Genomic DNA, 89,022 nt, shown 5'->3' with positions numbered 1-89,022 from the left:
TTCAAGCATCTGAACCGAAGCATTCCTCGCTGCTTACTTCGTCCAACTCTTTGATTATCAAGGAGTTTTCCGTTTCGTCTGCGCCGGAAGTGGGGCGAATTATAGACAGATCCAGAGGAGCGTCAAGCACTTATTTGAACTTTATTCCAAACGAAGTGTAATCCGCCCGAACGCCTTCTTCCCGGCCTGGCAAACATGGGTCGCCCCCAGCTTGAATACAAACCCGCGCTCTACCACCTCACCATCTATACGCACGCCGCCGGATGCCAGCAGGTCGCGAGCGACTGCCGAGTTCTTTACCAGCCCCGCCTTATTAAGGACGGCAGCAATCGGCATGTCTTCGGAAGCAGCCAGCTCGATCTCCGGAAGATCTTCCGGAAGCTCCCCATCCTTCATGCGATTGCCTGCAGAGCGATGGGCAGAAGCTGCAGCCTCTTCACCATGGAAGCGGGCAACAATCTCTTCGGCAAGCTTGATCTTGATGTCGCGCGGATTCGCCCCGGCTTCGCAATCCGCCTTAAAGGCAGCGATCTCTTCCATGGAGCGGAAGCTCAGCAGCTCAAAGTAGCGCCACATCAGCGCATCAGGGATGGAGACGAGCTTGCTGTACATAATGCCGGGCGCTTCCTGGATACCTACATAGTTACCCAGGGACTTGGACATCTTCTTGACGCCGTCCAACCCTTCCAGCAACGGCATCGTCAGAACACACTGAGCCTCCTGACCATAGGCGCGCTGAAGCTCGCGCCCCATCAGCAAGTTGAATTTCTGATCGGTGCCACCCAGCTCGACGTCCGCGCGCAAGGCAACCGAGTCGTAACCCTGCACCAGCGGATAAAGGAATTCGTGGATGGCGATCGACTGGTTCGACTTGTAACGCTTGTCGAAGTCATCACGCTCAAGCATACGGGCAACGGTGTATTGGGAAGAAAGCCGAATGAAGTCAGCGGGGCTCAGCTGGTCCATCCAGGTGGAATTGAAGGCCACCTCGGTTTTGGCCGGATCCAGAATCTTGAAGACCTGAGCTTTATAGGTCTCGGCATAGTCGAGCACTTGCTCGCGCGTAAGCGGGGGACGGGTAGCGCTCTTGCCGCTTGGATCGCCGATCATCCCGGTGAAATCGCCAATCAGGAAAATCACCTGATGCCCGAGATCCTGGAATTGACGCAGCTTATTAATTAGCACTGTGTGCCCGAGGTGCAGGTCGGGCGCGGTTGGATCAAAACCGGCCTTGATGCGAAGTGGCTGCCCACGCTTGAGCTTTGTGATCAGCTCGGCCTCGACCAGGAGTTCATCTGCACCGCGCTTGATCAGCGCTAGCTGCTCTTCAACCGACTTCATAACCGCCCCGTAATGCCTTATTTCAAAGGGAAACAACCATACAAGATCAGCGCTCAAATACAAGTTCTGACAATAGGTGCTCGACGAATCGCGGAGCGAGCCGATCGCAAGCTTGCCTCAGGCGAGATTTGGTTATATTTTATACAGTTATTTCATCTTCATCATGTCATTCATCTTTTCCATTTCATCTTTTTTCAAAGTCAAAATTACCTATGACCGACACTCCGCCTAAAGCGCCACCGCTTTATCCGAAGAGCCACCTGCTAGCAGCCAGCGGTATCGCCGCACTGCTCAGCCTGGCTCTCCTCGTATTCCCATCCAGTGACGTCGAAGCCAAACGAACAAACCTTGCTCTTGAACTGGACACGCCCGCTGATCAGATCGAGCAAGAACAAGACGCTCAAGAACAGACTCAAGCCACAGAGGCGCCGGTAGATTCTCCCTTCGCCCAGATCGAAGGTGATGCGACTGAGCCGACTGAAACAGCGAAGCCCTCCACCGACACAAAGGCTGCGCCGAAAGAGGTTGCCACTGCCAAAGGTCCCACCCACCGGGAAGTGGTGGTATCGAAAGGCGATACGCTGTCGACGCTGTTCGGCAAAGTCGGCTTACCCGCAACGGCAGTGCATGACGTTATTGCCAGCAACAAACAAGCTAAGCAATTCAGCCAGTTGAAAAACGGCCAGGTTCTGCAGTTCGAACTGTCGCCTGAAGGCAGCCTTAAGCAGCTGCACAGCAAGCTGAGCGAGACAGAAAGCATCAGCTTGTCCCGGACAGACAAGGGCTACACGTTTACCCGTGACGTAAGCAAACCCAATGTTCGCACTGCCTATGTGCACGGCATGATCAACAACTCGCTGTCGCAATCCGCCCAGCGTGCAGGCCTCAGCCATACCATGACCATGGAGATGGCAAACATCTTTGGCTACGACGTCGACTTCACCCAGGATATCCGCAAAGGTGACGAATTCGATGTCATTTACGAGCAAAAGGTCGTCAACGGCAAGACGGTCAGTACGGGCAATATTCTTTCGGCGCGCTTTGTAAACCGTGGCAAGACTTATACCGCAGTGCGTTATACGAACAAGCAAGGCAACACCAACTACTACACCGCCGATGGCAACAGCATGCGTAAGGCATTCATCCGTACTCCAGTCGAATTCGCCCGCATCAGCTCGCTGTTTTCATCCGGTCGCAAACACCCGATCCTGAACAAGATTCGCGCCCACCAAGGCATCGACTACGCTGCACCTCGTGGTACGCCAATCAAGGCGACCGGCGACGGCAAAGTCATTCTTGCCGGTCGGCGCGGCGGCTACGGCAATACCGTGATCATTCAGCACGGTGAGACCTACCGGACGCTGTACGGCCACATGCAGGGTTTTGCCAAGGGTATTCAGTCCGGATCCAGCGTCAAGCAGGGCCAAGTCATTGGCTATATTGGAACCACCGGCCTGTCCACGGGTCCTCATGTTCATTACGAGTTTCAGGTAAACGGCGTTCATGTCGACCCGTTGGGGCAGAAGCTGCCGATGGCTGACCCGATCGCCAAGTCCGAAAAACAGCGGTTCATGCAGGAGAGCCAACCTTTGATGGCTCGCATGGACCAGGAAAAGGCCACCATGCTGGCCTCGAGTAAGCGCTGACCCATGACTTTATATGTAGGTGTAATGTCCGGAAGCAGTCTGGATGGACTCGACTTCGCGCTGTTAGAACAGGATGACCGACCACGTTTGCTCGGCACCTACTACATTCCCATGCCGGACGATCTTCGCGCCGAACTGCTGGGGCTATGCGCCAGCGGTCCGGATGAGCTGGCCCGTGCCGGCATCGCCGAGCAGAAATGGGTTCATCTCGCGGCTCAAGGCGTACTGGCCCTGCTGGATCAGCAGAACGTGTCAGCCGGCGAAATCCGCGCGATTGGCAGCCACGGCCAGACGATTCGCCACGAACCAGCCCGTGGCTTCACCATTCAGATTGGCAACCCTGCCCTGCTCGCCGAAATGACCGGCATCACCGTTGTCAGTGACTTCCGCAAGCGCGATATCGCTGCAGGTGGACAGGGCGCGCCGCTGGTTCCGGCATTCCACGAAGCGTTGTTCGACGATAACAAGGACTACCGCGCCGTACTCAACGTCGGTGGTTTCAGCAACCTCAGCTTGATCGAGATCGACAAACCGGTTTCCGGGTTCGATTCAGGTCCTGGCAACGTGTTGCTCGACGCGTGGATACAAGCACAGCGGGGCGTAAGCTATGACCGCGATGGCGCGTGGGGCGCGAGTGGAACAGTCAATGATGCGCTGCTCAAGTCCATGCTCAGTGATCAGTTCTTCCAGACCAAGGGCCCTAAAAGCACCGGCCGTGAAGTGTTCAACCTTGGCTGGGTTCATCACCATTTGTTCCAGATGCCAACGCTGAGACCCGAAGACGTGCAGGCTACACTTCTGGAAGTCACCGCATTGAGCATTACCGAGTCGCTGCAATCGGCACAGGCGCAGACCAAAGAGCTGCTGGTCTGCGGTGGCGGCGCTCACAACAAGGCATTGATGGATCGACTGGCGGCGCTGCTGCCGGCAACAAAGGTCACAAGCACAGCGGAATTTGGCGTTGATCCTGATTGGGTGGAAGCAATGGCGTTCGCCTGGCTTGCCCATTGCGCACTGGAAAGCGTACCCGCCAACCGTCCGAGCGTGACCGGGGCCAAAGGGTTGCGAGTTCTGGGCGCAATCTACCCAGCCTAAGTGCAACGCCCGCCATGCAAAACGCCGCGCAAATGCGCGGCGTTTTTGTGTGCGACGGTTGGATCAGATCGAAAACGAAGAGCCGCAGCCGCAAGTAGTCGCGGCGTTAGGATTCTTGATTACGAAGCGAGAGCCTTCCAGACCCTCCTGATAATCCACTTCCGCACCTGCCAGGTACTGGAAGCTCATGGGGTCAACCACCAGGCTGACACCCTCGCGCTCAACAATCGTGTCATCTTCGGCGACGTCTTCATCAAACGTGAAGCCGTACTGAAAGCCGGAACAACCGCCACCGGTCACGAAGACGCGGAGCTTCAGGCGGTCATTGCCCTCTTCATCGACCAGAGTTTTCACCTTGTGCGCGGCACCGTGGGTGAATTCCAAAGCCACAGGGGTGAAGGATTCAACGCTCATGCTCAAAATCTCCCGGCGCTAAGCCGTCATAATGCGTAATGTCGCGCATTATCCGCTTCTCCTAGAAAATTGGTCAACTATTGTCACGGCAGCCACAAGCCGCAAGCGACAAGCTGCAAGAAACAGCCAGCTATCGGCTTGCAACCTGAGGCGTACGACCTGGCGCTGTTAAGGCAACATCCCCGCGTGGGACAGCCCCAGGCGCTCATCGAGGCCAAACATGATATTCATGTTCTGCACGGCCTGGCCCGAAGCGCCTTTGACCAGATTGTCGATGACCGACAGCACCACCACCAGATCGCCATCCTGCGGACGGTGCACAGCCATGCGGCAGACGTTGGCTCCACGTACGCTGCGGGTTTCCGGATGGCTGCCGACGGGCATCACGTCCACGAATGGCTCATTGGCATAGCGTTTTTCAAACAACGCCTGCAGATCGACCGACCTGTCGACGACGGTCGCGTACAACGTGGCGTGAATGCCGCGGATCATCGGCGTCAGGTGCGGCACGAACGTCAGCCCGACATCGCCGCCGGCTGCACGACGCAGCCCTTGGGTGATTTCGGGAAGATGGCGATGCCCTTTAACGGAATAAGCCTTGAAGCTCTCGCTGGTTTCGGAATACAGCGAGCCCACACTGGCGCCGCGACCTGCACCACTGACACCCGATTTGCAGTCGGCGATCAATCGTGATGCATCAGCAAGGCCCGCTTCGAGCAGCGGCAGAAAGCCCAGCTGAGTGGCGGTGGGATAGCAACCCGGCACCGCAATCAGGCGTGCGCCTTTGATGTGCTCGCGGTTGACTTCCGGCAGGCCGTATACCGCCTCGTCGAGCAGCTCCGGTGCACCATGGGGCTGGTTGTACCACTTGGCCCACTCGACCGGATCTTGCAGACGGAAATCGGCGGAGAGGTCGATGACCTTGGTGCCAGCGGCGAGCAACTCGCCCGCTAACGCATGTGCGACACCGTGAGGCGTGGCGAAGAACACCACGTCGCAGGCGCCAAGCACCTTGACGTCCGGCACACTGAATGCCAGACCGTCATAGTGACCGCGCAGGTTTGGATACATGTCAGCGACAGGCAGACCTGCCTCGGAGCGCGAGGTGATCGCAACCACTTCAGCCTCCGGGTGTTGCGCCAGAAGACGCAACAACTCGACGCCGGTGTAACCCGTACCGCCGACGATACCGACCTTGACCATAACCTGCCCCTCAACGAAACCAGTGGAAAGCCGCTGATCATATGGGTCGATTGCCAATGGGACAACCGCGAACGTGACGTACGGGCGCCGAAGCCACTACTATTTGGCACCGTGTTCCTGGAAACAAACCAAAATGCTCTATCTCTGGATCAAAGCCCTGCATATCGTCGCCATGGTGTGCTGGTTCGCAGCCCTGTTCTATCTTCCGCGGTTGTTCGTCTATCACGCCATGAGCGAAGACTCGGTTAGCCGCGAGCGTTTCTGCACCATGGAGCGCAAGTTGTACCGGGGCATCATGATTCCCTCGATGATCGCCACACTGGTATTCGGTATCTGGCTGATCGTCCTGGCCCCGGGTTTCCTGCAGCAAGGCTGGTTGCATGCCAAGCTCACCCTGGTCGTCCTGCTGATTGGCTATCACCACGTGTGCGGCGCTCAGGTCAAACGCTTCGCGCGCGGAGAACCAGGCCGCAGCCATGTGTTCTATCGCTGGTTCAACGAGATACCGGTGTTGATCCTGCTGGCTGTGGTCATTCTGGTAGTCGTCAAACCGTTCTGACGCGCACTGCTCACATCGTATGAACTCAAAAGACAAGGAAGCCAGCATGGCGGAGCACTTCAAGATCGTTTTCGAGGGACAGTTGCGGACAGGTGTTGAGCTGGAAACAGCGCGCCTGAACCTGGCGCAGCTGTTCAAGACCGACGTTTCCGGCGTTGATCGTCTATTCACCGGCAACCCGGTGACCATCAAGCGCAGTCTGACGCGGGACGACGCGCAGCGTTATCTCGCGGCGCTGAACGATGCGGGTGTCGAAGGCCGTATCGAGCCTGAGGAGCCGGTATCACTGAGCCTTGAAGAAGTCGTTGAACACGCGCCCCAGCGTCCATACTTCGAACCCGCGACATCGCCCTACGCGCCGCCGCGCACACCGGTTGCACAAGACTGGCCCGCCGTCGGCGAATTAAAGGTGTTTACCACTCAGGGGCGGATCGGCCGTCTGCGCTATCTGGCGTGGAGCATGGCGCTGGTGGGCGTGGCCATACTGGTCGCCGCCCTGTGTGTCGGCGTTCTCAGCGTCTCGCTCGTGGCGGGAGGGCTGCTGGGCACCGTCGCGTTCGTCGCGTTTGTCGTCATCAGTGTCCAGATCGGCGCCCAGCGCCTGCATGACGCCGGTATGTCGGCCTGGTTGCTGCTGCTGAATCTGGTGCCGGTGGTGGGCAGCTTCTTTCCAATTGTGATGATGGCCGTGCCCGGTAGCACAGGCCCTAATCAGTATGGTCCGCCGCCGCCCGCCAATACGCCACGCGTCAAAGCCCTCGCAGTGATCTGGCTTGTGGTACTGGCGCTGGCGATCGTGGCTGGGGTGATGGGTGGCCTGAAAACCATTCAGGAAGAAGTTGAAGCCACCACCAGCGCATACGAACAAGCATTGCCCTACGACGATGACACCAATGACACCAATGACGCGGAACAACCGACCGTCCCCGTTGATCCTGTAGATATTGGTGACTCGTCCGACAGCAACGACGACCAATAACTATCTGGCAGCAAGGACGCTGTCTCAATACGAGCTACAAACACTGGAGAATTGCATGACCCGTTACGCCATGGTCACAGGGGCATCCAGCGGTATTGGCCTGGCGATGGCAGAAGCCCTCGCCCGCCGGGGTCGCAACCTTATTCTGGTGGCCAGGCACCGGGAGATGCTCGAAAGCATTGCACTTGAGTTCACCCAACGGTTTGGCGTCGAGGTGCTGTTCCGCGCCTGCGATCTGGGTGAACCGCTGCGCCTCTCGGGCTTTCTGCTAGAGCTCGAAGAGGGCGCGCAAAGCATCGATTTGTTGGTCAACTGCGCGGGCATCGGCAACAGCGGGCCTTTTCTCGCTCAAGAGTGGGCGCAAGAGCAGGACCTGCTCGATCTTAATGTGCTCGCATTGACGCGGCTGTGTCACACGGTTGGCAACTTGATGGCGGTCCAAGGCGGCGGTCAGATTCTCAACGTTGCTTCGATCATGGGATTTCAACCAGGGCCGTGGATGAGCACCTACGCCGCGAGCAAAGCGTATGTACTGCATTTTTCCGAAGGGCTTCGCGAGGAGCTGCATAAAACCGGCGTGAAGGTTTCGGTGTTGTGCCCCGGGCCGACGCGAACGGCGTTTTTCCGCACCGCACAGCTGGACGCCGGTAAGTTCACCCACGACAAACACATGACCGCCGAGGAAGTTGCGCTGTACACGGTACGCGCACTGGACAAGAACCGTGCGGTGATCATTCCCGGTTGGCCTAACAGGCTGCTCACGCGGGTTCCTCGGTTTGCGAGCCGCTGGATGACGCGAAAACTCTGGGGCTCGATTCTCAAATCTCGTACGTCAGTCTGACGCGACCCGTCGCAACAAACGGCTGGGCGTGACCCGGGACGCTCAGTACACTGCCTTCATCCCCCTCGAAACGGAGCAAGAAGGCTGTGGATACTTTGTTCACCAAGATCATCAACCGCGAAATCCCGGCGAAGATCATCTACGAAGATGATCAAGTGCTGGCCTTTCACGACATCGCCCCACAGGCGCCAGTGCATTTTCTGGTCATTCCGAAGAAGCCGATCGCCACCCTCAACGACGTGACTGAAGACGATAAAGGGCTGCTGGGCCATATCCTGTTCACGGCGCAGCGCCTGGCGAAAGAACTGGGTTGCGAGGACGGCTTTCGCGTGGTCATGAACACCAACGAGAAAGGCGGGCAGACCGTTTATCACATTCACATGCACGTGCTGGGTCAGCGCCAGATGAACTGGCCGCCGGGCTGAGTCACCGCGTTCGGATTCTATCGACCTGCCGAGTGCGTGCCTTGCGCCTCGGCGGGCTGACGCCGGACAAGCCCGGCTTCATCGTTTGCGGTAGACTGGCCATCGTGGATTTACCCGGAGGCGCCCATGGCTACCGAACGTCACTACTCCCCTATCGACCGTTTTCTGCTTCAGGCCGACGCTGCGATGAAGACGCTGCTGCCCGTCAGCGCGCACGCACACCGTCCCTCGCCTGCCATTGTTCAACCCGATATCAAGATGAATGAGACCGACACCCGACATGTCGCCGGGCTCATGCGCATTAATCACACCGGCGAAGTCTGTGCTCAGGCGTTGTATCAGGGGCAGGCGCTTACCGCGAAACTGCCTCAGGTGCGCAAAGCCATGGAGCACGCCGCCGAGGAAGAAATCGACCACCTGGTGTGGTGCGAGCAACGCATTCATCAGTTGGGCAGTCATACCAGTGTGCTCAACCCGCTGTTCTACGGCGCTTCGTTCGGCATCGGCGCAGTGGCGGGCTTGATCAGTGATCGGATCAGCCTGGGCTTTGTTGCCGCGACGGAAGATCAAGTCTGCAAGCATTTGAATGAGCATCTGGAGCAATTGCCGGTCGAGGACGAGAAGTCCCGTGCGATTCTCAAACAGATGTGTGCCGACGAGGAGCAACACGCCGAAAGCGCGATCGAGGCAGGCGGATTCCGCTTTCCGGCGCCGGTGAAATTCGGCATGAGCCTGATCGCCAAAGTCATGACCAAGACCACCTACAGGATCTGACCGAAACTGCGATTTCGGGCTGTTATTACGGAGCCCGATTATCGTTGAAAGCCAGATACAAAGAAGGCGCCTTTAGAGGCGCCTTTTTTTGTACCGCTGAAACCTTAGACCGGCATGTTGCGGCCGTAGAAGATTTCGAGCATCTCGTGCTTCACGCGACCAGTCACCTGCTCGCGCTGCTCAGCGGAGAGATTGCTGGTGGCGTCACCGAACAGGTAGTTGTCCAGCTCGAACTGCTTGAGCAGCATTTTCGTGTGGAACAGGTTTTCCTGGTACACGTTCACGTCAGTCATCTGGTAGCTGTCGCGGGTGTCGTCGGAAAGGTAATTCTGGATCGAGTTGATCTCGTGGTCGATGAAGTGCTTCTTGCCTTCGACGTCACGGGTGAAACCGCGCACACGATAGTCGACGGTCACGATGTCGGACTCGAACTTGTGGATCAGGTAGTTCAGCGCTTTCAACGGCGAGATCACGCCGCAGGTCGACACGTCGATGTCCACTCGGAAGGTGGCGATGCCGTCTACGGGATGGATTTCAGGATAGGTGTGAACCGTGATGTGGCTCTTGTCCAGGTGCGCGAGGATTGTTTCCGGGAGCGGACCCGGCGATTCTTCGATCTGGCTGTCAGTCGGCGTGACCGGCTGCTCGGAGATCAGAATGGTCACACTGGCGCCTTGTGGGTCATAGTCCTGACGCGCGATGTTCAGGATGTTCGCGCCAATGATATCGACGACATCGGTGAGAATCCGCGTCAGGCGTTCGGCGTCGTACACGCTGTTGATGTACTCGACGTAAGCCTGCTGGTCTTGCGGGGTTTCCGCATAGCAGATGTCATAGATGTTGAAGCTCAAGGTCTTGGTCAGGTTATTGAACCCGTGGAGCTTGAGTTTGCTTTTCACCGTTAAAAACTCTCTATATGGGTGCGGCGCTGGCCGCGTGATCAAGCATGCCCGTCAACTGAGCCCGGCTCAGCTGCGTAGGACGGTTAACACCTCTTCGCGTTGGCGATTTTGGTTGTCTGGTCGGAGGCGAGCCGGCTATCCGGCGGTCGCGCCCTGAAAAAGGGGCGCATTATGCAGACGTCAGAAGTCGCATGCCATAGCCTGCACCGCTTTTGTGAAAATTGAGCGTTGCTCAGCCCAGTTCGATGATCTCGTAATCGTGGGTGATTTCGACGCCCGCATTACCCAGCATGATCGATGCCGAGCAGTATTTCTCGGCCGACAACTCGATCGCACGCTTGACCTGCGTTTCTTTCAGACCGCGTCCTTTAACCACAAAGTGCAGGTGGATCTTGGTGAACACCTTAGGATCTTCGCTGGCGCGCTCTGCTTCCAGAAACGCCTCGCAGCTTTCGATGGGCTGACGGGCTTTCTTGAGGATGCTGACCACGTCGTAGTTGCTGCAGCCACCCAAGCCAATCAGCACCATTTCCATCGGGCGAACACCCAGGTTGCGACCGCCGCTTTCGGGTGGGCCATCCATCACGACCACATGGCCGCTGCCGGACTCACCGAGGAACATCGACTCACCCGCCCATTGAATACGCGCCTTCATAACCGGACTCCAATGCTTGAAAAATGGCGGCCAGCTTAGCACAGGGCCCTACCGTCGCTGAGTGGACTGGACATGCCCGAAAACGACCGAAATGTAGGAAGTGTCTGAAAAAAAGGCTAATTGCCGCTGTTGAACTGCGTCAAATCGGAAATACTGCCGATACCTCTAGGAATGCCTCAGGGCGCAGTTTTTTACGGGATACAGCCATGCTCGCCGTGCCTCCTCCGAACAAGATGAAAATCGCCGACAAACTGCTGCCGCACGCCCAGCGACGACGATGCCCGGCCAAGAGCAACATCATTTGCGCAGGCGAAGAATCGGACTCGCTATACCTGATCATCAAGGGCTCGGTGACGATCCTGATCGAAGACAACGAAGGCCGCGAGATGATTGTGGCCTACCTGAACAGCGGGGATTTCTTTGGCGAACTGGGGCTGTTTCAGCAGACGGCCGCCGGCGCCCAGCGCAGCGCCTGGGTGCGTGCTAAAACCGAATGTGAAGTGGCCGAAATCAGCTACACCAAATTCCGCGAGCTCAGTCAGCATGACCCTGAGTTGATGTACGCCATCGGTGCGCAGATCGCCGAACGGCTGCGCAACACCACGCGCAAGGTCGGCGATCTGGCGTTTCTGGACGTCACCGGGCGCGTTGCCCGCAGCTTGCTCGATCTATGCAAACAGCCCGACGCGATGACCCACCCCGATGGCATGCAGATCAAGATCACCCGCCAGGAGATTGGCCGTATCGTGGGGTGTTCCCGAGAAATGGTCGGTCGTGTGCTCAAGTCACTCGAAGAGCAGAATCTGGTGCATGTCCGGGGCAAAACCATGGTGGTGTTCGGCACCCGCTAACGACGTGATCGATGCCCGCAGCGGAATCAGATCCGGGCGAGCAGGCGTTCGTATCGTTCCCTCAGGCGGGTTAGAAAATCCGGCGCGTCAAATAGCTCATGCAAAGCAATATGGCTTTCTGCTTTGCATCGTTGATCCAGCTCACAGGTCTCATTGAAGCGGTTGACCGCGTTGACCATTGCCACGCGCTCGTCATCCAGCAGCATCGCGGCATGGGCCAACACCACCGGCCGTTTGCCACCCTGACTCTGGCGCCAGCGCTGCGCGGTACCGACCATCTTGCGAGCGTTGAGGTTGACGTTGAAGCGGCCGTCGCAGAAAGCGCCTTCGACTTCGCCCAGAGATGCAGCGCCGCCCAGCTCACCCAGGGTATCGAGGATCGGCTGACACAGGCGCATGTAGGCATTTTCGATGCGGTCGCGATCCAGATCGGTGTCCGGCTGGACATACACGAGCGCCACATTGACGGTTGAAGAAGATTGCGGCACCGGCTCGCCGCCACTTTCACGCAACAGGACGGGCCAGCCACTGTCGGCGAGGGTTTCGCTGGCTTCAGTGAAGCCGGGAAGCCGACTCAACCGGCGTGGCATAACCAACGCGCGATCAATAGGCCGCCAGAACAGCAAGCCATTGTCAGCGTGGCCATCACACACCGACGCCAGGAGGTCTTGCTCGGCCTTGAGGCCGGCTTCAACGCAGGTTTCCAAGAGCTGAAGGGTCATGCTGCCTCCTGACGCGAAGAGCGATGGCTTTCTGGCCTACAACCCTGGATCAGTCCAGCCCGCCGGACTTGATCGCCGTGCCTTTCTCCGGGAAGAACAGTCTCTGCAGTTCCACGCCCGGCTTCTCGGCGCGCATGAACGCCTCGCCCACCAGGAAGGAATAGACATCGCTGATTTCCATGAGCTCGACATCGGCGCGGTGGAAAATACCGCTTTCGGTAATGACCAGCCGATCACGGGGAATACGTGGCAGCAGGTCGAGGGTGGTTTCCAGGCTGACGTCGAACGTGTGCAAGTTGCGGTTGTTGACGCCCACCAGCGGGGTGTCGAGGGTTTTGAGTGCCCGCTCCAGCTCGTCGCCATCGTGGACTTCAACCAGCACGTCGAGGCCGACATCTTTGGCGACCGATGCCAGCTCGGCCATCTTCACATCATCCAGCGCCGATACGATCAACAGGATGCAATCGGCGCCCAATGCCCGCGCTTCGACAATCTGATACGGGTCGATCATGAAGTCCTTGCGGATCACCGGCAGCGAGCACGCCGCCCGGGCTTGCTTCAGATACTCGTCAGCGCCTTGAAAGAAATCAATGTCAGTGAGCACAGAAAGACAGGTGGCCCCGCCCGCTTCGTAGCTCTTGGCGATCTCCGCCGGCTGGAAGTTTTCGCGGATCACGCCTTTGCTCGGCGAAGCCTTCTTGATTTCTGCAATGACGGCCGGCTGCTTGCGCTTGGCCTGAGCAATCATTGCTTTAGCGAACCCACGCGGCGCATCGGCTGCGGCGGCCAAGGTTTCCAACTCGGCGAGGCTGACGCTGGCACGGCGCGCAGCGACTTCCTCGACCTTTCGGGCCAGAATCTTTTCCAATACCGTCGGCACGCTCATTCTTCATTCTCCTGCTTGAATACCGCGGTAAAGGCACCCAGTTCTTCCAGCTTCTCGCGGGCCAGGCCCGTGTGCAATGCGTCGTGGGCCAAGGCCACGCCTTCTCTCAATGACGACGCATGGTCAGCCGCGTAAAGCGCGGCGCCGGCGTTGAGCACGATCATTTCAGCGGCTTTCTGGCCGTGCTCGGATTTGCGCCGCCCCAACGCGTCGCGAATCAATTCCAGCGACTGCGCCGGACTGTCGACCACCAGGCCGAACAAGCTCTGGCTCTTCATGCCCAGATCTTCCGGCTGCACCCAGTATTCGGTCACCTCACCGTTCTTCAGTTCCGCGACAAACGTCGGCGCAGCGATGCTGAATTCGTCCAGGCCATCCTGAGAATGCACCACCAGCACGTGTTTGCTGCCCATGCGCAGTAGCACCTCGGCCAATGGCCGGCACAGCGGCTGACTGAACACGCCGACCACCTGATGCTTGACGCCGGCAGGATTGGTCAGTGGACCGAGCATGTTGAACAGGGTCCGCAGGCCCAGTTCCTTGCGTGGCCCGGCGGCGTGCTTCATGGCGCCATGATGGGTTTGCGCGAACATGAAGCCGATACCGACGCTGTCGATGCAGCGCGCCACTTGCACTGGGGTCAGGTTCAGGTAGACGCCTGCGGCTTCCAGTAGATCAGCGCTGCCGCTCTTGCCGGAGACCGCGCGATTGCCGTGTTTGGCCACCGTGCAACCGGCCGCCGCGATCACAAATGAAGCGGCGGTCGAGACGTTGAAGATGTTCGCGCCATCGCCACCGGTGCCGACGATGTCGACCACGCCGTCCAGCGTCTTGAGCTGTACCTGATCCGCCAGCTCGCGCATGACCGACACGGCACCGACGATTTCGTCGATGCTTTCGCTCTTCATGCGCATGCCCATCAGGAATGCGCCGATCTGCGCCTGTGTGCACTGGCCGGTCATGATTTCGCGCATGACGTCGCGCATTTCATCGGTGCTCAGGTCCAGTTGATTCACAACCCGGCCCAGCGCCGTTTTGATATCCATTGCCATGTCGAATTGCCCTTAACCCTGACGGGTGCCGCCGGTCTGCTTGAGGAAGTTGGCGAACAGCTCGTGGCCCTGCTCGGAAAGAATCGACTCAGGGTGAAATTGAACGCCCTCAACGTTAAGGGTTTTGTGTCGCAGGCCCATGACTTCATCGACCGAGCCGTCTTCGAGCTGAGTCCAAGCGGTTAATTCCAGGCAGTCCGGGAGGGTTTCGCGCTTGACCACCAGCGAGTGATAGCGGGTCACTGTCAGCGGATGCTTGAGGCCTTCGAACACGCCTTTGTCTTCATGGATCAGCTCGCTGGTCTTGCCGTGCATGACCTGGCGCGCACGCACCACGTCGCCGCCAAACGCCTGGCCGATTGACTGATGGCCCAGGCAGACGCCGAGCACGGGCAGCTTGCCAGCGAAGTGTTTGATCACGTCAATGGACACGCCGGCTTCGTTCGGCGTGCACGGGCCGGGGGAAACGACAATGCGCTCGGGGTTCAGGGCTTCGATTTCGGCGACGGTCATTTCGTCGTTGCGAATGACTTTGACGTCGGCACCCAGCTCGCCCAGGTACTGCACGACGTTGTAGGTGAAGGAGTCGTAGTTATCGATCATCAGCAGCATGGTGCTTAACCTTTTGAATGACTGACTTTTAACGTGGCCTTCTGTTTTCTGACCGCAGTTGCACGCAGAGGGATCGCAGGAGGGGTTCCGGCGAGGCACTGCAAAACCGAGGCATCAGAAGGCGTATCAATACAGATCCGGCGGGGCCGGCGGGGGAAATAGTCAGGCGCGCCAACGCCAACGGGCGTGGCCCTTGATAACGCGCATCAAGAAGCTGCTGACAATCGACACAGGAAAGGTCTCGTTCATACGTTGCCGCACAGTAGCGTACCGCCGCAGGCCGCGCAATATCGCAGTGCCCGGATGGCGCGGCCCAGAGGCCGATTGGCAGGATTTGAACGCTCGCAAGGTGCAGATTGCAGCGTGGAAGGCGGTACAGAATATTTGCCGTGAATGCCACAGCATCGTGGGTGATTTGTGTCGCGGCTGCTACCTTCTCGTACAGCACTAAAACAATAAGGGATGCCCCCATGCTCAAAGCCACACTGCGCTGGCCGTTCGCGGCTTGCCTGCTCTCGCTCGCTTGCTCCTCGGCCCTGGCCGCCTCTTCCCCCTATTCAACGATGATCGTGTTCGGCGACAGCCTCGCCGACGCCGGACAGTTCCCCGATGCGGGCGGACCACCGGGCGCCACCTTGCGCTTCACCAACCGCACCGGCCCGACGTACCTGAACGGCAGCGGAGAGGCATTCGGTCTGAACTCATCAACGTTGCTGGGCGGAATGCTTGGCGTGGCGCCCGGTGATTTGCAGGCGTCGACCTCCACCGTTCGCGCGGCGCAAGGGTTGGCGGACGGCAATAACTGGGCCGTGGGCGGCGACCGGACCGATCAGATCCTCGCGGCGATCACCACCCAATCACAGGTTGCCAACACCGATGCGTCGACGGGCGTCACGACGGTGTTCCGGACACGACCCGGTTATCTGGTTGAAAACAGCTCGCGGGCTGACCCGAACGCCCTTTACTACCTGACCGGGGGCGGCAACGACTTCCTTCAGGGCCGGGTGCTGAGTGCGGGACAGGCCGTCAACGCTGCCAACAACCTGGCGAACGGCGCACAAATCCTGTCCCAGGCCGGCGCGCGTTACATCATGGTCTGGCTGCTGCCGGACATCGGCCGCACACCCGCTGTATTCGGCACGCCATTACAGGGGCCATCGACGTTGCTGAGCGGGGTGTTCAACCAGCAGTTGGTCAATCGGCTGGGGCAAATCGATGCCGAAGTCATTCCGCTCAATGTCCCGGGGCTCATACGTGATGTCCTGACCGACCCGGCGCGCTACGGGCTGGCGGCCGATCAGAACTTGGTTGGCACCTGTTTCAACGGCAACAACTGCACCGCCAACAGCGTCTACGGGATTGGCGGCCTGACGCCGGATCCGACCAAGCTGCTGTTCAACGACGGCGTGCATCCGACCGTGGCGGGTCAGCGATTGATCGCCGATTACGGGTATTCGATTCTGTCCGCACCGTGGGAGACCACCCTGCTGCCGGAAATGGCCAACGGTACGTTGCGCGCGCAGCAGGATGAACTGCGCAGTCAGTGGCTGGCGGACTGGGGCAACTGGCAGAACGTTGGTGAATGGCGCGCCATCGTCGCCGGCGGCGGTCAGAAAATGGATTTCGACGCGCAAAGCAATTCCGCCAGCGGCGACGGTCATGGCTACAATCTCACAGTGGGTGGCAGCTACCGCTTCGCCGAGGATTGGAGAGCCGGCCTGGTTGCGGGCGCTTACCGGCAAACCCTCGAAGCCGGTGCCAAGGACTCGGACTACAAACTCAACAGCTATATCGCGACCGCGTTCGTGCAATATCAGGCGCAACACTGGTGGGCGGACCTGGCAGCTTCGGGCGGAAAACTCGACTACGACAACCTCAAGCGCAAGTTCGCGTTGGGCATCAGCGAAGGCGCGGAGAAAGGCGACACCGACGGCGACCTGTGGGCAATCAGTGGCCGCGTGGGCTTTGATCTGGCCGAGCAAAGCAGTCGCTGGCATTTCTCGCCGTTCATGAGCGCCGACTATTCCCATGTCAATGTCGATGGCTATTCGGAGAACAGTGCTCGCGCGACGGCACTTAATTACGACGACCAGACGCGCAAGTCGAAACGGTTAGGCGCGGGGCTGCAAGGCAAGTTCGACGTCACGCCGCAGACTCAAGTGTTTGGCGAAGTGGCCCATGAGCGCGAGTTCGACACCGATCAGCAGGACGTGACCATCGCGCTGAACAGCGTGCCGGGCGTGGACTTTGATCTGAAAGGCTATGACCCCCAGCGCAGTCTGAATCGTGCAAGCGTGGGCCTGAGCCAGAAACTGGCGCCGGACCTGACGCTGCGGGCGGGCTATAACTGGCGCAAGAACGATGACGTGACGCAGCAAGGGGTGAATCTGGCGGTGAGTCTGGATTTCTGACGCACTTAAAACATGTCGGAGCGGCCCGGGTGGCGCTCCACCTGCTCGCGAAGGTTTCGTTGAGCACGCTAAAGATTTAGCTGCGCGGAATCAGCGTTCGCGAGCAAGCTCACTCCTACAACGGATTTGTGTTCGGCATAAAAAACGGCGCCCCGTGCGCCGTTTTCATGAGCAGACCAACCATCAAGCCTCAGGCGTCTGCTGCGCCAGGGCTACCGCTCGGAACATGGCGCGGCGCTTGTTGAGGGTTTCTTCCCACTCCAGCGCTGGCACAGAGTCGGCGACAATCCCGCCACCGGCCTGCACGTGCAGCTCGCCGTTCTTGATCACCGCGGTACGAATGGCAATCGCGGTGTCCATGTTGCCGTTCCAGGCAAAGTAGCCCACGGCGCCGCCGTACACACCACGCTTGACCGGCTCCAGCTCGTCGATGATTTCCATCGCACGAATCTTCGGCGCGCCCGACAACGTGCCCGCCGGCAAGATGGCCCGCAGCGCGTCCATCGCCGTCAGGCCGCTTTTCAGCTGACCGGTGACGTTGGACACGATGTGCATGACATTCGAATAACGCTCGATGACCATCTTCTCGGTGAGCTTCACCGAGCCGACTTCCGAAACGCGCCCAGTGTCGTTGCGTCCCAGATCGATGAGCATCAGGTGCTCGGCAATCTCTTTGTCATCGGACAGCAGATCGACTTCCAGCGCGTGATCTTCTTCTTCGGTGGCGCCACGGGGACGCGTCCCGGCAATCGGGCGCACGGTGATCAAGTTGTCTTCGACCCGCACCAGCACTTCCGGCGAACTGCCGACGACATGGAAGTCGCCGAAGTTGAAGAAGTACATGTACGGCGTCGGATTGAAGCACCGCAGCGCGCGATACAGGTCGATCGGGGCGGCGCTGAAGTCGATGGACATGCGCTGGGACGGTACGACTTGCATGCAATCGCCCGCCAGGATGTATTCCTTGATGGTGTCGACGGCTTTTTCATAATCCGACTGGGTGAAGCTGGATCGGAACACCGGATCCGCCGCCTGCGGACGGGTCAGGTCCAGCCCACGACGGGGCGTGATCGGCTGGCGCAATTTCTCCATCAACGCTTCGAGTCGCGCCAGGCCATCTTCGTAGGCTTCAGGCTCAGCCGGATCGACCAGCACGATCGCGTGCATCTTGCCAGCCAGGTTATCGAATACCACAACGGCATCGGACACCATCAGCAGAATATCCGGCACGCCCAACGGATCAGGATTGGGGCACTTGCCCAGACGCGGCTCTACATAACGCACGCAGTCATAACCGAAGTAGCCCACCAGGCCGCCATTGAAGCGTGGCAGACCGGCGATGGTCGGAACGTTATAGCGGGCCTTGAAGGTCTCGACGAAGTCCAGCGGGTCTTTGACTTCCAGGCGCTCGATCTCGACGCCGTCGTGGGTCACGCTGACGGTATGGTCATGCACGCGCATGACGGTGCGGCATGGCAGCCCGATGATCGAATAACGCCCCCACTTCTCCCCGCCCTGCACCGACTCAAGCAGATAGGAGTTGGGCTCGTCAGCCAGCTTCAGATAGATCGACAGCGGCGTATCGAAGTCGGCCAGGGTTTCGTAGGCAAGGGGAATGCGGTTGTAGCCTTCAGCGGCCAAACGCAGGAATTCTTCGCGGGTCATATCAGCCTCGTGGTCTGAGGGAAAACGGTCAGGGATGCAAACGCGCCGGGGCTCCGGCCAGATTCAAGTCAGGCGCGCCAACGCCAGCGGGCCAAGGCCTTGATGACTTTCATCCAGAGTTTGCGAGTGACCACCACGATGGATTCTCTAAAGGAGGGAGACTTGAGGTCGGGCAACGTTATCTCAGCGCCTTGCGCTAAGCAACCGGCAGAACTGCCCGGAATCAGCATGCGCAAATCGTCGATGACCAGTGCCGGTGACTCTTCCGCGATCGGGCGTCCGTGGTTGTAGCCGTAACTCAGCGCCACACAGGCCACACCCGCCGCTTTCGCCGCCAGCACGTCGTTGCGCGAGTCACCCACGAACAGTGACTGCGACCTCGGTACGCCGGCCATTTTCATGACAAAGAACAGTGCCGCCGGGTCGGGTTTCTGCTGCGGCAGCGTGTCGCCCCCCACGATCCAGCGAAAGAACCGGCCGAGCTTCAGGTCATCCAGCAAGGGCGCAACAAAGCGCTCCGGTTTGTTGGTAATCAGCGCCATCTCGACGCCCATCTTCTGCAGCCATTTCAGGGTTTCCCGCACGCCAGGGTAGACCTTGGTCAGCGCGTGACTGCCGCTGTAGGCCTCCATGAAAATCGCCAGCGCAGCCTCCGTGGACTCTTCATCCACGGCGGTGTGATCCATGCCGTTCGCCAACGCGCGGCGTACCAGCACGCGCACACCGTTGCCGATCCAGTCACGTACCCGTTCGATTCCTGCCGGCGGCCGGCCAAGCTGGATCAAGGTTTTATCCACAGCTGCAGCCAGATCCGGCACGGAGTCGACCAGCGTGCCGTCGAGGTCGAACATGATCAGCTTGGGCAGTCGGCCCGGAAACAGCTGCTCGAAGCCGCTGGTCAACGGGCCAACGCCAGTTCTGCGTGCATCTTCGCAATGACTTCGCGGTAATCAGGCGCGTTGAAAATGGCCGAGCCTGCGACGAAGGTGTCGGCACCGGCTGCGGCGATCTCGCGGATGTTGTTGACGTTGACGCCGCCGTCGATCTCCAGACGGATGTCGCGACCGGACGCGTCAATGAGTGCGCGGGCCTCGCGCAGCTTGTTGATCGTGCCGGGGATGAATTTCTGACCGCCGAAGCCCGGGTTGACGCTCATGAGCAGAATCATGTCGACCTTGTCCATGACGTATTCGAGCAGGTTCAGCGGGGTCGCCGGGTTGAACACCAGACCCGCCTTGCAGCCGCCTTCGCGGATCAGTTGCAGAGAGCGGTCGATGTGCTGGGTTGCTTCCGGGTGGAACGTGATGAAGGTTGCCCCGGCTTCGATGAAGTCGCCGATGATGCGATCCACCGGGCTGACCATCAGGTGAACGTCGATGGGCGCGGTGATGCCGTATTTGCGCAATGCCGCGCAGACCATCGGTCCGATCGTCAGGTTGGGGACGTAGTGGTTGTCCATGACGTCGAAGTGGACGATGTCGGCGCCAGCGGCCAGGACGTTGTCGACTTCCTCTCCCAGGCGGGCGAAATCGGCGGACAGAATCGAAGGAGCAATAGCGAAGGGCTGCATGACGCACCTTTTATGAGCGAAATCACGGTGGCGCGCATTGTACTCCAAGAGTTTGAAACGTGCGTTGGGTCGCACGAGAGTGATTCGAGCGGCGTGACTCACGGGTGCGTCAACGGCACAAGGCCCGGTGCGACAGCATTGCGCACCGGGCCCAGGCTTGATTCAGGGATTCAGAATCAAAAGAGACGGCTGAAACCTTACAGGGTCTCGACCAGCAGACGAGGACGCGAGCTCAGGGCATAACGGGCCAGACCAAAGCTCAACGCCGCGCCGATGATCAGCATGAAGAACGTGCCCCACGCCGCCTTGGCGACCTGCTTGGCCGCAACATCCGCCGCTTCACGGGCCTGTTGCTCAGCTTGCTGCTTGAGCTCCGCCACTTTGGCCGCGGCTTGCTGATAGGCCTGGGCATAGTTGTCGACGATCTGCTGCGCCTCGGCTTTGCTCTTGCCGGTGCGGGCCGTAACGATGTTGACCAGCGCGTCCTTGTCGGCAGCTTTCAAGGCCGGTTCGCCGGCTTTCTGGACGCGATCAAACCACTGCTTCAACTGATCGCCGGCCTGGGTTGGATCGGTAGACGCCTGCTCTGCAGTCTGCTTGGCATCGGCGCCAGCCACGTCAGCTTTCTGATCCAGCTTCGAAGGATCCAGCTCTGGCTTGCCGGACTGCTTCAGCGTGGTGTCCAGCTGTGATTTCAGGCTGTCCCAATCCAGGCTGATGCCGTTCTTATCCAGCTGTTGCTTGATGCTCTGGCCCACACCGGGTGCGGCCGCAGCCACGCCGTCGGCCGCCAGGGAAATACCCTTGCCGGCGATGTTGCCGGCAGTGCCGACGAGCGAGCCGGCTAGCGACGCGAGGAGCCAGGTGGTCAGCAACGTGCTGACCGTCCAGCTGAGCAAACCATGCAGACCACCACGGTCCGGCGCAGTACGACCCGACACCCAGGCACCGGCGGCAATGGCCACCAGGGTACTGATGAACAACCAAGCGCCGGCGCCCTTGCCGAAACCGCTGAGCGGGTTGCCTTGAGCCATCGGATCAAGCGCGCCCGCGCCGATCGCCGTGCCAAGCACGCTGAGCACCAGATAGGTCACCAGCGTGATTGCCGCACCAGCGAACACCGATCCCCAAGACACTCGAAACGGCGAAGCGCTGCCCAGAACAGCAGATGTTGCGTAGGTCGAAGCCATGAAAATTTCCTCTGGTGCAGGGGGTGCACATCAGGCGTGCAACCGACGTATCAGTGCAAATGCACCACCTGCGTTGATAAGGGCAAGCCTGCGAGGGCGGACTCACCGCGTCTTATGAGACGTGAAACCAGTTTGATCAGCGCGTTGAGAGCTGTGATGGCGCATTTGCACCGCTTCGGCTGGTGCATTCGCACCGACCCTCGCAAGCACGGCTGCACTAAGCTGCAGCACTAAGCTTTTGCCAGCCGGTCCGATAGCGTGGAGCGCCCGGCTGATCGAAGCCCGACCGCATTGAGACGTCAGGAGAGCAAGCATGTCAGAGGCCATCCTCGCCAGAGAAACCAACCGCCGCCAGTTGCAGCAGATCATCTCGGGTCTGTCGGACGGGGTGATGTTGGTGGAGGTCGATCAGACCATCATCTGGGCCAACGAAGCGGCGCTGCTGATGCACGGGGTCGAAGAGATCAGCGAACTGGGCGCCAACGGCGAGGCCTATCGCGAAAAGTTTTCCCTGCGTTATCGCAACAATCATCCGCTGGACGTTGACCAATATCCGATCAGCCGCGTGGCGGCAGGCGAGGTGTTCAGCGACGTGCTCATCGAGGTCAGCAAGATCGGTGAAGAAGAGGAGCGCAGCTGGGTCCATCGCGTTCGCAGCATGGTGCTTGAGGACAGCACCGGCACTCCCGAATCGCTGGTGCTGATCCTCGCCGACGCAACGGAGTGGGCCGGCGCCGAGCAGCGCTTCGAAAAGACCTTCAACGCCAACCCCGCCCCCGCCGTGATCTGCCGCCTGAGTGATCTGCGCTTCATCAAGGTCAATCAGGGCTTTCTGGAAATGACCGGGCACTCGAGAGAGAACGTGATTGGCCGCTCGGTGTACGAGGTGGACGTGCTGGAAAATGCCGAGCGCAAGGACCTCGCCATCGAGCGTCTGAATCAGGGCGCGACCATCCCGCAGATGCAGGCCGAACTGAAGCTGCCGGAGGGCGGTACCAAACTGGTCATCGTCGCCGGGCAGCCGCTGGACATGAACGAAGAAGATTGCATGCTGTTTTCGTTCACCGACCTTGAGCCGAGACGCAAAGCCGAAACCGCGCTGCGCCAGAGCGAAGAGCGTTTTGCCAAAGCGTTCAAGCTGACGCCGGTGCCGACACTGGTGTGTACAGCCGATCGGCAACAGATCGTCGAAGCTAACGAGGCGTTCTTCAGCACACTCGGTTACACCCCCCAGGAGCTGATTGGCCGGACTGTCGCGGAGTTAGGATTCATTGAGGACGGCGCGGTGATGGACGGGCTGTTCAACGTCCTGGAAACCACCGGCCGCGTCGACGGGCTCGACCTGAAGGTCCGCAAGAAAGGCAGCGAGTCGCTGGACTGCGTGCTGGCCGCTGACACGGTGACGATTCAAGACAACGCCTGCTACCTCTTCGTACTGATGGACATTACCGAGCGCAAGCGATCCGAGCTTGAGCTGGTGGAGGCCATCGAAACAGTTATGCAGGACGCCTCATGGTTCAGCCAGACGCTGATCGAAAAGCTGGCCAATGCCAAGCGGGTCAACAGTCGACAGATGCCCAGCGCTTCATTCACCGACCTGACCGCTCGCGAGCGGGATGTGCTGGGTTTGATCTGTGAGGGGCTGGCGGACAAAGAGATCGCTGCACGGCTGAACCTGGCGCTCAACACCATTCGCAACCATGTCGCGACGGTGTATTCCAAGCTCGACGTGCACAGCCGGGCGGAAGCCATTGTCTGGGCGAGGGAGCGGCACCTGTTCGCCAATCAGGGCAAAAGCAAACGCTGAGTGATGCAAATGCGCCAGTGCCTCTGGTGCATAGTCACCTTCATGGGGTGATGCCCGGGCTCTACGCTATCAGTGTGGCTGACCCTCTGGGTCAGCGAGATATTCATCACGGATACTCATTTCCTGGAGCCAAGATATGAAAAGCGAACAATTGAAAGGCGTTCTGGAGCAGGCAGCTGGCAAGGCCCAAGACGTCTTCGGCAACCTGACCGGTGACGAGCGCACCCAAATGGAAGGCAAGGCGCGTCAAGCGGCGGGTGAGCTGCAGGAACGTTACGGCGATCTGCTGGACGAAGTGGCGACCTTCACCCAGCAACGGCCACGTACCACGCTAATGGTGCTCGCCGGCCTGACGCTGACCGTCGGCTGGTTGCTGGCCCGTCGTCGCGGTTGACGTTCCTGGCCTGGCCAGCCGGATCAATAGGCCGCGCGGTAGATTTTCTCGATGTCGGCGGCGGTCAGTTTCCGCGGGTTGTTGCGCATGAGGCGATCGATCTTGCTGGCCTCCTCAGCCATCGCGGAAATGGCGTCTTCGGGCACATTGAAGCTGCGCAGGCCAGACGGGATTTCCACCGCTGCGCACAAGTCGGCCATGGCTTTCACGGCCAGATCGGCGGCGTCCCTGTCGCTCAAATGTGCGACGCGGACGCCCATCGCGTCGGCAATGTCGCGCATCCGTTCGACGCAGGCCAGTTTGTTCCACTCCATCACGTAGGGCAGCAGCAGCGCGTTGCTGACGCCGTGAGCGATGTTGAAACGCCCTCCCAGCGGATACGCCAGCGCATGCACCGCGCCAACCCCGGCATTGCCGAACGCCATGCCGGCCATGAGGCTGGCGGTGGCCATGTCTTCTCGCGCTTGCAAGCTGGACGGATTGGCGTAGGCCTTGGGCAGCGCTTTGACGATCAGCTTGATGGCGCCCAACGCGATGGCGTCGGTGATCGGCGAGGCATTCACCGAAATGTAGGCCTCGATGGCGTGCACCAGGGCATCGACTCCGCTGGCTGCCGTAACACTGCGCGGACAGGTCAGGGTCATCAACGGGCTGACCAGCGCGACGTCCGGCAACAGGTGATCGCTGACGATGCCTTTCTTCAGCTGAGCCTGTTTGTCCGAAAAGATCGCCACGTTGGTGACTTCCGAACCGGTGCCGGCGGTGGTCGGGATGGCAATCAGCGGCGGGCCTTTGCGTCTGACCAGATCAACGCCGAACAACTCGGCCAGCGGCCCTTCGTGGCCGGCGAACGCGGCGACGCCTTTGGCGATGTCAATAGCACTGCCGCCGCCTACACCGATCAGGCCGTCATGACCGCCGTCACGGTAGGCCCGGGTGCAGTCTTCAACGATAGAGATTTCTGGCTCGGGTTTGACCTGATCAAACAAGCCATACCGACGGCCGCCCAATTGGGCCAGCGCGAGATCGACCGTTCCGGATTTGACCAGGATTGCGTCGGTGACGATCAGCGGGTTTTGAACGTTGAGCCGGGTCAGCTCGGCCGACAACTGCTCGATGGCAGCCGGGCCGGTGATCAGTTTGTTGGCTATTTTGAAGGCAGAAACACTCATCGGGCTCGTCCTTTAAGTTGTTGTTGGAGACGTGGCTCTTTTACAAGGCAGGGTCAGCATGCGGTGAGTGAAACATAGACCGGATCGTGGGATGCGTCAGTTTTGCGGTGAAGCGGGGGAGTTAGATGGCATTTGTGGGACCGGCTTTAGCCGGGAAGAGGCCCTTGTGTGCGCTATTAATCTTGCGGCGCGGCACCCGACGCCTTCCCGGCTAAAGCCGGTCCTACCATTCGCGGCCCGGTCAGTTCCTGCGGCGGGGATTGATCATTCCACCGCCGTGCGCAGTTTCTCGCTGCGACCACGCAGCCATTCCAGCACCAGCAGCAGCACCACCGAGAAGCCGATGAGCAAGGTGGCGGCGGCGGCAATCGTCGGGCTGAGGTTTTCGCGGATGCCGCTGAACATCTGCCGGGGCAAGGTCGCCTGGCCCGGGCCTGCGAGGAACAGCGTGACCACGACTTCATCGAACGAGGTTGCGAAGGCGAACAGCGCCCCGGAGATCACACCCGGTGCAATCAGCGGCAGGGTCACACGCCGAAACGCCGTGGTGGGCGAAGCGCCCAGACTCGCCGCTGCGCGCACCAGGTTGTAATTGAAGCCCTGCAACGTGGCCGACACCGTAATGATCACGAACGGCACACCCAGCACGGCGTGCACCAGGATCAGCGAGATGTAGCTGTTGCCCAGCCCCAGCGGCGCAAAAAACAGGTAGCTCGCCACCCCGACAATCACCACCGGCACCACCATCGGCGAAATAACCAGCGCCATTACCAGCGCCTTGCCGGGGAAGTTGCTACGCGTCAGACCGATGGCCGCCAACGTCCCGAACCCCATCGCCAGCACCGTGGCGGCTGGCGCGACGATCAGGCTGTTCTTCAGGGCGCGCATCCACTCGGCCGAGCCGAAAAAGTCCTGATACCAGTGCAGCGAAAAGCCCTGCAGCGGGTAGACCAGAAAGCTGCCGGAGTTGAACGACAGCGGCACGATCACCAGCACCGGCAGCACCAGAAACAACAGAATCAAGCCGCACAGCGTGCGCAGCGTGTAATGCCAGACCCGCTCGATGGGCGAGGAATAAGGGCTCAACATGGTCGGTCTCCTCAGCTCAGACGCAGGCGGCTGGCGCCGACCAGCCAGTTATAGATCAGGTACAGCACGACGGTCGCCAGCAGCAACAACCCGCCCAGCGCCGTCGCCATGCCCCAGTTGATGCTGGTGTTGGTGTAGAACGCCACAAAATAACTGACCATCTGGTCGTTCGGGCTGCCCAGCAGCGCCGGGGTGATGTAGTAACCGATGGCGAGAATGAACACCAACAGACAGCCCGCGCCGACACCGGCGTAGGTCTGCGGGAAATACACGCGCCAGAAACTCGCGAACGGGTTGCAGCCCAGTGAGATCGCGGCGCGCATGTAGGTCGGCGAGATGCCTTTCATCACGCTGTAGATGGGCAGGATCATGAACGGCAGCATGATGTGCACCATCGAGATGTAAACGCCGACCCGGTTGAACACCAATTCCAGCGGTTTATCGATGATGCCCATGGCCATCAGCGCGCCGTTGATCAGGCCGCTCGATTGCAGCAACACAATCCAGGCGGCGACGCGCACCAGGATCGACGTCCAGAAGGGCAGCAGGACCAGAATCATCAACAGGTTGCTCTGCCGTGCAGGCAGATTGGCCAACAGGTATGCCAGCGGATACGCCAGCAGCAGGCAAATCACGGTGATCACCAGGCCCATCCAGAAGGTGCGGGCGAAGATGTCGATGTAAATCGCCTGATCGGGTGTCGCTGGCGCCACTTCACCGAGGTCATCGATGCGGTGGTCGACAGCGGCCAGCAAATAATAGGGGGTGAAGCTTGAGGTGTTGCGGCGGATCGCCTGCCAGTACGCGGGATCGCCCCAACGTTCATCGATGGCTTCCAGCGCCTCCTTATAAGAAGCCGGTTCTTCCTTGAAAGGCATGGCGCGGGCCGTTTTCGCCAAGAGACTGCGGTAGCCCGCCAACTCCTGGTTCAAGCGCTTGGACAGATCACCCAGCGTCTGATTCTTGCGCGCTTCGCCCAGGTCCTGGCTCGCAGCTTTGTACACCGCGTCCGGCGGCAGCCCCTTGCTGTCCCATTTCGCCACTTCGACCACAGTGAGCGGCATGCCACCCACCACTTCCGGGTTGCTGACGCTTTTGTAGAGCAGTGCCGCGATTGGCACGAGAAACACCAGCAACAGGAAGATCACCAATGGCGCGATCAACGCCTGAGCCTTCCAGCGATTGACGCGCTCGGCACGGGCCAGGCGTTGCTTCAGGGTCGGGCTGGCGCCTTCAGTCAGGGGCACGGCGATGGCCATAGTGAACTCCGAAATCTTTGAACAAAGAGCGCGTCCTCTGCCCTGCTTTCAGACAGGTCAGACGACGCACCCGGATCTAACTCACAACGAAGCGCTTACTGGGCAGTGCTCTTATTTGGCGGCCCAAGAGTTGAAGCGCTGTTCCAGCGACTCACCGAAGTCGGCCCAGAATTTCACGTCGATCTGCACCTGATCCTTGATGTTCTCAGGGGTGGTCGGCATGTTTTTCAGGGTGTCAGCGCTCAGCAACGGGACCGCGCCAGTATTGGCCGGGCCGTAGGCGATGTTTTCGGAATAGGTCTTTTGCTGCTCTGGCTTGAGGGAGTAAGCGATGAACTTCTTCGCTTCTTCGGCGTTTTTTGCGCCCTTCGGAATGGCCCATGCGTCGAAGTCATACACGCCGCCGGTCCAGACCACTTTCAGGTTGCTCTCTTTCTGCACGGCAGCGATGCGACCGTTGTAGGCCGAGCTCATCACGACGTCGCCCGATTGCAGATATTGAGGCGGCTGTGCGCCCGCTTCCCACCACTGAATGCTTGGCTTGAGCTTGTCGAGCATCTTAAAGGCGCGGTCCTGGCCTTCCTTGGTCGCCAGCACTTTGTAGACGTCCTTCGGCGCAACGCCGTCGGCCATCAGGGCAAATTCCAGGGTGTATTTGGCGCCCTTGCGCAGGCCACGTTTGCCCGGGAATTTCTCGGTGTCCCAGAAATCAGCCCAACCGGTTGGTGCGGATTTCAGCTTGTCGGCGTTGTAGGCCAGCACGGTGGACCAGACGAAGAAGCCTACGCCGCACTCGGAAATTGCGCCCTTGACGTAGCTGTCCTTGTTGCCGAGATCGACCGAGGCCAGCGACTCGAACATGTCTTCGTCACAGCCACGGGACAGCTCTGGCGACTCCACCTCCACCAGATCCCAGGTCACGCTCTTGGTGTCGACCATGGCTTTGACCTTGGCCATCTCACCGTTGTATTCGCCAGCGATGATCTTGCCGTTGCCGGCTTTTTCCCACGGCGCGTAGAAGGCCTTTTCCTGGGCCGCCTTGTTCGCGCCACCGAAGGAGATGACCGTCAGGTCCGCTGCCATGGCTTGCGCCGCGCACATCATGCCGACCGATAAGGCGGTGAGCTTCAATGTCTTGAGCATCAGTTTTTCTCTCCACGAACAATGTTGGTTAAGCGATGGGGCGATTTGGCTCGCCTCTGGGTTCTTCGGTTGACGCGTAACGCGGGTGTATCAATGTGCATCAAGCAACGGGTCCAGCGCGCGCGCGTGCTCGACCTGCCATCCAATGGGCACGACATCGCCAACGCTCAGCGCCGGATCCAGCTCGGCGATGGGCTGCTTGACAAAGAAATCGGTTTTCCCAGCCACTTCCAGGCGCACTCGCACGTGGTCGCCCAGGTAGATGAATTCGGCAACACGGCCGGAGAAGCGGTTGACGCAACTCTCGCTGCGGCCGTTGAGGTTTACGCGCTCGGGACGAATAGAGAGCGTGACCGGGCTGCCGGTGGCACCGACGTTGATCGCCAGCGCTTCGACTTTTTCGCCGCGTGCCAGGCCCACTACACAACGGTCGCCGCTCTGGCTGAGCAAGGTGCCGTTGATGCGGTTGTTCTCGCCGATGAAGTTCGCGACGAAGGTGTTTTTCGGCTCTTCGTAGAGGGTGCGCGGCGGGGCGATTTGCTGGATCTCGCCTTGGTGGAACACCGCGACGCGGTCGGACATGGTCAGCGCTTCGCCCTGATCGTGGGTGACGTAAACAACGGTCACGCCCAGTCGCTGGTGCAGATGCTTGATTTCCATCTGCATGTGCTCGCGCAGTTGCTTGTCGAGCGCACCGAGGGGTTCGTCCATCAGCACCAGCTGCGGCTCGAACACCAGCGCGCGGGCCAGTGCCACCCGTTGCTGCTGGCCACCCGACAACTGCGCGGGGTAGCGATGGGCGAAGGTGCCGAGCTGGACCATGTCGAGGGCACGTTTGACCTTTTCGGCCACGTCGGTCTTGCTCATGCCGCGCACCGACAGCGGGAACGCGAGGTTCTCAGCGACCGTCATGTGCGGGAACAGCGCGTAGTTCTGGAACACCATGCCGATGTCGCGTTTGTGCGGCGGCACGTTGTTGATCGAGCGACCGGCCAGCAGGATCTCGCCGGCGGTTGGCGTCTCGAACCCGGCGAGCATCATCAGGCTGGTGGTTTTGCCGGAGCCGGACGGCCCGAGCAGGGTGAGGAATTCGCCTTTGCAGATATCCAGGTTGAGGTCTTTGACGATCAGGGCTTCGCCGTCGTAGCTCTTTTGCACACCGCGAAAGCTGACCAGAACATCACTCGCCCCAGCGCTTGAATCGACGTTGCTCATTGCCCACACCTATGTTTGATCCACCGTAGGGATCAAACATAGATGAGCCTGAAGGCCGCGCAAATCGGGGCGTGAGAGAGAATGACCTAGGTGGGGTGGAAGGTTTCGGGTAGGGATTGCCCTACAGGGATGGCGGGGATAGGTATGTCGCCCGGAAGTTATTTATGGCCTGGTCTGGCGTCTTCGCGAGCAAGCTCACTCCTACAAGGGGATCGCAATAACCTGTAGGAGTGAGCTTGCTCGCGATAGCGTTTTACGAAGCACCACAGGAAGTCGTTTTTAGACACGCAATCAAACCAACTTGTGCTCCATCGCATACTTCACCAGCTCGGCCAGCGAATTGATTTTCAGCTTCTGCATCAGGCGCGCCTTGTGGGTGCTGATGGTCTTGCTGCTCAGCGCCAGTTGCTGGGCGATGTCGTTGACGTTCGCGCCCTGGGCCAGGCGCTCGAACACCGAGAACTCGCGCTCGGACAACAATGAGTGCAACGGCCGGCTGTCCGTCAGACCGACCTCAAACACCATGCGATCGGCCAGGTCCGGGTCGATATAACGCCCGCCCGCAGCCACCCGCCGGATCGCCGTCAGCAGCAACGCGGGGTCGCTGTCTTTGGTCGCGTAGCCGGCGGCGCCGACCTTCAAAGCCCGCGCGGCCATTTGCGCTTCATCGTGCATCGACAGCACCAGAATCGCGGGCGGATTGTTCAGCGCGCGAATTCTCGGGATCGCCTCCAGGCCATTGACCCCCGGCATGGAAATATCCAGCAGCACCACCTCGCACGGTACGTGGCGCAAAGCCTCCAGCAACTGCTCGCCATTGCTGGCCTCCCCGACCACCTGCAGATCTTTCGCCAGGCCGATCAGCTGTTTGATGCCCTCGCGGACAATCGTGTGGTCTTCGGCAACCAATACGCGAATCAATGCACGTGCTCCTCAGCGACCGGGTCCAGCGGAATGTGGATGCGCAAGGTTGTGCCTTCTCCGGGCAAGGTGTCCAGATGCAATTGCCCGCCCATGATCAGGACCCGCTCGCGCATGCCCACCAGTCCGAACGACGCCGGACGTTCTGCGCGCTGATCGAAACCCTTGCCGTCGTCGGCGATGCGCATGCATAGCACGCCATCGCTCAGCGTCAGGCTCAGCTCGACCGTGTGCGCTTCGGCATGGCGCATGACGTTGGTCAGCGACTCCTGAAGAATGCGGAACAGCCCGATGGCCGTTGCGTCCGGCAGGCTGGGCAAGTTGTCCGGCACCTGCACCAGGCACGGAATCTGGGTGCGTGCTTCGAAGCGCCGGGCCTGCCATTCAATGGCCGACGCAATACCTGCATCGAGAATCGGTGGCCGCAGTGCGGTCGCCACGTCCCGCACTAACTGGAACAACTGCGCAATCAGGCGCTTCATGCTGTTCAATCGATCACGCAGGCCAGGGTCAAGATCGGCGTAGGCCAGTTCACACATGGACGTTTCCAGCTTGAGCACCGTCAGCATCTGACCCAACTCGTCGTGAACTTCCCGGGCAATGCGGGCCTTTTCTTCTTCGCGCACGGTTTCCAGGTGCGCCGACAGCTCGCGCAACTGCTCGGCCAACACCTGCAAGCGCGCCTCGCTCTCCTGCAGCGCGGCGAGGGACCGCCGCCGTTCGGTCACGTCGGTGATGAACACCACCAGGTACTCGGCGTCGCGAAAACGCAGGAAGCTCAGCGACACATCGGCAGGCAGAATGCTGCCATCGGCGCGCACGCAATTGCTTTCGTAGTTCTGCGGCCCTTCCTCGCTGGAGCGCGCGGTTTTCCACAGATTGAGCCAGCGATCCATGTTCAGCCCCGGCTCGAAATCAATCAGCGGCCGGTCCACCACTCCACCCGGCGCATAACCCAGCATGGTTTCGGCGGCCTGATTGGCGTAGCGCACGTGGCTGTCCCAATTGACCCAGAGAATGCCGACGGTGCTCTGATCGATGGAGAACTGCGCCAGCCGCAATGCCTCCTCCCCTGCCAGACGCCTGGCGATGTCATCCCGGGCGGCGAGTAATTGTTTCTCCAGTTGCTGCTGTTGTTTGCGCTGCCAGTAAACAATCGCCGCGCTGGCGAGGAGCAGGACCAACAGCAGCAGCGCTATGTTCTTCCACAGCCCAGGCGATTCACTGATCTGCGGGTATTTGGGCTGGAGCCACTGCGTATGCAGTTGTTCGAGATCCCGGGCCGGAATAGCGCTCAATGCCTGGCTGATAATCTCGGCGAGCTGCGGCGTGTCACGTCGGGAGGCCACGCGCAGCAGCTGCGGGAAGCCAATGTCGCCAACCACGGCGAGCCCGGCAAACTCGGCTTCGCGGGACAGACGGCTGAGTTGCGCCTCATCGATCACGGCGTATCGCGCCTGCTGACTGAGCAAGAGCTGCAACGCCTGACGCTCCAGCGGCACGCCTTGCAGATTGAGGTGGGTGTAATTGCTGCGCAGGTAGTCAGCGGTGGCGCTGGGCATGCGCACAGCGACGCGCACCTGGCCGTCGAGCTTTTCCAGATCCACCGCGCCGGCGCCGTCACGTTCGCCAACGATCAGTTGCGGAACGCGCATGTACGGATCGGAATACAGCCACAGGCGCAAGCCGGCGGGCGTCTGGGTCAGGCCCGGCGCGAAGTCGATCTGGCCGTCGGCCAAGGCTTTTTCGAGCTCGGCCTGATCGGCATAACTGCGCCACAGCAGCTCCACCTGAAGGGTCTTTGCCATGAGATTGATGAGGTCGACGTTAGCGCCGGACAACTGCTGCGCACGACGATCGAGCTGGGCGTAAGGCGTTTGAAGGACGAGCCCCACACGCAATTGCCCGCGCTGGGTCAGCCAGTCACGCTGCTCGCGGCTCAAGGGGTCGGCCTGCATGGGCGAGGCGACGGCGTAGTGCGACATTGGCAACGCGATCAGCATCAGGCCGATCAAGAGCGCGCGGGTATCGCCGATAACCCGAAGGCACAGCGCACGGATTCTCAAACTGTCGTCTCCATTTCCCTGAATCCCATGCCGATCATGCTCTGTGCCTGTCGCTCGCTGGACGCGGCGATTGCCTGGCCTGACAAACCGCCGTCAACCCATTAGTCTGCCGGAATTGTTTCCGGCCTTTGGAATATTCGATGTCCTACACCCTTCGCGCACTATTTCCTGCGCTGTGCCTGACGCTGATACTACCTTGCTCGTCGCTCGTCATGGCTGCGGATCCGGCGCCGGACAAAGACGCCAAGCCTGCTGAAGCGCCAGTCGAGCGAGCGGCATTGCCGTCTCGCACTGAAGAAGACACCCTGGCGCTGGAGCGTCAGGTGCCACAAGCCGAGCAACAGCAGTTGCAGGCGGGCGACGAGACGTTTCTGGCGTTGTGGAAACCGGCGAATGTCGACGAGCCCAAAGGCGCGGTGATCATCGTGCCGGGGGCCGATGAGTCAGCAGACTGGCCGACTGCGGTGGCACCGTTGCGCCGCAAGTTGCCGGACGTCGGGTGGTCCAGCCTCAGTCTGAGCATGCCGGACGCTCACAATGACGGCGTATTCGCGCGCGCGGCGGATGCTCCGGCTGCGGCCTCTACGGGTGATAAACCCAAGGACGCGCCGGTCAAGGCACCGGATCCTGCAGCCACTGCTGAAGCGGAGGCCGCAGCGGCCGCCGAACAGGCAGCTGCCCAAGCCGAGATGGCCAAGGCCAGCGCCGAGAAAATCTTTACCCGGATCGACAGCGCCGTGACCTTCGCCCAGCAGAACAAAGCCCGGAGCATCGTCCTCCTCGGTCACGGCAGCGGCGCTTATTGGGCGGCGCGTTACATGAGCGAGCGGCCCTCGCCAGCCGTTCAACGCCTGGTCATGGTCACGGCCGTGGACACCGGCAAGGAAACGCCGTCGCTGATGGCGCTGCTGCCCACGCTGAAAGTCCCGACGGCCGACTTCGTCAACAAGGACCGTTCGGTGCCGCGTCAGCAGGCACAAGACCGCCTGGATGCCAGCAAACGAAACAAGAACGCCAGGTTCACCCAAGTGGCGTTGAGCGCCATTCCCGGCAATCCCGCGATGGAGCAAGATCAATTGTTTCGTCGCGTTCGGGGTTGGCTGGAGGGTGACGCCGCGAAGTAACCATTACCGCCTTTGACGCTGCCCATGCGGCGGGCAGCATCCAGACCCAAAGCCTCAGCGAAACCCGCGCCGATCACGAATGACCGCATAGGCGTGGTGCAGCTCGCGGGTCTTCTCGGTGGCATCACGAACCTGTATCTGATTGGCGCCACTGCCAGCGATCTTGTCCGGGTGATGGCGACTGAGCAATCGACGGTAGGCGCGCTTGATCTGCGCTGGTTCCGCATCCGCTTTCACGCCCAGCAAACGCAGCGCATCCTGAAACTCGCCGCCACTGCTGGCGGGAGCACCCCGCGAACGCTGCTCGTCTTCGGTCGATGACAAGCCTTCGACTTTGCCCGCCGGCCAGCCCAGCCATTTGCCCCACAGCACAATCAATTCACGTTCGGTGCGCGACGCCCTGCCATCCGCCCACGCCATGCGCCAACAGGCACGCAACAAACCCTCTGCCGCATGGGGCTGGCTTTTCAGGCGCGTGAGGTGGACGCGCAAATTGTCGCGCCCGTCCTTGCCCCGATTGAACGCCTGAATCGCCCGACGCTGCGCCGCCTCGCTGAGGTCCAGTCGGCGCATTTCCACGCGCGCTTGCTGAATATGCCCGTCGACCACACGGCCATCGCTCTTCGCCAGACGCCCCAGCAGAATGAAAATAAGCTCGTCGTCGCGCGGCACGGTGCGGCCATTGGCACGCTCGCGCATCTCCGCCCAGCTCTGGAAATGCAGCCGCCGATCAAGCGCCTGCCCCAGAAGCGCGCCGAGCATGGCGCCGGGAATGCTGGCAATCAGATACCCGACGCCACCGCCAACCACCGTGAATGGCCACAGCATCTAGGGCTTCACCGCAAGGATCTGCTCGACTTCGGCCAGTCGCTCATGGGTACCGACATCCACCCAGCGGCCGGCAAAACGTTCGCCGGTCACTAGGCCTTTCGCCATGGCGTCACGCAACAGAGGCGCCAGCTTGAACGCGCCTTCGGTGCAGCCCGCGAAGAGTTGCGGGTGCAGCACCGCGATACCGCTGTAGGTCAGGCGCGGCTGATCAGCATCGTCGTGCACGTGCCCGTCGACCAGCGCGAAATCCCCGCCGGGGTGATGCGGCGGGTTGTCCACCAGCACCAGATGGGCGAGCCCCTTGAGCGGCTTCATCAGCACGCTGAAATCGAAATCGACCCAGATGTCTCCGTTGACCACCAGAAACGGCTCGTCGCCCAGAAGCGGCAGCGCACGAAAGATCCCGCCCCCCGTCTCCAGCGGTTCGCCCTCAGGGGAGTAGGAGATATTCAGACCCCACTGGTGACCGTCGCCCAGATGATCTTCGATCTGCTGCCCCAACCACGCGTGGTTGATCACAACGCTCTCGAATCCGGCCGATTTGATTGCGCGCAGGTGATATTCAATCAGTGGAACACCGCCGGCTCGCACCAGCGGTTTGGGCGTGTGCAGGGTCAACGGGCGCAGGCGCTCGCCTTTACCCGCCGCCAGAATCATCGCTTTCATGCGGCCCTCATCAAGACAATCTTCACGTGCAGTCCCTCTTCAATTGCAGTCCATTCCGTTACACAACAGATGCTGGTTTTGCCTGTGTCGGTTTTGTATGGCCAAGGCTGGTCAGCAGATTACTCAGTTCAACCAGCTCCGGGCGTCGCGCCAACACCGCTTCTATATAAGAGAAGAAGCGCGGCACATCGGCGACGTAGCGTGGCTTGCCATCACGATGGCAGATGCGGGCGAAAATACCGATCACCTTCAAATGCCGCTGCACGCCCATCAAATCACTGGCCCGCCGGAATTCATCGAATTCGCCCTGCACCGGGATGCCCGCCGCAGCGGCCTTGTTCCAGTACAGCTCGAGCCAGGCCGCTACGCGCTCCTCCGGCCAACTCAGGAAAGCATCCTTGAACAGGCAGGTGATGTCGTAGGTGACCGGGCCGTACACCGCGTCCTGAAAATCCAGCACGCCAGGGTTTGGTTCGCTGAGCATCAGGTTGCGCGGCATGTAATCACGGTGCACCAACACCTTCGGCTGGGCCAGCGCGCTCTCGATCAGCAAATCGCTGACCGCCTGCCAACTGGCCTGCTGCGCCTGATCGAACTCCACGCCCAGATGACGCTTCACGTACCACTCGGGAAACAGCTCCAGCTCGCGGCGCAGGAGTGCCACGTCGTAACTCGGCAATGGCGCGTCCATCGGCAATTGCTGGTAGGCGAGCAATGCGTCGATCGCGTCAATGAACAGCTGATCCGCGTTTTGCTCGTCGATGACATCCAGGTAGGTCTGACGACCCAAGTCATTCAACAAAAGAAAGCCCTGATTCAGGTCTTCGGCATAAATTTTCGGAACATTAATGCCCGACCCGCTCAATAAATGAGCGATATCCACGAAGGGTTTGCAGTTTTCCTGGGGCGGCGGCGCGTCCATGACAATAAAAGTTCGGCCCTCCCCCTCCCAGCGAAAGTAACGACGGAAACTGGCGTCGCTACTGGCGGCAGTCAACGTGGCCGGGGGAATCAGGCCCCAGCCCTGGGCCTCAAATAACCGCGGGAGCTGCTCATCGAGCCAAACTTTCAGGTGTTGCAGGCGTACATCTTGATCTGGCATTGCAAGGGTCTCCGACGGCGCTAGCCGTCAAGCGGGTCATGCTTTATTATCCGACATCTTTTTCAGCCCATCGAGAGGCGTGCGGCCCCCCCGCGGGCAGATGGCGCGCAGGAAGCCCGGACTAATAAGATGGCATTGAAATCCCCCGCGTTTCGTAAAAAATTTCCGTTGCTCGTAACCGGCAGTTTGCTGGCGATGCAACCCCTGGCCGTCCCGTACGTGGTTGCCGCCGAACAGTATGACTGCTCGGTGTCTGCAACAGGTGCATGGGATTGCTCTCCGAAAACCAACGCAGCCCAGTTGCCTCCGCGCCCCGTGCACGACGCCAACAGTGTTTCGTCCAACAGCAGCACGGCAGATGGGGCTCAGACGACCACCACCTCCGATGGCGAAGTCGTGCCCAAAACGATGCTGGTCACCGAGGCCAAGGGCCGTGGCCTGAAATCGCGCAGCGCCGATTACAGCCACCTTGACTGGGTTCCGCGCGAGAAGCTGACCGCAGCCCAACTGGCCGAGACCGGTCCGTACTGCTCGGGCGCCTACATCGAACCGATCCGTCCGGGCATGGACGACAAGACGCCGAAGAGCGACGCACCGACTTTCATCGGTGCCAAGGCTTCCCGTTATCAGCAGGAAGAACAGGTTGCGACCCTGGCCGGCGACGTCGTCCTGCGTCAGGGCAGCATGCAGGTCGAGGCTGACGAAGCCAGCCTGCATCAGGCCGAGAACCGTGGCGAGCTGAACGGCGATGTCCGTCTGCGCGACAACGGCGCCCTGATCGTCGGTGATCACGCTGAAGTCCAGCTCGACACCGGCGAAGCCAAAGTCGACAACGCCGAGTACGTGCTGCACAAGAACAACGTTCGCGGTAACGCCCTGTACGCTCGTCGTGCCGAGAACGCGATCATCCGCTTGAAGGACGGCACGTACACCACGTGCGAACCGAACAGCAACGCGTGGACCGTTAAGGGCAACAACATCACCCTGAATCCGGCCACCGGTTTCGGTACTGCCACCAACGCCACACTGCGCGTTCATGACATTCCGATCCTTTACACGCCTTACATCTATTTCCCGATCGACGACCGTCGCCAGTCCGGCTTCCTGCCACCGACCATCGGCACGGACAGCGACACCGGCTTCTCGTTGCTCACTCCGTACTACTTCAACCTGGCGCCGAACTACGACGCCACGTTGTACCCGACCTACATGGCCAAGCGCGGCATGTTGCTGGAAGGCGAGTTCCGTTACCTGACCAAGAGCAGTGAAGGTCAGTTCGGTGCGGCTTACCTGAACGACGACAACGACGATCGCAAAAATCAGTCGGACTACAAAGACACCCGCTGGTTGATCAACTGGCAGGATCGAAGTGGTCTGGATTCGCGTCTGACCAGCAAGATCGACTACACCAAAGTCAGCGATCCTTACTACTTCAAGGACCTGAAAAGCGGTCAGGAAGGCGTCAGCACCCACGACTACCTGAACCAGCAGGGCGCGGTCTACTATCGTGGTGATAACTACACCGCGACGCTGAACGCTCAGCAGTATCAGCTGACCACCGTGACCCAGATCACGCCTTATGGCCGCCTGCCTCAGCTCACGCTGAACGGTTCGCTGCCGTTCCAGCCTGCAGGCTTCAAGTTCGATTACGAGACTGAGCTGGTTCGCTTTGATCGCGATTTGAGAACCGGTGGCTACACCAACGAAGACGACGTGACTTCGCCGCGTCTGGACACCAACGTCCGGGGGCTTGCTCGTGCGAACGGCGATCGTCTGAACCTGGCGCCGTCCATCAGCCTGCCGCTGACTGCCAGCTACGGTTTTGTAACGCCCAAGCTGAAGTACGTTTACACCCAGTACGATCTGGACCTGGACTCGCAGGGCAAGAGCACGTTGCTGGCGGATGAGACTTATCACAGCAGCGAAAACCGCAGCGTGCCAATTTTCAGCGTCGACAGCGGCCTGTATTTCGATCGCAACACCAACTGGTTCGGGAAAAACTACCGCCAGACGCTGGAGCCTCGTGCGTACTACCTCTACGTGCCAGAGAAAGATCAAACCGATATCCCGATTTTCGACTCGGGTGAAACCACGTTCAACTACGCCTCGCTGTTCCGCGACAACCGCTTCGTCGGCTCCGACCGTATCGGTGACGAAAACAAACTGTCGCTGGGCGTAACCAACCGCTGGATCGAAGACAACGGTTTCGAGCGTCAGCGTGTCAGCATTGGTCAGGCGGTGTATTTCGCCGACCGTAAGGTGCAACTGCCAGGCATTGCCTACGAAGACCGCAAGGACGCCCAGTCCGACGTGTCGCCTTACGCACTGGAATACGAATATCGCTTCAACCGCGACTGGCGGGCGACGTCGGACTTCAACTGGGACCCGGACAGCCGCAGCACTCGCTCCGGCAGCGCAATGGTTCACTACCAGCCTGAAGACGAGCCGGGCAAGATCATCAACGCCGGCTACCGCTATCGCAACGACCAGGTTCGTTACGACCAGACTACAGGTCGCTGGAGCGTAGGTGGGGGTGACTACACCTATCCGGATGGCACCGTCATCAAGGACTACTACAAGATTCAGCAACATGACTTCTCGGTCATCTGGCCTGTGGTTCCGCAGTGGAGCGCCATCGCTCGCTGGCAGTACGACTACAACCGTGACCGCACCCTCGAAGCCTTTGGTGGTTTTGAATATGACAACTGCTGCTGGAAGCTGCGTCTGATCAACCGGTACTGGGTCGACTATGACGAGTCCACCCAAGAGATACCGCAGAACGAGAAAGGCGACCGCGGCGTCTTCCTACAAATCGTGTTGAAGGGACTTGGCGGCGTCGTTGGCCAAAAAGTTGAAAGCTTCCTCGACAAAGGCATCCAAGGTTATCGTGAACGTGAAGACCAAGCTTTCTGATTGTCTGCGCCCGCTGATGCTGGGCGCGCTGCTTATCGGTACTGTTGCGCACGCTGAAGTGCGCACCATCGACAAGGTAGTTGCCATCGTCGACAACGACGTGGTCATGCAAAGCCAGCTCGACCAGCGCACCCGTGAGGTTCAGCAAACCATCGCCAAGCGCGGGCAGGGTGTTCCGCCTGCCAGCGCGCTGGAGTCTCAGGTCCTGGATCGTCTGATCCTGGAAAACCTGCAGATCCAGATCGGCGAACGCTCCGGCATTCGCATCAGCGATGAAGAACTGAATCAGGCGGTTGCAACCATCGCTCAACGCAACAACATGAGCGTTGACCAGTTCAAGGCTGCGCTGACCCACGACGGGCTGTCCTACACCAGCGCACGTGAGCAGATCCGCCGGGAAATGATCATCAGCCGTGTGCGTCAGCGTCGGGTTGCCGAACGTATTCAGGTCTCGGAGCAGGAAGTGAAGAACTTCCTCGCTTCCGACCTGGGCAAGGCTCAGTTCTCCGAAGAATTCCACTTGGCCAACATCTTGATCCCGACGCCGGACAGCGCGACGTCGGATCAAATTCAGGCCGCTGCAGCCAAAGCCAAGGACCTCTACGGCAAGCTGCAACAGGGTGCGAACTTCGAGCAGATGGCAATCGCGTCGTCGGCCAGCGAAAGTGCTCTGGACGGTGGTGACATGGGCTGGCGTAAAGCCGCTCAGTTGCCGCCTCCGTTTGGTGACATGCTGTCGTCGATGCGTCCGGGCGAGGTCACCCCTCCTGCGCGTACACCGGGCGGCTTCATCATTCTCAAGCTGCTGGAAAAACGCGGCGGCGAGACTCAGACCCAGATGCGCGACGAAGTCCACGTTCGTCACATCCTGATCAAGCCAAGCGAAATCCGCAGCCCAGCCGAGACCAAGCTGCTGGCGCAACGTATCTACGACCGGATCCAGAATGGCGAAGACTTCGGCGAACTGGCGAAGAGCTTCTCTGAAGATCCAGGTTCGGCGCTCAACGGCGGCGACATGAACTGGGTTGACCCGCGTTCGCTGGTTCCGGAGTTCCGCGACGTCATGAACGAGACACCTCAGGGTGTCGTGTCCAAGCCGTTCGAGACTCAATTCGGCTGGCACGTTCTGGAAGTCCTCGGCCGTCGCTCGACTGACAGCACCAGTCAGGCCCGTGAGCAACAGGCGATGACTGTGCTGCGTAACCGCAAGTACGACGAAGAGCTGCAAACCTGGCTGCGTCAGATCCGTGATGAAGCCTACGTCGAGATCAAGCTCCCCGGAGCTGATCAGGCGGCCAAGTGAAACCCCAGCGTTTCGCCCTGACACCCGGCGAGCCGGCCGGCATCGGTCCCGACCTTTGCCTGCTGCTCGCCGCGCAGTCCCAGCCCCATCCCCTGATTGCCATTACCAGCTGCGACCTGCTCACCGAGCGGGCCGTCCAGCTGGGTGTGGCTGTCAGCTTGATCCCCGTCACACCCGCCGCCTGGCCTGACGTCCCGGCCCCCTCTGGCAGTCTGTATGTCTGGGACACCCCGGTTCAGGCGCCGGTCATTGCAGGCCAGCTCGACAAAGCCAATGGCGGCTTCGTGCTCGAAACCCTGACCCGCGCCGGCCAGGGCTGCCTGGACGGCCACTTCGCCGGCATGATCACAGCGCCGGTGCACAAGGGCGTGATCAACGACAGTGGCATCGCGTTCTCCGGGCACACTGAATTTCTTGCCGAGCTGACCCACACCGAACAGGTGGTGATGATGCTGGCAACCGGTGATCTGCGCGTGGCGCTGGTGACCACTCACCTGCCCCTGCGTGACGTCGCCGACGCGATCACCGCTGAACGGCTGGAGCGCGTGACGCGCATCCTTCACGCGGATCTGGTCAACAAATTCGGCATCGCCCGCCCGCGGATTCTGGTCTGTGGCCTGAACCCCCATGCTGGCGAGAGCGGTCACCTGGGCCGCGAAGAAATCGACATCATTGAACCTACTCTGGCGCGTCTGCGCAGCGAGGGCCTGGATTTACATGGACCGCTGCCTGCCGACACGCTCTTCACCCCCAAATATCTGGAGCACTGCGACGCAGTGCTGGCGATGTACCACGACCAGGGCCTGCCCGTGCTGAAGTACAAAGGCTTCGGCGCCGCCGTCAACATCACGCTGGGCCTGCCGATCATTCGCACCTCCGTCGATCACGGCACGGCGCTGGATCTGGCGGGCACCGGCAAGATTGACACCGGCAGCCTCAGGGTCGCTCTGGAAACCGCCTATCAGATGGCCGAGACCCATTCATGAACGAGCAATTTCAACACAAGGCGCGCAAGCGTTTTGGCCAGAACTTCCTGCACGATGCCGGTGTGATCGACAAGATCCTGCGCTCCATTCGGGCCAAGACCGAGGACCGCATGCTGGAAATCGGCCCGGGACAAGGCGCCCTGACCGAGGGCCTGCTGAACAGCGGCGCACAATTGGACGTCGTCGAGCTCGACAAAGACCTCGTGCCGATTCTCATGCATCAGTTCGGCAGCAAGCCGAATTTCAGTCTGCATCAGGGTGACGCACTGAAGTTCGACTTCACCAGCCTGAACGCCGCACCCAACAGCCTCCGTGTCGTCGGCAACCTGCCGTACAACATCTCGACGCCGCTGATTTTCCACCTGCTGCAGAACGCTTACCTGATCCGCGACATGCACTTCATGCTGCAGAAAGAAGTGGTCGAGCGCCTGGCGGCAGGTCCGGGTGGCGGTGATTGGGGACGGCTGTCGATCATGGTTCAGTACCACTGCCGCGTTGAGCATCTGTTCAACGTTGGTCCGGGCGCGTTCAATCCGCCGCCTAAAGTCGATTCGGCCATCGTTCGTCTGGTGCCCCACGAAACCCTGCCGCACCCGGCCAAGGATCACCGCGTGCTTGAGCGCGTCGTCCGCGAGGCCTTCAACCAGCGCCGCAAGACCCTGCGCAATACGCTGAAAGCCCTGCTGACCAGCGAAGAAATCACCGAAGCCGGCGTCGATGGCAGCCTGCGTCCGGAGCAGCTGGATCTGGCGGCGTTTGTGCGACTGGCCGACAAGCTCAGCGAAAAGCCAGTCGCCGCCTGACCTTCTCGGGACATGTCCGGTCAAAGCCTCATCGGTCTTTATCCGTGACATGTCTTAGACTGATTTCCAACCGGACGACTTCCGGCTATTTCCGCTTTCGCTTCTAAGGCCTCTTGCATGTCTGATTCTCGTTACCAGGTCGACGTCAGCGTCGAGACCCGATTCCTAGCCGAACAGTCTCAGCCTGAGCAAAACCGCTTCGCCTTCGCCTACACCATCACCGTGCAGAACAACGGCGAGTTGCCAGCCAAGTTGCTGTCACGCCATTGGGTGATTACCGACGGCGACGGTCAGGTTGAAGAGGTGCGCGGCGACGGCGTTGTGGGACAGCAACCGCTGATCCAGCCGGGACAAAGCCACACCTACACCAGCGGCACCGTGATGACCACCAAGGTGGGCAACATGCAGGGCACTTATCAAATGCTCGCCGAAGACGGCAAGCGCTTCGATGCTGTCATCGCTCCGTTCCGTCTGGCCGTCCCGGGGGCGCTTCACTGATGGCGGTCTACGCAGTCGGCGACCTGCAAGGCTGCCTTGAACCGCTGAAGTGCCTGCTCGAACGCGTTGCATTCGAGCCCGGCAAAGACACGCTCTGGCTGGTCGGCGACCTCGTCAACCGAGGTCCACAGTCACTGGAAACCCTGCGCTATCTCTACGCCATGCGCGACTCGATCGTCTGCGTGCTGGGCAATCACGACCTGCACCTGCTGGCGGCCGGCCGCAATATCGAGCGCCTGAAGAAAGGCGACACGCTGCGGGAAATCCTCGAAGCGCCAGACGCCGTCGTGCTGCTCGACTGGTTGCGCCAACAGAAGCTGATGCATTACGACGCTGAACGCGACATCGCACTGGTCCACGCAGGGATCCCGCCGCAATGGACGCTGAAGAAAGCACTGCGCTGCGCCGAAGAGGTGGAAGAGGCATTGCGCGATGACAATCGCTTCGAGCCTTTTCTCGACGGCATGTACGGCAACGAGCCTGCCAAGTGGGACAAAGACCTGCAGGGCGTCACCCGGCTGCGTGTGATCACCAATTACTTCACGCGCATGCGTTTTTGCACCAGCGATGGCAAGCTCGACCTCAAGAGCAAGGAAGGCCTCGACAGTGCGCCGGCGGGTTACGCGCCGTGGTTCAAGCACAAGGAGCGCAAGACCAAGGGCGTCGGTATCATTTTTGGTCACTGGGCCGCACTTGAAGGCCGATGTGACGAGCCCGGGGTGTATGCGCTGGACACGGGCTGTGTCTGGGGCGGCGCCATGACGCTGCTCAACGTCGACACTCGCGCGCTGATCCGTTGCGACTGCGACGAGCGCGGCAACGCAAAGGTACCCGCCCCTGCGCTAACCCCCCTCAGCGAGCCAATTCCGCTGCAGCAGTAAAGATCTCACTACGTTCTCGACCGTTCGAGGACCCGACGGCCCAGGAGCCCGAGCCATGACTGACTTCAAACGCATTTCACCCGAACAAGTCCATGCCCTGCGCGAACAAGGCGCGGTACTGGTGGACGTACGTGACGCGCAGACCTACGCGTCCCAGCACATTCCGGATTCCCATCATCTCGACAATCACTCCATCGCCGACTTCATCCGTCAGGCCGATCTGGACAAACCGTTGGTCGTCCTCTGCTATCACGGCAACTCCAGTCAGAGCGCAGCGGCCTATCTTGTAGGTCAGGGCTTCTCCGAGGTCTACAGCATGGATGGCGGTTTCGAGTTGTGGAAAACCCAATTCCCTGCTGAAACCACGCAAGGCTGATCGAAAAATATTTTTGCTGGCCGCTATCCCGCGTCCTACGCGGGCTCGCGCCCTCATCTGACGAACGGGTATGCCCTCTTCATCCCCATTGCTTCTTTCTGTGCCCGAATCCGAACTACTCTTAGCCTCAGGCCATCCGAATCAGGGGAGAGCCGGTACACCGGCGCGTGGGTCATCGGTAGCTACTTTTATGGTGTTTGGGGGGTAATGGCAGCCGCGTGATCGGCTTCCATCCAGCATCAACTGACGATCCGCCGCCGGCTCCACGTATCGAGCGAGGTGACGTCATGAGTATTTTTAGCCACTTCCAACAACGCTTTGAATCGACACGGCAGGAAGAGCTCTCGCTACAGGAGTATCTCGAGCTCTGCAAAACCGATCGCAGCGCATACGCTTCCGCCGCAGAACGTCTGCTGATGGCCATCGGTGAGCCTGAGTTGTTCGACACGTCGACCAATTCCAGGCTGTCCAGAATCTTCTCCAACAAGGTCATTCGGCGCTATCCGGCGTTCGAGGATTTCCATGGCATGGAGGACTGCATCGAGCAAATCGTCTCGTACTTCCGCCACGCCGCCCAAGGCCTGGAAGAGAAGAAACAGATCCTTTACCTGCTCGGCCCGGTAGGCGGCGGCAAGTCGTCCCTGGCTGAAAAACTCAAAACACTGGTCGAAAAAGTACCGTTCTACGCCATCAAAGGGTCCCCGGTTTTCGAATCCCCTTTGGGCCTGTTCAAACCCACCGAAGACGGGACGATCCTCGAAGAGGACTACGGCATCCCGCGCCGGTACCTGAACACCATCATGTCGCCATGGGCGACGAAACGCCTGGCCGAATTCGGCGGCGACATCAGTCAGTTCAAAGTGGTGAAACTCTACCCTTCCATTCTCAACCAGATCGCCGTCGCCAAAACCGAGCCCGGCGACGAGAACAACCAGGACATCTCGGCGCTGGTGGGTAAGGTCGATATCCGCAAGCTCGAGGAATACCCACAGAACGACGCTGACGCTTACAGCTATTCGGGCGCGCTGTGCCGGGCCAACCAGGGCCTGATGGAATTCGTGGAAATGTTCAAGGCGCCGATCAAGGTGCTTCACCCACTGCTGACCGCCACCCAGGAAGGTAACTACAACAGTACCGAAGGCCTGGGCGCGATTCCGTTCACCGGTATTTTGCTGGCCCACTCCAACGAATCGGAATGGCACAGCTTCCGCAACAACAAGAACAACGAAGCCTTCATCGACCGGATCTACATCGTGAAGGTGCCCTACTGCCTGCGGGTCAGTGACGAGATCAAGATTTACGACAAGCTGCTGTTCAACAGCTCGCTGGCCAAAGCCCACTGCGCGCCGGACACGCTGAAAATGCTCGCGCAGTTCACTGTGCTGTCGCGGCTTAAAGAGCCGGACAACTCCAACATCTATTCCAAGATGAGGGTCTACGACGGCGAGAACCTCAAGGACACCGATCCAAAAGCCAAGTCGATTCAGGAATACCGCGACAGCGCCGGTGTCGACGAAGGCATGAACGGACTCTCGACCCGGTTCGCGTTCAAGATCTTGTCGAAGGTTTTCAACTTCGACCCCCATGAGATCGCCGCCAACCCGGTCCATTTGCTGTACGTGCTGGAGCAACAGATCGAGCAGGAACAGTTCCAGGCTGAAACCCGCGAGCGGTACCTGCGCTTCATCAAGGAATACCTGGCGCCGCGCTACATCGAGTTCATCGGCAAGGAAATCCAGACTGCGTACCTCGAGTCCTACAGCGAGTACGGCCAAAACATTTTTGACCGCTACGTGCTGTACGCGGACTTCTGGATTCAGGATCAGGAATACCGTGATCCGGAGACCGGCGAGATCCTGAATCGCGTGGCGTTGAACGAGGAACTGGAGAAGATCGAAAAACCGGCTGGCATCAGTAACCCGAAAGACTTCCGCAACGAGATCGTCAACTTCGTGCTGCGAGCCCGCGCCAACAACAACGGCAAGAACCCGACCTGGCTGAGCTACGAGAAGCTGCGGGTGGTGATCGAGAAGAAAATGTTCTCGAACACCGAAGACCTGCTGCCGGTCATCAGTTTCAACGCCAAGGCCAGCAAAGAGGATCAGCAGAAGCACAACGACTTTGTCACACGAATGGTCGAGCGGGGCTACACCGATAAACAGGTAAGGCTTCTTTCCGAATGGTACCTACGGGTCCGGAAATCGCAGTAAGGCAGCTGCAAGCGTCAAGCCACAGGCTGCATGAAGAAAGCGCGTCATCTGCTTTCCGGATAACCGCCTCTACTCGCAGCTTGCGGCTCACAACTTGAAGCTCCCCGGAGGGGCCTATGAGCTATGTGATCGACCGACGTCTCAATGGGAAGAACAAGAGCACGGTGAATCGGCAGCGCTTTCTTCGCCGTTATCGTGACCACATCAAGAAGGCAGTTGAAGAAGCCGTCAGCCGGCGCTCCATTACCGATATGGAGCACGGCGAACAGATCAGTATTCCGGGGCGGGATATCGACGAACCGGTGTTGCACCATGGTCGTGGCGGCAAGCAAACGGTTGTTCATCCGGGTAACAAGGAGTTCACCACCGGTGAGCACATCGCACGCCCGCAAGGTGGCGGCGGTGGCAAAGGGCCTGGCAAGGCGGGCAACTCTGGCGAGGGCATGGATGAGTTCGTGTTCCAGATCACTCAGGAAGAATTTCTCGAATTCATGTTCGAGGACCTGGAGCTGCCCAATCTGGTCAAGCGCAACCTGAGCGGCACTGACACGTTCAAGACCGTTCGCGCGGGCATCAGTAACGAAGGCAACCCGTCACGCATCAATATCATCCGCACATTGCGCTCGGCACATGCGCGGCGTATCGCGCTGTCCGGCAGCAGCAGGGCCAAGCTGCGCCAGGTGCAGGCTGAACTGGAACGCCTGAGGATCGAGGAGCCCGACAACTTCGGCGATATCCAGGAACTGGAAATCGAGGCCGCGAAACTTCAGGCGCGCATTCGTCGCGTCCCGTACCTGGACACCTTCGACCTCAAATACAACCTGCTGGTCAAACAGCCGAACCCTAGCTCCAAAGCCGTGATGTTCTGTCTGATGGACGTTTCCGGGTCGATGACCCAGGCCACCAAGGACATCGCCAAGCGCTTTTTCATCCTGCTGTATCTGTTCCTCAAGCGTAACTACGACAAGATCGAAGTCGTCTTCATCCGCCACCACACCAGTGCGCGGGAAGTCGACGAAGAGGAGTTTTTCTATTCACGGGAAACCGGCGGCACCATCGTTTCCAGCGCATTGAAGCTGATGCAGGAAATCATGGCCGAGCGCTACCCCACCAACGAATGGAATATCTACGCAGCCCAGGCCTCGGACGGCGACAACTGGAACGATGACTCGCCCATTTGCCGCGATATCCTGATCAAACAGATCATGCCGTTCGTGCAGTACTACACCTACGTCGAAATCACCCCGCGCGAACATCAGGCGCTGTGGTTCGAATACGAACGCATCGGCGAAGCCTTCGCCGACACGTTCGCCCAGCAGCAGCTGGTCTCTGCCGGTGATATCTATCCGGTGTTCCGTGAACTCTTCCAGCGCAGGTTAGTGACATGACCGCTAGAGAGCAGAAGCGCCAACCCCTCTCCACGGGTTCAGAGTGGACGTTCGAACTGATCCAGGCCTACGACCGGGAGATCAGCCGCATTGCCGAACGTTATGCGCTGGACACTTACCCCAACCAGATCGAGGTGATCACCGCCGAGCAGATGATGGACGCCTATGCGTCTGTCGGCATGCCCTTGGGTTATCACCATTGGTCCTACGGCAAGCACTTCCTCAGTACGGAAAAATCCTACTCGCGAGGCCAGATGGGTCTGGCCTACGAGATCGTCATCAACTCCGATCCGTGCATCGCCTATCTGATGGAAGAGAACACCATCTGCATGCAGGCGCTGGTCGTGGCCCACGCCTGCTATGGGCATAACAGCTTCTTCAAGGGCAATTACCTGTTCCGCACCTGGACCGACGCCAGTTCGATCATCGATTACCTCGTCTTCGCCAAGCAGTACATCATGCAGTGCGAAGAGCGCCACGGGATCGATGCGGTCGAGGATCTGCTGGATTCCTGCCACGCGCTGATGAACTACGGCGTGGATCGCTACAAGCGGCCCTATCCGATTTCGGCGGAGGAAGAACGCCGCCGCATGAAGGACCGGGAAGAGCACCTGCAGAAGCAGATCAACGATCTGTGGCGTACGATTCCGAAAAGTGCGAGCAAGAACGACAAAGAGGACTTCTCGCGCTTCCCCGCCGAGCCCCAGGAAAACATCCTTTACTTCATCGAAAAGCACGCCCCATTGCTGGAGCCCTGGCAGCGTGAAGTGGTGCGCATCGTGCGCAAGATCGCCCAGTATTTCTACCCACAGCGTCAAACCCAAGTGATGAATGAGGGCTGGGCAACGTTCTGGCATTACACGCTGATGAACGATCTGTACGACGAGGGGCTGGTGACTGACGGCTTCATGCTCGAATTCCTGACCTCTCATACCAGTGTCGTCTACCAGCCGGGCTTCGACAGTCCCTACTACAGCGGTATCAATCCCTACACGCTTGGCTTTGCCATGTATCAGGACATCCGGAGGATGTGCGAGCACCCGACCGAGGAAGACCGCCACTGGTTTCCCGATCTGGCCGGCACCGACTGGCTGACGGCTGTGAAGTTTGCGATGAGCAGCTTCAAGGATGAGAGCTTCATCCTGCAGTACCTGTCGCCCAAGGTGATCCGTGACCTGAAGTTGTTCAGCATCCTCGACGATGACCAGAAGGACGATCTCCTCGTGCCCGCCATCCACGATGAAACCGGCTACAAGGTGATTCGTGAAACTCTCGCCGCGCAATATAACCTCGGCAACCGCGAACCCAACGTGCAGATCTACAGCATTGACCGGCGCGGCGACCGCTCCCTGACCCTTCGTCATCAACAGCACGACCGCAAACCCTTGGGCGATTCGACGGATGAGGTGCTGAAACACCTGCATCGGTTGTGGGGTTTTGATATCCATCTGGAAACGCTGCAAGGCGACCAGGTGATGAAAGTCCACCATGTGCCGCCGAGAAGCGAACACGCTGACAGTGAATATCCCCGGCTGGACCTGGCGGTCGTCCACTTATAAACCATGAGCGTTTCCAGCCTCCGCGATCGCGACTTAAGGTTTATCCTGTCGCCCTCACGGAGGCTTTTTTATGCAGATTTATAAAGTTGGCGGCGCGGTACGCGATCGCCTGCTTGGCAAACCGGTCACTGACATTGACTGGGTAGTGGTGGGTGCGTCGACCGAAGAGATGCTGGTCAAGGGCTACCGCCCGGTGGGAACGGATTTTCCTGTTTTCCTGCATCCGCTGACCGGTGAGGAGTACGCACTGGCCCGCACCGAACGCAAGACCGGCAAAGGCTACGGCGGCTTTGTTTTTCACGCCCACCCGGACGTCACGCTGGAGCAAGACCTGATCCGCCGCGACCTGACCATCAATGCCATTGCCGAAGACAAGAATGGACAACTGACTGATCCTTATCATGGTCAGCAGGACCTTGAAGCCCGAGTATTACGTCACGTTTCCCCCGCGTTCGCCGAAGATCCACTGCGCGTCCTGCGCGTGGCCCGCTTCTCCGCGCGCTATGCCCCCGACGGTTTTACCATCGCCCCGGAAACCCTCGAACTGATGCGCCAACTGAGCGGTTCGGGTGAACTGGAAGCGCTGACACCGGAGCGCAGCTGGAAGGAAATTTCCCGCGCGCTGATGGAAAGGGAGCCGCAGGTGTTCATCGAAGTCCTGCGCGAATGCGGCGCCCTGCACGTGCTGATGCCAGAAGTCGACGCGCTGTTTGGCGTGCCTCAGCCGGAAGCCCATCACCCTGAAATCGATACCGGTGTGCACGTTCTCAGCGTGTTGCATCAGTCCGCCCTGCACCGCCAGCCGCTTAGCGTTCGCTGGGCTTGCTTGCTGCACGACTTGGGCAAGGGCCTCACGCCGCAAGAGGAATGGCCGCGGCATATCGCCCATGAGCACAAAGGACTCAAGGCGATCAAGGCAATGAACCAGCGTTTCAAGGTGCCGAGGGACTGTCAGGAACTGGCGCTGCTGGTGGGCGAATATCACACCCATGGCCATCGCGCGCTGGAGCTGAAGCCTTCGACATTGCTGGATCTGCTGCAGAGCTTTGACGTGTATCGTCGCCCGCAGCGCTTCGAGGAGTTCATCGCTGCCTGCGAAATGGACGCCCGAGGCCGCAAGGGATTTGAGTCGCGCACGTATCCGCAAGCCGAGTACCTGCGCGGTGCTGCCGAAGCGGCGCGGCAAGTGGCAGTGCAACCGCTGCTGGAGAAGGGTTTTCAGGGCCAGCAACTGGGCGAGGCGCTCAAGCGGGAGCGGCTGGATACGCTGAAGGTATACAAGGCGTCGTATCAGCTTTAAGCCGCTGGCTTGGCTACGGCTCGGTCGGGCTGCCTGCTACATCGTAGCCAGCAGGGTGGCCGGGGTAAGTTGCTCGCCGCGCCATTCGAAGGCAACCGGCCAGAGTTTCTGATCGATGTTCGCATCGGCCCAAAGCTGGGCAAATGACACGCCGGCCTCTGGATGCAGGCGTTGCGGCGCGATCAGTGACAGCGGCCACAGCACGAACGCGTTTTTGAGGATTTCAGCCCGAGGCAGAATCAGGCCGTCGAAGTTGCCGACCTGTTCGCCATACAGCAGGACGTCGATGTCCAGCGGCAGCCCCTTTCGATCAGGGGCATAACGCCCGTTATCGGCTTCGATGAATTTGAGGCGGCGGTCCAGCTCAGTCAGCGGCAGGTCGGTCAGCGCCGACACCACCAGATTGAAAAACGGCCCGCTCTTGATCCCCACCGGATGACTTTCGAACACGGGCGAGCAGGTCATGTCGGTCAGAAAGCCGGCAAGGGCCTCGAGGCCAGCGCACAGATGGCGCTCCCGCTCGATGTTGCTGCCCAGTCCCAGAAAAATCCGTGTCAGCGACATCCGCGCTCGATCTCCACCCCAACGCCCTTCGCCGCAGGCACGGCTCCCGGCTTGGTCAATTTGAGGTGCAGCCAGGGAATGTTGAACTCGCTCATCAGCACTTCGGCGAGTCGCTCGGCAAAGGTCTCGACCAGCTGGAATTGAGAGGCTTCGGCGAACGTCTGAATTCGCGCGGACACACTGGCGTAATCGAGCGCCTTGCTCAGGTCGTCGCCTGCGGCTGCAGGCCGATTGTCCCAGGCAAAACTCAGGTCCAGACGCAGGCACTGGCGAATGCCACGCTCCCAGTCGTAAGCGCCGATGACGGTATCGACCTCCAGACCCTCAATGAAAACTCTGTCCAAGCCTGTTTCTCCGCTGCACGACAAGGGCGCGATGCGCCGTTAGAATCAAGGCAACCTCGCCCGGAATGGTTAGCATGTTTTGGTTACTGGCGGTCCTCGCCTACCTGCTCGGTTCGCTGTCCTTTGCCATCCTGATCAGCCGCATAACCGGTCGCCCGGACCCTCGCGCCAGTGGCTCGGGCAACGCCGGCGCCACCAACATGCTGCGCCTGGCCGGCAAGAAACTCGCGGTACTGACCCTGATTGGCGACGTCTGCAAAGGCATGATCCCGGTGCTGATCGCCAGAGGATTGGACCTCGACCCACGCCTGCAGGCCTGGATCGGACTGTGCGCAGTGCTGGGGCATCTGTTCCCGCTGTACTTCCGTTTTCGTGGCGGCAAGGGCGTGGCCACCGCCGCCGGCATGTTGCTGGCCTTGTATCCGCCAGCCGCCCTGCTCGCCATAGGCGCCTGGCTGCTGACGTTCTACCTCACTCGCACCAGCTCGTTGGCGTCCCTGATTGCCACGCCGCTCACCCTTCCGCTGCTTGCCTGGCAGGAACCCCACGCTTTGCTGCCGATGAGCGTATTGACGTTGCTCATCGTCTGGCGCCATCGGGGCAATCTACGCGACCTGTTTGCCGGGCGCGAACGGCATTTCTGACGCTGCCCCCTTTCACATCCCCAATCAGGCGCTCGAACCTATTTGCCCTCAAAGACCGGGCAACTGCTCCATCGGCCAGCGCGCCTGAACCGTAATGCTCAGACTTTCCCTCTGCCCCGCCTGCAAACGCTGGCAGCCGGCAAAGGCGATCATCGCGCCGTTGTCGGTGCAGAACTCAGGACGCGCGTAGTAGACATTGCCACCCAGGCCATCGAGCATCTGCCCAAGCGACAGGCGCAACGCCTTGTTCGCGCTCACGCCCCCGGCAATGACCAGACGTTTGAGCCCAGTCTGCTTCAGCGCGCGTTTGCACTTGATGGTCAAAGTGTCCACCACCGCCTGCTGGAAGGCCAGCGAGATGTCGCAACGGGTTTGCTCGCTGTCGTCCCCGGCGCTTTGGCACTGCTGCCACGTGTTCAGCGAAAAGGTTTTCAAGCCGCTGAAACTGAAATCCAGCCCGGGGCGGTCCGTCATCGGACGCGGAAAGACAAACCGCCCAGCCACACCGGATTGCGCCAGACGGGAAATCTCCGGACCACCGGGGTAGTTCAGCCCCATCATCTTTGCGGTTTTGTCGAAAGCTTCGCCGGCGGCGTCGTCCAGGGTCTCGCCCAGCAGTTCGTAAAGACCAATGCCATCGACGCGAACCAGTTGCGTATGGCCGCCGGAAACCAACAAAGCGACGAACGGAAACTCAGGCGGATTTTCCTCCAGCATCGGCGCCAGCAGATGCCCTTCCATGTGGTGAACACCCAGCGCCGGGATGTCCCACGCAAATGCCAGAGCCTGTGCGCACGAAGCCCCTACCAGCAGGGCCCCGACCAGTCCCGGGCCAGCGGTATAAGCGATGGCATCGATCTCGGTCACGGCGCAGTCCGCCTCGGCCAACACCTGACGAATCAAGGGCAGCATGCGTTTTACGTGGTCACGCGAGGCAAGCTCCGGGACCACGCCACCGTAGACGCGGTGCAGGTCGATCTGGCTGAATAATGCATCGGCAAGCAACCCGCGTTCGCTGTCGTACAGCGCGACACCGGTCTCATCGCAGGAAGTTTCCATTCCCAGTACTAGCATGGGGTACGCCTTGTGGAGGCTGAATTCGAAGGCGCGCATAATAGTCGCCGCTCATGCCTGCGACCAGTGCTTTTCGATCAGAGGCTTTGCATTCCGCGAAGCAAGGGGTTAACATCCGCAACCCTTAAAAACCGACGTACTTAGTGCAAGCGTTGCAGTAAGCGTTGACCCCGGTAATGAATGAAGGTAGCTCTGGATGCCAGCCGTCAAAGTTAAAGAGAACGAACCCTTCGACGTAGCTCTGCGTCGTTTCAAGCGCTCCTGCGAAAAAGCCGGTGTTCTGGCTGAAGTTCGTAGCCGCGAATTTTACGAGAAGCCGACTTCTGAGCGTAAGCGTAAAGCAGCAGCTGCTGTTAAGCGTCACGCCAAGAAAGTACAGCGCGAACAGCGCCGCGCCGTTCGTCTGTATTAATACAGACGTCTGACGCAAGCTTCTGCCTTGCCCGGCCTTCAAAGCCGGGCTGTCGGCAGTTGCAGTTTTAGCCTCAGGCAACACCGATCAAGCAACACAAGACAGAGGCTGTTGACGCCGCAGATGCGACCGAGACAAACCCCGTCGATTTCTTCCAGCCTGACTCAGGCCGCGTTGACCCGTCTACACTGACCAAGCAACCGTCGTTACGGTTTGGATTCGCCACGATCTTTCTGGCGGGGCGCCTGATGATGAGAACGCCATGGCCGGACTGATTCCCCAAGGTTTTATTGACGACCTCCTGAACCGCACCGACATCGTCGATGTTGTCAGCTCACGCGTTCAATTAAAAAAGACCGGCAAGAACTTCAGCGCCTGTTGTCCTTTTCATAAAGAGAAGACACCGTCGTTCAGCGTCAGCCCGGACAAACAGTTCTATTACTGCTTCGGCTGTGGCGCGGGTGGCAATGCCCTCGGCTTCATCATGGACCACGACAACCTGGATTTCCCCCAGGCCGTCGAAGACCTGGCCAAAGCCGCCGGGATGGAAGTCCCACGCGAACAAGGCGTCAAAGGGCAAAAGCCCAGGCAGCCTACCGATTCGCCGCTCTACCCCCTATTAACAGCCGCCGCCGACTACTATCGCGCTGCGCTGAAGAGCCATCCAACGCGAAAATCTGCGGTGGAATACCTGAAAGGCCGTGGCCTGTCAGGCGAGATTGCCCGGGACTTCGGACTCGGCTTCGCCCCTCCTGGCTGGGATAACCTCTACAAACACCTTAGCAGCGACACCCTTCAACAGAAGGCGATGATCGATGCCGGCCTGCTGATCGAAAACGCCGAAACCGGCAAACGCTACGACCGCTTTCGCGACCGGGTGATGTTCCCCATTCGCGACAGTCGCGGCCGTGTTATCGCATTTGGCGGGCGGGTACTGGGCGACGACAAGCCCAAATACCTGAACTCTCCTGAAACCCCGGTGTTTCATAAGGGTCAGGAGTTATACGGTTTATTCGAAGCTCGCAAATTTAACCGTAACCTGGACGAGATTATCGTCGTCGAAGGCTACATGGACGTTATTGCGCTGGCCCAACAAGGCTTGCGCAATGCCGTTGCGACGCTCGGTACGGCGACCAGTGAAGAGCATTTGAAGCGGCTGTTTCGCGTGGTACCGAACGTGTTGTTCTGCTTTGACGGTGACCAGGCTGGCCGAAACGCCGCTTGGCGTGCGCTGGAAGCGACGATTCCCGGTTTGCAAGACGGCCGGCGCGCGAGGTTTCTGTTTCTGCCCGAAGGGGAAGATCCCGACACTCTGGTGCGGGCCGAAGGCACCGACGCATTTAAGGCCAGGATCAACCAGCATGCACAACCGCTGGCCGACTATTTTTTCGAGCAACTGACCAAGGAGGCCGATCCGCGCTCCCTGGAAGGCAAGGCACACATGGTAACGCTGGCCGCGCCGCTGATCGAAAAAGTGCCGGGCGCGAATTTGCGTGAGCTGATGCGTCGACGCCTGAAAGAGATCACCGGACTGGACACCGCTGCGGTTAACCAACTGATGCAGTCCGCTCCGGCGGAAGCCCAGCCCAGCTACGATCCAGGCTTTGATTACGAGGCCGTGCCGGATTATGGCGATTACCAGCAGCACGATTACCAGGCGCAGCAGGAATGGACACCGAGCGCGCCGGGCGGTCAGCAGAAGAAATGGGACAAGAAGCCGTGGGACAAAGGCAAGAAATGGGACAAGAACGGCAAGCGTCCTGATTTCGAACCTCGCGGGCCACGCACACCGGCGACGGTCGAGCCACCGGCACTGACAGCACTCAGAACGTTGCTGCACCACCCTGAACTGTCAGCGCAGGTCGCCAACGCCAGTACGTTCGCCGATGAAGAGAATGTGTATTTACAGCTTCTGGTGGCCCTGATCGACGCTACACAGAAAAACCCGAAGCTGCGCACGATGCAGTTGATTGCCCGCTGGCATGGCACCGATCAAGGACGATTGCTGCGTCAACTGGCGGAAAAGGAATGGCTGATCTCGGCCGATAACCTTGAACAACAGTTTTTCGACACTATAACTAGCTTGTCTGCTCGCCAACGCGAGCGACATCTGGAGCAATTGATCAGGAAGGAACGGCAGTCAGGCCTGAGCGCGGAAGAAAAAGTTCAGCTGCTCAACCTGTTAAATCGCAAAGTTCCTGCACAAACCCCGACCTCAACTGGCGTGTGAGGTCATAGCTCGGGTATAATCCCCGGCTTGTTTTTTGCCCGCCAAGACCTTCAGTGGATAGGGTGTTATGTCCGGAAAAGCGCAACAGCAGTCTCGTATCAAAGAGTTGATCACCCTGGGTCGTGAGCAGAAGTATCTGACTTACGCAGAGGTCAACGACCACCTGCCTGAGGATATTTCAGATCCAGAGCAGGTGGAAGACATCATCCGCATGATCAACGACATGGGGATCCCCGTACACGAGAGTGCTCCGGATGCGGACGCCCTTATGTTGGCCGACGCCGATACCGACGAGGCAGCCGCTGAAGAAGCCGCTGCTGCGTTGGCTGCGGTGGAGACCGACATCGGTCGCACGACTGACCCAGTGCGCATGTATATGCGCGAAATGGGTACCGTCGAGCTTCTGACACGTGAAGGCGAAATTGAAATCGCCAAGCGTATCGAAGAAGGCATCCGTGAAGTGATGGGCGCCATCGCGCACTTCCCTGGCACGGTTGAGCACATTCTCTCCGAGTACACTCGCGTTACCACCGAAGGCGGTCGCCTGTCCGACGTTTTGAGCGGATATATCGACCCGGACGACGGCATAGCGCCGCCAGCCGAAGTCCCGCCGCCGGTAGATCCCAAGGCCGAGAAGGTCGAAGGGGCTGACGACGAAGAGGACGACGCTAGCGACGATGAAGAGGACGAGGTCGAAAGCGGCCCGGATCCAGTCATCGCCGCCCAGCGCTTCGGTGCCGTTTCAGACCAGATGGCAATCGCCCTCAAGGCGTTGAAAAAGCACGGTCGTGGCAGCAAGCAGGCCAACGCTGAACTGCTGGCTCTGGCCGAGCTGTTCATGCCGATCAAGCTGGTTCCGAAACAGTTTGAAGGTCTGGTTGAGCGCGTCCGCGGTGCCCTTGAGCGTCTGCGTGCCCAAGAACGCGCCATCATGCAGCTGTGTGTTCGTGATGCACGTATGCCGCGCGCCGACTTCCTGCGCCAGTTCCCGGGCAACGAAGTTGACCAGAGCTGGACCGAGGGGCTCGCCAAAGGCAAAAGCAAGTACGCTGAAGCCATTGGTCGTCTTCAGGCCGACATTCAGCGTTGCCAGCAAAAGCTGACCGCGCTGGAAGAAGAAACCGGCCTGACCATCCTGGAAATCAAGGACATCAACCGTCGGATGTCGATCGGTGAGGCCAAGGCCCGCCGCGCGAAGAAAGAAATGGTTGAAGCCAACCTGCGTCTGGTGATCTCGATCGCCAAGAAGTACACCAACCGTGGCCTGCAATTCCTCGATCTGATCCAGGAAGGCAACATCGGTTTGATGAAGGCGGTGGACAAGTTCGAATACCGTCGTGGTTACAAGTTCTCGACGTACGCCACCTGGTGGATTCGTCAGGCGATCACTCGCTCGATCGCTGACCAGGCACGCACCATTCGTATTCCGGTGCACATGATCGAGACGATCAACAAGCTCAACCGCATTTCCCGTCAGATGTTGCAGGAAATGGGTCGCGAACCGACGCCGGAAGAGCTGGGCGAACGCATGGAAATGCCTGAGGACAAGATCCGCAAGGTGTTGAAGATCGCGAAAGAGCCGATCTCCATGGAAACGCCGATCGGTGACGACGAAGATTCCCACCTGGGTGACTTCATCGAAGATTCGACTATGCAGTCGCCAATCGATGTCGCCACGGTAGAGAGCTTGAAAGAAGCGACGCGCGAAGTGCTGTCGGGCCTCACCGCCCGTGAAGCCAAGGTTCTGCGTATGCGTTTCGGTATCGACATGAATACTGACCACACCCTTGAGGAAGTCGGTAAGCAGTTCGATGTAACCCGTGAGCGTATCCGTCAGATCGAAGCCAAGGCGTTGCGCAAGCTGCGTCACCCGACGCGAAGCGAACACCTGCGTTCGTTCCTCGACGAGTAAGCGACGCGTCATACCAAACCCCCGGCATTGCTGGGGGTTTTGCGTTTTAAGGAATAAATTTTCGGCACAGTGCCACTGTTGTCCAGCCCGGCTACACTCGTTTGATTCTTACCCATGAATCACCGAGGCTGCCATGATTTGGATGCCGGCCATTGCTCTCTTATGCTTGCTTACCCCCTCTGCAGTCTCCGCCCAGGCATTGCTTCACAACGAAGATGAAGGGCAAGCGATGCGGCAAGGGTTACAGTCCACCGAAGACGCCCAATCCAGAAATCCAGTCGATATAAACCAAAACTTATCCACTCCCCTGCTCAGCGACCGATTTGTCGGTGTCAATCAGGCGCGCCCATCAGAACGACACAACGACCTGACGGATTCGTCAGCCGCATTGCCGGCAGGTATCCATGCCAGCGAACGCAGCAAGCTCTGGCACGAGTTCTTGCTGATCGGACTGCCCGGGCTGCTGGTGCTGACAACGGTGCTGGCCATTGTGGTGCGGGTCAACCGTCGCCTCAGCTCGGAAATTTCCCGCCGGATCGCGCTGGAACAAGAGCTGCGCAGCAGCGAGTACCACTATCGCGGGATGATCGAGAGCCTTTCGGCCATCGCATGGGAAGCCAACACTCACGACTACTCCTACAACTACGTCTCGCCCCATGCGCAGGAATTGCTGGGGTATCCGCTGCACCAGTGGCGAAGGCCCGGATTCTGGCGCAGCATCGTTCATCCCGAGGACATCGACTACGCCCAAGCCTACTGCGACCGTGAGGTGGCGGAAGGCAATGATCACAGCGTCGATTACCGAGTCCTGAGCGCCGACGGCAGGGTGGTCTGGATTCGCGATATCGTGAGCATGATCGGCTGTGGCCGAGAGCCCGTGATGCGCGGGCTGATGATCGACATCAGCGAAGCCAAGCAGACCGAAGAAGCGCTGCGCCTGTCGGAAGGGAAGTTCGCCTCGGTGTTCGCGCAATGCCCTGACATGCTGGTGATCGCTCGCCTTTCCGATGGTTGTTTTCTGGAGGCCAATCCGGCATTTGCCGAGCAAATTGGCGTCAGCCCGGCCGACGTTGTAGGACGCGTGCCCTCCGAGTTGAATATCTGGGGCATTCCCGACATCGGCCACAGTCTGCTGCAACGCCTTCAAAGGGGCAGCATACGCAATCTGGAAATGCCGTTTCGGCGCAGTGATGGCCGCTTGTTCACCGGGCTTCTGTCAGCCGAGCCCTTTGATCTGGACTCCACGCCCGCAGTGGTTCTGGTGGTGAGGGACATCACGCCGCTCAAGGAAGCCCAGCAACAGCTGCAAATGTCCGAAGAGAAATTTGCCAAGGCCTTCCATTCTTCGCCAGACGGACTGCTGATTACACGGCAAAACGACGGGTTGCTGGTGGAGGTTAACGACGGTTTCAGCCGGATCACCGGTTATCACAGCTCGCTATCCGTAGACCGTACCACCCTCGACCTGGGCATCTGGGTAGACCTGAACGAGCGACAGCAACTGCTTGAGCAATTAAACCGCGACGGGTTCGTGAAGGACTTCACCAGCCACATTCGTCGAAGGGATGGTCAGATCCGCCTGTGCGAGATTTCCGCGCGACCGCTGCCGATTGCCGGTGAGGATTGCATGCTCACCATCGCGCGCGACATCACCGACCGCCACCAGATGCAGGAGAAACTGCAACTGGCCGCGACGGTATTTGAGAGCACGGCGGAGGGTGTGTTGATCACCGACACCCGACAGCGGATCAATGCCGTCAACCGCGCCTTCAGCGAGATCACCGGCTACAGCGAACAGGAAGCCCTCGGCGAGACACCGCGTCTCCTGGCGTCCGGATTCCACGACAGCGCGTTCTACGCCGCCATGTGGTACCAACTGACGGCAGAGGGTCATTGGCAGGGCGAGATCAGCAACCGGCGCAAAAATGGTGAGATCTACCCGAGCTGGCTGACCATCAGTGCCGTGCGCAATCGCGATAAATTCATCACCCATTTCGTCGCGGTGTTCGCTGATATTTCCAGCCTGAAACAGGCCCAGGCCCGGTTGGATTATCAGGCGCATCACGACCCGCTGACCGGCCTGCCAAACCGGACGTTGTTCGAAAGCCGACTGCACGCCGCGCTGATTCACTCAAGAGCGGCTTACAGCCTCGGCGCGGTGTTGTTCCTCGACTTGGATCGCTTCAAGCACATCAATGACAGTCTCGGTCACCCGGTCGGCGATCTGCTGCTGAAGAGCATTGCGGTGCGCCTGAAGGAGAACCTGCGTGACATCGACACCGTCGCGCGACTCGGAGGCGACGAGTTCATTATCCTATTGCCGGGCCTGCAAAATCCGACTGACGCCGAAGTGGTCGCCACCAAGCTGCTCAACAGCTTTTCAGCGCCGTTTCAGGCGGGCGAACACGAGTTCTTCATGAGCACCAGCATTGGCAGCGCGCTGTTTCCCACAGACGGCGCGGACGTCGCCACGCTGATCAAGAACGCCGACGCAGCGATGTATCGTTCGAAGGCCAAAGGGCGTAACCGCGTCGAGCACTACACGCGCGATCTGACCGCTCAGGCCAGCGAGCGAGTCGCCCTGGAGCACGAACTGCGGCGCGCCATCGAGCGTAACGAGTTCACCCTGTCCTACCAGCCCAAGATCAGCTTGCTGACACACCGACTGGTCGGCGCCGAAGCGCTGATACGCTGGTTTCACCCCACGTTCGGCGATGTCCCACCTGAGCGGTTCATCCCGCTGGCAGAAGAAAATGGCATGATCCTGCAGATCGGCGAATGGGTACTCGATACGGCCTGCCAGCAATTGCATGCGTGGAACCAGCGCTACGACATGTCCGGCCCGTTGTCAGTGAACCTTGCCGGCGCCCAGTTACGTCAGACCGATCTCGTCAACAAGATCGAACGACTGCTGCTCCAGCACCAGCTGCAGCCAGGGTGTCTGCAACTGGAGATCACCGAGAACTTCATCATGTCGCAGACCGAGGAAGCGCTTTCAGTCCTGCATCGCCTGAAAACACTCGGTGTACAGCTGGCGATCGACGACTTCGGCACCGGCTACTCTTCGCTCAGTTACCTCAAGCGCCTGCCGCTGGACATCCTCAAGATCGACCAATCGTTCGTGCGCGGTTTGCCTGATGACCCCCACGATGCGGCGATTGTCCGCGCCATCATTGCGCTGGGCCGCAGCATGCAGCTGACAGTCATCGCAGAAGGCGTCGAAACCCTCGAACAGCAGCAATTCCTGGCGGACGAGGGCTGCGAACAAATCCAGGGATACCTCGTCAGCCTCCCCCTGCGCGCGGAGGAATTCTGCACGACATTTCTTCGTACAACCGTTTCAGACGTTTCGGATAGCACAGCGCGTAAACCGTCGTTATAATCCGCGGCCTACTGAGGGCCTATAGCTCAGTTGGTTAGAGCAGGGGACTCATAATCCCTTGGTCCACGGTTCTTATGTGGTACGCACCTAGGTGTGGTATTTGAACCGCAAATTTGGTAGTTTTACGCAGTAAATTTGGGCCTCTAGCTCATGTTGGTTAGAGCAGCGGACTTAGCAGATCAGTACCTAACCCCTCTGGGCATGGTGCTGAGCGAATGGGTTGCCTTGGGGTAAGTTGACTCTGTCCCTTGGTAGAATCGCTCAAATTCGGGGAAGCCTCTGTTTCGACGTGGTAATCCCGAGCCAAGCCTCGCGAGAGGAAGGTGTAGAGACTGTACGGGCGAGCCGTAAAGGCAAGAGACAGTCCAGACCACAAACCCGAAAGGGGCAGTGAAAACTGTAGCTGGTACGCATAATCCGTTGGTGCCCGGTTCGACTCCGGGGGGGCCCACCATTTCTAAAGCCAGACCAATAGGTCTGGCTTTTTCGTTGCTGCATTGAGCAGGCATAAGCCGTGGCGAGCTTTCCCCGAGCCTATTACTCCCCCCCGCTCCGATGCGAACTGCCTGATTGATGGTCTTCCCTATAAAGGCGACTTAGCGGTCAGAAACCTAAAAGACGTCTCGTACGAAATTTTTCGTTGACACTTCAACTGCTACACCCAATGCTAAAAAGGGTGTGGTATTTGGAAGTGATGCGAATGAAGAACTTCATGCTGGTTGAGGCCCCTCGTACGAGCAAAGGTAGATACCTCCTGCTTCATCTCGATCCCGGCATACCTGGGCAGGAGTTCGAGCCCTTCTCGCATTACGCAACCTGGCTGGCTGATAGGGGTTATGCCCCCAACACACAAAAGCTCTATGCCGAACACACCGGTCGGTTCATCGACTATGTGTACGAAGCTTCAAGGACAGAGTTTTCTGCAGATGTCGACGTCACGATTCAAAGCATTATCTACAGTTATCAAGCCTATCTGCTGTTTGGAATAGATGCTGGTAATCCCATAGCTAGCAAACTGGCCGGTACCCTGGGGAAAAAAGAGCTCACAAGTCATATCTCCCTCTCTCAGACGATAGAGGCCGCCATAACTTGGTTTCTCCAGGTGCTGGAGAAGAGGAACCTTATTGCTCCCGACCAGCTGTTCAGCTCTTTTTACCTGAATCGTCCTCAATACCGGAGCCAATACGAAATTTCGGCTCAAAAGGCCAACTCTTGGCTAGCTGCCGTTATCCGTGACTCACTCAACTCGGTGCTCCCCAAACGTAGGAAGGACAGGCTTTTTCCTCAGGCAGCACGCAGAGACCGAAAGAACGACAAACAACCCTTCAAGACCACTGCTTATCCGATTGAACGAGCTGTCAGCCTTGTCAGGCAGGCTAAGCCTCGGCGGACTAAGACCTTCTATCGGGACATGTCGCTCTATTCTTTGCTAGCCGCATCCGGCGCTCGCACAAGCGAGGCGCTACAAATGAGGATGTCGGACATCAATAGCGACGAATTCATGGTCTATCTTCGCGACCCTTTCGCTAGGAAGACACCAGGGATCACTGAGGACGAATACGAACTCCTTTCATGGAAAGGCCGAGACACTGAGATTACCTTCTTGATTGAACCTTTCGCCCGCATATTTTGGGATAGCCTAGAGAAATATTTGGCCTTGGAGTACAACTCCAGCGTTGGCCACGACTTCATTTTTCAGAACTTTGACGGCAGACCGTTCTTCGCTAGCGACAGAAGCAGCCGAGACAAGACCTTCAAGAGGTATGCCGAGAAGGCTGGGCTACAGAACGTAGATGGCATTAGCCTCCACTCGCTAAGGCATATGTACGGAACCTACACCCTTAACTACATGCCTGTTCCTGGTCAAAGCATCCCTGGTCTTCCCATTACCTACGTGAAAATTCTAATGGGGCACTCCAGCATTACTTCAACCGAAAAGTACGCCAAGCATGACACTGATATCATCGAGGCCTATCTGCAACACGCTAATCAATATGTAACTCAACGAGGAGAAGACTCTTTCATGACCATCCGCCAGGATTTCCATATCCGGCAGCTTGAGGTATTGCAGGAAGAAGCCAAAAGAATCGAAGGAGCCAAAAATGATTAACCTTACTAAGGACATCTTGATCATCAAGTCTGGAGAGGCTCTGGAGCATTCGATTAAAGAGTCCATAACAAAAGCAAAAGAATGCATTCGGAAAGAACTATTTAACAACGAATACATACCCCCAAGCAAGGTCACAAGCGCCTCTCGCAACCCCTACTACAATGCGTCTATTTTTAGGTGGTTCGACGATCACCTAAGTGACAACAATGCACCTAGCTATAACGAAGCCTGGGTGCGCAACGCTCATACCTGCTCGAAGAAGACGCCAGAGGCAAGCGTAGCTAAAGAAGTGGTTACGAAAAGTGCCGCTGACTGGCTGAATAAATCTTCACTTCAACGACTGACCAGAGACTGCCTTCTGATTCTCCATTTTCTTTGGCAAGAAAAAGCTGTACTCCTGCCAGCTGACATGAAAAAGCCAATAATAGGCGACACTGAAGCAAAAAACTCTAATCATTTTGAGTTTGCGGCTGTCTCCTACACAGAGGTACTTGCCCTAGTAAGCGCGCCATTTGTACATCACATCACCTATAACGACATTCCTGACATCACTACCGTGATGAATCACAGTGCTATAAGAAATTTCGAGTGGTACGCGTGGCGCTTGATCAGATGCACCGACTGGCATCAAATTGAAGATATCAATCCAGAAGATATCTCAAAGACTGTGGAGCATATGCTTCTCGCTAAAAAAGGAAAGGTAGATTGGTATGCCTACCCGATCGCACCGACTGCATTCTGGGCTTATGTCCAACAGCTTTACCCCGAACGTTGCCGTGATGGAGAAATTCATCGACCTATCAAAAATTCTATGCATGCAAACAGAAAATCTCTTGAATCGGGAGAATTTGCATACCCTAGTCAACATAAAAATATCGTAGAAACCTGGCTTAAGTACCAAGGCAAGTTAGTCACACTCCAGAAATCCAGAGGGATGAAGACCTACAGCGAATATGAGAAATGCTTCAGCATTCTCAATACATACTTGTTCAATATCTACCCTGGTGCCACGGGCATGCCCCCCCCATACCCTAAGGAACTGAATCGCAAACACGTCGAAGGCGATGGGTTCGATGGCCTACTGAGCTTTTTAAGGAAAGGGCGCTCGCCCTCCACACTCAAACATACCCTATACAAAATCGACACACTGTTCGGCTATCTTGCGATACACGCCAGCTCAGACCCCGATCTAACTGGCTTCGTCAATCCTATATCTGAAATTGATTACCCCGTAGTCAAAAGAAAGTCTGGCTCAAGCAAGCCAGCTTTTGGCTCCGAACATTTTCCATATCTACTGCAATACTGCTATGCCATCGAATCCTTCGGGACACATCTTGCAGAAAGGGTGCACAGTGAGGAGTTAAATCTTTACGCGCAACAGTATAGAGCGGATATTGACGCTGAATACTGGCACCATAGGCACAAAATCATACAAACAGAAAAATACGGCTATGTGCCAATTGTATTCTATCGCAACCCACTTTTTGATGTATCTCAACCGAAATCTCAATCAAATAATCCCATCAGTTACGAACCACTGCATCTGTTACCTAGATTCACCCTGCCTATAGCAGATCCAGTCCAGAATAAAAATGGCCGGATCATTTCATATCCCCAACTGACCTACATCAGACATAACATTCTTGCTTTGGAAACAGGAATCCGTAGCATACACATTCGTTGGCTGGAGAAGCGCACTTATGACATGCATATTGACCGTTCTAGGCGCCTTCCCCCGCTCTGCAAACTGCGAGTCAACACTGATAAAGCTAACAATGCCTGGGATGCTACGGTATCAAAAGCAGTAATTGATATTCTAGACCGCCAGAAGGAGATGCTAACTTGGTTTGATGATCCCGCCCTGGAACTTGAAACCTGGTATGACCATCATGAAGATAGTCCGTTTGGAAAAATCATTACTATATTTCCTAGGGGAGGCACGCCAGGAGTGCTTAGCCCCGACTCCTACACCAAATACTTCAGAAGACTGATCTATTCATTTGATTTATTTTGTCGGTTCAAGCTGGACATGGACTCAACAAATCCAATGCCAGAAGCTCTTGCCGATTATGAAACACTTGATAGCCCTGCGGACTACTTGTCAGCAATCCGGCTCGAACGGATGGCCTGCAAATTAATCGAGCATACTCCTCACTCCTGTAGAGTTTCAGTGGTATCAGAATACATTCGAATTCTGCCACCCCATATCATCGCGGCATTCATCACCGGACATGCAACTGAACATCACGTCATGTATTACGCCAAAGTTGACCCGGCCTACCTGAAATCCGTCGCCAAGTATCAAAAAATGAGCATTGAGCACGGCTGGCTCTTAGACCGGCCAGCAATGTCTTCCATCAAGGCCGAAGATATTTCATCAAAGCTTCAACAAGCATTTCGCAAAGACATAAACAGCTCCTTAATAGATTTTGGTGCTATTTCCTTTGACCGGGAGCATAACGACGAAGTGCTTTCAGGTATTAGAGCTGCGAGGCAGCGCCCCATAGACTCACTGGCGTTTATGCCCACTCACATCTGCCCTTTCGGCAACCACTGCACAGCTGATGTAATTAGAGATCTAGGTGCTGTACCTGGAATACTCATGCCCTGCGGTGGCTGTTACTATTCTATTAAGACTGTTGACCACTTGCCCAGAATTCACGGCCTAATCCGGGTGCTGACCGCTGAGTGTAGTGAGCTTGAGGCCCATATAGCTGAGGCCAAAAAGAATGGCGCATCACCCGAAAGCCTTGTGCAGAAGGCCAGCCGCCGGAAATTCTTGGCGTCGGAAATTATTTCCTGGAGCGTGACCACACACTGCCTTGAACAGATGCACAACGAAATCAAGACGCGATCTAGCTTCCTTGTAGAAAAGCCTGAAATCGTATCTGAGCACCTAGAACGACTAGAGCTAGAAGACAACACCCTATCTAACCTTATTGCAGGAACTGCAGAGGCCAAGACGCATGCCGAGTTTTTCACGCCACAACTTAAGCGCCAGATCATGGTGGCAAGAAACAAGCTCCTAGCGTACACCGGAGACTTTAACCGGATCTTGCAAGAGGCGCCGACAGGATTCACTTTGATTGACGAATTCAGGGGACTGATTCGATCCACCTGTGAAGTCCTCGGCCTTTCCCTGCATGACCTGAGTGCTGCAATGAGTACACCTATGACTCTTGAGCGCCCTAATTCGATTCTGAAGCTTGTTTCGAACCCAAGGGGTGTCTCAGCATGAGTAAAGGAGCTAAGCCTGGCCAGAATCGCTTTGCGGGCTCTCAAAAGATCAAACAAGACTACAGAATAGCCCGTATCAAGGAGGAAGTTATCCCGAAGCTGAAGGCTTTCGCCGGGAAGACGTCATTCACTGGCGTTACGCCTTTTTCCAAGTTTTGCGCGGAGATCTATAATAACGACCTGCCTATAAACGAAAAAAAGATGGGTTACAGAACGCTCGTACAAAACTCTGACTACTGGGAACTGATAGGGCCTATATATTACAGATATTGGGATCCTACCAGTGACATAGCATCAAAGAAGGACAAACACGTCGGAAAGCTGGCTACGCGGCGGGCAGACCAACTGCAGGCAGAGACAGAAAAGCTAAGAATGGAGAATGATGCACTTCGATCAGCCCTCCGCAATCACGGCGCCTCGCCCGCTACGCTGCCAAACCCTCAGCAGATCAATCAAGGCTTCATATTGAAGTTTGACAAAGTCTGTAGGGCCCTAAAATTGGTGCTGGATGCCAGCGATGGAATGTTCACCATTGATATGAAAGCCAAAAATATTCGTTGCATGTTCAACGATCTCGAACCACTAGAGGGGCTCGTACCAACAGAGCTTGTGGATCCCTTTATTCTCTGGATGAAAGAGAAAGATCATGACGGCCAATGATCAGAAACGCTCCCCTTTTGAGCGATACAGGCTTTATGTTGTCCAACTAGAACAGGCCGGAAAAAAACTTCCTGTTAACCAATTTGGCGATATCAATTTCAGCAAAATCGCCGACGAGTGTGGCAATCGTCGGCAGTGGTTCTCAGAAAGCGCCAAGAAAGTCTTTTCCCAAGACGGCGACACCCTTGAGCAGGTTATCGCAAAAGACATCCGGCGTATTGGCAGTGAGTTTTTCACGCCTAAAGATCCTGAGTCTATCTTGGTAGATATCGCAGATGCAAAGAGCCGAGAAGCCAGCCGTTTACGATCCATGCTGGAGCAAAAATCGAAAGAGAACGAGTTACTACGTGACCAGGTAGAGCGCCTATCTGCTGAAGTGCGCATGCTTCGTTCGACTGCAGCTGAGATAAGTGGTCAGCAGGAACTGATGATCGATTCCGGGCGGTCATTCATTCTATGAGTAACCTATCCAGTGTGATTCAGGTTAGTTCTGTGAAGCTTGGCGGTTTCGGCGGCGCGATTTTCTCTGGCCGTATCATTGGTGAGAATAAAGTCTTCACCTGCAAGGCCAGCTATAAAATCATCACTCGCGCTCCGCAACCAGGTGAGTGCTGGCAAGTCGTAGGATCGATTGTAGGGCATGATCAGTTCAGGGATTTTGTGCTAGTCGAAAGCTGCCACATTGTGAACCTCCCAGTAGCTGCATATGTCGAGCGTCTGCTCATCAAGCATCCCGCATTCCGGGGTCTTGCATTTGGTAAAGCCAAGGTTGCGAAGCTGGTCAGAGAGTTCGGTGCTACGAACCTAGCCCAGACTCTGATTGATAGGAAAGTGAGTCACTTGGCTGAAGTGATCAATCCCGGTCTTGCTCAGCGATTGGTGGATGCTTGGGCAACATTGCACAACGAAATTTCAACCATTGAGTTCCTCATGGAGCACAATTTCGACCCAGGCTTAGCCAAAAGCATTCTCAAGGTCTGCCAAACAGACACAGTTGAACGCTTAAAACGCAATCCGTACAGCCTGGTAGCGTTTAATGGTGTTCATCCGAAACTATGGAAAACTGTAGAAGCTGCAGCATCCAAACTGGGGATAACTGCGAATGATCCACGCAGATTGGCAGGAATGGTCGAGTACCTCTTGTATGTCCGATTGGATCAAGGGCATACCGCATGCTCGGTTGAAGATCTGAAAACTCTGCTGAGACGGGAAATCCGTTCTCCTGAATTAGTTGACCTATCAATAGCGGCTGCTCTCGATAGACGTGCGGTATGTGTCAAGAAGCTCCAAGGCGTACCATTCCTACAGCCTCTGGGCGCGGCGCTTGTTGAAAGTCAACTTGAGCAGCGTGTCGCATCCTTATTGTCTGCTCAGGTGTCTCTTCTCCATGGTTCGCCTCAGGAGTTGGCCGACGCGATTGAGGACTACTGCGCCCGCACGAACACCACCAATAGACACTCGCTCACTCCGGAGCAGAAGGGCGCTGTGTTAATGGCACTCACGAGCCGTATCAGTACTCTTACTGGGTTCGGAGGCACTGGCAAGACCACTGTGTTGAGGGCAATTGTTGATATCGCTTCAGAGTACCGCCCCGTCCACGTCCTTGCGCTGAGCGGCAAGGCTAAGGAGCGAGCAAAGGAAGTTATTGACCGAGACACATACACAATCCATAGCTTCTTGATCAAAATCAGCACTGAGTCATCTGGGCTTAACAGCGGTGGCGACCCGCTTGTGGTCATTGACGAAGCCAGCATGGTCGACGTCGCACTGATGCTCAAGCTTCTGAATGCCTTCGCCAACAAGGAGCTTTCACTTCTCCTCGTAGGCGACACTGGACAGCTGTCCCCAGTCGGGTACGGCATCTTCTTCCACTCCTTGGCCAAATCGAAAGCAATCCCCTCCACGCACCTTACTAAGGTTCATAGGACTGTTGGCGATGGTGAGCTGCAGAAGATCGCAATGGAGGTTCGATCCGGGAGTTTGAGCACCCTTCCCATTTGGAACGGTGAGCGGGATGGCGTATTTATCATCCCCTGCACCACCACAAAAGATTTGCTTGTCCATCTCACCCGGATCAAGCAGCTTATCCCCGACGCTCAGATCTTGACGCCCCATATGTCAGATCGCATGCCGGATTCTGGCCATAAGATCAACAACCATCTACAAAGCGTTCTTCAGCATACAGACGAGACGACAGGCATCAAGATGGGTAACTACTGGCTGCGTGTTAAAGATCCAGTCATCGTCACTCACAACAGCTACGAACATAATCTGTTCAACGGAAATACTGGCGTGATGTCCGGGACGACTACTATCGATGGAGAGAGCGCCGGCATCTTCTCCATCAACGGGTTCGAAGTAGTCCTGACACGGATGGAATTGTTCCTGCTGGGCGTCAAGCTTGCCTACGCAATCTCGATCCACAAAGCGCAAGGCAGCGAGTACCAAACCTCAATCATTTGCTCCCTGAGCGAAAGCGAATTCGTAGAACGCAGCATGATTTACACGGGCATCTCGCGATCCAAGCGTCTGGCCCTGATCCTGGGCACTCAAGCGGTTGTGCAGCAAGGAGTGGCTCGACCGAATCGCAGCGATACCCTGTGCGTCGGGTTTTCGGTTTGAGCCCTACTTCCACCTGCCCCACCTCGGTGCTGATTTGTCAAAAAAAATCACGGAGTTTCTGCCCGGCGAAGCTCGGGTAGAAACCGTTATTTTTATTGACAACACTCCTGCCGAGCGCAGCGACAGCCTAAGCTCTGGAAGTGGTTGGGCTCCGCCTGACCGCTTCCCGAGCCCCTCGGGCGGCGTAGAGTGGGGTCTGGGGCGAAGCACCAGGGTGTTGATACTAAGATTTAAAGCGCAGGGAATAGTTACGCTCTTTTCCAATACGTAACGCCTCAGCGGCCTGGAAGAGCCGACAACGACATTAGCTATCCCTAAACTTTGCAGCTATACGTTTTGTCGTGCCGGCCTATTCCGTGAACTCCGCAGGGCCTGGTGGCTAACGCCTAGTAACCCTAGCGCACCATGAAGTATCTTGTAGCAGCACGGTGCCACCTCCTCACCAAAGCTCTTGCCTGAAAAAGTGGAATATTTGGAGGAGTTGAAAGGAATCTCTTCTCATGAAACTTTGCAAACTGCGGATCAGCGGTTTTCAGTCATTTGGGCCAGACGCAACGGATATCACCTTCGAAGACGTGACCTATTTGCTGGGGCCTAACGGCGCCGGGAAGACGGCGACATTGCAGGCTTTAGCCCGCATGTTCGGCTTCGAGCCGGGCCTGCGACGCCTTCGTCGTTCAGATTTCCACGTGCCCTTGGACGAGCAGGAAGCACCACCTCAGCGCGCGCTCTGGCTTGAAGCTGATTTCACCTTCGACGAAACCCAGAATGATGAAGACGACGATACAGTACCGCCGTTTTTCTCGCAGATGACCTTACAGTCAGCGGATGAAAGCCCGCGTATCAGATTTCGCCTGGAGGGAGTGCTACATCCCGATGGAGATGTTGAAGAGCGCTTACTCTACGTGACACGGATGGATGAGCACGGGCTACCCACGACCGTAAAGCCAGTTGCTAAACGGGAAAGAGACGAGATACACCTGCACTACCTTCCGGCCCGTCGTGACCCAGCCGACCATGTCGCCTACGGTGCTACCGCGCTTTTAGGCCGTCTACTTCGTGCCGTCAATTGGAGCGATGACCGAGACTCGATCAAAGTGTTCACCACGCAAATCACAGAGTGCTTATCAGGAAATGAATCGATCAAGGCACTGAGCACTAGCCTTAGTAGTGCCTGGCAACGGCTTCACCGAGGAAACTTTTTCGCTTCCCCGTCCTTGACCTTTGCGAACTCGGAAATCGAGGCAATCCTGAGGCATCTATCGATTTCCTTCAGCCCCGGCCATGGCGAAACGCAAGTGGACTATGCACGATTGAGCGACGGTCAGAAGTCCATGCTGTACCTCTCGCTGGTGCTGACATCTCTCAGCATAGGTCGAGAGGTAAGATCAGGAGAGAACACTTCGTTCGATCCACTTAAACTAAAACCAGCGGCCTTCACGATCCTGGCTGTCGAAGAGCCCGAAAATAGCCTATCTCCCCATTATCTGGGACGGATTGTAAGCTCGCTCAAATCATCCGTAGGTGTGGATGCTCAAGCATTAATCGCTACACAAGCGCCGTCGATGCTCAGGCGCGTCGAGCCCGAGCACATTCGATACCTGCGTCTGAATGTGAAGCGTGAAACGGATGTGTCGACGATCGTACTGCCAGAGAAACAAAGCGACGCGTACAAGTTTGTACGAGAAGCGGTTCAGGCATTCCCTGAAGTTTATTTCGCACGCTTGGTTGTACTCGGTGAAGGAGACAGCGAAGAAATTGTACTGCCGCGCATTCTTCAAGCCAAGGGTGCACCCGTCGATGAATTTGCCGTTGCCATAGCTCCATTGGGGGGCCGGCACGTCAATCATTTCTGGCGGCTACTGACTGCTCTAGGCACCCCTCATATCACTCTGCTCGACCTCGACGTGGGCCGTCATCAAGGTGGTTGGGGTCGAGTGACTTACGTTCGTGACCAGCTTGATAAGTTCGACCCCGCACGCAGTATCCCTGGTGGCTGGGCACGATACGCTTGGGATGATGCGGAAATACCAGTAAGAACACATCACTGGTTCGAAAATGGGACGGATAACCGTGTCGACCTGTTCGATGAGCTGGAAAAGCGAGATGTTTTTTTCTCAGAGCCTCTGGATCTGGATTTCGCCATGCTCAAATCATTTCCCAATGCATTTGGCGCTACTCCATCTGCACCGACATTACACGACCATGTGGCCGTCCTAGGCAAAAGCCACTTCAACCCTGACCAGTATGGCGATGGAGAACAACAACTCTTTGCTGCCTATCACAAGCTGTTCAAGTTGAGCAGCAAGCCGGCAGCTCACTTGGACGCCTTGGGCAGGCTCACTGACGCGGAGCTATTGGCCTCACTGCCCTCATCTCTAAATCGCTTAGCTGATAGGGTCATAGCCAAGCTGGAGGAGTCGCCCGAATGATCTCGCACGATCAGTGGGCTCCTTCTCCAGGCGTGCGCCTAGAAAAAAATGCATGGAGCGTTGTACGCGATCTTGATCGATCCATTTTACTGACAGCAGGCCCAGGCGCAGGCAAAACTGAGGTGCTTGCCCAACGCGCTGACTACCTTCTGCGCACCAATAGTTGCCGTTATCCGAAGCGAATCCTTGCCGTGTCGTTCAAAACTGATGCTAGTCGGAATTTGAAGGAAAGGATTCAGCTTCGTTGTGGATGGGACTTCACATCTCGTTTTGACAGCGTGACCTTTCACGGTTTCGCTAAACGGATCATCGACAAATTCCTTCCCATTCTTGCGGAAGAGCGCCTGAGCCCGGACTACGCTATTGGCCCCGAGGCCATTCCAGGAAAGCAAATCACCTTCAAGCAGCTCCTCCCTCTCGCCATCAAGATCATTCAACACAGTGAGGTAGCACGAAACACAATCCGCAAGACCTATGCCCATGTGTTTCTCGACGAGTTTCAGGACTGCACCGCTGATCAATACGAGCTCATCAAACTTCTGTTCCTTGGCACAGGGATATGCCTCACGGCGGTCGGGGATCAGAAGCAAATGATCATGGGATGGGCTGGTGCTTTGGAGGGCATATTCAAAACTTATGCAGTTGACTTCAATGCCCTCCCGCTCCACCTGTATGCCAATTTCAGATCAAAGCCCAACCTACTTCGCGTGCAGAACGAAATCATTCGAGAAATCGACCCAATCGCGGTGACTCCAACAGAGCTGATCATAGGCCAAGGGGGCGAGATTTTGGCCGCTAATTTCCCGAACTCAGCGCAAGAAGCAATTGTGTTGGCGGACAACATTCGCAACTGGATTGAGGCAGGGCTCCCACCAAATGAAATAGCAGTGCTCGTACCCCGCCAAGTGGAGGACTACGGTTCCGTGTTGATGGCCGAACTGGGCAGCCGAGGTATCCCCTCCAGGAACGACAGCCAGCTTCAAGACCTTTTAAAAGAACCAGCAGCGCGGCTGGTAATCGACTACCTCACCTGTTTGTATGGAAAGGGTGAGTCAGAGGCTTGGTCACGCCTTATGGATCTGTTCACACCATACGAAGAGGGCAGCCGCGACCACCTTCACAGGTTATTTGAAACTACTTATCGAGCCCATATTCGCCAGGTAAAGGCGGCCAGCAATACAGCCTCTCCCTACGAGGACTGGTGGACACTCACAGGTGGTTTTCTGAAAGACGTAGGCTATCCGATTCTAACCACGTTATCGGGAGACTATGACTCGAAGCCTCGCTTACATGAGGTGGTGCGGGACATCCGAGATCGGATTCGCGCTTTGCTTGCGAGTGAAACCACCATCGGTCGCGCGCTCGCCCGTCTTTCAAATGACCGGGCGGTGCGCTTCCTGACGATGCACAAGAGCAAAGGATTGGAGTTTCATACCGTGATTCTTTTGGGTGTGGAAACCCAAGCATTTTGGGGTAGGCTCGCGGAAGAACGGTGTGTCTATTTCGTGGGGGTATCGCGTGCAAAGGAACGGTTGCTGATCACAACGGCTGAGTACCGGCCAAAACCTAAGGGGGCCTCGGGCCGGTGGGTAGAGTACCGCACACCCCACGGAGAATTCGTTGCCCATGTAACAAGGCATATGACAGGACGACTACCAGGCCATGGGCAGCCGCTCTGATGCGACTCCTAGCTATACACAGAGCACACTTGCAGTGCTCCCCCAGAAAAATAATGCTAAAGCGACTGGCCTAAAGGTAGCTAAGTGCTATCGTTCAGATTCCCACCCGCCGCCTCGCTAGGAGCATGGACAGGGCCCGGTGTCCGTGCAACACCCTCCGATATGTTGAACATGTCGCGGCTTGCACTGAATGCCAGGTCTACGATGCGTCGTGTACCCAGCAGCACGGCTAATTTGTCATTACACACCATGCAAGGAGTGCAAGATGCAGTACGTGGCTTGTTTGCGAGTTGGTCAGAATGACGTTAAAGCCCTGATAAATCTGGAAGCACCAAGGCGGGAGGTTGTAGCGCCTTTGCTAGACATGCGGGGTGATGACGATAGGCACCTGCAAACCTTCCTGACAAATTGGACTGAACATCCCTTTTTTCTGGACGTTTCAAGGGTCACCAAGGACGTCGCTGAGGTCTTCATTACAACCAATGATTTGCACAATACTAATGGTGCTTTTGAAAACAAACGGCGCTTCTTTGCAAATGTGGCAGGCATCAACCAAAACGTTATCCCCGTCATCTCCTGGGTTGATGATGACCCGCAGCGAGCGGTTATCCAAAGCGCACTCGCTCTACAAGGTGACTTTGAGCATATAGCCATCAGAGTTACCTGCCCAGAAAATGCTACCGCCACATCGTGGAGTAGATTGTTGTCCATCTTGGATGCCCTTGAGAGCCCCGAGGACGCGACAGTGATCTTAGACTTTGGCGCCACCAGTCCGGCAAATACTGCATCAGGATCAGATTTCAATTTATCGCTGAGGCAACTCAATAGCTATCAAATACGAAACCTGGTTTTGGTTAGCACCTCTTTCCCTATCGACAAGCCGGCATCAAACAGCTCGCGCTCCTCTGCTTGCTATGACGTAGCGTGGCAATCAAGGATTGATATCAACGGGATAGAATCACACATAATCTACGGCGACTACGCGGCGACAAACCCAACTGCCCCAATGGAATATGTACCCGGCATGCCTGTGCTTCCTTTTGGCTGTTATTACACACCAACAGAGTGGTGGCAACGGCGAAAAGGAGCGAACAAAGAGTTCGTGAAATATGTGGAAATTGCTCAGGAAATCAGAAACCTGCCTGGTTACCACGGTGATGAGTTTTGCTGGGCCACTCGTGAGTACAGCAGGATCGTCGCCACATCGACAAACTACGGTAATAACGGGACGTGGAACGGGTACAGGATCAACCAGCATATCTGCGCGATGATTCAGTCCATCGTAGATGCTGATAATGATTTCGATGACCTCGACGCTGACGACTTGCTCTAGCGGTAACGTTGTTTCAGGCACGCAAGTACATGTGACCTGATCTCGTTAATAGGGAGGGCGTCGCTGATCTGGCGACGCACTTCCTTTATGAGGTCGCGCCCCTTTGTTGCCACACCATGCTTGTTGGCAAGCGCATCCAATTCATTACGCCACAAAAAGCCCGTAAGGTGAAACTTGTCCTGGAGCTTGTTGGGCTTGGCTTTTCGGATCATCGCCATACCCGAGTAATCATCAACGACGAGAACCCCTACATGGGAAAGGCAAGACTCCAGTGCCTTCACTAGGTGCTTTGAGTGGCAGCACAGCCAGACCTCGTCAAAGCACCTCATGTAGGCCTCTTGCTGGCCCTCCCAGCGTGACAAAGTGTCTGCGTGGGATTTGATCTCGAAAGCGGTGAGCTTTCCATTTGCATGAACGAGATCGGCGCGTCTGGCCTTATCAATGAAGCATAGTTCCTCGATGAAGACGTCACTCTCCTCATGGGGCATCGCTTTCGCGACCCATTGCTTGAGGATTGGGCGGATTTCGGTCGGATTCAGCATGTGCGGATTATAGACAGACAATACCGGGTTCTCACGCTAAAAAAGCTGCTGATCGTCGCTTACGCCCCTGGGGCACTCATCAAGCTTATCTGACAAAGCAACGCGCCGGAGGGTTGCACTGCTGCTTATGAGGCCCGCAGATTTTTTGTTGGCTTTGACAGGGCTTTACGGGGAATAGTGGATTTGAAGCTATTTTTCTTAAATTTGATCCGGATGAGGAGCCTGACCAGGAAGTCATCAATCTCCCTCTTCCATGTTCACAGAGAATCCCGCCAGTCCTAGGCATAGCTTGCTTAGGGAAGCTTTGCCATAGGGCCTGCAAGGTGGCCGTACCGGGTCTGTCAAGGCTCAGCATTATCGAGATCTCGCATCATGTGATGCTTGTTCTATATGGCGATCCGGATTACGACAAGATCATCGATATACCAGTTAGCCACAGGCCCTAGAAGTGAAGCCGAAGAAACTGACCTACCGAAGTCTGCTCTCTCGCTGGGAATCACCGATCTAGTTTGTGATTGTGTTCCATCACCAGCTCGGCAAACTGCTGAAGGTCACTCTTGGAGCCGGCGCTCTTACGATCCAAATGGAATCCCATCATGCCAATTGACCTCGGCCCATCCTGATCGCATCGCTTGGAATCACCAATCATCACCGCGCTCGCAGAGTCTTTGGAAAGGTAGTGGCCTGGCTCAATACCCATCTGACTAGAGACAGACCTATAGATCTCAGGGTCAGGCTTCATGATCCCCAAAGCGTAGCTGAACGCGTAGACGTCCAAACCTGGGAAAAGCCTTCTGATAATCGGGCCATAGGGGGCGGCCAGATTGGAACAAATCCCCACTTTCAACCCTGCACTTTTCAGGTGTGAGATCGCCTCCGTCGCATCTGTAAAAGGCTGGATGGATGAGAGCTCTACAGTTAGCGCCTGGCTCAGTTGCCCAAGCTTCGCAGACGTCAGCGAGACACCGAGTAGAGCAGCGGCCTCATCGAACGCCAAGTCGGTGGTCATCAAGAGACGCAGCGCTGCTGAACCACTCATGCGCCCTTGCCGCTGGCTTTCCCTAATGAGCTCACGATAGGGATTTGTTCGCTGAGTAATCCGCACGATCGTTCCGAAGGCATCCAGCACCACCGCCCCAATCATGAAGTGCACATCTGTTTATCCACACCGGCCTGTGTCATCCAAGCACCTCTGCCCTTCAAAACAACCGCACAACGGTTGATAGGGGCATGGATTTGCGACGCCCTCGCCCAAGCAATACGTAAAGCTTGTTTTCAGTCTGGAAAAACATCTGCTCTGTGAAATCAATCAGTGGCGTTGTACGAAACCAATGCGATTCGCTAGCTGTTGAACTGTCGTACAGGACATCGAAAACGAGCAGCATGACTGGCTTTTTTCCTTCGTTAGCCAGTTCTTGAACAACGAGATCAGGTGCGTCCAGATCAAGCCACACCCACTCCCCCACGACACAAAAACTAAGGCCCGGAAATCGCTCCCGCGTCATTTCGATTGCGTCGTCTAGCTCGGCCAGGCCTCCTGCCATGACAGCGCTCGGGCCGATCATCTGGCCAACATCAAAGTCTTGCATGGTCACTCCATTATTGTGAGCCTGGTAATATGCATCAACGTTCCTGCAACATGCTGTGGCCGGGCTTCAGCCGAGCGGGCTCATCAGCCGCACTCGGCCCGTCTGTGCCATGGGCGAATTTAATGAAAGGTGCTATTAAGCTCCGGGAGGGCTACAAGGAGCTTACCCGACGAAAAACAGAAATTGCTGTCCCCTTCCACCAACAGGTAGTTGCTGCCCGAAAATGTGCGCGCGATCGTCCAGCCCTTCTCCTGCGTAAGCCCTACGATTTGAGACGTTCGAATTAGACGGCCATCCTGGAACCTGCCAGTAAGATCCATGAACACGTGACCGACCAGACAGGGGGGGGCGACCACAGGCTTCCATAGAAAAGCGCCAATGGGTGTCTCCAATTTTACCGTTGCAGCAGCCAGAACCTGAGTGGGCCATTCAACTGCGCTGGCCATCGCTTTTCCCTCCTGCCAGGTGCTCCGTTACCAGGACGTAGTGATCTGCACCATCAAAGGTTTGAAGCAACTTGAAATCGCCGTGGCCACAGATTTGCCGCACCGAGCGAGTGGCGACAGTAGTGCCGTCTGAAACGAGGCCAGACTGATCACAGAAAACCGTTGCCGCGTAGCGGTCGCCTACACGGGCTGCATTCATCAGGAAGGCGTCTACAAATACTCCCCAATCGTGCGCCTTTGCCTGGGCGACCTCACGTGGCAACTCGAAGACCTTTCGCGGCTCAGGTAGGGCAGCTGCGACGGGTGCGACGTTTGGTTTCAAGACAATTGGCTCCTCAGATCTCGATGATAAAAGATGGATCGAATCCGGTGGACTCTCCGGGATAGCCGCGAGGGTTGGAAATGACTCGGCACCCCGCCAGTTCAATATCGACACGTTCGTGCGTATGACCAAAAACCCAAAGATCCGCCTGCTCTATGAGGCCAGGCCAGTTGTTGGTGTAAGCGGCGTTCAGATGTCCTTCGTGCTTGCTTCCGACCGCCATTGATGATGGCGAATGATGGGTAACGACGACCGTTTTACCACTGAACGGCTTAGCCAGCTCTTCGGCGAGCCAGGCTTTCGCTGCCCGGTTAAGAGTAATCAGATCGTCAGGACGAAGACGTCGGTAGTTCGCATCGGCGCGAATGCATCTAAAGTCATTCATCCACTCCCTGGCCATCCATGAAGCCGCCGCTTGATCACCAGTCGCCGAAAAATCCGTCCAGGCAGTAGTGCCCAAGATTCTGACGCCATCGAGGATCAGCGTCTCATTTTCAAGCACGTGGACGTGGCCGGCTGCCGCCTGTTTCATTTTTTCCAGGCTGCGATCGATGTGCCCACTGTAGTACTCGTGGTTTCCACACACGTAGACGACAAGGCAACCAAATGCGCCATTTGCCCACTGTACGCCTCTGGACTTCTTGTCGACGTCACCAGCGAGAATCACGACATCGGCCGCTGGGTCTAGGGTCGGCTGGCGAAAGAGGTCGAACTCGTTATGGAGGTCTGAGACGACGTGCAGTCGCATAGCTGGTTAAACTCGGTTTAAGGGTTTATTGAATCTTCTTCGCCCCGCAAGCGCGGCGCGACGGATAAAGACTGTTAATTTGAAAAGGCTTAGAAACGACAGCTAGCCCGAAATGGGGAATATAGACCGTAGTTCCGGGCAAAGCAACATGGCTTCATCCTCACTTTTTGAGGAAACCCAATGTCGAAGCGCGCAGGCTTGGCTGCTGCCCTAAGGGCCGTCAGGGCCGTTAAGGGGCTTTCGCAAAGCGACTTAGGGGAAGCTGCCGATCGAAAATTCGTTTACCGGCTTGAAAGCGGAAAGTCAGACATGACGCTTGGAAAGCTCGATGAGATCGCCAGAGCCGCAGGCATAAACCCGATCACGCTAATGGTGCTGAGTGCAGTCACGAACACCGGCCTCAGCGCTCGCGACATCATGGAATCAGTGCGCGCCGAACTCGACGCATTCGAGAATGATGGGGGGTATGTGGCCCTGACGAGCCAGATTCAGGATGGAGCGGTTGTGAGCCGCGCTTCGGAGCGTCAAAAACGCTTGGAGGTCGTGCAGGCGTGCAAGGCGATGGGTATGACTCAACGAGAAGCTGCTCAACATCTGAATTTAGCGAAATCGACTGTCGCCGACTTATGGAATCACTGACCACCTCCGGCACCGCTCAAGGTTTTCTCCGTCTCCAGGCTTAACCACAATTGTGTACCGATCATGGATCGGTAATCTGCGCGATCGTGACCTGTATCGCTAGGAGACCCTTCAATACAGTGTGAGCAGCAGCCTCAGTAACAGCAAACGCAGGACGATCACAGAATACTTTGCAGGCCGGCTCTGCGACGGGCATCCTCGATCCATGCTTCCTGTTCTTGCTTTATTGTCATCGCTGGCACCTCAATGTCAGTGAGCCCCTGAAGTAGCTTCAATGTTTCCCAAGACTCAAAATCGTGGAACGGATTAAGGCCCATCACATTGCCCAGAGTCTGATCCACTGGCATGTTATTCGACACTATCTTTGCAAACTTATCGGCCGCTGCCGTAGGCTGCCAACCGGACACAAAAAGCAACAAGGCGGCAAAAGCGAGGAGATATTTGGTGTTTTTCAGGCCTGCTAACGGTGAGTACGTTTTTCCTAGCCTCGCAAGCGGCGCATGATTTATGCAGATGAATTCAGCGAAGTTCTGTGTCAAATCATAGTGTTCAGAAAGCGTGGTGGGATCGAAGACTGACTTACCCTGATAATCTGAGGCCATTTTCTCGATCCTGCTTGCCACTCCATGAAGAAATATTTTCTTTTCAAAAAGCTGCTTCAGAATCGGCTGATACGTCAGTGAAAGCTCTGATCTTGCTGCAGCTTTAAAGTCGAAGTTAGGCATTCTCAAAACGGCATCACTTAACGCAAAACCTTGCAGCGGGCGGCGTGAATACCAGTAACCTTGGTGCCGTAACGAATCCAACCATCCGGGCAGTTGGGGATCAAGCGTCACCACAAATTGGGATTCCAGCTTCTGCTGGAAAAACCACTCGCGCATCGCTCGTATGTCCCGCTGTTCGAACACCTGAAGCGCTATACCCTTGCAGACCAATTCGCGAACAGCACGAGACACACCGTCCTTGGCGGTCGAAAACATGACCAGGTTTTCAGGGATGTGCCCTGCCGGCACGTTTCCAGCGAAGTCACAAAAGGGGTGATGCCCTGTGCCCGCACCGCTTTTTGCAAACCGAAAGTAGGCCTGGCGAACGACCTGCCCGTCCGTTTTTGACCTACCCGCCCGAACAACCTCAGCACCGTATTGAAAGCACGACGGGCATTCGAGATCGCTCGCTATATGGGTTTTCCATGCCTCAGGGATGGCTTGGCTCTTGCCCAACTCAGGCTGCGCTGTTTCTTCTGATAACCGACTCAGCAACTGATCTACGTCGAGTTCCATGCCACGGGACGATGAAAAAGCGGTGATTGGCATGTTCTATACTCACTGGCTACTGAAGCGGATTATTTTGCTAACCATTTCCCATAGGCATCGATGTCAATCATAGGCACGGTTCCGCTGAATTGGAGCTGCGCTATGAGCTTGAACAGGAACGCCGTAGCGGGCTTATTCTCACTCTCAAAACTGAACGCATTGGCATTTGGGTCATAGAAAAAATGGCCGTGGGACGCAACGCAGCCAAGATCAAGTCTTCCATCAGCCATCTCCACATGTAGGGCTTTGTCGAACGAGGCCCCCAGTGCCGGGCTCCATTCACTCTCAAAGGTCAAGAGACCACCCAAGATCGGGATTAGCGGTTTAGCGGGATAAACACCGCCCGCATGGGGTATAGGCAAGCTGGTACGATGAAGCCTGCGAACGCTCGCAACCTTTTTCTGGGCATAGGCTACAAGGTCTGCTGAGGCAGTCTGCTTCGCTTCAAAAGCAGCGTAGACGCTTTCTGCCGGCACAATGATGTGATCGCCGAATTTGAAAATGAATGGGGAGTATTGTCGGTCAAAGACAACGACATCAATCTGTTCGCTGAAGTTACCCAAGCTGTCCACTACAAAGGCATTGGCCGCCTGATACCGCTTGGGAAGATACGTATCAAGCATGTCGATCCAGACGTCTTCACTTGCGTCACCCTTGGTGCCAGGGTGTGCGAACGCCTTGCGCGCAGTCCCGAGACGGCTCTGAATGTCTTCATGCAGGGACGCGAGGAGCGTGGAAAGTGACCAGTTTGACATATTGCCTCCAACACACAGAATGAGATGAGCAGCGAGGTATGCGTCTGCTCAACTGGGCACTTAACGATCTTGGAACGCCGGCGTGGGTGACATCGCTTGGGCCGTTTGAAGAGCTTTCCTGACGTCCACCGCAGTGTTCGGGTAGCCGGACAAAACGATGGCTGGAACCAGCCGCTGATTGATGTCGGAGAAGGTGAAACCTGGTGCGCCGGTGGTTCGTGCACCGGTCAGCTTCACCAGCTCGTTGATCGCCTCGGCTCCGAGCCCCAATCCTTCCAGCCGGGTAGTGAGCAGGTACCGTCTTTGAACATCGTCCGGCCGGCCAAACGTTAAAACTTCCGCCGCGCGCCGCTGAACGGCCGGGTCAAGAGCCTTCAAGCGATTCGTACACATCAGCACCGCTGCCGGCAATTTCTGATTGGCAATGCGATCAATCCCTCGGATGAAAGCGTTAACCCCGGCCCGATCTTCGTGGTGCATCTGGGCGTTTTCTCGGGATTGAGCCAAAGCATCAGCCTCGTCAATGAGCAACAACACCGCGCCCCGCGCCTTGCCGTTGTTGTTCTTGAGCTTCTCAGCAGCCTCAATGGTGTAGTCAAAAGCGGCAGTAACCAGCTGGGTCATTTCCCCCACTCGCCCCTGCCCTCGGGTTGCCAAACTCAGCGGGTACAACGTGATGTCGATCCCTTCTTGCCGAGCCACGGCATCCCCAATCGTCTCGGCCAACTCAGTCTTTCCAGATCCAACGTCCCCCGCCAGAACCGCCAGAGGAGGTCGACGCAAAACCGTGTCAACCGCTGCTCGCGCATGGGGGTGATGCTTCTGGGCCCACTCTTGCAGACCAAAAGGATTGACCAGCAGACCCAAGATCTTCGTAAGTCGATCCTTTTGGTCATCAAGCCCCACGAGCCGAGCCAAGCGCTCCTGTGGCTCGTAGTCCGGAAAGGACATTCGGCGTTCAAATAGTTCGTCCAAAGACGGTTTCGTATTCATTAGTAGCTCCTCACGGTGGCGCGATTAAGGGCGCGACCGCCCGCAGAATAGGTTTTGTCGTTGTCCACATAGCCGCTAATACCGGGCGCAGATGCACTGCCCCGTGGGAAGGGCAAATCTTGGAGGGCACTGTCCTTGTCGGCTGACGAGGCGCTGTGGTACTTGGGGCTGTAGGTGAGGAAGCTGTAGAAAGATGCTCCCGACACGTCCTTGCCCTGCCGAACGCGCCCCGGATCATCATCTGAACCCGATCCAACCAAGTCTCCAGCGGTATAGATCAACGAGGGCTCGATCCAGTCGTCGCCACGCTTGAAGCCGTACGTCACCTCACCTAGATACCCCGCTTTCAGCAGGACTACTAGCTCCGCCTCGTACTGCTCGATCAAGGCATCGCTGGGGGTGCCATAGAAGCGCTGCATACGACGTAAATCCGTTGCGACCTTGGCTGCCATGTGACGGGCATGCACAACAGTGAACGTCTGCGTTTCAGTGACCGTAAAACTGTAAGAAGACATGGCGTGATTACCCCTGAAATGAAGAGCCCAAGACCTTCTGCCAATACCCGACCGTCAGCTGTTTGGTCGGCGCGTAAAGAGCGGCGTCAATGGCATCACCCGCATCCATCGCCGCGTCGATGATCGAGTCGACATTGCGTTGGGTGTACAGACGCGCCACATTGTTGTCGGGGTTGACCGGGTCGATGATCTGAACCAGATCGGTCAACGGGCCCACCTTGGAGGCTGCGTAATTGTCTTCAAAGACGATGCGCTCACGCAGCTCGCTGGTGACTAAGTAGGTAAAAAACGCCTGCAGCGCTTCGGGATAATTAGAGAAATTCACGCCCTTGTCGCTCAGCTTGGCAAGAATCAATTCGATCATGAAGGACTTGAATCTAAAATCCTGGCGCTCCTGCTTCATCAGCCGCGCCCAGTGCTTGGCGAGCCGCACAACCTGAGCGAAATGTGTCGGCGACGCGCGCTTTCTGACTTTGATGAACTCAAGGTGCAGCGGAATACTAGTGGCCAGAAAAGATCCGTCTTCCTGACTGACCAGATTGCCGCGCCATTGCGGCAACCCGGAATACAAGACGGGTACCAGATCGACGTCCAAGCCAGACCCCCTGAACGAGACAGTTACCGAGTACGTCTGGGGCTTGACTTGATCCGGGCTGAAATTGGAAAACGCTTTGCGAAGTCGGTCAGCCAAGTAGTCCAGAAGCGCGCGGGTGTCGTGGGGAGCATCAGAACCACTGATGTAGACCGCGACATCGATATCGTTCAGCGAGCGCAGCGCAGTGCCTTTGGCCAGGCTGCCTGACACGATCATCCGCTTCAGCGAAAAATCAGGGTGATCCGAAAGATAGCCTTCCAGCTTGTCCTGCAAACGTCCCGCCTGCTCCCGATATTCCTTCGCCTTCTCCTTCGGCAGATTCACTCTCTCCTCCGCAAACCGGGCTATAACCTTGTGATCTACATGCTCTGTCGACATTTCATCCCCCTGGAGATCAGCAGATAAAGGCCGGGCGAGCGCTCAGAGAACATGTCGTCAGGCCGTAAATAAAAGTTCGGAGTAGCGAACTTTGTGACAAACTGCTCCTGCGAGTCGTCAATGTCAAACGATTTGTTCGGAACCGTGGTACTTTTTTACCACCTATGGAGGAATGCGACGATGGCTACCCATCTCGGCGAGAAGCTTCGCGACCTGCGCAAGCAGCGCGGACTCACCCTGGAAAAGCTTGCGGACATGGCAGGGTTGAGCAAGAGCTACCTTTGGGAGCTGGAAAACCGGGAATCTCAACGTCCCTCAGCTGAAAAGCTCACGGCCTTGGCTGATGTGCTGGGTGTAGGAACTGCTTACTTTTTCGAGGATGATTTGAGAGCACCTGAGGAAAAACACCTTGATGAGGCGTTCTTTCGCGGCTACAAGAACCTCGAACCTGATGCCAAGGCGCAGCTGAGGCGGATACTGGATACTTTCAAAAAGGATTTTTGACAATGACTGAGCCTGAGGTATGGACACCACAGAAAGCTGCCATTCGATTGACCAACCTCTGTGATCATTTCAGCAAGGCTCATGGGGCTCCTCGCTTTCCTGTCGATGTAGCAGAACTTGCCTTGGGTACCGCAGAGGTCTTCAAGTGGCCTGATCCAATCGCCAAGGTGGACTGCGTCGATATCAAAGGATTCGACGGCGCGTTGTTCGCCAACGAAGCGAAGAGTCGATGGATGCTGCTTTATAACAGCGGCCTGACCTCGCTAGGCCGGATCCGCTTTACCCAGGCTCATGAGCTGGGCCACTACATCCTCCACCGCTTGAAGCGTGACGAATTCAGGTGTAGCGGTGATGACATGCTGTCTTGGGAAGACAAAAACATTGAGGCCGAAGCGGATTTGTTTGCCTCCTTCCTGCTCATGCCACTGAATGATTTTCGCACTCAGCTCACGACTACCGTCGATTTTGAGCTGCTGGGCTACTGCGCGATGCGCTACGGCGTTTCACTGACCGCCGCTACGCTGAAGTGGATTCAATGCACCGATGAAAGCGCTGTGCTTATTCTGTCTCGTGATGGCTTCATGAAATGGGCATTCTCAAGCACAGCAGCACGTAGAAACGGCGCCTTTTTTCGCACGCGTCAAGGCGCTGTGGAGATTCCATCAGGCTCGCTTGCGGCATCTTCCACTGTGACACAGGAACGCCAAGGCGTAGAACTGCCAGCATCGACGTGGTTTCCACACGCTGATCGAAGTGCCAGCGTTCGTGAAATGAAGATCCAGTCTGATAGGTATGAGTACACGATCACCCTCCTGTGCCTAGCGCGCAGCGCGTCGATGTGGCCACCGTTTGATCAGGAAGATGATGAAGATGGCCGGTGGCGTTCGCGTCCATAGCCAAATCCCGCACTGTGTCGGTAAATGGGTGTCCGGTTTGATTAGACCATTCCGGCATTATTGGCGCGGGGCTAAGCTTGCCTGTCTCGCGCCATCATAAAGTCAGCGAAGGCATTCGCTGGGTTGTGCCCACCTTCATCACCAGCCCTTCCAAGTGCTTCTGGAGTGACATCTGTCGTAGGCCAAACACAGCCGCTCACGAAATCATGCAGAAAGCCTAGGTTGTCTAGCTTCATGAAGAACTCATCGTCGGTTTCACCCTTTTGCCGCTTGGTATAGTAGTACGAGAGCGCGCTAGTTAGCACGTCGGTAAGCTGGATGCCATCAGACTCGTGAGAAGCACTGAAAGCCAACGTATTCAGCCTCAGGGGCAGCTCAATCTGGGCGTTCCCGAAACCGATAACTTGCTGCTCTTCACCCTGCTCTTCAAGCTCGGCGATTGCGGTGAAAAATTCGGCCTGCCGTTCCAGTGGCTCCGAGTCATCGCATATCGCGTCGAACCCGGCGTGCTGCCTTCCCCACTGAACACACAATGAAAAGAAACCCGGTATCGCAGGGTTGAAGGTATTTTTTGGCAGATCTTCGAAGGCATCCCGGACAATCATCGAGGTCATGGACAGCATTTCGAGCTCCCACTCCATCGGCAGCGTGCTCTGTGCGGCAGCTCCTTTCATCACCTCTAAATGCTCGTAGAACGCCGTGATTGCTTCCTCACTCCTCTCGCCGCACATGTCGTAGTAGGCGGAGAGAAATTGATCGAAGCAAGCATCCCCCACTGCTAAAGGAAGGCAAGCGAAGAGCATATTGCTCAGAGCGATGTTCTGGCCGTTCTCATAAAGGTTAAAGTCGAATTGGTAGTAAAGCAGCGGCTCCAGGAGGTCATCAATCACCTTGGTCAGCAGCATGAACCGCTTGTGAAACACCTGTGCCTTGAAGCGCTCAGGCGTTACCAAGTCGGACTGGAATAGCTCAATGATCCGGTCTTGCCCTCGCCCAGACTTTCGGAGCTTTTTGAAGTGGATTTCAGCCGCCTGCTGGGAGCGGAGTGGTCGGAGAAGCTGCTCGCACTCTTCAGCGTTGAAGTCACACGAGCCAAGGATAAACAGTGGTTGGTCGAGATCGGCCAGCTGACGTCCTGTGTTGCCTGATTCGTCGAAGTAAATTGTTGTCATTTCGCTACCCTGCGTTCCTGCCATCGTGGAGTCTTAAATGGCCAGCATGAAGCTGGCCACCACCTCATCAATATCAGAACTCGTGTTCAACATCATCGAAGAAGTTTACGTGTAGCTCGTACTCCAGCGAGCCAAAACGCGCAAGCAAGTCTGCCCTCAGTTCGCCTTCAGCTTCAGGTTCAAAATTGATCCAGTAGCTGTACACGAGACCATCATCCGACTCGTTGGTGGTGATCTCTGATCCCGCCAAGAGCTCGCCATCTTCGACCGATATCCCCAGCTCGCTTGCGAGTGCTTGCGCCATGGACATGCGGTTGCTGTTTCGAGCCTCCTCCACCTGAGCCCAATATTCGTGCTCAGATGTACGATCTCGATCAGCATCCGATTCCATACTGGAGATGGATACGCCATCCTCTGCAAGCAACCACTTACCATCACGGCGAAGCAACTCGACTGTGGAAGTAAGGAAGAATGCTGCACCGTGATACACGCGATCTTGATCTTGCTCGCCCTGATAGGTCAGCGAAACCCCCAAGATCAAAATCCCCGTTGAATCGGCGTATTGAGTGGTGTCGACCGTCAAGGCGTCTACCGTGAACCCGCTTGCGTTTGTCTCCGCAATCGCACCGGACAGCTGATCTTCCAACTCTTGATCCAGATCCGAGAAGACATCGTCCTCGTGGATCGCGTCGTCAAAATCCTTGATCCCAAAAACAGCCATCATCAAGCGCGGATCCTCGGGATTCCGCTGAGCGACCACAGCAAGCTCGTGGTAATCAGCGAAGCCAGCCGTCCGGGCGAGTGTCTCTTGAGCGACAGAAAGCTTTACGTCCTGATCACGAACGAGCTGCTTGGCTTGAGATTTGAAAATGTTAAGCGGGGAAAAATTGGACATAGCAATGTCTCCAAAACCATAGACGCTTTGGTTACCGATTGCCTGTTCACCGGGCAGCGTCGGGTTAGGGACATGCCGATGTAAAACGAGGGATGCATCTATGATGGGCTATTGCTTCGCGAAACAGGCGCCAGGCGACCATCACCGCCTGACCCGATCATAGGTCAGGAAAATCCACTTCGCAATAGCCTGCGCAAGGGGATCGCTAGGTAGCTTTTCGGGAGGAGTGTCTTAGAGATTGCTCGGGTATAAGACACGACCGCACGCGAAGCGCGCCGGCCCTCTGGGCCAAAGGCCTGAGGTTTGGTTTACGACAGCCGTACCCGCAGGGGCAAGCCCGAAACTGAAACCGCGTCATCGCCATCAAGCTGCAGTTATGAAGACACCCGGCATGCGCCGCGTACGCGTCAGCTTTGTTCACCAGCTCAAAATTTCTCAACCCCTGCGGTGGGGTCAACCCGATCAGTGACCCAGCTCAAGGCTTTGTGATGAAGGGCGTCTTCTGCGGCGTGCAGCTCGTTAACCGTCGTCTTGTCATGCTCGTTCAGGAACTGCTCTAGCAAGTACATGGCTTCGTAGCCTTCGTCCTTGTCTACCTGTCGGCGATCTTGAATGCCTGCGTAAGGTGAGTCGCCTTCATCCCGAGTCCGAGTGTAGGTATAGTGCGCTCAAAAATCTCTAAGGCATATCTCTAAAGTCACATGCCTGTCGAAAAAGCGTCTGCAGTTCATGGTTCAGATTGTCAATATATCTGCTGTCCAAATCGGAGTATCTGGACTCTCGAAAAGAGCAAAGTTCGGTGCTCTGCAACCAAGTGTAGCGTGCCCACCTCCGTTGATAGAGCAGAGTTTTTAGTCTCTCCATTGTCGCCACGAGGCCGTCTTGGCGGTAAGCGATGCGTGCGTCATGGGAGCGGTCAGGATGGTTATGCCCCCATTCTCCGAATGAAAATCCGCGAGATCCGCTCCAGATTTTGTCATAAGCAGACTGCGGGAGGATGCCTTGGTCAACGAGACGCTGATTGCCCCAGAGAGCATCGATAATCACGGCCAAGTGGTCGGCAAACTTTCGCTTCACCTCTTTTTCCGTATTGGGATCAAAAAAAGGCACATTTATAGGTTTATTTCGGCGCATTCTAGCCATCTCTTCGGCATCAAATTTCCACTCTTTAAGCACCTCTGTAGGATACACGTGCCAGTTATGAGGATGATCGACCAGCCTATGGCACGGACGACACAAGGGAATGCAGTTAGAGATGTGATCATAATCAAAGTCGAGTATGAATT

Annotated in this window: 78 protein-coding genes and 1 pseudogene (1 of these 79 only partly in view); 39 read left to right on the top strand and 40 right to left on the bottom strand. The window is 57.4% G+C overall.

Features of this window, described 5'->3' with window-relative positions; all coding sequences use genetic code 11:
- Nucleotides 1-141 precede the first annotated feature (141 nt).
- The gene (gene tyrS, locus ACYASU_RS26180; protein ID WP_346627126.1) at nt 142-1,341 is read right to left on the bottom strand and encodes a tyrosine--tRNA ligase; all 1,200 of its coding nucleotides are present in this window, start codon (nt 1,339-1,341) and stop codon (nt 142-144) included.
- A gap of 212 nt (nt 1,342-1,553) precedes the next feature.
- Here tyrS and ACYASU_RS26175 point away from each other — a divergent pair, with 212 nt between their 5' ends.
- Nucleotides 1,554-2,987 carry a peptidoglycan DD-metalloendopeptidase family protein gene (locus ACYASU_RS26175; RefSeq protein ID WP_463584543.1) on the top strand — a complete coding sequence of 478 codons (1,434 nt, stop codon included), beginning with the start codon at nt 1,554-1,556 and terminating at the stop codon, nt 2,985-2,987.
- A 3-nt stretch (nt 2,988-2,990) separates the two neighbouring features.
- Nucleotides 2,991-4,082, top strand: coding sequence for an anhydro-N-acetylmuramic acid kinase (locus ACYASU_RS26170; protein WP_463584542.1), 1,092 nt, complete (start codon nt 2,991-2,993; stop codon nt 4,080-4,082).
- Between the two features lie 63 nt (nt 4,083-4,145).
- On the opposite strand, the gene erpA is transcribed toward ACYASU_RS26170, so the two are convergent.
- Together erpA and argC are read right to left on the bottom strand one after the other, a co-directional pair.
- Nucleotides 4,146-4,496 carry an iron-sulfur cluster insertion protein ErpA gene (erpA, locus tag ACYASU_RS26165; protein WP_122536594.1) on the bottom strand — a complete coding sequence of 117 codons (351 nt, stop codon included), beginning with the start codon at nt 4,494-4,496 and terminating at the stop codon, nt 4,146-4,148.
- Nucleotides 4,497-4,664: 168 nt separating this feature from the next.
- On the bottom strand, nt 4,665-5,699 hold the full coding sequence (gene argC / locus ACYASU_RS26160) for an N-acetyl-gamma-glutamyl-phosphate reductase (RefSeq protein WP_463584541.1): 1,035 nt from the start codon (nt 5,697-5,699) through the stop codon (nt 4,665-4,667).
- Between the two features lie 133 nt (nt 5,700-5,832).
- Here argC and hemJ point away from each other — a divergent pair, with 133 nt between their 5' ends.
- The 5 genes from hemJ to coq7 all read left to right on the top strand — a co-directional run bounded on the left by hemJ (nt 5,833) and on the right by coq7 (nt 9,277).
- Nucleotides 5,833-6,258, top strand: coding sequence for a protoporphyrinogen oxidase HemJ (hemJ, locus tag ACYASU_RS26155; RefSeq protein ID WP_192173082.1), 426 nt, complete (start codon nt 5,833-5,835; stop codon nt 6,256-6,258).
- Between the two features lie 46 nt (nt 6,259-6,304).
- Complete coding sequence (locus tag ACYASU_RS26150) at nt 6,305-7,237, top strand: DUF805 domain-containing protein (protein WP_463584540.1); 933 nt, start codon at nt 6,305-6,307, stop codon at nt 7,235-7,237.
- A gap of 55 nt (nt 7,238-7,292) precedes the next feature.
- On the top strand, nt 7,293-8,078 hold the full coding sequence (locus ACYASU_RS26145; RefSeq protein WP_463584539.1) for an SDR family NAD(P)-dependent oxidoreductase: 786 nt from the start codon (nt 7,293-7,295) through the stop codon (nt 8,076-8,078).
- A gap of 86 nt (nt 8,079-8,164) precedes the next feature.
- Nucleotides 8,165-8,503, top strand: coding sequence for a histidine triad nucleotide-binding protein (locus ACYASU_RS26140; protein ID WP_065991361.1), 339 nt, complete (start codon nt 8,165-8,167; stop codon nt 8,501-8,503).
- 126 nt (nt 8,504-8,629) lie between these two features.
- Complete coding sequence (gene coq7 / locus ACYASU_RS26135) at nt 8,630-9,277, top strand: 2-polyprenyl-3-methyl-6-methoxy-1,4-benzoquinone monooxygenase (protein WP_282372473.1); 648 nt, start codon at nt 8,630-8,632, stop codon at nt 9,275-9,277.
- A 104-nt stretch (nt 9,278-9,381) separates the two neighbouring features.
- Here the strand turns inward: coq7 and speD are convergent, their stop codons facing one another.
- On the bottom strand, nt 9,382-10,176 hold the full coding sequence (gene speD, locus ACYASU_RS26130; RefSeq protein WP_037019204.1) for an adenosylmethionine decarboxylase: 795 nt from the start codon (nt 10,174-10,176) through the stop codon (nt 9,382-9,384).
- Nucleotides 10,177-10,411: 235 nt separating this feature from the next.
- On the bottom strand, nt 10,412-10,834 hold the full coding sequence (locus ACYASU_RS26125; protein WP_192173086.1) for an OsmC family protein: 423 nt from the start codon (nt 10,832-10,834) through the stop codon (nt 10,412-10,414).
- A 206-nt stretch (nt 10,835-11,040) separates the two neighbouring features.
- Here ACYASU_RS26125 and crp point away from each other — a divergent pair, with 206 nt between their 5' ends.
- Complete coding sequence (gene crp, locus ACYASU_RS26120; RefSeq protein WP_346627132.1) at nt 11,041-11,685, top strand: cAMP-activated global transcriptional regulator CRP; 645 nt, start codon at nt 11,041-11,043, stop codon at nt 11,683-11,685.
- 26 nt (nt 11,686-11,711) lie between these two features.
- Here crp and ACYASU_RS26115 read toward each other — a convergent pair whose 3' ends face one another.
- The 4 genes from ACYASU_RS26115 to ACYASU_RS26100 are packed head-to-tail and all read right to left on the bottom strand — an operon-like array spanning nt 11,712 to nt 14,957.
- Nucleotides 11,712-12,407, bottom strand: a complete 696-nt coding sequence (locus tag ACYASU_RS26115) for a lipoate--protein ligase family protein (RefSeq protein WP_463584538.1) — start codon at nt 12,405-12,407, stop codon at nt 11,712-11,714.
- A gap of 49 nt (nt 12,408-12,456) precedes the next feature.
- Nucleotides 12,457-13,293, bottom strand: coding sequence for an indole-3-glycerol phosphate synthase TrpC (gene trpC, locus ACYASU_RS26110; RefSeq protein WP_192173089.1), 837 nt, complete (start codon nt 13,291-13,293; stop codon nt 12,457-12,459).
- Entirely contained in the window at nt 13,290-14,339 is a 1,050-nt protein-coding gene (gene trpD / locus ACYASU_RS26105; RefSeq protein ID WP_463584548.1) for an anthranilate phosphoribosyltransferase, read from the bottom strand. Before trpD ends, trpC begins: the two co-directional genes overlap by 4 nt.
- 18 nt (nt 14,340-14,357) lie before the next feature.
- Nucleotides 14,358-14,957, bottom strand: a complete 600-nt coding sequence (locus ACYASU_RS26100) for an aminodeoxychorismate/anthranilate synthase component II (RefSeq protein WP_282372476.1) — start codon at nt 14,955-14,957, stop codon at nt 14,358-14,360.
- A 470-nt stretch (nt 14,958-15,427) separates the two neighbouring features.
- On the opposite strand from ACYASU_RS26100, the gene estP reads away from it, so the two are divergent.
- The gene (gene estP / locus ACYASU_RS26095) at nt 15,428-17,368 is read left to right on the top strand and encodes an esterase EstP (protein WP_463584537.1); all 1,941 of its coding nucleotides are present in this window, start codon (nt 15,428-15,430) and stop codon (nt 17,366-17,368) included.
- A 183-nt stretch (nt 17,369-17,551) separates the two neighbouring features.
- Here the strand turns inward: estP and trpE are convergent, their stop codons facing one another.
- The 4 genes from trpE to ACYASU_RS26075 form a co-directional block, all read right to left on the bottom strand.
- The gene (trpE, locus tag ACYASU_RS26090) at nt 17,552-19,033 is read right to left on the bottom strand and encodes an anthranilate synthase component I (protein WP_423573463.1); all 1,482 of its coding nucleotides are present in this window, start codon (nt 19,031-19,033) and stop codon (nt 17,552-17,554) included.
- 68 nt (nt 19,034-19,101) lie between these two features.
- Complete coding sequence (locus ACYASU_RS26085) at nt 19,102-19,935, bottom strand: phosphoglycolate phosphatase (RefSeq protein WP_463584536.1); 834 nt, start codon at nt 19,933-19,935, stop codon at nt 19,102-19,104.
- A complete protein-coding gene (rpe, locus tag ACYASU_RS26080; protein ID WP_122536580.1) occupies nt 19,932-20,603 on the bottom strand; it encodes a ribulose-phosphate 3-epimerase in 672 nt (223 codons plus the stop codon). The genes ACYASU_RS26085 and rpe overlap by 4 nt, the downstream gene beginning before the upstream one ends.
- Nucleotides 20,604-20,800: 197 nt before the next feature.
- Nucleotides 20,801-21,793, bottom strand: coding sequence for a hypothetical protein (locus ACYASU_RS26075; protein WP_463584535.1), 993 nt, complete (start codon nt 21,791-21,793; stop codon nt 20,801-20,803).
- A gap of 313 nt (nt 21,794-22,106) precedes the next feature.
- Here ACYASU_RS26075 and ACYASU_RS26070 point away from each other — a divergent pair, with 313 nt between their 5' ends.
- Both ACYASU_RS26070 and ACYASU_RS26065 read left to right on the top strand, forming a co-directional pair.
- Nucleotides 22,107-23,600 (top strand): helix-turn-helix transcriptional regulator, encoded by a 1,494-nt coding sequence (locus ACYASU_RS26070; RefSeq protein ID WP_463584534.1) that lies wholly within the window; start codon nt 22,107-22,109, stop codon nt 23,598-23,600.
- Between the two features lie 136 nt (nt 23,601-23,736).
- A complete protein-coding gene (locus ACYASU_RS26065) occupies nt 23,737-23,994 on the top strand; it encodes a CsbD family protein (protein WP_463584533.1) in 258 nt (85 codons plus the stop codon).
- Nucleotides 23,995-24,017: 23 nt separating this feature from the next.
- Here the strand turns inward: ACYASU_RS26065 and ACYASU_RS26060 are convergent, their stop codons facing one another.
- From ACYASU_RS26060 to ACYASU_RS26030, 7 genes are all read right to left on the bottom strand, one after another.
- Nucleotides 24,018-25,166 carry an iron-containing alcohol dehydrogenase gene (locus tag ACYASU_RS26060; protein ID WP_463584532.1) on the bottom strand — a complete coding sequence of 383 codons (1,149 nt, stop codon included), beginning with the start codon at nt 25,164-25,166 and terminating at the stop codon, nt 24,018-24,020.
- Nucleotides 25,167-25,430: 264 nt separating this feature from the next.
- Complete coding sequence (locus tag ACYASU_RS26055) at nt 25,431-26,255, bottom strand: ABC transporter permease (RefSeq protein ID WP_065991348.1); 825 nt, start codon at nt 26,253-26,255, stop codon at nt 25,431-25,433.
- An 11-nt stretch (nt 26,256-26,266) separates the two neighbouring features.
- Nucleotides 26,267-27,514, bottom strand: a complete 1,248-nt coding sequence (locus ACYASU_RS26050; protein WP_463584531.1) for an ABC transporter permease — start codon at nt 27,512-27,514, stop codon at nt 26,267-26,269.
- Nucleotides 27,515-27,625: 111 nt separating this feature from the next.
- Nucleotides 27,626-28,657: a polyamine ABC transporter substrate-binding protein gene (locus tag ACYASU_RS26045; RefSeq protein ID WP_282373633.1), complete on the bottom strand. Its 1,032-nt coding sequence runs from the start codon at nt 28,655-28,657 to the stop codon at nt 27,626-27,628.
- Between the two features lie 90 nt (nt 28,658-28,747).
- On the bottom strand, nt 28,748-29,872 hold the full coding sequence (locus tag ACYASU_RS26040; protein ID WP_192173097.1) for an ABC transporter ATP-binding protein: 1,125 nt from the start codon (nt 29,870-29,872) through the stop codon (nt 28,748-28,750).
- Between the two features lie 291 nt (nt 29,873-30,163).
- Nucleotides 30,164-30,793, bottom strand: coding sequence for a response regulator (locus tag ACYASU_RS26035; protein ID WP_463584530.1), 630 nt, complete (start codon nt 30,791-30,793; stop codon nt 30,164-30,166).
- Nucleotides 30,790-32,778: a PAS domain-containing sensor histidine kinase gene (locus ACYASU_RS26030; protein ID WP_463584547.1), complete on the bottom strand. Its 1,989-nt coding sequence runs from the start codon at nt 32,776-32,778 to the stop codon at nt 30,790-30,792. The genes ACYASU_RS26035 and ACYASU_RS26030 overlap by 4 nt, the downstream gene beginning before the upstream one ends.
- Nucleotides 32,779-32,999: 221 nt before the next feature.
- On the opposite strand from ACYASU_RS26030, the gene ACYASU_RS26025 reads away from it, so the two are divergent.
- Nucleotides 33,000-33,983: an alpha/beta hydrolase family protein gene (locus ACYASU_RS26025; protein ID WP_192173098.1), complete on the top strand. Its 984-nt coding sequence runs from the start codon at nt 33,000-33,002 to the stop codon at nt 33,981-33,983.
- A 54-nt stretch (nt 33,984-34,037) separates the two neighbouring features.
- Here the strand turns inward: ACYASU_RS26025 and ACYASU_RS26020 are convergent, their stop codons facing one another.
- From ACYASU_RS26020 to ACYASU_RS26010, 3 genes are read right to left on the bottom strand one after another with little or no spacing between them, the layout of a single operon-like run.
- Entirely contained in the window at nt 34,038-34,811 is a 774-nt protein-coding gene (locus ACYASU_RS26020; protein WP_463584529.1) for a DnaJ domain-containing protein, read from the bottom strand.
- Complete coding sequence (gene murU, locus ACYASU_RS26015; RefSeq protein WP_463584528.1) at nt 34,812-35,480, bottom strand: N-acetylmuramate alpha-1-phosphate uridylyltransferase MurU; 669 nt, start codon at nt 35,478-35,480, stop codon at nt 34,812-34,814. It lies immediately after the preceding gene.
- A gap of 58 nt (nt 35,481-35,538) precedes the next feature.
- Entirely contained in the window at nt 35,539-36,582 is a 1,044-nt protein-coding gene (locus ACYASU_RS26010; protein WP_463584527.1) for an aminoglycoside phosphotransferase family protein, read from the bottom strand.
- A 129-nt stretch (nt 36,583-36,711) separates the two neighbouring features.
- Between ACYASU_RS26010 and ACYASU_RS26005 the strand changes: the two genes are divergently transcribed.
- From ACYASU_RS26005 to ACYASU_RS25955, 11 genes are all read left to right on the top strand, one after another.
- Nucleotides 36,712-39,495, top strand: a complete 2,784-nt coding sequence (locus tag ACYASU_RS26005; RefSeq protein ID WP_192173102.1) for an LPS-assembly protein LptD — start codon at nt 36,712-36,714, stop codon at nt 39,493-39,495.
- Entirely contained in the window at nt 39,476-40,798 is a 1,323-nt protein-coding gene (locus ACYASU_RS26000; RefSeq protein WP_192173103.1) for a peptidylprolyl isomerase, read from the top strand. The genes ACYASU_RS26005 and ACYASU_RS26000 overlap by 20 nt, the downstream gene beginning before the upstream one ends.
- Entirely contained in the window at nt 40,795-41,784 is a 990-nt protein-coding gene (pdxA, locus tag ACYASU_RS25995) for a 4-hydroxythreonine-4-phosphate dehydrogenase PdxA (RefSeq protein WP_463584526.1), read from the top strand. The genes ACYASU_RS26000 and pdxA overlap by 4 nt, the downstream gene beginning before the upstream one ends.
- Nucleotides 41,781-42,587: a 16S rRNA (adenine(1518)-N(6)/adenine(1519)-N(6))-dimethyltransferase RsmA gene (gene rsmA / locus ACYASU_RS25990; protein WP_192173105.1), complete on the top strand. Its 807-nt coding sequence runs from the start codon at nt 41,781-41,783 to the stop codon at nt 42,585-42,587. Before pdxA ends, rsmA begins: the two co-directional genes overlap by 4 nt.
- Nucleotides 42,588-42,704: 117 nt before the next feature.
- On the top strand, nt 42,705-43,085 hold the full coding sequence (apaG, locus tag ACYASU_RS25985; protein ID WP_192173106.1) for a Co2+/Mg2+ efflux protein ApaG: 381 nt from the start codon (nt 42,705-42,707) through the stop codon (nt 43,083-43,085).
- Entirely contained in the window at nt 43,085-43,966 is an 882-nt protein-coding gene (locus ACYASU_RS25980) for a symmetrical bis(5'-nucleosyl)-tetraphosphatase (protein ID WP_192173107.1), read from the top strand. Before apaG ends, ACYASU_RS25980 begins: the two co-directional genes overlap by 1 nt.
- Nucleotides 43,967-44,021: 55 nt before the next feature.
- The gene (gene glpE, locus ACYASU_RS25975) at nt 44,022-44,342 is read left to right on the top strand and encodes a thiosulfate sulfurtransferase GlpE (RefSeq protein ID WP_192173108.1); all 321 of its coding nucleotides are present in this window, start codon (nt 44,022-44,024) and stop codon (nt 44,340-44,342) included.
- A 287-nt stretch (nt 44,343-44,629) separates the two neighbouring features.
- On the top strand, nt 44,630-46,552 hold the full coding sequence (locus tag ACYASU_RS25970) for a PrkA family serine protein kinase (protein WP_192173109.1): 1,923 nt from the start codon (nt 44,630-44,632) through the stop codon (nt 46,550-46,552).
- A 116-nt stretch (nt 46,553-46,668) separates the two neighbouring features.
- Complete coding sequence (locus ACYASU_RS25965; protein ID WP_074886967.1) at nt 46,669-47,940, top strand: YeaH/YhbH family protein; 1,272 nt, start codon at nt 46,669-46,671, stop codon at nt 47,938-47,940.
- Nucleotides 47,937-49,499 carry a SpoVR family protein gene (locus ACYASU_RS25960; protein WP_133775468.1) on the top strand — a complete coding sequence of 521 codons (1,563 nt, stop codon included), beginning with the start codon at nt 47,937-47,939 and terminating at the stop codon, nt 49,497-49,499. Before ACYASU_RS25965 ends, ACYASU_RS25960 begins: the two co-directional genes overlap by 4 nt.
- 70 nt (nt 49,500-49,569) lie before the next feature.
- Nucleotides 49,570-50,799 (top strand): multifunctional CCA addition/repair protein, encoded by a 1,230-nt coding sequence (locus ACYASU_RS25955; protein ID WP_463584525.1) that lies wholly within the window; start codon nt 49,570-49,572, stop codon nt 50,797-50,799.
- A gap of 36 nt (nt 50,800-50,835) precedes the next feature.
- On the opposite strand, the gene folK is transcribed toward ACYASU_RS25955, so the two are convergent.
- Nucleotides 50,836-51,363 (bottom strand): 2-amino-4-hydroxy-6-hydroxymethyldihydropteridine diphosphokinase, encoded by a 528-nt coding sequence (gene folK, locus ACYASU_RS25950; protein ID WP_282368215.1) that lies wholly within the window; start codon nt 51,361-51,363, stop codon nt 50,836-50,838.
- On the bottom strand, nt 51,354-51,707 hold the full coding sequence (gene folB / locus ACYASU_RS25945) for a dihydroneopterin aldolase (protein WP_423573498.1): 354 nt from the start codon (nt 51,705-51,707) through the stop codon (nt 51,354-51,356). Before folB ends, folK begins: the two co-directional genes overlap by 10 nt.
- Nucleotides 51,708-51,781: 74 nt before the next feature.
- Between folB and plsY the strand changes: the two genes are divergently transcribed.
- Nucleotides 51,782-52,351 (top strand): glycerol-3-phosphate 1-O-acyltransferase PlsY, encoded by a 570-nt coding sequence (gene plsY, locus ACYASU_RS25940; protein ID WP_074886952.1) that lies wholly within the window; start codon nt 51,782-51,784, stop codon nt 52,349-52,351.
- Between the two features lie 48 nt (nt 52,352-52,399).
- Here plsY and tsaD read toward each other — a convergent pair whose 3' ends face one another.
- A complete protein-coding gene (tsaD, locus tag ACYASU_RS25935; protein ID WP_463584524.1) occupies nt 52,400-53,425 on the bottom strand; it encodes a tRNA (adenosine(37)-N6)-threonylcarbamoyltransferase complex transferase subunit TsaD in 1,026 nt (341 codons plus the stop codon).
- Nucleotides 53,426-53,621: 196 nt separating this feature from the next.
- Between tsaD and rpsU the strand changes: the two genes are divergently transcribed.
- From rpsU to ACYASU_RS25875, 12 genes and pseudogenes are all read left to right on the top strand, one after another.
- Nucleotides 53,622-53,837, top strand: coding sequence for a 30S ribosomal protein S21 (gene rpsU, locus ACYASU_RS25930; RefSeq protein WP_002551877.1), 216 nt, complete (start codon nt 53,622-53,624; stop codon nt 53,835-53,837).
- Nucleotides 53,838-54,099: 262 nt separating this feature from the next.
- A complete protein-coding gene (gene dnaG / locus ACYASU_RS25925; RefSeq protein ID WP_463584523.1) occupies nt 54,100-56,067 on the top strand; it encodes a DNA primase in 1,968 nt (655 codons plus the stop codon).
- A gap of 67 nt (nt 56,068-56,134) precedes the next feature.
- Nucleotides 56,135-57,979 (top strand): RNA polymerase sigma factor RpoD, encoded by a 1,845-nt coding sequence (gene rpoD / locus ACYASU_RS25920; protein ID WP_463584522.1) that lies wholly within the window; start codon nt 56,135-56,137, stop codon nt 57,977-57,979.
- 439 nt (nt 57,980-58,418) lie between these two features.
- Nucleotides 58,419-61,361 (top strand): annotated as a pseudogene (locus ACYASU_RS25915) (sensor domain-containing protein); the annotation flags it as partial.
- Between the two features lie 700 nt (nt 61,362-62,061).
- Nucleotides 62,062-63,471, top strand: a complete 1,410-nt coding sequence (locus ACYASU_RS25910; RefSeq protein WP_463584521.1) for a tyrosine-type recombinase/integrase — start codon at nt 62,062-62,064, stop codon at nt 63,469-63,471.
- Nucleotides 63,464-66,709 (top strand): hypothetical protein, encoded by a 3,246-nt coding sequence (locus tag ACYASU_RS25905; RefSeq protein WP_463584520.1) that lies wholly within the window; start codon nt 63,464-63,466, stop codon nt 66,707-66,709. The genes ACYASU_RS25910 and ACYASU_RS25905 overlap by 8 nt, the downstream gene beginning before the upstream one ends.
- Nucleotides 66,706-67,368 carry a hypothetical protein gene (locus ACYASU_RS25900; protein WP_463584519.1) on the top strand — a complete coding sequence of 221 codons (663 nt, stop codon included), beginning with the start codon at nt 66,706-66,708 and terminating at the stop codon, nt 67,366-67,368. The genes ACYASU_RS25905 and ACYASU_RS25900 overlap by 4 nt, the downstream gene beginning before the upstream one ends.
- Nucleotides 67,355-67,828 (top strand): hypothetical protein, encoded by a 474-nt coding sequence (locus tag ACYASU_RS25895; protein ID WP_463584518.1) that lies wholly within the window; start codon nt 67,355-67,357, stop codon nt 67,826-67,828. The genes ACYASU_RS25900 and ACYASU_RS25895 overlap by 14 nt, the downstream gene beginning before the upstream one ends.
- Nucleotides 67,825-69,990 (top strand): AAA family ATPase, encoded by a 2,166-nt coding sequence (locus tag ACYASU_RS25890; RefSeq protein ID WP_463584517.1) that lies wholly within the window; start codon nt 67,825-67,827, stop codon nt 69,988-69,990. The genes ACYASU_RS25895 and ACYASU_RS25890 overlap by 4 nt, the downstream gene beginning before the upstream one ends.
- A gap of 500 nt (nt 69,991-70,490) precedes the next feature.
- Entirely contained in the window at nt 70,491-72,422 is a 1,932-nt protein-coding gene (locus ACYASU_RS25885; RefSeq protein ID WP_463584516.1) for an ATP-dependent nuclease, read from the top strand.
- Entirely contained in the window at nt 72,419-74,101 is a 1,683-nt protein-coding gene (locus ACYASU_RS25880; RefSeq protein ID WP_463584515.1) for a UvrD-helicase domain-containing protein, read from the top strand. The genes ACYASU_RS25885 and ACYASU_RS25880 overlap by 4 nt, the downstream gene beginning before the upstream one ends.
- 265 nt (nt 74,102-74,366) lie before the next feature.
- Nucleotides 74,367-75,434 (top strand): beta family protein, encoded by a 1,068-nt coding sequence (locus ACYASU_RS25875; protein ID WP_463584514.1) that lies wholly within the window; start codon nt 74,367-74,369, stop codon nt 75,432-75,434.
- Here ACYASU_RS25875 and ACYASU_RS25870 read toward each other — a convergent pair.
- From ACYASU_RS25870 to ACYASU_RS25850, 5 genes are all read right to left on the bottom strand, one after another.
- Nucleotides 75,431-75,997 (bottom strand): sce7726 family protein, encoded by a 567-nt coding sequence (locus ACYASU_RS25870; protein WP_463584513.1) that lies wholly within the window; start codon nt 75,995-75,997, stop codon nt 75,431-75,433. The genes ACYASU_RS25875 and ACYASU_RS25870 overlap by 4 nt on opposite strands.
- 475 nt (nt 75,998-76,472) lie before the next feature.
- On the bottom strand, nt 76,473-77,120 hold the full coding sequence (locus tag ACYASU_RS25865) for an HAD family hydrolase (RefSeq protein ID WP_122313898.1): 648 nt from the start codon (nt 77,118-77,120) through the stop codon (nt 76,473-76,475).
- Nucleotides 77,121-77,175: 55 nt separating this feature from the next.
- Nucleotides 77,176-77,565 carry a DUF6957 family protein gene (locus ACYASU_RS25860; protein WP_122313888.1) on the bottom strand — a complete coding sequence of 130 codons (390 nt, stop codon included), beginning with the start codon at nt 77,563-77,565 and terminating at the stop codon, nt 77,176-77,178.
- Nucleotides 77,566-77,994: 429 nt separating this feature from the next.
- Entirely contained in the window at nt 77,995-78,333 is a 339-nt protein-coding gene (locus ACYASU_RS25855; protein WP_463584512.1) for a hypothetical protein, read from the bottom strand.
- A gap of 13 nt (nt 78,334-78,346) precedes the next feature.
- On the bottom strand, nt 78,347-79,081 hold the full coding sequence (locus ACYASU_RS25850; protein WP_463584511.1) for a metallophosphoesterase: 735 nt from the start codon (nt 79,079-79,081) through the stop codon (nt 78,347-78,349).
- Between the two features lie 180 nt (nt 79,082-79,261).
- Between ACYASU_RS25850 and ACYASU_RS25845 the strand changes: the two genes are divergently transcribed.
- Complete coding sequence (locus tag ACYASU_RS25845) at nt 79,262-79,720, top strand: helix-turn-helix domain-containing protein (protein ID WP_463584510.1); 459 nt, start codon at nt 79,262-79,264, stop codon at nt 79,718-79,720.
- 158 nt (nt 79,721-79,878) lie between these two features.
- On the opposite strand, the gene ACYASU_RS25840 is transcribed toward ACYASU_RS25845, so the two are convergent.
- The 5 genes from ACYASU_RS25840 to ACYASU_RS25820 are packed head-to-tail and all read right to left on the bottom strand — an operon-like array spanning nt 79,879 to nt 84,269.
- Complete coding sequence (locus tag ACYASU_RS25840) at nt 79,879-81,033, bottom strand: hypothetical protein (RefSeq protein ID WP_463584509.1); 1,155 nt, start codon at nt 81,031-81,033, stop codon at nt 79,879-79,881.
- A 29-nt stretch (nt 81,034-81,062) separates the two neighbouring features.
- The gene (nucC, locus tag ACYASU_RS25835; RefSeq protein WP_463584508.1) at nt 81,063-81,788 is read right to left on the bottom strand and encodes a CBASS effector endonuclease NucC; all 726 of its coding nucleotides are present in this window, start codon (nt 81,786-81,788) and stop codon (nt 81,063-81,065) included.
- Nucleotides 81,789-81,848: 60 nt separating this feature from the next.
- A complete protein-coding gene (locus ACYASU_RS25830) occupies nt 81,849-82,781 on the bottom strand; it encodes an AAA family ATPase (RefSeq protein WP_463584507.1) in 933 nt (310 codons plus the stop codon).
- Nucleotides 82,781-83,296 (bottom strand): HORMA-1 domain-containing protein, encoded by a 516-nt coding sequence (locus ACYASU_RS25825; RefSeq protein ID WP_058427463.1) that lies wholly within the window; start codon nt 83,294-83,296, stop codon nt 82,781-82,783. Before ACYASU_RS25825 ends, ACYASU_RS25830 begins: the two co-directional genes overlap by 1 nt.
- Nucleotides 83,297-83,303: 7 nt before the next feature.
- The gene (locus tag ACYASU_RS25820) at nt 83,304-84,269 is read right to left on the bottom strand and encodes a CBASS oligonucleotide cyclase (protein ID WP_463584506.1); all 966 of its coding nucleotides are present in this window, start codon (nt 84,267-84,269) and stop codon (nt 83,304-83,306) included.
- A 180-nt stretch (nt 84,270-84,449) separates the two neighbouring features.
- Here ACYASU_RS25820 and ACYASU_RS25815 point away from each other — a divergent pair, with 180 nt between their 5' ends.
- Together ACYASU_RS25815 and ACYASU_RS25810 are read left to right on the top strand one after the other, a co-directional pair.
- A complete protein-coding gene (locus tag ACYASU_RS25815) occupies nt 84,450-84,773 on the top strand; it encodes a helix-turn-helix domain-containing protein (protein WP_054989159.1) in 324 nt (107 codons plus the stop codon).
- A gap of 2 nt (nt 84,774-84,775) precedes the next feature.
- Nucleotides 84,776-85,669, top strand: a complete 894-nt coding sequence (locus tag ACYASU_RS25810) for an ImmA/IrrE family metallo-endopeptidase (protein WP_054989160.1) — start codon at nt 84,776-84,778, stop codon at nt 85,667-85,669.
- 71 nt (nt 85,670-85,740) lie between these two features.
- Here the strand turns inward: ACYASU_RS25810 and ACYASU_RS25805 are convergent, their stop codons facing one another.
- The 4 genes from ACYASU_RS25805 to ACYASU_RS25790 all read right to left on the bottom strand — a co-directional run.
- Nucleotides 85,741-86,841: a DUF3800 domain-containing protein gene (locus ACYASU_RS25805; RefSeq protein WP_463584505.1), complete on the bottom strand. Its 1,101-nt coding sequence runs from the start codon at nt 86,839-86,841 to the stop codon at nt 85,741-85,743.
- Nucleotides 86,842-86,914: 73 nt separating this feature from the next.
- Nucleotides 86,915-87,736: a hypothetical protein gene (locus tag ACYASU_RS25800; protein WP_463584504.1), complete on the bottom strand. Its 822-nt coding sequence runs from the start codon at nt 87,734-87,736 to the stop codon at nt 86,915-86,917.
- A gap of 425 nt (nt 87,737-88,161) precedes the next feature.
- The gene (locus ACYASU_RS25795) at nt 88,162-88,305 is read right to left on the bottom strand and encodes a hypothetical protein (protein WP_463584503.1); all 144 of its coding nucleotides are present in this window, start codon (nt 88,303-88,305) and stop codon (nt 88,162-88,164) included.
- Between the two features lie 109 nt (nt 88,306-88,414).
- A protein-coding gene (locus tag ACYASU_RS25790; RefSeq protein ID WP_463584502.1) for an HNH endonuclease signature motif containing protein crosses the window boundary here: on the bottom strand, nt 88,415-89,022 show its 3' portion. The gene runs 172 nt beyond the window's last position; the window shows 608 of its 780 coding nt (coding positions 173-780); the start codon falls outside the window, past its right edge; the stop codon is at nt 88,415-88,417.

It is taken from the genome of Pseudomonas sp. HP_12, from assembly GCF_055283955.1.
This window is presented reverse-complemented; position numbering and strand designations above follow the sequence as displayed.

Excerpts from the sequence above, each read along its gene's own strand:
- tyrS (WP_346627126.1), bottom strand. The coding sequence starts at position 1,341 with ATGAAGTCGGTTGAAGAGCAGCTAGCGCTGATCAAGCGCGGTGCAGAT.
- ACYASU_RS26175 (WP_463584543.1), top strand. The coding sequence starts at position 1,554 with ATGACCGACACTCCGCCTAAAGCGCCACCGCTTTATCCGAAGAGCCAC.
- ACYASU_RS26170 (WP_463584542.1), top strand. The coding sequence starts at position 2,991 with ATGACTTTATATGTAGGTGTAATGTCCGGAAGCAGTCTGGATGGACTC.
- erpA (WP_122536594.1), bottom strand. The coding sequence starts at position 4,496 with ATGAGCGTTGAATCCTTCACCCCTGTGGCTTTGGAATTCACCCACGGT.
- argC (WP_463584541.1), bottom strand. The coding sequence starts at position 5,699 with ATGGTCAAGGTCGGTATCGTCGGCGGTACGGGTTACACCGGCGTCGAG.
- hemJ (WP_192173082.1), top strand. The coding sequence starts at position 5,833 with ATGCTCTATCTCTGGATCAAAGCCCTGCATATCGTCGCCATGGTGTGC.
- ACYASU_RS26150 (WP_463584540.1), top strand. The coding sequence starts at position 6,305 with ATGGCGGAGCACTTCAAGATCGTTTTCGAGGGACAGTTGCGGACAGGT.
- ACYASU_RS26145 (WP_463584539.1), top strand. The coding sequence starts at position 7,293 with ATGACCCGTTACGCCATGGTCACAGGGGCATCCAGCGGTATTGGCCTG.
- coq7 (WP_282372473.1), top strand. The coding sequence starts at position 8,630 with ATGGCTACCGAACGTCACTACTCCCCTATCGACCGTTTTCTGCTTCAG.
- ACYASU_RS26125 (WP_192173086.1), bottom strand. The coding sequence starts at position 10,834 with ATGAAGGCGCGTATTCAATGGGCGGGTGAGTCGATGTTCCTCGGTGAG.
- crp (WP_346627132.1), top strand. The coding sequence starts at position 11,041 with ATGCTCGCCGTGCCTCCTCCGAACAAGATGAAAATCGCCGACAAACTG.
- ACYASU_RS26115 (WP_463584538.1), bottom strand. The coding sequence starts at position 12,407 with ATGACCCTTCAGCTCTTGGAAACCTGCGTTGAAGCCGGCCTCAAGGCC.
- trpC (WP_192173089.1), bottom strand. The coding sequence starts at position 13,293 with ATGAGCGTGCCGACGGTATTGGAAAAGATTCTGGCCCGAAAGGTCGAG.
- trpD (WP_463584548.1), bottom strand. The coding sequence starts at position 14,339 with ATGGATATCAAAACGGCGCTGGGCCGGGTTGTGAATCAACTGGACCTG.
- ACYASU_RS26100 (WP_282372476.1), bottom strand. The coding sequence starts at position 14,957 with ATGCTGCTGATGATCGATAACTACGACTCCTTCACCTACAACGTCGTG.
- estP (WP_463584537.1), top strand. The coding sequence starts at position 15,428 with ATGCTCAAAGCCACACTGCGCTGGCCGTTCGCGGCTTGCCTGCTCTCG.
- trpE (WP_423573463.1), bottom strand. The coding sequence starts at position 19,033 with ATGACCCGCGAAGAATTCCTGCGTTTGGCCGCTGAAGGCTACAACCGC.
- rpe (WP_122536580.1), bottom strand. The coding sequence starts at position 20,603 with ATGCAGCCCTTCGCTATTGCTCCTTCGATTCTGTCCGCCGATTTCGCC.
- ACYASU_RS26075 (WP_463584535.1), bottom strand. The coding sequence starts at position 21,793 with ATGGCTTCGACCTACGCAACATCTGCTGTTCTGGGCAGCGCTTCGCCG.
- ACYASU_RS26070 (WP_463584534.1), top strand. The coding sequence starts at position 22,107 with ATGTCAGAGGCCATCCTCGCCAGAGAAACCAACCGCCGCCAGTTGCAG.
- ACYASU_RS26065 (WP_463584533.1), top strand. The coding sequence starts at position 23,737 with ATGAAAAGCGAACAATTGAAAGGCGTTCTGGAGCAGGCAGCTGGCAAG.
- ACYASU_RS26060 (WP_463584532.1), bottom strand. The coding sequence starts at position 25,166 with ATGAGTGTTTCTGCCTTCAAAATAGCCAACAAACTGATCACCGGCCCG.
- ACYASU_RS26055 (WP_065991348.1), bottom strand. The coding sequence starts at position 26,255 with ATGTTGAGCCCTTATTCCTCGCCCATCGAGCGGGTCTGGCATTACACG.
- ACYASU_RS26050 (WP_463584531.1), bottom strand. The coding sequence starts at position 27,514 with ATGGCCATCGCCGTGCCCCTGACTGAAGGCGCCAGCCCGACCCTGAAG.
- ACYASU_RS26045 (WP_282373633.1), bottom strand. The coding sequence starts at position 28,657 with ATGCTCAAGACATTGAAGCTCACCGCCTTATCGGTCGGCATGATGTGC.
- ACYASU_RS26040 (WP_192173097.1), bottom strand. The coding sequence starts at position 29,872 with ATGAGCAACGTCGATTCAAGCGCTGGGGCGAGTGATGTTCTGGTCAGC.
- ACYASU_RS26030 (WP_463584547.1), bottom strand. The coding sequence starts at position 32,778 with ATGTCGCACTACGCCGTCGCCTCGCCCATGCAGGCCGACCCCTTGAGC.
- ACYASU_RS26025 (WP_192173098.1), top strand. The coding sequence starts at position 33,000 with ATGTCCTACACCCTTCGCGCACTATTTCCTGCGCTGTGCCTGACGCTG.
- ACYASU_RS26020 (WP_463584529.1), bottom strand. The coding sequence starts at position 34,811 with ATGCTGTGGCCATTCACGGTGGTTGGCGGTGGCGTCGGGTATCTGATT.
- murU (WP_463584528.1), bottom strand. The coding sequence starts at position 35,480 with ATGAAAGCGATGATTCTGGCGGCGGGTAAAGGCGAGCGCCTGCGCCCG.
- ACYASU_RS26010 (WP_463584527.1), bottom strand. The coding sequence starts at position 36,582 with ATGCCAGATCAAGATGTACGCCTGCAACACCTGAAAGTTTGGCTCGAT.
- ACYASU_RS26005 (WP_192173102.1), top strand. The coding sequence starts at position 36,712 with ATGGCATTGAAATCCCCCGCGTTTCGTAAAAAATTTCCGTTGCTCGTA.
- rsmA (WP_192173105.1), top strand. The coding sequence starts at position 41,781 with ATGAACGAGCAATTTCAACACAAGGCGCGCAAGCGTTTTGGCCAGAAC.
- apaG (WP_192173106.1), top strand. The coding sequence starts at position 42,705 with ATGTCTGATTCTCGTTACCAGGTCGACGTCAGCGTCGAGACCCGATTC.
- ACYASU_RS25980 (WP_192173107.1), top strand. The coding sequence starts at position 43,085 with ATGGCGGTCTACGCAGTCGGCGACCTGCAAGGCTGCCTTGAACCGCTG.
- glpE (WP_192173108.1), top strand. The coding sequence starts at position 44,022 with ATGACTGACTTCAAACGCATTTCACCCGAACAAGTCCATGCCCTGCGC.
- ACYASU_RS25970 (WP_192173109.1), top strand. The coding sequence starts at position 44,630 with ATGAGTATTTTTAGCCACTTCCAACAACGCTTTGAATCGACACGGCAG.
- ACYASU_RS25965 (WP_074886967.1), top strand. The coding sequence starts at position 46,669 with ATGAGCTATGTGATCGACCGACGTCTCAATGGGAAGAACAAGAGCACG.
- ACYASU_RS25960 (WP_133775468.1), top strand. The coding sequence starts at position 47,937 with ATGACCGCTAGAGAGCAGAAGCGCCAACCCCTCTCCACGGGTTCAGAG.
- ACYASU_RS25955 (WP_463584525.1), top strand. The coding sequence starts at position 49,570 with ATGCAGATTTATAAAGTTGGCGGCGCGGTACGCGATCGCCTGCTTGGC.
- folK (WP_282368215.1), bottom strand. The coding sequence starts at position 51,363 with ATGTCGCTGACACGGATTTTTCTGGGACTGGGCAGCAACATCGAGCGG.
- plsY (WP_074886952.1), top strand. The coding sequence starts at position 51,782 with ATGTTTTGGTTACTGGCGGTCCTCGCCTACCTGCTCGGTTCGCTGTCC.
- tsaD (WP_463584524.1), bottom strand. The coding sequence starts at position 53,425 with ATGCTAGTACTGGGAATGGAAACTTCCTGCGATGAGACCGGTGTCGCG.
- rpsU (WP_002551877.1), top strand. The coding sequence starts at position 53,622 with ATGCCAGCCGTCAAAGTTAAAGAGAACGAACCCTTCGACGTAGCTCTG.
- dnaG (WP_463584523.1), top strand. The coding sequence starts at position 54,100 with ATGGCCGGACTGATTCCCCAAGGTTTTATTGACGACCTCCTGAACCGC.
- rpoD (WP_463584522.1), top strand. The coding sequence starts at position 56,135 with ATGTCCGGAAAAGCGCAACAGCAGTCTCGTATCAAAGAGTTGATCACC.
- ACYASU_RS25910 (WP_463584521.1), top strand. The coding sequence starts at position 62,062 with ATGAAGAACTTCATGCTGGTTGAGGCCCCTCGTACGAGCAAAGGTAGA.
- ACYASU_RS25905 (WP_463584520.1), top strand. The coding sequence starts at position 63,464 with ATGATTAACCTTACTAAGGACATCTTGATCATCAAGTCTGGAGAGGCT.
- ACYASU_RS25900 (WP_463584519.1), top strand. The coding sequence starts at position 66,706 with ATGAGTAAAGGAGCTAAGCCTGGCCAGAATCGCTTTGCGGGCTCTCAA.
- ACYASU_RS25895 (WP_463584518.1), top strand. The coding sequence starts at position 67,355 with ATGACGGCCAATGATCAGAAACGCTCCCCTTTTGAGCGATACAGGCTT.
- ACYASU_RS25890 (WP_463584517.1), top strand. The coding sequence starts at position 67,825 with ATGAGTAACCTATCCAGTGTGATTCAGGTTAGTTCTGTGAAGCTTGGC.
- ACYASU_RS25885 (WP_463584516.1), top strand. The coding sequence starts at position 70,491 with ATGAAACTTTGCAAACTGCGGATCAGCGGTTTTCAGTCATTTGGGCCA.
- ACYASU_RS25880 (WP_463584515.1), top strand. The coding sequence starts at position 72,419 with ATGATCTCGCACGATCAGTGGGCTCCTTCTCCAGGCGTGCGCCTAGAA.
- ACYASU_RS25875 (WP_463584514.1), top strand. The coding sequence starts at position 74,367 with ATGCAGTACGTGGCTTGTTTGCGAGTTGGTCAGAATGACGTTAAAGCC.
- ACYASU_RS25865 (WP_122313898.1), bottom strand. The coding sequence starts at position 77,120 with ATGATTGGGGCGGTGGTGCTGGATGCCTTCGGAACGATCGTGCGGATT.
- ACYASU_RS25860 (WP_122313888.1), bottom strand. The coding sequence starts at position 77,565 with ATGCAAGACTTTGATGTTGGCCAGATGATCGGCCCGAGCGCTGTCATG.
- ACYASU_RS25850 (WP_463584511.1), bottom strand. The coding sequence starts at position 79,081 with ATGCGACTGCACGTCGTCTCAGACCTCCATAACGAGTTCGACCTCTTT.
- ACYASU_RS25845 (WP_463584510.1), top strand. The coding sequence starts at position 79,262 with ATGTCGAAGCGCGCAGGCTTGGCTGCTGCCCTAAGGGCCGTCAGGGCC.
- ACYASU_RS25840 (WP_463584509.1), bottom strand. The coding sequence starts at position 81,033 with ATGCCAATCACCGCTTTTTCATCGTCCCGTGGCATGGAACTCGACGTA.
- nucC (WP_463584508.1), bottom strand. The coding sequence starts at position 81,788 with ATGTCAAACTGGTCACTTTCCACGCTCCTCGCGTCCCTGCATGAAGAC.
- ACYASU_RS25830 (WP_463584507.1), bottom strand. The coding sequence starts at position 82,781 with ATGAATACGAAACCGTCTTTGGACGAACTATTTGAACGCCGAATGTCC.
- ACYASU_RS25825 (WP_058427463.1), bottom strand. The coding sequence starts at position 83,296 with ATGTCTTCTTACAGTTTTACGGTCACTGAAACGCAGACGTTCACTGTT.
- ACYASU_RS25820 (WP_463584506.1), bottom strand. The coding sequence starts at position 84,269 with ATGTCGACAGAGCATGTAGATCACAAGGTTATAGCCCGGTTTGCGGAG.
- ACYASU_RS25815 (WP_054989159.1), top strand. The coding sequence starts at position 84,450 with ATGGCTACCCATCTCGGCGAGAAGCTTCGCGACCTGCGCAAGCAGCGC.
- ACYASU_RS25810 (WP_054989160.1), top strand. The coding sequence starts at position 84,776 with ATGACTGAGCCTGAGGTATGGACACCACAGAAAGCTGCCATTCGATTG.
- ACYASU_RS25805 (WP_463584505.1), bottom strand. The coding sequence starts at position 86,841 with ATGACAACAATTTACTTCGACGAATCAGGCAACACAGGACGTCAGCTG.
- ACYASU_RS25800 (WP_463584504.1), bottom strand. The coding sequence starts at position 87,736 with ATGTCCAATTTTTCCCCGCTTAACATTTTCAAATCTCAAGCCAAGCAG.
- ACYASU_RS25795 (WP_463584503.1), bottom strand. The coding sequence starts at position 88,305 with ATGTACTTGCTAGAGCAGTTCCTGAACGAGCATGACAAGACGACGGTT.